The 109821-nt window shown below is 67.2% G+C and carries 109 protein-coding genes and 6 tRNA genes (2 of these 115 running past the window's edge); 52 read left to right on the forward strand and 63 right to left on the reverse strand.

The annotated features are described in order from the left end of the window. The 6 genes from ACN22W_RS04470 to ACN22W_RS04495 all read left to right on the forward strand — a co-directional run. Positions 1-438, forward strand: the 3' end of a protein-coding gene (locus tag ACN22W_RS04470) for a glycosyltransferase (RefSeq protein WP_419686476.1). It extends 2784 nt beyond the left edge of the window; 438 of the gene's 3222 nt are visible here — the last part of the coding sequence; the start codon falls outside the window, past its left edge; the stop codon is at positions 436-438. Positions 439-517: 79 nt separating this feature from the next. Next, on the forward strand, positions 518-1282 hold the full coding sequence (locus ACN22W_RS04475) for a hypothetical protein (protein WP_419686478.1): 765 nt from the start codon (positions 518-520) through the stop codon (positions 1280-1282). A gap of 338 nt (positions 1283-1620) precedes the next feature. Next, positions 1621-2466, forward strand: a complete 846-nt coding sequence (locus ACN22W_RS04480; protein WP_419686480.1) for a glycosyltransferase family 2 protein — start codon at positions 1621-1623, stop codon at positions 2464-2466. Next, positions 2463-3428, forward strand: a complete 966-nt coding sequence (locus tag ACN22W_RS04485; protein WP_419686482.1) for a UDP-glucose 4-epimerase family protein — start codon at positions 2463-2465, stop codon at positions 3426-3428. The genes ACN22W_RS04480 and ACN22W_RS04485 overlap by 4 nt, the downstream gene beginning before the upstream one ends. Positions 3429-3433: 5 nt before the next feature. Beyond that, positions 3434-4450: an MraY family glycosyltransferase gene (locus ACN22W_RS04490; protein WP_419686484.1), complete on the forward strand. Its 1017-nt coding sequence runs from the start codon at positions 3434-3436 to the stop codon at positions 4448-4450. A 12-nt stretch (positions 4451-4462) separates the two neighbouring features. Beyond that, entirely contained in the window at positions 4463-6337 is a 1875-nt protein-coding gene (locus tag ACN22W_RS04495; RefSeq protein WP_129513887.1) for a polysaccharide biosynthesis protein, read from the forward strand. 87 nt (positions 6338-6424) lie between these two features. Here ACN22W_RS04495 and ACN22W_RS04500 read toward each other — a convergent pair whose 3' ends face one another. From ACN22W_RS04500 to ACN22W_RS04520, 5 genes are read right to left on the reverse strand one after another with little or no spacing between them, the layout of a single operon-like run. Continuing rightward, positions 6425-7531, reverse strand: coding sequence for an MraY family glycosyltransferase (locus tag ACN22W_RS04500; protein ID WP_419686486.1), 1107 nt, complete (start codon positions 7529-7531; stop codon positions 6425-6427). A gap of 27 nt (positions 7532-7558) precedes the next feature. After that, on the reverse strand, positions 7559-8581 hold the full coding sequence (galE, locus tag ACN22W_RS04505) for a UDP-glucose 4-epimerase GalE (RefSeq protein WP_419686488.1): 1023 nt from the start codon (positions 8579-8581) through the stop codon (positions 7559-7561). A gap of 15 nt (positions 8582-8596) precedes the next feature. Next, positions 8597-9733, reverse strand: coding sequence for a glycosyltransferase family 4 protein (locus ACN22W_RS04510; protein WP_419686489.1), 1137 nt, complete (start codon positions 9731-9733; stop codon positions 8597-8599). 51 nt (positions 9734-9784) lie between these two features. Then, complete coding sequence (locus ACN22W_RS04515; RefSeq protein WP_419686490.1) at positions 9785-10609, reverse strand: glycosyltransferase; 825 nt, start codon at positions 10607-10609, stop codon at positions 9785-9787. Further along, a complete protein-coding gene (locus ACN22W_RS04520) occupies positions 10606-11862 on the reverse strand; it encodes an oligosaccharide flippase family protein (protein ID WP_419686492.1) in 1257 nt (418 codons plus the stop codon). The genes ACN22W_RS04515 and ACN22W_RS04520 overlap by 4 nt, the downstream gene beginning before the upstream one ends. A gap of 256 nt (positions 11863-12118) precedes the next feature. Between ACN22W_RS04520 and ACN22W_RS04525 the strand changes: the two genes are divergently transcribed. From ACN22W_RS04525 to waaA, 4 genes are all read left to right on the forward strand, one after another. After that, positions 12119-13513 (forward strand): phosphomannomutase/phosphoglucomutase, encoded by a 1395-nt coding sequence (locus tag ACN22W_RS04525; protein ID WP_129513893.1) that lies wholly within the window; start codon positions 12119-12121, stop codon positions 13511-13513. A 175-nt stretch (positions 13514-13688) separates the two neighbouring features. Then, a complete protein-coding gene (waaC, locus tag ACN22W_RS04530) occupies positions 13689-14684 on the forward strand; it encodes a lipopolysaccharide heptosyltransferase I (RefSeq protein WP_048251505.1) in 996 nt (331 codons plus the stop codon). A gap of 43 nt (positions 14685-14727) precedes the next feature. Further along, the gene (locus ACN22W_RS04535; RefSeq protein WP_343495119.1) at positions 14728-15612 is read left to right on the forward strand and encodes a Kdo hydroxylase family protein; all 885 of its coding nucleotides are present in this window, start codon (positions 14728-14730) and stop codon (positions 15610-15612) included. Positions 15613-15649: 37 nt separating this feature from the next. Then, positions 15650-17005, forward strand: a complete 1356-nt coding sequence (gene waaA, locus ACN22W_RS04540) for a lipid IV(A) 3-deoxy-D-manno-octulosonic acid transferase (RefSeq protein ID WP_419686495.1) — start codon at positions 15650-15652, stop codon at positions 17003-17005. 66 nt (positions 17006-17071) lie between these two features. Here waaA and ureG read toward each other — a convergent pair whose 3' ends face one another. The 12 genes from ureG to urtA form a co-directional block, all read right to left on the reverse strand. After that, a complete protein-coding gene (gene ureG, locus ACN22W_RS04545) occupies positions 17072-17719 on the reverse strand; it encodes an urease accessory protein UreG (protein ID WP_048251502.1) in 648 nt (215 codons plus the stop codon). A 17-nt stretch (positions 17720-17736) separates the two neighbouring features. Then, positions 17737-18417 (reverse strand): urease accessory protein UreF, encoded by a 681-nt coding sequence (locus ACN22W_RS04550; protein ID WP_419686497.1) that lies wholly within the window; start codon positions 18415-18417, stop codon positions 17737-17739. Then, complete coding sequence (ureE, locus tag ACN22W_RS04555; protein ID WP_419686498.1) at positions 18404-19033, reverse strand: urease accessory protein UreE; 630 nt, start codon at positions 19031-19033, stop codon at positions 18404-18406. The genes ACN22W_RS04550 and ureE overlap by 14 nt, the downstream gene beginning before the upstream one ends. Before the next feature lie 17 nt (positions 19034-19050). Further along, positions 19051-20757, reverse strand: coding sequence for an urease subunit alpha (gene ureC, locus ACN22W_RS04560; protein WP_048251500.1), 1707 nt, complete (start codon positions 20755-20757; stop codon positions 19051-19053). A gap of 38 nt (positions 20758-20795) precedes the next feature. Then, positions 20796-21101: an urease subunit beta gene (locus tag ACN22W_RS04565; protein ID WP_048251499.1), complete on the reverse strand. Its 306-nt coding sequence runs from the start codon at positions 21099-21101 to the stop codon at positions 20796-20798. Between the two features lie 8 nt (positions 21102-21109). Next, complete coding sequence (gene ureA, locus ACN22W_RS04570; RefSeq protein ID WP_006406310.1) at positions 21110-21412, reverse strand: urease subunit gamma; 303 nt, start codon at positions 21410-21412, stop codon at positions 21110-21112. Between the two features lie 236 nt (positions 21413-21648). After that, positions 21649-22527: an urease accessory protein UreD gene (locus ACN22W_RS04575; RefSeq protein ID WP_129513901.1), complete on the reverse strand. Its 879-nt coding sequence runs from the start codon at positions 22525-22527 to the stop codon at positions 21649-21651. A gap of 152 nt (positions 22528-22679) precedes the next feature. Beyond that, complete coding sequence (gene urtE / locus ACN22W_RS04580) at positions 22680-23372, reverse strand: urea ABC transporter ATP-binding subunit UrtE (RefSeq protein ID WP_129513902.1); 693 nt, start codon at positions 23370-23372, stop codon at positions 22680-22682. A gap of 4 nt (positions 23373-23376) precedes the next feature. Continuing rightward, positions 23377-24234, reverse strand: coding sequence for an urea ABC transporter ATP-binding protein UrtD (gene urtD, locus ACN22W_RS04585; protein WP_419686502.1), 858 nt, complete (start codon positions 24232-24234; stop codon positions 23377-23379). Continuing rightward, the gene (urtC, locus tag ACN22W_RS04590) at positions 24231-25415 is read right to left on the reverse strand and encodes an urea ABC transporter permease subunit UrtC (protein WP_193097792.1); all 1185 of its coding nucleotides are present in this window, start codon (positions 25413-25415) and stop codon (positions 24231-24233) included. Before urtC ends, urtD begins: the two co-directional genes overlap by 4 nt. Before the next feature lies 1 nt (position 25416). Then, positions 25417-27036, reverse strand: a complete 1620-nt coding sequence (gene urtB / locus ACN22W_RS04595) for an urea ABC transporter permease subunit UrtB (protein ID WP_419686504.1) — start codon at positions 27034-27036, stop codon at positions 25417-25419. Positions 27037-27178: 142 nt separating this feature from the next. Beyond that, complete coding sequence (urtA, locus tag ACN22W_RS04600; protein ID WP_129513906.1) at positions 27179-28486, reverse strand: urea ABC transporter substrate-binding protein; 1308 nt, start codon at positions 28484-28486, stop codon at positions 27179-27181. A gap of 307 nt (positions 28487-28793) precedes the next feature. Between urtA and ACN22W_RS04605 the strand changes: the two genes are divergently transcribed. Then, complete coding sequence (locus ACN22W_RS04605) at positions 28794-30122, forward strand: aspartate aminotransferase family protein (protein WP_419686505.1); 1329 nt, start codon at positions 28794-28796, stop codon at positions 30120-30122. Positions 30123-30206: 84 nt separating this feature from the next. On the opposite strand, the gene ACN22W_RS04610 is transcribed toward ACN22W_RS04605, so the two are convergent. The 4 genes from ACN22W_RS04610 to hemN all read right to left on the reverse strand — a co-directional run bounded on the left by ACN22W_RS04610 (position 30207) and on the right by hemN (position 33027). Continuing rightward, the gene (locus tag ACN22W_RS04610) at positions 30207-30530 is read right to left on the reverse strand and encodes a rhodanese-like domain-containing protein (protein WP_048251492.1); all 324 of its coding nucleotides are present in this window, start codon (positions 30528-30530) and stop codon (positions 30207-30209) included. A 14-nt stretch (positions 30531-30544) separates the two neighbouring features. Then, positions 30545-31201, reverse strand: coding sequence for a protein-L-isoaspartate O-methyltransferase family protein (locus ACN22W_RS04615; RefSeq protein WP_048251491.1), 657 nt, complete (start codon positions 31199-31201; stop codon positions 30545-30547). 104 nt (positions 31202-31305) lie between these two features. After that, a complete protein-coding gene (locus ACN22W_RS04620) occupies positions 31306-31563 on the reverse strand; it encodes a hypothetical protein (protein ID WP_048251490.1) in 258 nt (85 codons plus the stop codon). A 72-nt stretch (positions 31564-31635) separates the two neighbouring features. Beyond that, complete coding sequence (hemN, locus tag ACN22W_RS04625; protein ID WP_419686507.1) at positions 31636-33027, reverse strand: oxygen-independent coproporphyrinogen III oxidase; 1392 nt, start codon at positions 33025-33027, stop codon at positions 31636-31638. A 173-nt stretch (positions 33028-33200) separates the two neighbouring features. On the opposite strand from hemN, the gene ACN22W_RS04630 reads away from it, so the two are divergent. From ACN22W_RS04630 to ACN22W_RS04640, 3 genes are all read left to right on the forward strand, one after another. Continuing rightward, entirely contained in the window at positions 33201-33518 is a 318-nt protein-coding gene (locus ACN22W_RS04630; RefSeq protein WP_419687369.1) for a YkgJ family cysteine cluster protein, read from the forward strand. After that, complete coding sequence (locus ACN22W_RS04635; RefSeq protein ID WP_048251488.1) at positions 33515-34096, forward strand: DUF1439 domain-containing protein; 582 nt, start codon at positions 33515-33517, stop codon at positions 34094-34096. Before ACN22W_RS04630 ends, ACN22W_RS04635 begins: the two co-directional genes overlap by 4 nt. Before the next feature lie 79 nt (positions 34097-34175). Next, entirely contained in the window at positions 34176-35006 is an 831-nt protein-coding gene (locus ACN22W_RS04640) for an undecaprenyl-diphosphate phosphatase (protein WP_419686508.1), read from the forward strand. Between the two features lie 114 nt (positions 35007-35120). Here ACN22W_RS04640 and trmB read toward each other — a convergent pair whose 3' ends face one another. Together trmB and ACN22W_RS04650 are read right to left on the reverse strand one after the other, a co-directional pair. Then, positions 35121-35888 carry a tRNA (guanosine(46)-N7)-methyltransferase TrmB gene (gene trmB / locus ACN22W_RS04645; RefSeq protein WP_048251486.1) on the reverse strand — a complete coding sequence of 256 codons (768 nt, stop codon included), beginning with the start codon at positions 35886-35888 and terminating at the stop codon, positions 35121-35123. Between the two features lie 133 nt (positions 35889-36021). After that, positions 36022-36096, reverse strand: a tRNA-Gly gene (locus ACN22W_RS04650). Between the two features lie 128 nt (positions 36097-36224). On the opposite strand from ACN22W_RS04650, the gene ACN22W_RS04655 reads away from it, so the two are divergent. From ACN22W_RS04655 to ACN22W_RS04665, 3 genes are all read left to right on the forward strand, one after another. Beyond that, the gene (locus ACN22W_RS04655; protein ID WP_419686509.1) at positions 36225-37298 is read left to right on the forward strand and encodes an Imm72 family immunity protein; all 1074 of its coding nucleotides are present in this window, start codon (positions 36225-36227) and stop codon (positions 37296-37298) included. A gap of 380 nt (positions 37299-37678) precedes the next feature. After that, positions 37679-38023 (forward strand): cupin domain-containing protein, encoded by a 345-nt coding sequence (locus ACN22W_RS04660; RefSeq protein WP_129513912.1) that lies wholly within the window; start codon positions 37679-37681, stop codon positions 38021-38023. 284 nt (positions 38024-38307) lie between these two features. Continuing rightward, the gene (locus ACN22W_RS04665) at positions 38308-39468 is read left to right on the forward strand and encodes an enolase C-terminal domain-like protein (RefSeq protein WP_419686510.1); all 1161 of its coding nucleotides are present in this window, start codon (positions 38308-38310) and stop codon (positions 39466-39468) included. Between the two features lie 3 nt (positions 39469-39471). On the opposite strand, the gene ACN22W_RS04670 is transcribed toward ACN22W_RS04665, so the two are convergent. Next, positions 39472-40098, reverse strand: a complete 627-nt coding sequence (locus ACN22W_RS04670; protein WP_419686511.1) for a LysE/ArgO family amino acid transporter — start codon at positions 40096-40098, stop codon at positions 39472-39474. 102 nt (positions 40099-40200) lie between these two features. After that, positions 40201-41130: a LysR substrate-binding domain-containing protein gene (locus ACN22W_RS04675; protein ID WP_419686512.1), complete on the reverse strand. Its 930-nt coding sequence runs from the start codon at positions 41128-41130 to the stop codon at positions 40201-40203. A gap of 171 nt (positions 41131-41301) precedes the next feature. On the opposite strand from ACN22W_RS04675, the gene ACN22W_RS04680 reads away from it, so the two are divergent. From ACN22W_RS04680 to scpB, 3 genes are all read left to right on the forward strand, one after another. Further along, the gene (locus ACN22W_RS04680) at positions 41302-42624 is read left to right on the forward strand and encodes an MFS transporter (RefSeq protein WP_419686514.1); all 1323 of its coding nucleotides are present in this window, start codon (positions 41302-41304) and stop codon (positions 42622-42624) included. A gap of 62 nt (positions 42625-42686) precedes the next feature. Then, a complete protein-coding gene (locus ACN22W_RS04685) occupies positions 42687-43910 on the forward strand; it encodes a CaiB/BaiF CoA transferase family protein (RefSeq protein WP_419686515.1) in 1224 nt (407 codons plus the stop codon). Beyond that, the gene (scpB, locus tag ACN22W_RS04690; RefSeq protein ID WP_419686517.1) at positions 43907-44716 is read left to right on the forward strand and encodes a methylmalonyl-CoA decarboxylase; all 810 of its coding nucleotides are present in this window, start codon (positions 43907-43909) and stop codon (positions 44714-44716) included. The genes ACN22W_RS04685 and scpB overlap by 4 nt, the downstream gene beginning before the upstream one ends. A 29-nt stretch (positions 44717-44745) precedes the next feature. Here scpB and ACN22W_RS04695 read toward each other — a convergent pair whose 3' ends face one another. The 3 genes from ACN22W_RS04695 to ACN22W_RS04705 all read right to left on the reverse strand — a co-directional run bounded on the left by ACN22W_RS04695 (position 44746) and on the right by ACN22W_RS04705 (position 46779). Continuing rightward, positions 44746-45288, reverse strand: coding sequence for a chromate transporter (locus tag ACN22W_RS04695; protein ID WP_419686519.1), 543 nt, complete (start codon positions 45286-45288; stop codon positions 44746-44748). Next, complete coding sequence (locus tag ACN22W_RS04700) at positions 45285-45893, reverse strand: chromate transporter (protein WP_419686522.1); 609 nt, start codon at positions 45891-45893, stop codon at positions 45285-45287. Before ACN22W_RS04700 ends, ACN22W_RS04695 begins: the two co-directional genes overlap by 4 nt. Positions 45894-46023: 130 nt before the next feature. Continuing rightward, positions 46024-46779, reverse strand: coding sequence for a DeoR/GlpR family DNA-binding transcription regulator (locus ACN22W_RS04705; RefSeq protein ID WP_419686524.1), 756 nt, complete (start codon positions 46777-46779; stop codon positions 46024-46026). Positions 46780-46860: 81 nt separating this feature from the next. Between ACN22W_RS04705 and ACN22W_RS04710 the strand changes: the two genes are divergently transcribed. From ACN22W_RS04710 to ACN22W_RS04730, 5 genes are all read left to right on the forward strand, one after another. Next, positions 46861-47460 (forward strand): NUDIX domain-containing protein, encoded by a 600-nt coding sequence (locus tag ACN22W_RS04710; RefSeq protein WP_419686525.1) that lies wholly within the window; start codon positions 46861-46863, stop codon positions 47458-47460. Further along, on the forward strand, positions 47457-47837 hold the full coding sequence (locus ACN22W_RS04715) for a DUF4406 domain-containing protein (RefSeq protein ID WP_419686527.1): 381 nt from the start codon (positions 47457-47459) through the stop codon (positions 47835-47837). The genes ACN22W_RS04710 and ACN22W_RS04715 overlap by 4 nt, the downstream gene beginning before the upstream one ends. A 182-nt stretch (positions 47838-48019) precedes the next feature. After that, entirely contained in the window at positions 48020-48892 is an 873-nt protein-coding gene (locus tag ACN22W_RS04720) for an SIR2 family NAD-dependent protein deacylase (protein ID WP_419686529.1), read from the forward strand. A gap of 188 nt (positions 48893-49080) precedes the next feature. Next, entirely contained in the window at positions 49081-49467 is a 387-nt protein-coding gene (gene crcB / locus ACN22W_RS04725; protein ID WP_129513924.1) for a fluoride efflux transporter CrcB, read from the forward strand. A gap of 23 nt (positions 49468-49490) precedes the next feature. Continuing rightward, positions 49491-49841, forward strand: a complete 351-nt coding sequence (locus ACN22W_RS04730) for a DUF190 domain-containing protein (protein WP_048243157.1) — start codon at positions 49491-49493, stop codon at positions 49839-49841. A gap of 294 nt (positions 49842-50135) precedes the next feature. Here the strand turns inward: ACN22W_RS04730 and ACN22W_RS04735 are convergent, their stop codons facing one another. Continuing rightward, positions 50136-50699, reverse strand: a complete 564-nt coding sequence (locus ACN22W_RS04735; protein ID WP_343495143.1) for a YggT family protein — start codon at positions 50697-50699, stop codon at positions 50136-50138. A 76-nt stretch (positions 50700-50775) separates the two neighbouring features. Further along, complete coding sequence (locus tag ACN22W_RS04740) at positions 50776-51705, reverse strand: Rossmann-like and DUF2520 domain-containing protein (RefSeq protein WP_419686531.1); 930 nt, start codon at positions 51703-51705, stop codon at positions 50776-50778. A gap of 514 nt (positions 51706-52219) precedes the next feature. On the opposite strand from ACN22W_RS04740, the gene ACN22W_RS04745 reads away from it, so the two are divergent. Further along, positions 52220-52534 carry a hypothetical protein gene (locus ACN22W_RS04745; protein WP_047900032.1) on the forward strand — a complete coding sequence of 105 codons (315 nt, stop codon included), beginning with the start codon at positions 52220-52222 and terminating at the stop codon, positions 52532-52534. A gap of 118 nt (positions 52535-52652) precedes the next feature. On the opposite strand, the gene ACN22W_RS04750 is transcribed toward ACN22W_RS04745, so the two are convergent. Together ACN22W_RS04750 and ACN22W_RS04755 are read right to left on the reverse strand one after the other, a co-directional pair. After that, positions 52653-53321, reverse strand: coding sequence for a LysE family translocator (locus ACN22W_RS04750; protein WP_193097814.1), 669 nt, complete (start codon positions 53319-53321; stop codon positions 52653-52655). Between the two features lie 58 nt (positions 53322-53379). Then, positions 53380-54936, reverse strand: coding sequence for a UbiD family decarboxylase (locus ACN22W_RS04755; protein WP_129513929.1), 1557 nt, complete (start codon positions 54934-54936; stop codon positions 53380-53382). A gap of 596 nt (positions 54937-55532) precedes the next feature. Here ACN22W_RS04755 and ACN22W_RS04760 point away from each other — a divergent pair. After that, a complete protein-coding gene (locus tag ACN22W_RS04760; protein WP_129513930.1) occupies positions 55533-56642 on the forward strand; it encodes a lytic transglycosylase domain-containing protein in 1110 nt (369 codons plus the stop codon). Between the two features lie 109 nt (positions 56643-56751). Here ACN22W_RS04760 and ACN22W_RS04765 read toward each other — a convergent pair whose 3' ends face one another. The 5 genes from ACN22W_RS04765 to ACN22W_RS04785 all read right to left on the reverse strand — a co-directional run bounded on the left by ACN22W_RS04765 (position 56752) and on the right by ACN22W_RS04785 (position 60879). Then, positions 56752-57948: a pyridoxal phosphate-dependent aminotransferase gene (locus tag ACN22W_RS04765; RefSeq protein WP_419686532.1), complete on the reverse strand. Its 1197-nt coding sequence runs from the start codon at positions 57946-57948 to the stop codon at positions 56752-56754. 64 nt (positions 57949-58012) lie between these two features. Further along, positions 58013-58450 (reverse strand): transcription antitermination factor NusB, encoded by a 438-nt coding sequence (nusB, locus tag ACN22W_RS04770; protein ID WP_129513932.1) that lies wholly within the window; start codon positions 58448-58450, stop codon positions 58013-58015. Further along, a complete protein-coding gene (ribH, locus tag ACN22W_RS04775) occupies positions 58447-58965 on the reverse strand; it encodes a 6,7-dimethyl-8-ribityllumazine synthase (protein ID WP_011351235.1) in 519 nt (172 codons plus the stop codon). The genes nusB and ribH overlap by 4 nt, the downstream gene beginning before the upstream one ends. Before the next feature lie 53 nt (positions 58966-59018). Further along, positions 59019-60161, reverse strand: a complete 1143-nt coding sequence (gene ribBA / locus ACN22W_RS04780; RefSeq protein ID WP_129513933.1) for a bifunctional 3,4-dihydroxy-2-butanone-4-phosphate synthase/GTP cyclohydrolase II — start codon at positions 60159-60161, stop codon at positions 59019-59021. A 199-nt stretch (positions 60162-60360) separates the two neighbouring features. Next, on the reverse strand, positions 60361-60879 hold the full coding sequence (locus ACN22W_RS04785) for a DUF1993 domain-containing protein (RefSeq protein WP_412022310.1): 519 nt from the start codon (positions 60877-60879) through the stop codon (positions 60361-60363). A gap of 275 nt (positions 60880-61154) precedes the next feature. Between ACN22W_RS04785 and ACN22W_RS04790 the strand changes: the two genes are divergently transcribed. Next, complete coding sequence (locus tag ACN22W_RS04790; RefSeq protein WP_419686534.1) at positions 61155-61757, forward strand: O-methyltransferase; 603 nt, start codon at positions 61155-61157, stop codon at positions 61755-61757. Continuing rightward, positions 61754-62437: a GntR family transcriptional regulator gene (locus ACN22W_RS04795; protein ID WP_419686536.1), complete on the forward strand. Its 684-nt coding sequence runs from the start codon at positions 61754-61756 to the stop codon at positions 62435-62437. The genes ACN22W_RS04790 and ACN22W_RS04795 overlap by 4 nt, the downstream gene beginning before the upstream one ends. 109 nt (positions 62438-62546) lie before the next feature. Here the strand turns inward: ACN22W_RS04795 and ACN22W_RS04800 are convergent, their stop codons facing one another. From ACN22W_RS04800 to ACN22W_RS04815, 4 genes are all read right to left on the reverse strand, one after another. After that, positions 62547-63176 (reverse strand): riboflavin synthase, encoded by a 630-nt coding sequence (locus tag ACN22W_RS04800; RefSeq protein WP_419686538.1) that lies wholly within the window; start codon positions 63174-63176, stop codon positions 62547-62549. 14 nt (positions 63177-63190) lie between these two features. Continuing rightward, positions 63191-64312 carry a bifunctional diaminohydroxyphosphoribosylaminopyrimidine deaminase/5-amino-6-(5-phosphoribosylamino)uracil reductase RibD gene (gene ribD, locus ACN22W_RS04805; RefSeq protein ID WP_419686540.1) on the reverse strand — a complete coding sequence of 374 codons (1122 nt, stop codon included), beginning with the start codon at positions 64310-64312 and terminating at the stop codon, positions 63191-63193. Positions 64313-64327: 15 nt separating this feature from the next. Then, entirely contained in the window at positions 64328-65611 is a 1284-nt protein-coding gene (gene hemL, locus ACN22W_RS04810; protein ID WP_175962611.1) for a glutamate-1-semialdehyde 2,1-aminomutase, read from the reverse strand. A 185-nt stretch (positions 65612-65796) separates the two neighbouring features. Next, a complete protein-coding gene (locus ACN22W_RS04815; protein ID WP_193097823.1) occupies positions 65797-66249 on the reverse strand; it encodes a hypothetical protein in 453 nt (150 codons plus the stop codon). 223 nt (positions 66250-66472) lie between these two features. Between ACN22W_RS04815 and ACN22W_RS04820 the strand changes: the two genes are divergently transcribed. Then, positions 66473-67690: a Bcr/CflA family multidrug efflux MFS transporter gene (locus ACN22W_RS04820; protein ID WP_193097824.1), complete on the forward strand. Its 1218-nt coding sequence runs from the start codon at positions 66473-66475 to the stop codon at positions 67688-67690. Between the two features lie 99 nt (positions 67691-67789). Here ACN22W_RS04820 and ACN22W_RS04825 read toward each other — a convergent pair whose 3' ends face one another. From ACN22W_RS04825 to zwf, 3 genes are all read right to left on the reverse strand, one after another. After that, positions 67790-69718, reverse strand: a complete 1929-nt coding sequence (locus ACN22W_RS04825) for a bifunctional transcriptional regulator/glucokinase (protein WP_129513941.1) — start codon at positions 69716-69718, stop codon at positions 67790-67792. Continuing rightward, the gene (pgl, locus tag ACN22W_RS04830) at positions 69696-70376 is read right to left on the reverse strand and encodes a 6-phosphogluconolactonase (RefSeq protein WP_419686543.1); all 681 of its coding nucleotides are present in this window, start codon (positions 70374-70376) and stop codon (positions 69696-69698) included. The genes ACN22W_RS04825 and pgl overlap by 23 nt, the downstream gene beginning before the upstream one ends. An 88-nt stretch (positions 70377-70464) precedes the next feature. Then, a complete protein-coding gene (gene zwf / locus ACN22W_RS04835; RefSeq protein WP_048243132.1) occupies positions 70465-71934 on the reverse strand; it encodes a glucose-6-phosphate dehydrogenase in 1470 nt (489 codons plus the stop codon). A gap of 430 nt (positions 71935-72364) precedes the next feature. On the opposite strand from zwf, the gene ACN22W_RS04840 reads away from it, so the two are divergent. From ACN22W_RS04840 to ACN22W_RS04855, 4 genes are all read left to right on the forward strand, one after another. Then, a complete protein-coding gene (locus tag ACN22W_RS04840) occupies positions 72365-73612 on the forward strand; it encodes an ABC transporter substrate-binding protein (RefSeq protein WP_193097827.1) in 1248 nt (415 codons plus the stop codon). 138 nt (positions 73613-73750) lie between these two features. Beyond that, positions 73751-74689, forward strand: coding sequence for a carbohydrate ABC transporter permease (locus tag ACN22W_RS04845; RefSeq protein ID WP_129513944.1), 939 nt, complete (start codon positions 73751-73753; stop codon positions 74687-74689). Further along, positions 74679-75536: a carbohydrate ABC transporter permease gene (locus ACN22W_RS04850; RefSeq protein ID WP_048243129.1), complete on the forward strand. Its 858-nt coding sequence runs from the start codon at positions 74679-74681 to the stop codon at positions 75534-75536. The genes ACN22W_RS04845 and ACN22W_RS04850 overlap by 11 nt, the downstream gene beginning before the upstream one ends. Before the next feature lie 112 nt (positions 75537-75648). Next, positions 75649-76767, forward strand: coding sequence for an ABC transporter ATP-binding protein (locus tag ACN22W_RS04855; RefSeq protein WP_193097828.1), 1119 nt, complete (start codon positions 75649-75651; stop codon positions 76765-76767). Positions 76768-76865: 98 nt separating this feature from the next. On the opposite strand, the gene ACN22W_RS04860 is transcribed toward ACN22W_RS04855, so the two are convergent. From ACN22W_RS04860 to trxB, 3 genes are all read right to left on the reverse strand, one after another. After that, positions 76866-77489: a trimeric intracellular cation channel family protein gene (locus ACN22W_RS04860; RefSeq protein WP_048243127.1), complete on the reverse strand. Its 624-nt coding sequence runs from the start codon at positions 77487-77489 to the stop codon at positions 76866-76868. Beyond that, entirely contained in the window at positions 77476-78255 is a 780-nt protein-coding gene (locus ACN22W_RS04865; RefSeq protein ID WP_419686545.1) for a Smr/MutS family protein, read from the reverse strand. Before ACN22W_RS04865 ends, ACN22W_RS04860 begins: the two co-directional genes overlap by 14 nt. Positions 78256-78391: 136 nt before the next feature. After that, complete coding sequence (trxB, locus tag ACN22W_RS04870) at positions 78392-79354, reverse strand: thioredoxin-disulfide reductase (RefSeq protein ID WP_193097829.1); 963 nt, start codon at positions 79352-79354, stop codon at positions 78392-78394. A gap of 394 nt (positions 79355-79748) precedes the next feature. Between trxB and ACN22W_RS04875 the strand changes: the two genes are divergently transcribed. The 3 genes from ACN22W_RS04875 to ACN22W_RS04885 all read left to right on the forward strand — a co-directional run bounded on the left by ACN22W_RS04875 (position 79749) and on the right by ACN22W_RS04885 (position 84284). Continuing rightward, entirely contained in the window at positions 79749-82058 is a 2310-nt protein-coding gene (locus ACN22W_RS04875; RefSeq protein ID WP_412022299.1) for a DNA translocase FtsK, read from the forward strand. A 46-nt stretch (positions 82059-82104) separates the two neighbouring features. After that, positions 82105-82794, forward strand: coding sequence for an outer membrane lipoprotein chaperone LolA (gene lolA / locus ACN22W_RS04880; RefSeq protein WP_129513949.1), 690 nt, complete (start codon positions 82105-82107; stop codon positions 82792-82794). A gap of 179 nt (positions 82795-82973) precedes the next feature. Next, entirely contained in the window at positions 82974-84284 is a 1311-nt protein-coding gene (locus tag ACN22W_RS04885) for a replication-associated recombination protein A (RefSeq protein WP_048243122.1), read from the forward strand. 39 nt (positions 84285-84323) lie between these two features. On the opposite strand, the gene ACN22W_RS04890 is transcribed toward ACN22W_RS04885, so the two are convergent. Then, a complete protein-coding gene (locus tag ACN22W_RS04890; RefSeq protein WP_129513951.1) occupies positions 84324-84593 on the reverse strand; it encodes a DUF2164 domain-containing protein in 270 nt (89 codons plus the stop codon). 247 nt (positions 84594-84840) lie between these two features. Here ACN22W_RS04890 and serS point away from each other — a divergent pair, with 247 nt between their 5' ends. From serS to ACN22W_RS04910, 4 genes are all read left to right on the forward strand, one after another. Then, positions 84841-86142 (forward strand): serine--tRNA ligase, encoded by a 1302-nt coding sequence (gene serS / locus ACN22W_RS04895; protein ID WP_419686547.1) that lies wholly within the window; start codon positions 84841-84843, stop codon positions 86140-86142. A gap of 116 nt (positions 86143-86258) precedes the next feature. After that, a tRNA-Ser gene (locus ACN22W_RS04900) sits at positions 86259-86349 on the forward strand. A gap of 203 nt (positions 86350-86552) precedes the next feature. Beyond that, entirely contained in the window at positions 86553-87506 is a 954-nt protein-coding gene (locus ACN22W_RS04905) for a phosphatase PAP2 family protein (protein WP_419686549.1), read from the forward strand. 140 nt (positions 87507-87646) lie between these two features. Further along, positions 87647-89182: a methyl-accepting chemotaxis protein gene (locus ACN22W_RS04910; protein WP_419686551.1), complete on the forward strand. Its 1536-nt coding sequence runs from the start codon at positions 87647-87649 to the stop codon at positions 89180-89182. A 62-nt stretch (positions 89183-89244) separates the two neighbouring features. Here ACN22W_RS04910 and ACN22W_RS04915 read toward each other — a convergent pair whose 3' ends face one another. Then, the gene (locus ACN22W_RS04915; RefSeq protein WP_419686552.1) at positions 89245-90405 is read right to left on the reverse strand and encodes an alkane 1-monooxygenase; all 1161 of its coding nucleotides are present in this window, start codon (positions 90403-90405) and stop codon (positions 89245-89247) included. Positions 90406-91012: 607 nt separating this feature from the next. Between ACN22W_RS04915 and ACN22W_RS04920 the strand changes: the two genes are divergently transcribed. The 5 genes from ACN22W_RS04920 to ACN22W_RS04940 all read left to right on the forward strand — a co-directional run bounded on the left by ACN22W_RS04920 (position 91013) and on the right by ACN22W_RS04940 (position 94239). Further along, positions 91013-91588, forward strand: a complete 576-nt coding sequence (locus ACN22W_RS04920; RefSeq protein WP_193097839.1) for a GNAT family N-acetyltransferase — start codon at positions 91013-91015, stop codon at positions 91586-91588. A gap of 169 nt (positions 91589-91757) precedes the next feature. Next, entirely contained in the window at positions 91758-92537 is a 780-nt protein-coding gene (gene minC, locus ACN22W_RS04925; protein WP_129513957.1) for a septum site-determining protein MinC, read from the forward strand. Between the two features lie 57 nt (positions 92538-92594). Then, entirely contained in the window at positions 92595-93410 is an 816-nt protein-coding gene (gene minD, locus ACN22W_RS04930; protein ID WP_048243115.1) for a septum site-determining protein MinD, read from the forward strand. Between the two features lie 12 nt (positions 93411-93422). Further along, on the forward strand, positions 93423-93677 hold the full coding sequence (minE, locus tag ACN22W_RS04935) for a cell division topological specificity factor MinE (protein WP_006486661.1): 255 nt from the start codon (positions 93423-93425) through the stop codon (positions 93675-93677). Between the two features lie 160 nt (positions 93678-93837). Then, on the forward strand, positions 93838-94239 hold the full coding sequence (locus ACN22W_RS04940; RefSeq protein WP_129513958.1) for a YXWGXW repeat-containing protein: 402 nt from the start codon (positions 93838-93840) through the stop codon (positions 94237-94239). 116 nt (positions 94240-94355) lie between these two features. On the opposite strand, the gene ACN22W_RS04945 is transcribed toward ACN22W_RS04940, so the two are convergent. Continuing rightward, positions 94356-95897, reverse strand: coding sequence for a chloride channel protein (locus tag ACN22W_RS04945; protein WP_419686557.1), 1542 nt, complete (start codon positions 95895-95897; stop codon positions 94356-94358). Between the two features lie 170 nt (positions 95898-96067). Between ACN22W_RS04945 and waaC (ACN22W_RS04950) the strand changes: the two genes are divergently transcribed. Then, entirely contained in the window at positions 96068-97066 is a 999-nt protein-coding gene (gene waaC / locus ACN22W_RS04950; RefSeq protein WP_129513960.1) for a lipopolysaccharide heptosyltransferase I, read from the forward strand. Positions 97067-97084: 18 nt separating this feature from the next. On the opposite strand, the gene ACN22W_RS04955 is transcribed toward waaC (ACN22W_RS04950), so the two are convergent. The 9 genes from ACN22W_RS04955 to rph form a co-directional block, all read right to left on the reverse strand. Beyond that, a complete protein-coding gene (locus ACN22W_RS04955) occupies positions 97085-97264 on the reverse strand; it encodes a hypothetical protein (protein WP_129513961.1) in 180 nt (59 codons plus the stop codon). Between the two features lie 104 nt (positions 97265-97368). Next, positions 97369-98679 (reverse strand): MFS transporter, encoded by a 1311-nt coding sequence (locus ACN22W_RS04960; RefSeq protein ID WP_343495168.1) that lies wholly within the window; start codon positions 98677-98679, stop codon positions 97369-97371. 293 nt (positions 98680-98972) lie between these two features. Continuing rightward, the gene (locus ACN22W_RS04965; protein WP_419686560.1) at positions 98973-99464 is read right to left on the reverse strand and encodes a TonB family protein; all 492 of its coding nucleotides are present in this window, start codon (positions 99462-99464) and stop codon (positions 98973-98975) included. A 329-nt stretch (positions 99465-99793) separates the two neighbouring features. After that, complete coding sequence (locus ACN22W_RS04970) at positions 99794-100087, reverse strand: hypothetical protein (protein ID WP_072436100.1); 294 nt, start codon at positions 100085-100087, stop codon at positions 99794-99796. 181 nt (positions 100088-100268) lie between these two features. Then, on the reverse strand, positions 100269-100661 hold the full coding sequence (locus ACN22W_RS04975) for a hypothetical protein (protein ID WP_129513964.1): 393 nt from the start codon (positions 100659-100661) through the stop codon (positions 100269-100271). 139 nt (positions 100662-100800) lie between these two features. Continuing rightward, positions 100801-100888, reverse strand: a tRNA-Ser gene (locus ACN22W_RS04980). Between the two features lie 141 nt (positions 100889-101029). Beyond that, entirely contained in the window at positions 101030-102244 is a 1215-nt protein-coding gene (gene hemW, locus ACN22W_RS04985; protein WP_419686562.1) for a radical SAM family heme chaperone HemW, read from the reverse strand. 34 nt (positions 102245-102278) lie between these two features. Then, the gene (gene rdgB / locus ACN22W_RS04990) at positions 102279-102905 is read right to left on the reverse strand and encodes an RdgB/HAM1 family non-canonical purine NTP pyrophosphatase (RefSeq protein ID WP_419686563.1); all 627 of its coding nucleotides are present in this window, start codon (positions 102903-102905) and stop codon (positions 102279-102281) included. Continuing rightward, positions 102898-103638, reverse strand: a complete 741-nt coding sequence (rph, locus tag ACN22W_RS04995; protein ID WP_419686564.1) for a ribonuclease PH — start codon at positions 103636-103638, stop codon at positions 102898-102900. The genes rdgB and rph overlap by 8 nt, the downstream gene beginning before the upstream one ends. Positions 103639-103811: 173 nt before the next feature. On the opposite strand from rph, the gene ACN22W_RS05000 reads away from it, so the two are divergent. From ACN22W_RS05000 to ACN22W_RS05015, 4 genes are all read left to right on the forward strand, one after another. Then, on the forward strand, positions 103812-104735 hold the full coding sequence (locus tag ACN22W_RS05000; RefSeq protein WP_129513968.1) for a YicC/YloC family endoribonuclease: 924 nt from the start codon (positions 103812-103814) through the stop codon (positions 104733-104735). Between the two features lie 88 nt (positions 104736-104823). Then, the gene (gene gmk, locus ACN22W_RS05005) at positions 104824-105507 is read left to right on the forward strand and encodes a guanylate kinase (RefSeq protein WP_129513969.1); all 684 of its coding nucleotides are present in this window, start codon (positions 104824-104826) and stop codon (positions 105505-105507) included. A 58-nt stretch (positions 105508-105565) separates the two neighbouring features. Further along, the gene (gene rpoZ / locus ACN22W_RS05010; protein ID WP_006025620.1) at positions 105566-105769 is read left to right on the forward strand and encodes a DNA-directed RNA polymerase subunit omega; all 204 of its coding nucleotides are present in this window, start codon (positions 105566-105568) and stop codon (positions 105767-105769) included. 63 nt (positions 105770-105832) lie between these two features. Continuing rightward, positions 105833-108199 (forward strand): RelA/SpoT family protein, encoded by a 2367-nt coding sequence (locus tag ACN22W_RS05015; RefSeq protein ID WP_048249688.1) that lies wholly within the window; start codon positions 105833-105835, stop codon positions 108197-108199. Positions 108200-108388: 189 nt separating this feature from the next. On the opposite strand, the gene ACN22W_RS05020 is transcribed toward ACN22W_RS05015, so the two are convergent. The 3 genes from ACN22W_RS05020 to ACN22W_RS05030 form a co-directional block, all read right to left on the reverse strand. Further along, positions 108389-108465 (reverse strand) — tRNA-Arg (locus ACN22W_RS05020). Between the two features lie 60 nt (positions 108466-108525). Continuing rightward, a tRNA-Arg gene (locus ACN22W_RS05025) sits at positions 108526-108602 on the reverse strand. Positions 108603-108669: 67 nt separating this feature from the next. Continuing rightward, positions 108670-108746 (reverse strand) — tRNA-Arg (locus ACN22W_RS05030). Positions 108747-108877: 131 nt separating this feature from the next. Here ACN22W_RS05030 and greB point away from each other — a divergent pair. Continuing rightward, complete coding sequence (greB, locus tag ACN22W_RS05035; protein WP_048249686.1) at positions 108878-109441, forward strand: transcription elongation factor GreB; 564 nt, start codon at positions 108878-108880, stop codon at positions 109439-109441. An 84-nt stretch (positions 109442-109525) separates the two neighbouring features. On the opposite strand, the gene ACN22W_RS05040 is transcribed toward greB, so the two are convergent. Then, a protein-coding gene (locus ACN22W_RS05040; RefSeq protein WP_419686567.1) for a porin crosses the window boundary here: on the reverse strand, positions 109526-109821 show its end. It continues 850 nt past the right edge of the window; the window shows 296 of its 1146 coding nt (coding positions 851-1146); its start codon lies off the right edge, out of view; its stop codon occupies positions 109526-109528.

Below are 109821 nucleotides of genomic sequence, written 5' to 3' on the forward strand. Positions count from 1 at the left end.
GTGGGTCCCCTGACCAACAATATCGGCAACGAGGCTCGCGTCGAGACGCGATATTCGACGCTGACTGACATGCACGTCGAGGCCGAACAGATCACCGAGCGCAATCTCGGCGCGTGGTTCGAGTTCAAGACCGCCGCATTTTTCTGTGCGATGCTGCCGCGCAGCACGTATGAGCGTTGCGGGCCGATCAGCGAAGATTACGGGCTTGGCTTCTTTGAGGATGACGATTATTGCCGGCGGGTTCAGGAGGCCGGGTTGATCGTTGCGTGTGCCGAAGACGTATTCGTCCATCATCACCTCTCGGCTTCCTTTGACAAACTTGGGGCAGAGCGGAAGCGCGCGCTATTCGAGAAAAATCGTGCAATATACGAAGCGAAGTGGGGCAAGTGGACGCCTCACCAGTATCGGATAACGAATACCTCCGATAAGAAGGCGTGATTGCCGCGGTGCCCCTTCATTCGTGGTTGATGAAGGGGCGTATTGCTGGTTGAGCGGGCAATGGAAGGAGTTGGGAAAAGTGCGCTTCGTAATTGTGCATTACCATTTGTACAAGAATGCCGGGACGACGGTCGATGATGTTCTCGCACGTAATTTCCCGGAACACGAGCGCGGAACCATCGAGGGTGAATATCCGTGGTCCGAGGTAAGCCCGGCTGCGCTGCTCGATTACGCACTTGCCAACCCCAATTTGCGTGTCATCTCCAGCCATCAGGCGCGCTTGCCGTTGCCTGAGCATCCGGACATCACGTTTTTGCCGATTTTGTTTCTGCGTCACCCGATCGATCGTTTCGGCTCGGTCTATCGTTTCGAGAGGCAGCAGGAACTGGCATCGCCGACGGCGACGTCCAGGGCAGCTCGCAATTCCAGCATGTCGGCGTTTGCAGAATGGGTGGTCAGTCGCGAAGCGAACGCGGTGTGCCGGAATTTTCAGGTGCTTATATTGGCTGCCGGACTCAGGGAAATCGTCGAGTCGCGCGCCACGCCAAGCGACTATCAAGGCGCGCTTTTGCGCCTGAAGTCGCTGCCGTTCTTCGGCCTCGTGGAAGCATTCGATGCATCGCTGCAACGCCTTCAGGACCATCTGCGGCCGTATTTCGGTGAAATCGACGTGAATTACCGGACGCTGAACGTGTCCGCCGATAGCACATCCACGCTCGAGGCGCGTCTCCAGGATACCGAGCGGGAGCTCGGTCCTCTGCTTTATCGAGAACTCGTCGAATGCAATGCCCTGGATTTGCTGCTTTACCGCGACGCACACGAGCTATTCGTCGGCACGCGGTGACGTCGCGACGAGCGACTTGCCGGTAGACGAGGTGCACCCGGTGGCTACCCGGTCACCCGGTTTTTTGCCCAAGAGATGTCTCCCTTCCTGCCCACGGATCTCCCGGATCGGGCGGTACCACCCTGTAGTCGCAAGGCCCATCATTCAGTCTTGCGAATGATATTGGGGCGCGACTCTTACAGGAAAGCAATTGCCGGCAGTGAAATTGGTGCGCATTTTTGCGAGAATAGGGAAGATTTTCTGTTCGATTGCGCAAGGATGAGTAAGTTTGTTGTTGCGCATTTCGACAAACCCTACAAGAATGCGCACCACCAAGGAAACGCGCTGTTGGATCACGAATGAACGTCACCGCAGAATCCCCTGAACCCCTCGGCAGCCTGTCGGTATCGATCGTCGTCTATCGCCCCGATCGCGCGATGCTGACGCAGACGCTGAGCAGCCTGGACGCGGCGTGCGAACGGTTACGTGTTGCTCGACCCGGCGTGGCGGTCGAACTGTTTCTGGTCGACAACGGCGAGTTGGGGGACCCTGGTGCCATCGCGGGCATGCTCAAGTCCGACAGGGTCTCGTGCCACGTGCTGACGGGTCATGGCAACGTGGGTTATGGCCGCGGACATAATCTCGCAATCGAGCGGACGGCGAGTCGTGTCCATTTGATCTTGAACCCGGATATCGACCTCGAACCCGATGCGTTGGTCGCCGCGAGCGATTTTCTCGATGCGCATCCGGACGCTGGCTTGCTGACGCCGCGAATCGGCGATGAGCAGGGCGGCGCCCAGTATCTGTGCCGCCGCTATCCGGCGCTGCTCGATCTGTTCGTCCGCGGCTTCCTGCCGGCGCGGATCCGCCAATGGTTTGCGGGGCGTCTTGCCCGTTACGAAATGCGCGATGTCATCAATGACCGCGACATCGTCTGGGATCCACCTATCGTCAGCGGGTGTTTCATGTTGTTCCGCACCGATGTTCTGAAGAAGCTGGGTGGTTTCGACCCACGCTATTTCCTGTACTTCGAGGACTACGACCTGAGCCTGCGCGCGCACGAAGCCGCGCGCGTTGCCTACGTGCCGGCCGTGCGTGTCGTCCATCACGGCGGCGGTGCGTCCCGCAAGGGCTTCGCGCACATCAGGATGTTCGGTGCATCGGCCTTCAAGTTCTACAACCGGTTTGGCTGGAGGTGGCGGTGAGTCATCTCCTCGTCACGGGGGCCAATGGCTTCGTCGGCCGTGCGCTCTGCCGCCGCGCGCTGGAGGCCGGACACACCGTCACCGCGCTGGTGCGGCGTCCGGGCGGATGCATCGACGGCGTGCGTGAATGGGTGCACGGCACCGCCGATTTCGATGGCCTGGATGAAGGGTGGCCGACCGATCTGGCAGCCGATTGCGTGATTCATCTCGCCGCTCGCGTGCACGTGATGCGCGATGAGTCGCCCGATCCCGACGCCGCTTTCGACGCGACCAACGTCGCCGGCACGCTGCGCCTCGCCGAGGCGGCGCGCAACCACGGCGTGCGCCGTTTCGTGTTCGCGAGCAGTATCAAGGCGGTCGGCGAGGGTGACGGCGGCGTGCCGCTGTCCGAAGCGTCCGAACCCGATCCGCAGGATGCATACGGCCGTTCCAAGCTGCGTGCGGAGCGGCAACTCGCGCAGTTCGGGACGTCGGCAGGGCTCGACGTCGTGGTCGTGCGTCCGCCGCTCGTCTATGGTCCGGCCGTCCGCGCCAACTTCCTGCGCATGATGGACGCGGTCGCGCGCGGGATGCCGTTGCCGCTCGGCTCCGTTTCCGCGCGCCGCAGCATCGTCTATGTCGAAAACCTCGCTGACGCGCTGTTGCGTTGCGCAATCGACCCGCGTGCGGCCGGCGAGTGTTTCCATGTCGCCGACGACGATGCGCCGTCGGTCGCGGGCCTGCTGCGCCTCGTCGGCGACGCACTCGGCAAGCCGGCGCGGCTGATCGCGGTGCCTCCGGCGCTGCTGCGCGTGCTCGGGCAACTGACCGGCCGTCGTGCAGCAGTCGACCGCCTGACGGGCAGCTTGCAGCTCGATAGCGGCCGGATCCGGCGCGTGCTCGACTGGCGCCCGCCCTATACGACCCGCCAGGGTCTCGAAGCGACTGCCGCATGGTATCGTTCGCGCGATACACGAAAATAAGCCCTATGTTTCTCGAGAACCCCACCTGGCTCACCACGGCCGCGGTGGCCTTGGCCGCCGCACTCGCCTCGACGGCGATTCTCCGCGCGCTACTCGCCACCGGGCTGGCCTGGCGCCTCGCCACCGACATTCCGAACGATCGTTCGCTCCATACGCTGCCGACGCCGCGCGTCGGCGGATGGGGCATCGTGCCCGTGTGCGTCGTCGCGCTTCTGGCGCTGACGCCGCGACTCTGGTTGATCGCCATCGCCGCCGCGGGGCTGGCCGCGATGTCCCAGATCGACGACCGGCGCGGGCTGCCGGCCCGCGTGCGGTTCTCGGCGCACCTCGCGGCAGTCGTCGCGCTGATCGTCGTCTTCCCGGCCGACGCACCGTGGTGGCTGCTCGCGGGCGTGGGCTTCGCGATGGTCTGGCTGACGAACCTGTACAACTTCATGGATGGCGCCGACGGCCTCGCGGGGGGCATGGCGCTGTTCGGTTTCGGCGGATACGCGGTCGCGGCGCTCGGCGGCGCGCACGCATCGCCCGATCTCGCCGTGGCGGGCGCGGCAGTCGCCGGCGCGGCGCTGGGCTTTCTTCTGCTCAATTTCCATCCGGCCCGGCTGTTCCTCGGCGATGCCGGCTCGATTCCGCTCGGATTCCTGGCCGGCGCGCTGGGCTACTGGGGCTGGCGTACGGACGTGTGGCCGATCTGGTTTCCCGTGATGGTGTTTGCGCCCTTTATTGCCGACGCATCTGTAACACTTGCGAGACGCCTGTTACGCGGTGAAAAGTTCTGGCAAGCGCACCGCGAGCATTATTATCAAAGGATGGTTCGATCGGGTGTAGGTCACGGTCGGACCGCTCTCTATTGGTACCTCATCATGCTCGCGGGCATAATTGTCGCCGTGTGGGCACGGGGCCGCCCCGAACTGCAGCAATGGCTGTCGTTGTTCGTGTGGTACGGCGTCCTGGCATGGTTCGGATGGTTGATCGACATGCGTTGGCGCCGGTTTCAGTCGGCCGCCGAAAACAACTCTTGAGGTTTCCCGCCAATGTTGCGATCCAAAGCATCGTGGCTGTCGCTAAGTGCATTCCTGTTCGACCTGACAGCGGTTGTTGCCGCCTGGTTGTTCGCTTATCTCGTTCGTTTCAATGGCAGCGTTCCGCATGATTTCCTGAGCGGCGCGCTGATGGCGTTGACCTGGGTGCTGCCCGTCTACACGCTGATGTTCCACGGGTTCGGCCTGTATCGCGGGCTGTGGGTGTTCGCGAGCCTGCCCGACCTGATGCGCATCGCGAAGGCGGTTGGCGGCGGCGGCGTGATCGTGATGATCGGCGCCGTGATGTTGCAGCCGGAGCCGATCATTCCGCGCTCGGTGCTGCTCGTGTCGCCGCTGATGCTGTTCCTGGTGATGGGCGGCGCCCGCGCGCTGTATCGCGCGACGAAGGAGTATTACCTGTACGGCGGGCTCGTCGGGAAGGGCAAGCCGGTGCTGGTGCTCGGCGCCGGCACGGCTGGCGCGAGCCTCGCGCGTGAGCTGTCCCGCTCCGGCGAATGGCGTCTCGTCGGCCTGCTCGACGACGACGTCACGAAGCAGGGCCGCGAAATCTACGGCTACAAGGTGCTGGGCTCGTTCAACGACCTGAAGCACTGGACCGATGCGATGAAGGTCGAATACGCGATCATCGCGATTCCGTCGGCGTCGGTCGAAACGCAGCGCCGCGTCGCGACGCTGTGCGTGCGGGCCGGCGTGAAGGCGATGGTATTGCCTTCGCTGACCGCGCTGATGCCGGGGCAGGGCTTCCTGTCGCAGGTGCGGAACATCGATCTCGAGGATCTGCTCGGCCGCGATGCCGTGACGATCGACACGCCGCACGTCGAGGCGCTGCTGCGTGGCCGTGTCGTGATGGTGACGGGCGCGGGCGGCTCGATCGGCTCCGAGCTGTGCCGGCAGATCCTGCGCTTCGCGCCGGCGCAACTGGTTGCGTTCGATCTGTCCGAATACGCGATGTACCGGCTGACCGAGGAGTTGCGCGAGCGCTTCCCCGACCTGCCGGTCCTGCCGATCATCGGCGACGCGAAGGATTCTCTGCTGCTCGACCAGGTGATGTCGCGCCATGCGCCGCACATCGTGTTCCATGCGGCCGCCTACAAGCACGTGCCGCTGATGGAGGAGCACAACGCATGGCAGGCGCTGCGCAACAACGTGCTCGGCACGTATCGCGTGGCGCGCGCGGCGATCCGCCACGACGTGCGTCACTTCGTGCTGATTTCGACCGACAAGGCCGTCAACCCGACCAACGTGATGGGCGCGAGCAAGCGCCTTGCCGAAATGGCCTGCCAGGCGTTGCAGCAGACGAGCGGGCGCACGCAGTTCGAGACCGTGCGTTTCGGCAACGTGCTCGGCAGCGCGGGCAGCGTGATCCCGAAGTTCCAGCAGCAGATCGCGAAGGGCGGCCCGGTGACGGTCACGCACCCGGAGATCACGCGTTTCTTCATGACGATCCCGGAAGCGTCGCAGCTCGTGCTGCAGGCGTCGAGCATGGGGCACGGCGGCGAGATCTTCATTCTCGACATGGGTGAACCGGTGAAGATCGTCGATCTCGCGTGCGACCTGATCCGCCTGTACGGTTTCTCGGAGGACCAGATTCACATCGAGTTTACCGGGCTGCGGCCGGGCGAGAAGCTCTACGAGGAGCTGCTGGCGGACGACGAGGCGACGACGCGCACGCCGCACCCGAAACTGCGGATCGCGCGCGCACGGGAAGTGCCGGACAATTTCCTCGACGAGCTGCTGCCGTGGCTGATGCAGCATCGCGTGCTGCCCGACGACGAAGTGCGCCGCGACCTGCGGCGCTGGGTGCCCGAGTATCAGACGGCTGCGGTTCCGGCGCTGAAGAGCGTGCGGGTCGCGTCGAACCACTGACGGCCCTGCGGCCGCCGTACGGCGGTCGAGCTGCCCAAAAGAAATGCGCCCCGCGGGGCGCTTTTTTCATGCCGGGCCGCGCACGGCTCAGCGACCGTGGCGATGCTTGCGCACCACCATCCACCTCGGCGTCCTGAACCGCACGATGCTGAGATACAGCCACACGTAGGTCAGCGCGAACAGCACGACGAACGCGAACAGGTGCACCGTGTGCCGCCAGAACAGCGTCGCGGGTATCACCGCGACGAGGCACAGCAGCCACAGGTACGGCGACGTCAGCGAATTGCGGCGCGTCAGGTCGTGCGCGTGCTTCGTGCCGACGGCCCAGCGCATCAGCCGCTTGTACACGAGCATGTGCAGGTGCACGCCGTCCGGAATGCCGGGCGAGATCCCGCGGATGAATTTCTTCCGGTAGATCGAGAAGCAGGTCTCGAAGATCGGGTACATGAACAGCAGCACCGGATACCACGCGGACACCTCGCGATTGCGCATCACGAGCAGGATCGCGAGTTCCGCGAGCATGAAGCCGATGAAATACGCGCCGCCGTCGCCGAGGAAGATCAGCCCGGCCGGGAAATTCCACAGGAAGAAGCCGAGCACGGCGCCCATCATGATGATCGACGCGGACATCACGACCGGGTCGCCGACCTGGAACGCGACGTATGCGAGCGACGCGAACATCATGAAGCTGACCATCGACGCGAGCCCGTTGAAGCCGTCGATGATGTTGATCGCATTCGCGAGCGCCGCGACCGCGAGCACGGTGACGAACGCCGAAATGGCGACATAACCGAGCAGGAAATCGAGCGGCGGCACGCTGATGCGCGTGACCGCGATGCCCATCAGCCAGAATGCGAGCGCGGCCGCGCCCATCGTGCAGAGCAGCCGCGCGCGCGGCGACACGCGCTTGGTCAGGTCCTCGACGAGGCCGGACAGGAACGCCGGCAGCCCGCAGGCAACGATGCCGAGAATGCTGCCGGCGATCGTCGGGTAGCGCCGCGACAGGATCAGCGCGGCAATGACGACCCCCGTGAGGATCCCGACGCCTCCGACCCGCGGCACGGGCCGCACGTGGAATTTCTGCACGCCGGCCAGGTCGCTGTCGATCGAGAATTTCTCGTGAAGGTGCGCGTAGCGCACGATGAACAGCGTGACGAGCAGGGAGACGATGAAGCCGGACGCGAAGCTGAGCATGGGATCGCTCGGAAAATGGACAGCGGATTATACAAAACCGCGCGGGTTCCCCTCCTGCCATCGCCAGTGGTCGGCGCACATTTCTTCAATGCCGAGCGTCGCGCGCCAGCCGATGATGTCGGCCGCGGCCTGCGGGTTCGCGTAGCACTCGGCGATGTCGCCCGGGCGGCGCGCGACGAGCTCGTACGGCACCGGGCGGCCCGACGCCTTCTCGAACGCGCGCACGACTTCCAGCACGCTGTAGCCTTGCCCGGTGCCGAGGTTCACGACGAAGCTCGCGTCCCGTTTCGCCAGCGCGTCGAGCGCGGCGATGTGTCCCTTCGCGAGATCGACGACGTGGATGTAGTCGCGCACGCCCGTGCCGTCCGGTGTCGGGTAGTCGGAGCCGAACACGCGCAGCTTTTCCAGCTTGCCGACCGCGACCTGCGCGACATACGGCATAAGGTTGTTCGGGATGCCGGCCGGATCCTCGCCGATCAGCCCGCTCGCATGCGCGCCGACCGGGTTGAAGTAGCGCAGCGTCGCGATTCGCCACGACGGGTCGGATACCTCGAGATCGCGCAGGATCTGCTCGGCGATCAGCTTCGACTGGCCGTACGGGTTCGTCGCGGACAGCGGGAACGATTCGTCGATCGGCGAGCGCTCGGGCACGCCGTACACGGTCGCGGACGAGCTGAACACGAACTGCCTGACGTTGCGCTCGCGCATGACCTTGAGCACGGCGAGCAGGCCGCCGATGTTGTTCTGGTAGTACTCGAGCGGCTTCGCGACCGATTCGCCGACAGCCTTGAGCGCCGCGAAATGGATCGTGCCGGTGATCGGGTGCGCATCGAACACCTTCGCGAGCGCGGCCTCGTCGCGCACGTCCACCTGATGGAACGCGGGCGTCCTGCCCGTGATCTGCTCGATGCGCCGCACGGACTCGGACTTGCTGTTGACGAGGTTGTCGACGATCACGACGTCGTAGCCGTTGCCGAGCAGCTCGACGGCCGTGTGCGAGCCGATATAGCCCGCGCCGCCCGTGACGAGAATGGTGCCTTTAGCGGTCATTGCTGATGCGCTCCTTCAGAAGGTGATACCGGTTAACGAATGGATGGTACGCCGGTAGCGTTCGACGACCTGCTGCTCGTCGAATTCCGCCGTGACCTTCTGCCGGCCGCGTGCACCCATCGCGTCGCGTCCGGCCGTTCCGAGTTCGATCATGCGAAGCAGTTGCTCCGCGAGGCTCGCGCTGTCGCGCACGCGGCACAGGAAGCCCGTTTCGCCGTCGGCGACGACGTCGCGGCAGCCCGGCACGTCGGTCGCGACGATCGGGCGGCCCATCGCCGATGCCTCCATCAGCGTGCGCGGCACGCCTTCGCGGTACGACGGCAGCACGACGCAGTCGGCTGCCGCGATATGCGGGCGCACGTCGTGCGCCTCGCCGAGATACTCGACGATGCCTTCGCCGACCCACGCGTCGACGTCCGCGCGGCCGATCGCGCTCGGATTGTCGACGCCGAGCGGTCCGAGCAGCTGGAAGCGTGCGTTCGGGAAGCGGGCACGCACGATACGCGCGGCCTCCACGTATTCGCGCACGCCCTTGTCCCACAGCAGCCGGCCGATCAGGATGAAGACGGGCGCGTCGCCGGCGGGCAGCGGCACGGGCGTGAACTGTTCGAGATCGACGCCTTCGCCGTGCAGCAGCCGTGCGCGGTCGGGATGCGCGAGCAACTGCTCGTCGGTGAAGGTCGCGAGATCGTCGCGGTTCAGGAACCAGACTTCACGCGGGAAGCGGAACGCGAACCGGTACAGGCGCTTCGCGACGCTCGCCGCACGGCTCTTCTGGATGAAGACGTAACCGAGCCCCGTCGTCACCGCGATCGACGGCACGCGCGCGAGCCACGCGGCGACCGAGCCGTAGATGTTCGGCTTGATCGTGTAATGGAACACGAGACCGGGCTTCAGCGCGCGGTAGTGGCGCACCAGCGCGGCGAGCGTGCCGAGATCCTCGCGCGGGCTCGTGCCTTTCGACGCGACCGCGAGCGCCACGTAGCGGCAGCCCATCTGCTCGAGCAGCGGCACCGTGCGGTCGTGCGGCGCGATCACGATGACCTCGGCGCCGCGTGCGACGAGCGCACGGATCAGCCCGTGGCGATACGTGTAGATCGCCCAGGCCGTGTTGCAGACGAGCGCGATGCGCAGCGGGGAGGTGGCGGACATGAAAAAAATGAAAAATAAAGCGTCGAAAATGCCAGCCGGGCCGAACAGTCGTCAGGCGGACGGCCGCGCGGCGAACAGCGCCTGCTTGATCCGCTGCAGCGTGCGGTACGGCGTCACGAAATGCAGCAGGTTCTTGGCGAGACCGGCCCAGTCGTACGGGTTCAGCGCGTTGAAGTGGCTCAGCAGCAGCGTGAGCGTCGACACCAGCTGGCGCCGGCGCTTGGTCGCACTGATCCCGCCCTCGTTAAGCTCGTAATACAGGCCGAGTTCGGGCAGGTTTGCGCAATCGTAGCGTTGCATTAACCGCAAAAAAAGATCGAGATCCTCGGCCGCGCGGTATTTCGCGCGATAGTTGCCGACTTCGCGCACGGCGTCGATGCGCAGCATGACCGACGGATGCACGAGCGGCGAACGCAGGAAGCGCGTGCGGCGCAGCGTGCGCGGATCCGCGGGCGGCGTCAGCATGAAGCGCGGCTCGCCGGCACGCGACACGACCTGCGTCCACATGCCGACGCAGGCCACGCGCGGGTGGGCGCCGAGATACGCGCGTTCCTTCGCGAGGCGCTGCGGCGCGGCGAGATCGCCCGCGTCGATGCGGGCCGCATAACGGAAGCCGCGCGCCGCGAGCGCGTCGATGCCGGCCGCGAGCGCGCGCTCGATGCCGACGTTCTCCGGCATGCGCAGCACCTCGATCGCGAGGCCGGGCAGGTCGGGCGCGACGATCGGTGGCGTGCTGCCGTCGTCGACGATCAGCACCTGCACGGGCGCGTCCTCGCGAAACGACGCGAGGGTCCGAACGACGTCGTCGTGCCCGTTGTAGGCCGGCATCAGCACGGCCACGTCGTCGAGCGGAAGCGGGCAATCAGGGGACGTCATGGTCGCAGCTTGAAACGGATGTAATAAAAATTGACGGCGGCGGCGGCCAGGTAGCCGGCCGCCAGCCCGACGAGCGCGCCGTACAGGCCGAGCCGGGGAATCGCGACCAGGTTGACGAGTGCGGCGATCGCGAGCGCGAGCAGCCATTTCGACAGCAACACGAATTTTGCTTGATATTTGAGAACGATAAGATTGCCTATCGCCTCGATGCCGGCCGGCACGGACAGCCAGACGGCCCAGCGGAAGATGTCGACCGACGCCTCGTAGCCGCGGCCGAACACCTTGCCGACGATCAGCGGGGCGGCCGCGTCGAGCACGAGCGCGCCGGCCGTCATCAGGCAGGCCGTCATCGCGATCAGCCGGACGATGTTGCGGCGCAGCCGCGCGATGTCCTGCACGCGGTAGACGAACGCGGGCGCGATCGTCTGCGCGAGCATCAGCGCGAGCGCGATCCAGTTCTCGTTGAGCTGCTGCGCGGCCGAATAGCGGCCGAGATCGGCGAACGACACGTGACGCTCGAGCATCAGGCGGTCGAGCTTCAGGAACAGGTACATGCAGATGAGGCCGAGCCAGAACACGGTGCCGGCCGTCGCAAAGTGCCTGAACAGCGGCTTGTCGAACGTCCAGCCGAACGCGCCGCCGTTACGATGCCGGTAGTACAGCATCAGCGCGAAGCCGATTGCCGCGGCTTCGAGCGTCCACACCCACGCGAAGTGCGCGGGGCTGGCGGCCGCGCGGACCAGCAGCCAGACGAGCAGCGCCTTCGCCAGCGCGGTGATCATGCTGGTGACGAGCTGCGGCTTGCTGTAGGTCATGCTCTGCAGCCACGCGTTGATCATGCCGACGAACGGCTCGCGGAACACCATCGTGACCGCCAGGCCGGCGAGCATCGCGCCGACCAGCGGATCGAAGGCGCCCGCGGCGATCGCGATCCAGGTCGCGGCGAGCGCGGCGACCGAAACGACGATGCGCAGCACGAACGCGCTGCCGAGCACCGCGCCGAGCTGGGCGGGCGGGCGATGGACGATGGTCGGGACGAGGATTTCCGCGCCGCACACCCAGGTGAGCGGCGCCAGTACCAGGAGGAGCGTATTCGCATACTGCCATTTGCCGAACACATCCGGCCCGAAATAACGGGCCAGAAGACCGCTGATCGCGATCGCGACGCCGATCTGCGTGAGCCGTTCGAGCCCCAGCCAGACGAGGTTCGCGACGGCCTTCGCGACATCCGGGTTGCCGAAGCGCTTCAGCATGCGGAGCGACCGGGTACGCGCAGGGTGGCCGGCAGGGCGCCCGGAGGCTGCGGGTTGGCGGCGGCGGGACGGCTAGGCATTAAAATGGGCGACATGCGCGTCATCAAAACCCGCGATTATAAGTGGGATCGGAGTCGCTTCAGTCGTTCCGCTCCGTGTCGTGCCGGACCGGCATGTATCATGCGCGGCACCGGCGAGACGTGGTCAGGCAAGCCAGACAATTTTCCATGCACGCAACTGAGAGAGAAGAGAATCGATGATCTCCCAATCCATCTTCAAGGCATATGACATTCGTGGCGTGGTCGGCAAGACACTCGACGTCGATACGGCGCGCGGGATCGGCCGGGCATTCGGCAGCGAAGTGCGTGCGCAGGGCGGCGACGCGGTCGTCGTCGCGCGCGATGGCCGCCTGTCCGGGCCGGACCTCGTCGGCGCACTCGCCGACGGCCTGCGTGCGGCGGGCGTCGACGTCGTCGATGTCGGCATGGTGCCGACGCCGGTCGGTTATTTCGCGGCGAGCGTGCCGCTTGCGCTGAAGGGCGGCGAGCGCCGCGTCGATTCGTGCATCGTCGTCACGGGCAGCCACAACCCGCCCGACTACAACGGCTTCAAGATGGTGCTGCGCGGTGCCGCGATCTACGGCGAGCAGATCCAGGCGCTGTACCGCCGCATCGTCGACGAACGTTTCGAAACGGGCAGCGGCACCTATGAGCAGGTCGACGTGGCCGATCAGTACATCGCGCGCATCGTCGGCGACGTGAAGCTCGCCCGCCCGCTGAAGCTCGTCGTCGACGCCGGCAACGGCGTCGCGGGCCCGCTCGCGACGCGCCTGTTCAAGGCGCTCGGCTGCGAACTCGTCGAGCGCTTCACCGACATCGACGGCACGTTCCCGAACCACCATCCCGATCCCGCGCATCCGGAAAACCTGCAGGACGTGATCCAGGCGCTGAAGGACACCGATGCCGAGCTCGGTTTCGCGTTCGACGGCGACGGCGACCGCCTCGGCGTCGTCACGAAGGACGGCCAGATCATCTATCCGGACCGCCAGCTGATGCTGTTCGCGGAAGAAGTGCTGTCGCGCAACCCGGGCGCGCAGATCATCTACGACGTGAAGTGCACGCGCAACCTCGCGCAGTGGGTGAAGTCGAAGGGCGGCGAGCCGCTGATGTGGAAGACGGGCCACTCGCTCGTGAAGGCGAAGCTGCGCGAGACGGGTGCGCCGCTCGCCGGTGAAATGAGCGGCCACGTGTTCTTCAAGGATCGCTGGTACGGCTTCGACGACGGCCTCTACACGGGCGCGCGCCTGCTCGAGATCCTGACGAAGTCGGCCGACCCGAGCGCGCTGCTGAACGGGCTGCCGGACGCGATGAGCACGCCCGAACTGCAGCTCTGGCTCGACGAGGGCGAGAACTTCCGCCTGATCGACAAGCTGCAGAAAGAGGCGAAGTTCGACGGCGCCGAGGAAGTCGTGACGATCGACGGCCTGCGTGTCGAGTACCCGGACGGCTTCGGCCTCGCGCGTTCGTCGAACACGACGCCGGTCGTCGTGATGCGGTTCGAATCCGAGACCAAGGAAGGGCTCAAGCGCATCCAGGAAGACTTCCGCCGGGTGCTGACGGCCGCGAAGCCGGACGTCAAGCTGCCGTTCTGAATGTCGGCGGCCCGCGGGCCGCCAACGGCGCGAGGGTCGATCCAGTCGTCGCGCCATCCCCGAAAAGCGGCGCACGCCAAAGGCGTGCGGCCGCTTTTTGTCTGTCTGGACCCCCGGGCGGGATAAAATCCCCCCTTTATGCTTGTCGCCGGCTGCCAGCCGGCGTTTTTTCAGCGTGCAAAAGATCCTGATCGTGCGCGTGTCGTCGCTGGGCGACGTCGTGCACAACATGCCGGTGATCGCCGATATCCGGCGCCGCCATCCCGATGCGCAGATCGACTGGCTCGTCGAGGAAAGCTTCGTCGACCTCGTGCGGCTCGTCGACGGCGTGCACGACGTGCTGCCGTTCTCGTTGCGCCGCTGGCGCAAGAAGCCGTTCGCGGGGGCCACGTGGCGCGAGATCCGCGCATTCCGCAAGCGCCTCGCGGCCGAGCAGTACGATCTCGTGATCGACTGCCAGGGTCTCATCAAGACGGCCTGGGTCGCGAGCTGGGCGCGCGGCCCGCTCGTCGGGCTCGGCAACCGCACCGACGGCGCCGGCTACGAATGGCCCGTGCGCTTCTTCTATCGCAAGCGCGTGCCGATCGCGCCGCGCACGCACGTCGTCGAGCGCTCGCGGCAACTTGTCGCGGCCGCGCTGGGCGACCCGGCGCCGACGCCGGCCGATCCGGTCGACTTCGGCCTCGACACGCGCGCGGCGGCGCTCGCGGTGGCCGCGCTCGGCCTGAACCTGCCGGTGCCGTACGTGGTGTTCGTCCATGCGACGTCGCGCGCCGACAAGCAGTGGCCGGACGCCGCGTGGATCGAGCTCGGCCAGGCGCTCGTGCGGCGCGGCGCGTCGCTGGTGCTGCCGTGGGGCAACGACGCGGAGCGCGCGACCAGCGAGCGGCTCGCGAAGGAGTTCGGCGCGGCAGCGATCGTGCCGCCGAAGCTGTCGCTGCCGGCCGTGGTCGGTCTGATCGACGGCGCGGCCGCGACGGTCGGGGTTGATACAGGTCTGGTTCACATCGCGGCCGCGCTGAAGCGTCCGACGGTCGAACTGTACAATTTCGCGACGGCCTGGCGCACCGGCGGCTACTGGTCGCCGAACGTCGTCAATCTCGGCACGGCGGGGCAGCCCCCGTCGATCGCGCAGGTGAAGTCGGCGCTCGCGGGCTTCGGTCTCCTGTAATTCCCGCCATGCTTGCCATGCCTGCCACACACGCGAACCGATCATGAGCGAATCCCAGATCATCGAAGTCCCGTCCGCCGACTGGAGCGGACACAACCTGTCGGCGCCGCGCGAGCAGCTGCTGGCCGCCGTCGAGGAAGGCAAGGTGCTGTATTTCCCGCACCTGCGCTTCGCGATCGAAGGCGGCGAGGAAGCGCTGCTCGATCCGGCGCTCGCCGATCCGAAACGCAAGAACATCAGCCTCGCGCCGAACGGCGGCGCGCTTGCCGGCGTGCTCGGCGACAGCGTCACGCAGTCGGCCGTGCGCGCGCTCGTCGCGCGCTTCCAGCAGCAGGCCGGCACGCTCGTCGACGGCCTGTTTCCCGAATACCGCGGCAAGCTGCGCGTCGCGCCGACGAGCCTGCGGCTGATGCAGGTCGAGACGCGCCAGACGTCGTGGCGCAAGGACGACAGCCGGCTGCACGTCGATGCGTTTCCGTCGCGGCCGAATTACGGCGAGCGCATCCTGCGCGTGTTCACGAACGTGAACCCGGCCGGCGTGCCGCGCGTGTGGCGGGTCGGCGAGCCGTTCGAGGACGTCGCGAAGCGCTTCCTGCCGCACATCCGGCCGCAGTTGCCGGGCGCCGCGTGGCTGCTGAACCTGCTGCACGTGACGAAGTCGCCGCGCAGCGCGTACGACCACCTGATGCTGAACCTGCACGACAGCATGAAGGCCGATCTCGACTACCAGAAGACGAGCCCGCAGCAGACGATGCCGTTTCCGCCGGGTTGCGTGTGGATATGTTTCTCGGACCAGACTTCGCACGCTGTGATGTCCGGCCAGTTCATGCTCGAGCAGACGTTCTTCCTGCCGGTCGACGCGATGGTCCGCCGCGAATGCGCGCCGCTCGGCATTCTCGAGCGCCTGCAGGGCAGGGCGCTGGTTTGAGCGCACACCTGCTTCGATTCAATACGAGGGCTGCCGCATGCTGAGGGCGATCTATCGCGCACTGTGGTGGCTCGTCGCGCCTGTCGCGGTCATTCGGCTCTACGTGCGTTCGCGCAAGGAGCGCGGCTACCGCGAGCACATCGGCGAACGCTTCGGCCATGTAGCCGGCCGCTCGCGCGACGATCGCGCGCCGCTGATCTGGGTGCATGCGGTATCGGTCGGCGAGACGCGCGCCGCGCAACCGCTGATCGACGCGCTGATGCGCGTGCGCCCCGATGCACGCATCCTGCTTACACACATGACACCGAGCGGCCGTGCGACCGGCGTGCAGATCTTCGGCGATCGCGTGCTGCGCTGCTACCTGCCGTACGACATGCCCGGCGCGGTGCGGCGTTTCCTGCACGCATGGCGGCCGACGCTCGGCCTCGTGATGGAAACCGAGGTGTGGCCGACGCTGATCGACGAGTGCCGTCGCGCGGACGTGCCGCTCGTGCTGACCAATGCGCGGATGTCCGCGCGTTCGTTCCGGCGCGCGGCGAAGTTCGGCACGGCGACGCGCGACGTGTTCGGCGGCTTCTCGCGTGTGCTCGCGCAGAGCCCGGCCGACGCGGAGCGGCTGACGTCGCTCGGCGCGCGCAATGTGGCCGTGCTCGGCAACCTGAAGTTCGACATGACGACGCCGCAGGAACTGGCGGCGCGCGGCCATGCGTGGCGCGATGCGATCGGCGCGCGGCCCGTGTGGGTCGCCGCCAGCACGCGCGAGAACGAGGAGGCGCTGGTGCTGCAGGCGTTCGCGGCGATGCGCACGCCCGGCGCGCTGCTGGTGCTGGTGCCGCGTCATCCGCAGCGTTTCGCGGAGGTCGAGGCGCTGGTCGAGCGCAGCGGGCTCAAGTGCATGCGACGCTCCACGTGGGCGGCCGACACGGCCGCGCTCGCGGCCGGCCACCCGGCCGCCGCAGCGCTGCCGGAGGACGTGACGGTGCTGCTCGGCGATTCGATGGGGGAGCTCGGCGCATATTACGCGGCCGCCGACATCGCATTCATCGGCGGCAGCCTGCTGCCGCTCGGCGGCCAGAACCTGATCGAAGCATGCGCGGTCGGTGTGCCGGTGCTGATGGGGCCGCATGTGTTCAACTTCACGCAGGCAACCGCCGATGCGGTTGCGGCCGGTGCGGCGCTGCAGGTCGAGGATCCGCTCGATCTCGCGCACGTGCTCGACGCGCTGTTCGCCGACAAGGCGCGGCGCATCGCGATGGGCGCGGCCGGCGCGGCGTTCGCGTCGCGTCACCGCGGCGCGACCGCGCGCACGGTCGACGTGCTCGCGGCACTGCTGCCGCCCGCCGAACGCGGCGAGCGCGCGATGCAGGACGGGCAGGACACGTCCGACAAATAGACGGCATGCGGCGCCATGCCGCGCGGGCAGGCGTGGCGGCTTCGTGTGCCGCCGCGCCGTTCACGCTCAGACCGTCAGCAACCCCTTCTTCTCGATGAACGCGATCACGTCCGCGACGCCGTCGAGCGCCTTCAGGTTCGTCATCACGTAAGGCCGCTCGCCGCGCATCTTCTTCGTGTCGGACGCCATCACGTCGAGGTTCGCGCCGACCAGCGGCGCGAGATCGGTCTTGTTGATCACGAGCAGGTCGGACTTCGTGATGCCGGGGCCGCCCTTGCGCGGAATCTTCTCGCCGCCCGCGACGTCGATCACGTAGATCGTCAGGTCCGACAGCTCGGGGCTGAAGGTTGCCGCGAGATTGTCGCCGCCCGATTCGATGAACACGATGTCGGCATCGGGAAAGCGCGACAGCATCCGGTCGACGGCCTCGAGGTTGATCGACGCATCCTCGCGGATTGCCGTGTGCGGGCAGCCGCCCGTCTCGACGCCCATGATGCGCTCCTCGGGCAGCGCGCCCGCCACCGTCAGCAGCCGCTGGTCTTCCTTCGTATAGATGTCGTTCGTGATCGCGACGAGGTCGTACTTGTCGCGCATCGCCTTGCACAGCATTTCGAGCAGCGTGGTCTTGCCGGAGCCGACGGGGCCGCCGATGCCGACGCGCAGCGGCGGCAGTTTCTTCGTGCGGCGGGCGGAGGAGGAAGCAGGAGCGTTCATGGCGAGTAGCGTCGTAGTCAGGAGCGGAACAACCGCGAGTACTGGGTTTCGTGCCGCGCGGACAGGATGCCGAGCTGCGGCGCGAACGTGTTGATGGCGTCGGGCGGCGTCGCGAGCGCACGACGCACGGCTGCATCGATCGCGCCGCGCAGTGCGACGATGATGCGTTGCCCGGCGAGCTGGCCGAGCGGCACGGCCTTCAGCGCGGCCGACGTCTGGTTCTCGACCCAGCCGAATGCGTACGCGGCGAGCGTCGCGTCGGCGCCGGCGTCGTGCGCGGCCGCCGCGTACGCGAACGCGGTCGGCAGCGCGATCGGCGACAGCGATGCGAGCGTCGTGCGGCGCGCGGCATCGCCCCATTCGAGCGATGCGCAGAGTTGCGCGAGCGACCAGCCCATCTGTTCGGTCTCACGGCGCAGTTCCGCCGATTCGCGGCTGGCGACATACCACGCGTTCCCGGCGGCGAGCGCCGGCGCATCGTGTGCGTGCCAGCGCGCGAGCTGGTGTGCGAGGAACGGCAACTCGCCGTGCGCGAGCACGTCGGTCAGGCCGCTCGCGATCCAGTCGCGCGCGGAATCGGCGTCGCGGATCAGGTTCGCGTCGAGCGCGGCTTCGAAGCCCTGCGAATAGCTGTACGCGCCGATCGGCAGCGCCGGCGATGCGAGGTGCAGCAGCGCGACGAGTTCAGTGGTGGTCATGGCCATGGCCGTGCGCGCATCCGGGACCATGTTGATGATCGTGATCGTGATCGTGATCGTGATCGTGATCGTGATCGTGATCGCGATCGTGCGAGTGTCCGTGGTGTTCGCCGAACACCTGCTGCGCGAGCGCGTAATCCTCGGCGAACGTCGCGTCGTGCCCGTGCTTGTGGCCGCCGCCGTAGGCGCCGGCTTCCGGCTGGAACGGCGCGTTCGCTGTGTCGACCTGCGTGCCAAGACGGCGCAGCATGTCCGCGAGCACGGGATCGGCTTCGAGCTTCAGGTAGCCGTCGCCGATCTCGACCGGCGTGTGACGGTTGCCGAGGTGGTACGCGGCGCGCATCAGCGTGAGCGGATCGGCCGCGCGTACGAGCAGCACGGCTTCGGGCGCGGCGGCGACGCGCACGAGCGCGCCGTCGTCGGCGACGAGCACGTCGCCGTCGCGCAGCACGGTGCCGCGCGGCAGCAGGACCGCGACGTCCTCGCCGGTGTCGAGCGTCGCCGCGAGGCGGCTCTTGCAGCGGGCGTCATACGCGAGCGTGAGGGTCGGTGCGCGCGCAACGAGCGACGCGGCGAGTTTCACGTTCGGGGCAATGCGTTTGTCGAGGGTGCGCATAAGGCAGAAACCGAAAATCAGAACAGGAAATAGCGCTGCGCCATCGGCAGCACGGTCGCCGGTTCGCAGGTGAGCAACTGGCCGTCGGCGATCACGTCGTAGGTTTCGGGGTCGACGCTGATCGACGGGCGCCACGCGTTGTGGATCATGTCGGCCTTCGTCACGTTGCGGCAGTTGCGCACGGGCACGATCTGCTTCGCGAGGCCGTAGCGCTCGGCGATGCCCGCGTCGGCCGCCATCTGCGATACGAAGGTCAGCGACGTGCGCGCGAGCGCACCGCCGCGCGTCGCGAACATCTCGCGGTAGTGGACGGGCTGCGGCGTCGGGATCGACGCGTTCGGGTCGCCCATCTGTGCGACCGCGATCATCCCGCCCTTCAGGATCATCGACGGCTTGATCCCGAAGAACGCGGGCTCCCACAGCACGAGGTCGGCCCACTTGCCAGGCTCGATCGAGCCGACTTCGTGCGCGATCCCGTGCGTGAGCGCCGGGTTGATCGTGTATTTCGCGACGTAGCGCTTCGCGCGGAAGTTGTCGTTGCGCGCGCCGTCCTCGGGCAGCGCGCCGCGCTGCACCTTCATCTTGTGCGCGGTCTGCCAGGTGCGGATGATCACTTCGCCGACGCGGCCCATCGCCTGCGAATCGGACGACAGCATCGACAGCGCGCCGAGATCGTGCAGGATGTCCTCGGCCGCGATCGTTTCGCGGCGGATCCGCGATTCGGCAAACGCGAGATCCTCGGCGATCGACGGATCGAGGTGATGGCACACCATCAGCATGTCGAGGTGTTCGTCGAGCGTGTTGATCGTGTACGGACGCGTCGGGTTGGTCGACGACGGCAGCACGTTCGCCTCGCCGCACACCTTCAGGATGTCGGGCGCGTGGCCGCCACCCGCGCCTTCGGTGTGGTACGTGTGGATCGTGCGGCCCTTGAACGCGGCGACCGTCGATTCGACGAAGCCGCCTTCGTTCAGCGTGTCGGTGTGGATCGCGACCTGCGTGTCGGTGTCGTCGGCGACCGACAGGCAGTTGTCGATCGCGGCGGGCGTCGTGCCCCAGTCCTCGTGCAGCTTCAGGCCGATCGCGCCGGCCGCGATCTGCTCGACGAGCGGTTGCGGCAGGCTCGCGTTGCCCTTGCCGAGGAAGCCGAGGTTGATCGGCCAGCCGTCGGCGGCCTGCAGCATCCGCTCCATGTGCCACGGCCCCGGCGTGCAGGTCGTCGCGTTGGTGCCGGTGGCCGGCCCCGTGCCGCCGCCGAGCATCGTCGTGACGCCCGACGCGAGCGCCTCGTCGATCTGCTGCGGGCTGATGAAGTGGATGTGCGTGTCGATGCCGCCCGCCGTCACGATCAGCCCTTCGCCGGCGATCACTTCGGTCGCGGCGCCGATCGCGATCGTCACGCCCGGCTGGATGTCCGGGTTGCCGGCCTTGCCGATCGCGGCGATGCGGCCGTGCTTGATCGCGATGTCGGCCTTCACGATGCCCCAGTGATCGAGGATCACCGCGTTCGTGATGATCGTGTCGGGCACGTCGGCGGCCACGCGCTGCGACTGGCCCATGCCGTCGCGGATCACTTTCCCGCCGCCGAATTTCACTTCCTCGCCGTAGGTCGTGAAGTCGCGTTCGATTTCGATCAGCAGTTCGGTATCGGCGAGCCGGACGCGGTCGCCCGTCGTCGGCCCGAACATTTCCGCGTACGCGCGGCGGCTCAAGCGTAGTGTCATGTCGTGCTGTTCCTGAAGAGACGGACGTGAGGCTTCGCTCAGAGCGGCCCCATCACCTTGCCCTGAAAACCGTAGACGGCGCGATCGCCCGCGAGCGCGACCAGCTCGACGGTGCGCGTCTGGCCCGGCTCGAAGCGCACGGCCGTGCCGGCCGCGATGTTGAGCCGGAAGCCGCGTGCGGCCGCGCGATCGAACGACAGCGCGTCGTTGACCTCGAAGAAGTGATAGTGCGAGCCGACCTGCACCGGGCGGTCGCCGGTGTTCGCGACGACGAGCGTCAGCGTTTCGCGGCCCACGTTCAGTTCGTGGTCGCCGTCGTCGGTGAGGATTTCGCCGGGGATCATGCGCTGCCTCACGGAATCGGATGATGGACGGTCACGAGCTTCGTGCCGTCGGGGAAGGTCGCCTCGACCTGGATGTCGGGAATCATCTCCGGCACGCCGTCCATCACGTCGTCGCGCGTGAGCAGCGTCGTGCCGTAGTGCATCACCTCGGCGACGGTCTTGCCGTCGCGCGCGGCTTCCATCAGCGCGGCGGTAATGAAGGCGACCGCCTCCGGATAGTTGAGCTTCAATCCGCGCGCGCGACGGCGTTCAGCCAGCAGCGCTGCCGTGAAGATCAGCAGCTTGTCCTTTTCTCGGGGAGTCAGTTTCATGAAGGCAAACGTTCAGGAAAACGTAATTTTTATCGGTGCGCTCACACCCGGGCGCACGCGCGGTTCATCGTAGCACCGCGCTGTTTGGCGTGCGGCGTGTATCGGTTATGTAAGCAGCAAGGCGCGTGCCATGCCCGTGGCGGGCGGTGCGATGCGCGTTCGTGGTGCGCGGCGCATGAACGGCGTGCACCGCCGGAGGCGGCGCTGCGCCGAAACGGTGCGTCGGACGAACGGGATCAGGTTTGCCAGAGGCGCAGCGGCCGTGCGTCGACGCCGTGCACGATCGGCCGCAACTGCAGCCAGCAGTCGATGAAATGACGCTGCAACGCTTCCATCGACGTCGACAGCGCGCGCACGAGCACGACGCCGGGCGTGACGCAGGTCGCGCCCGCGCGCAGCGTGTCGTCGAACGGCATCCGCGCGGCGAGCGATTCGGCGAGCGCGGCGTCGCACGCGGCGCCGGCGGCCCACAGCGTGCCGTACACGGGAAAGCCGGCCAGGCCCTGCAACGCGCCGCGCAGCGGGTCGTGTGCGTCGAGCAGCGCGCGCTCGGTCCACAGCGGCCGGCCGTCGGCATCGACGAGCGCCGAGGTCGACGCGATGCGGCCCGCCGACCAGGTTTCGCCGGCCGCCTGCCGGCCGAGCTGCGTCGCATCCCAGCCGATCGCGCTCGCGCCCGCGCCGAGCGTCACCGTGAAGTCGAGCGATGCGTGTGCCGCGTCGAAGAACAGGTTGTTCTGCGGCAGCCAGTCGAGCTTCGCGTTCTCGCCGACCGTCATGCCGATGCGCTGTGTCGCGTCGAGGCCGTTCGACTTGTACCACTTGGTCGCGCCGGGCGTCGTCAGCACCGCGTGCGTACCGTCGCCGAGCGCGATGTCGATGTCGAGCCGGTCGCCGCCCGCGACGCCGCCCGGCGGGTGGACGATCACCGCGTGGCAGATCGCGTCGCCTTCCGGGTACAGCGGCCGCTGCACGCGCAGCGGTCCGTCGTGCAGCCGGTGCACGAGCGTCGTGCGCGCGCCGTGCCGCTCGAAGCCGAGTTCGAGACGGCCGCGCCACGACTTGGCGACGGCGGCGGGGCGGGACAGCGGGGCGTGGGAATCGGGGGCGGACATCGGCTGCGAACGGGAAACGTGGCGGACGGAGGAAAGCGGGCGCGAAGAACGTGGATGCTACCGGAACAATAATGCAGATGCCGCGTTCGGTGATAGGGCCGGTTTCGGTTGAACCGCGAACCGGCCGCCCGTGCCCGCTGCCGCACTGCGTCTCACACCGCGATCAACTCGCGCACGCCGTTCGTTTCCATGTCCCGCGCGTCACCGCCCGCGACGATTTCGCCGCGGCTCATCACCCAGTACTGGTCCGCGATCGAGCGCGCGAAATCGTAATACTGCTCGACCAGCAGCACCGTCATCCCCGATTCGTCGACGAGCTGGCGCAGCGTGCGGCCGATGTCCTGGATGATCGACGGCTGGATGCCCTCGGTCGGCTCGTCGAGGATCAGCAGCTGCGGTTCGCTCATCAGCGCACGGCCGATCGCGAGTTGCTGCTGCTGGCCGCCCGACAGGTCGCCGCCGCGCCGCGCGCGCATGTCCTTCAGCACCGGGAACAGGTCGTAGATGCGGTCGGGCACCTTCGACGGCGCCTTCCGGCTCGCCGCGCCGACGAGCAGGTTCTCCTCGACGGTCAGCCGCGGAAAGATGTCGCGGCCCTGCGGCACGTACGCGAGCCCGGCCGCGACGCGCGCATACGGCGGCATCGCGCCGAGCGCGGTGCCGCGCCACGACACGGTGCCGCTTTTCGCGGCGACGACGCCCATCAGGCAGCGCAGCAGCGTGCTCTTGCCGACGCCATTGCGGCCGAGCAGCACGGTGAGCTTGCCGTCGTCGGCGGCAAGGCTCACGTTGCGCAGGATATGGCTGCCGCCGTAGTACTGGTTCAGTGCATCGATCTTCAGCATCGCATCATCGTCCGAGGTAGGACCCGATCACCGCGTCGTCGCGCTTGACCTGGTCGAGCGTGCCTTGCGCGAGCACCGCGCCTTCGGCCATCACCGTCACGCGGCCCGTGTCGCCCGCGAGCGCCGCGACGAAATCCATGTCGTGCTCGACGACCATCATCGAGCAGGTGCCGCGCAGCGTGTTCAGCAGCTCGGCGAGTTCCATCGTCTCGTGGTCGGTCATCCCGGCCGCCGGCTCGTCGAGCAGCAGCAGCGCGGGGCGCTGCATCAGCAGCATGCCGATCTCGAGCCGCTGCTTCTGCCCGTGCGACAGCTCGCCGGCCGTGCGAAACGCATGGCTTTCGAGGCCGATCAGCGCGAGCGTCTCCTCGATCTTCGCCTGCGCCGAGCGGTCGAGCCGCGCGCGCAGCGACGCGAGCCAGCCCTTGTCGGTCTGCATCGCGAGCTCGAGGTTTTCCCACACCGGATGCTGCTCGAACACGGTCGGCTTCTGGAACTTGCGGCCGATGCCCGCGCGCGCGATCTCGGGCTCGCTCATTCGCGCGAGGTCGAGCGTCTGGCCGAGAAACACGTTGCCCGAATCGGGGCGCGTCTTGCCGGTGATGACATCCATCATCGTCGTCTTGCCCGCGCCGTTCGGGCCGATCACGCAGCGCAGCTCGCCCGCGTCGATCGCGAGCGACAGCTTGTTGAGCGCGCGAAAGCCGTCGAAGCTGACTTCGATATCCTCGAGGTAGAGGATCGTGCCGTGCGACGTGTCGATGCCCGGCGGCACGACGCGGCCCATCGATGCGGTGCCGCTGACGGCCAGCAGCTCGTCCTCGGGCGGCGGCGTGAACTGGTAGAGGGCGGTTCCGTTCATGCGCGTTTCCCCTTCGCGAGCACGGTTTCGACGAGGCCCATGATCCCGCGCGGCAGCAGCAGCGGCACGAGCACGAAGATCAGGCCGAGGAAGAACAGCCAGTACTCGGCGAAGTACGCGGTAAACAGGCTCTTCGCGCCGTTCACCGCGAATGCGCCGACGATCGGCCCGATCAGCGTGCCGCGCCCGCCCACCGCGACCCAGATCGCCATCTCGATCGAGTTGCCGGGCGACATCTCGCCGGGGTTGATGATGCCGACCTGCGGCACGTACAACGCGCCGGCGATACCGCACAGCACGGCCGACACGGTCCATACGAACAGCTTGTACGCGAGCGGGCTGTAGCCGAGGAACATCAGCCGCGTCTCGCCATCGCGCACCGCGGTGACGACGCGCCCGAGCTTGCTCGTGACGATCGCGCGCGCGGCGACGAACGCGAGCACGAGCGTCGCGAACGTCAGCAGCAACAGCACCGTGCGCGTGCCGGGCGACGTGACCGGAAAACCGGCGATGCGCTTGAAGTCGGTGAAGCCGTTGTTGCCGCCGAAGCCCGTCTCGTTGCGATAGAACAGCAGCATCGCGGCGAACGTCAGCGCCTGCGTGATGATCGACAGGTACACGCCCTTCACGCGCGAGCGGAACGTGAAGAAGCCGAACACCCACGCGAGCACGGCCGGTACGAGCACGACGAGCGCGAGCGCCCACGCGAGATGCTGTGTGCCGCTCCAGTACCACGGCAGCTGGTGCCAGTCGAGAAACACCATGAAGTCGGGCAGGTCGCTGCCGTACTTGCCGTCGCGGCCGATCTCGCGCATCAGGTACATGCCGATCGCGTAGCCGCCGAGCGCGAAGAACAGCCCGTGGCCGAGGCTCAGGATTCCGCAGTAACCCCAGACGAGATCGAGCGCGAGCGCGGCGATCGCGTAGCACATCAGCTTGCCGGCGAGCGTCATCGCGTAAGCCGACAGATGGAACGCGCTCGATTCGGGCGCGACGAGCGCGGCGAGCGGCACGCCGATGCCGATCGCGATGCACAGCGCGACGAGCGCGAGCCACGCGCGGCGCGACAGCAGCGCGGGGCGCGGCGGCAGGCCGAGCGCGAAACCGTCTGCGGTGCGTGCGGAGGAGGGCGGTGTAGCGGCGGCCGGGCGATCCGGCAGCGTATCGGTCAGGGTAGTCATGTCATGCCTCCGCGCTGCGGCCCTTCGGGGCGAACATGCCCTGCGGACGTTTCTGGATGAACAGCACGATCATCACGAGCACCGCGATCTTCGCGAGCACGGCGCCCCAGAACGGCTCGATCGCCTTGCTCGCGAGGCCGAGCCCGAAACCGCCCAGCACGGTGCCGGCGATCTGCCCGACGCCACCGAGCACGACCGCCATGAACGAATCGATGATGTAGTTCTGGCCGAGGTCGGGGCCCACGTTGCCGATCTGCGACAGCGCGCAGCCGCCGAGGCCGGCGATGCCCGCGCCGAACGCGAACGCATACGCGTCGACGCGCGCGGTCTTCACGCCGACGCACGCGGCCATCCGGCGGTTCTGCGTGACCGCGCGCACGAACAGGCCGAGCCGCGTCTTCGTCAGGACGGCCCACGCGACGAACACCACCGCGAGCGCGAACGCGAGGATCGCGAGCCGGTTGTACGGCAGGATCAGGTTCTGCATCACGGTCACGCCGCCGCTCATCCACGACGGGTTCACGACCTGCACGTTCTGCGCGCCGAACAGCATGCGCGTCGCCTGGATCAGGATCAGGCTCACGCCGAACGTCGCGAGCAGCGTCTCGAGCGGGCGGCCGTACAGGTGGCGCAGCACGAGCCGTTCGAGGACGATGCCGACGAGCGCGGCCGCCGCGAACGAAGCGGGCACGGCGACGAGCGGATACCAGTCGAACGCGGCCGGCGCATAACGCTGGATCAGCGTCTGCACGACATAGGTTGCGTACGCACCGATCATCAGGAATTCGCCGTGCGCCATGTTGATCACGCCGATCAGCCCGTACGTGATCGCAAGGCCGAGCGCGGCGAGCAGCAGCACGCTGCCGAGCGACAGGCCCGCGAACAGCGTGCCGACGATCTCGCCGCGGCGCTGCAGCGCGTGCAGTGCGTCGAGCCCCTGTTGCGCGGCGTCGCGCACGCGTGCGTCGGGTTCCGCGTAGCTGCCGTCGGCGTTCTTCGCGACGAGCGGGCGCAACTGTTCGATCATGTCGAGATCATGGCGTGCGGCTACTACTTGCACGGCTTCCAGACGCTTCGCCGGGTCGGCGTCGTGCAATGCGGCGATCGCCCACAGGGCGTCGAGGCGGCGCTTCAACGAGGGGTCGGTTTCTTTCGCGCGGGCGCGGTCGATCATCGACTTGAGTGCCGGGTCCGGCGACTTCAGCAGCGCATCGATCGCGTCGCGTCGCGCGGCGACATCGGGCGATGCGAGCGCGAGCCCCGACAGTGCGCCCGCGATCTTCGTGCGCAGCAGGTTGTTCAGCATCACGGGCTGCGCGTCGCCTGCCGGTGTCGCGGCCTGCGTGAGCGCGTCGTGCGCGGTGTCGCCGGTCTGGATCAGCAGGCGGCCGTCGCCGGTCGCGAGCGCGTCGCCGGTTGACAGCGCGTTGAGCAGCGCGACCGCGCGCGGATCGGTATCGGCGGCGAGCCGTTCGATCGCGGTCGTCTTCGCGTCGAAGTCGTCGCCGGCGAGCGCGGCGGTATCGGCGGCCGTCAGTGCGAACGCGGCGCGCGGCAACCCGCCCGCGAGAGCGGCGCACGCGACGATCGCGACGGCGGCTCGGCGAAAGCGTATAGGCATCGGGAAATCCTGTCGGGCGTGGAGAAGCGAATTCATGCGGCGTTGCGGAGGCGATTGCGGTTCATCACGGCAATCGCGGCCCGTGCATCCGCACCTGCGAACGAGCGGGGCATCGCGCCGGTGCGCGATACCCCGCATCGCGTCAGGCGAGCGCCGCGCGCTGCCGGCGCAGGAATGCCGGGATCGACGTGACGATGTCCGGCTTGCCCTGGTTGCCCGCGATGAACGGGCTCCACGGCTGCGCGCGCACCGCGGTCTTGGTCTTCCACACGACGTTGAATTGCCCGTCGCCGCGGATTTCGCCGATCATCACCGGCTTGTGCAGGTGGTGGTTGCCGTCCATCGCGAGCGTGAAGCCCGACGGCGCGGCGACGCTCTGGCCAATCATCGCGACGCGCACCTTGTCGACGTCGGTGCTCTTCGCCTTCTCGACGGCCTGCTTCCACATATGGATGCCGACGTAGGTCGCTTCCATCGGATCGTTGGTCACGCGCTTCGCGCCGCCCGGCAGGTTGTTCGCCTTTACCCACGCGGCGAACTGGTCCTTGAATTTCGTGTTGGTCGGGTTCTTCACCGACATGAAGTAGTTCCACGCGGCAAGGTGGCCGACGAGCGGCTTCGTGTCGATCCCGCGCAGCTCTTCCTCGCCGACCGAGAACGCGACGACCGGCACGTCGGTCGCCTTGATCCCCTGGTTGCCGAGTTCCTTGTAGAACGGCACGTTCGAATCGCCGTTGATCGTCGAGATCACGGTCGTCTTGCCGCCCTGCGAGAAGGTCTTGATGTTCGCGACGATGGTCTGGTAATCGCTGTGGCCGAACGGCGTGTAGACCTCCTGAATGTCCGCGTCCTTCACGCCCTTCGATTTCAGGAACGCACGCAGGATCTTGTTGGTCGTGCGCGGATACACGTAGTCGGTGCCGAGCAGGAAGAAGCGCTTCGCGCCGCCGCCTTCGGCGCTCATCAGGTACTCGACGGCCGGAATCGCCTGCTGGTTCGGCGCGGCGCCCGTGTAGAACACGTTGCGCGACATTTCCTCGCCTTCGTACTGCACCGGGTAGTAGAGCAGCCCGTTCAGTTCCTCGAACACCGGCAGCACGGACTTGCGCGACACCGACGTCCAGCAGCCGAACACGCACGCGACCTTGTCCTGCGTGAGCAACTGGCGCGCCTTTTCGGCGAACAGCGGCCAGTTCGACGCGGGATCGACCACCACGGGCTCGAGCTTGCGGCCCATCACGCCGCCGCTCTTGTTGATGTCGGCGATCGTCATCAGCGCCGTGTCCTTCAGCGACGTTTCGGAGATCGCCATCGTGCCCGACAGCGAGTGCAGGATGCCGACCTTGATCGGGCCGGTGCCTGCATCGGCTGCGTGCACGAACGGACTCTTGCCCGCCAGCGCGAGCGCACCGGCCATCGAACCGAACTTCAACAGACTGCGACGTTTCATCGGGATCCCCTTGTCATGTTGGATAGGCGTGCGCCGTAACGGCGCCGGCCATGGGGTAACGCAAGGCATGTGCCAGTCGCGCGGATGCACGTCCTGCGTGCCTGCGCGGGGCGATGGGGTGGTGCGCGTGATGCGTCGTGCAGCATGCGCGGTCCGTTGCGGTGCAGGTTCGCGGGCGCAAATGGTGCACGATTGTGGTTCCCCGTTCCGGTGCTTACACTCGGTGTTCGGTCTGCCATGCCCCCTGTCTTCGCATCACGCCGGTGCAGCGCCATGCCGCGCCGCCCGAACCCACCGAGGAGCCACCATGAGTCAACCGCAAGCGAACACGCCCGACCTGTCGGCGTTCTGGATGCCGTTTACCGCCAACCGCCAGTTCAAGGACGCGCCGCGGCTGCTGGTGTCCGCGAAAGGGATGTATTACACGTCGCACGACGGCCGGCGCATACTCGACGGCACCGCGGGGCTCTGGTGCGTGAACGCCGGGCACTGCCGCGACGAGATCGTCGCGGCGATCAACGCGCAGGCCGAGGAGATGGATTTCGCGCCGACCTTCCAGATGGGCCACCCGAAGGCGTTCGAAGCGGCGACGCGCATCGCGCGCCATACGCCGGCCGGCCTCGATCACATCTTCTTCACGAACTCGGGTTCGGAGGCGGTCGACACCGCGCTGAAGATCGCGCTCGCGTATCACCGCGCGCGCGGCGAAGCGCAGCGCACGCGCTTCATCGGCCGCGAGCGCGGTTATCACGGTGTCGGCTTCGGCGGCATCTCGGTCGGCGGGATTGCGCCGAACCGCAAGGCGTATTCGGGCGCGCTGCTGCCGTCGGTCGACCACCTGCCGCATACGCTGAACATCAAGGAAGCCGCATTCTCGAAGGGGCAGCCGGCGTGGGGCGCGCACCTCGCCGACGAACTCGAGCGGATCGTCGCGCTGCACGATGCATCGACGATCGCCGCGGTGATCGTCGAACCGGTCGCGGGGTCGACGGGCGTGCTGATCCCGCCGAAGGGCTATCTCGAACGGTTGCGCGCGCTGTGCGACAAGCACGGCATCCTGCTGATCTTCGACGAGGTCATCACGGGCTGGGGGCGGCTCGGCGCGCCGTTCGCCGCGCAGTACTTCAACGTGACGCCCGACCTGCTGACGATGGCGAAAGGCACGAACAACGCGGCCGTGCCGATGGGCGCGGTCGCGGCGAGCGACGCCATTCACGACACGATCGTGAGCGGCGCGCCGGCCGGCATCGAGCTGTTCCACGGTTATACGTATTCGGGGCACCCGCTCGCGGCCGCCGCCGCGTGCGCGACGCTCGACCTGTACGAGCGCGAGCGGCTGTTCGAGCGCGCCGCGCAGATGGCGCCCGTGTTCGAGCGCGAGATCCACAAGCTGAAGGACGCGCGGCACGTGATCGACGTGCGCAATCTCGGCCTCGTCGGCGGTGTCGAGCTGGCGCCGCGCGACGGCAAGCCGGGTGCACGCGCGTACGACGTGTTCGTCAAGTGCTATCAGAAGGGCGCGATGATCCGCTATACGGGCGACATCCTCGCGTTCTCGCCGCCGCTCATCATCGACGACGCGCAGATCACCGAGCTGTTCGCGATCGTCGCCGACGCGCTGAAGGAAACGGAGTAGGGCGGGAAAGAGAAACGGGCGCGCAATGCGCGCCCGTTCGGCGGATCAGGATGGCGGGCGACGCGCGATGCGCCGCCGGAAAGATCAGTAACGCGGCACGGCCGGATCGACGTCGCGCGACCACGCGTCGATACCGCCCTGCAGGTTGTACAGCTTCGTGAAGCCGCGCGATTCGAGGAACATCGCGACCTGCGCGCTGCGCATGCCGTGATGGCACACGCAGACGATTTCCGCTTCGTCGTCGAGCTCTTCGCTGCGCGCGGGGATCTGCTGCATCGGGATCGATACGCTGCCGGCGATCTGCGCGGTCGCGATTTCCCACGGCTCGCGCACGTCGAGCACGACCGGCGCGGGGCGCGCCGTGTCGCCGAGCCATTCCGCGAGCATCGCGGGTGTCAGGATCTGCATGGAGGCTCCGCCGCTCAGAACTTGAAGCGCGACGGCTCGATCGCGTTGACGAGGTGGTCGATGTAGGTTTCGAACACGTCGGCGACGCGGTACTGCTTGTCGTCGATGCGCGTGATGATCTGCGCCTTCATCACCGGACGGCCGCCGACGAACGCCGACAGGCGGCCGCCGACCTTCAGCTGTTCGAGCATTTCCTGCGGCACGACGGGCAGGCCGCCCGCGACGCAGATCACGTCGTACGGCGCCTTGCCGGCCCAGCCGCGCGAACCGTCGCCGAGCACGACTTCCGCGTTGGTCACGCCGTCGTTGCGGAGGTTGTCTTCCGCGAACTTCGCGATCGCCGGATCGATTTCGACCGCCGTCACGTGCTGCGCGCGATGGGCGAACAGCGCCGCCAGGTAGCCCGAGCCCGCGCCGATCAGCAGCACGTTCTCGTGCTTCTTGACCGTCAGTTCCTGCAGCACGCGCGCTTCGACGCGGGGGAACAGCATCTTGCTGCGGCCGCCGGGCAGCGGCAGTTCGAGGTCGGCGAACGCGATATCGCGGTATTCGGCCGGCACGTAGTTTTCACGCTTGACGATCGACAGCAGGCCCAGGACGTCGAGATCCAGCACGTCCCACGGCCGGATCTGTTGTTCGATCATGTTGAAACGCGCGTTTTCGATATTCATGGTGTGGTCACGCAGCCTGGTCGGCCATCAGCGGGGATAGAGAAACTTCGTGATTGTACCAAACGGGGCGGCCGCCAAGCCTTCAGGCGGCCTGCAACAGACCTTTACCCCTTGCTCTTCTTGATCTGCGCCTCGAATGCGAGGTCGAGCTTGCTCGCCTTGCGCGGCTTTTTGGGGCCGAATTCGTCGACGAACTTGACGAACTCGTCGAGCGGCAGCGGCTCGCAGCGCTTTTCGCTGGTGCCGCCGGAGCGGTCGACGAGATAGAACAGGCCGCCCGCCATCGCGACGGCCGCGAATTGCGGGTTGCCGGAGCGGGTTTTCAGGCGTTCGACCGCGTAGGTCGCTTTGGTGGTGCGCATCGTGCGGGTTCTGGCGGAGCGTGAACTCCACACTGTATCAAACCGGCCGCCCGCGTGCGGCCGGCCAGGGCGTCAGACCGTGCGCGAGTAGCGTTGCCGCGGCGTCTGGCCGAGATACGCGTCGAACGCCATCGCGATGTTGCGCACGACCATCCGGCCGGCCGGATGGATCGTCAGGCGGTCACCCGCGATCGTCAGCAGCCCGTCGCGCTCGAACGGGCGCAGCGCGTCGAGCTCGCGCGCGAAATGATCGGCGAAGCGGATGCCGTGCGCAGCCTCGACATGCGAGAACGGCAGTTCGAGGTTGCACATCAGTTGCGTGATCACGTCGCGGCGCAGCCGGTCGTCGGGCGTGAGCCGCACGCCGCGCGCGATCGGCAGCCGGCCCGCGTCGAGGGCTGCGCCATACGCGGGCAGATCCTTCGCGTTTTGCGCATAGACGTCGCCGACCTTGCCGATCGACGACGCGCCGAACCCGACGAGATCGGTATCCGCGCGCGTGCTGTAGCCCTGGAAATTGCGCTGCAGCGTGCCGTTGCGTTGCGCACGCACGAGCTCGTCGGACGGCCGCGCGAAGTGGTCCATCCCGATGTACACGTAGCCGGCCGACGTCAGCATGTCGATCGCGAGGCCGAGCAGCGCGATGCGCGTGGCGGGCGGCGGCAGCGTCGCGTCGTCGATCTGCCGCTGCATCTTGAACAGGTGCGGCATGTGCGCGTAGCCGAACACCGACAGCCGGTCGGGCGCGAGTTCGATGATCGTTTCGAGCGTGCGTGCGAACACGGCGACCGTCTGGTGCGGCAAGCCGTAGATCAGGTCGACGCTGACCGAATGGAAGCCCGTTGTGCGCGCGGCACGGAGCAGGTCGGCCGTCATCGCGACCGGCTGGATGCGGTTGATCGCCTGCTGCACGACCGGATCGAAATCCTGCACGCCGAGGCTCAGCCGGTTGAAGCCGATCGTGCGCAGGTGCACGAGCGTCGCCGGCGTGACCGTGCGCGGGTCGATCTCGATCGAGAACTCGGCGTCGGCGTCCGGCGCGAGCGCGAAGTGCTCGCGGGTGGCCGCCATCAGCTCGGCCGTTTCGTCGTCGGACAGGAAGGTCGGCGTACCGCCGCCCCAGTGCAGTTGCGTGACGGGACGTGCCGGATCGAACAGCGCGGCCTGCAGCGCCATCTCGCGCTTGAGCTGGTCGAGATACGGGCGCGCGCGGCGGTGGTTGTTGGTCGCGATCTTGTTGCAGCCGCAGTAGAAGCACGCGGTGTTGCAGAACGGGATGTGGACGTACAGCGACAGCTCGCTCGACGATGCGCCGGGGTCGCTGGCCGCGCGCACGTAGTCGGCCGGGTCGAAATCGTCGCGAAACTGCAGCGCGGTGGGGTATGACGTATAGCGCGGCCCGTTCGCGCCGTATTTCGCGAGCAAATCGGGACGGAACATTGTGTCGGCAGAACCAGAACTCATGACGGTCTCGCGCTTTTTAGATGCTTTCGAGTATATAAACGCGCGATTCGGCTGCATTGTGTAATAACGTCGCAGCCGGCGATGGCACAATGCGGGGTGGGGCTGCCGGACACCGCGTCCGGTTGCTGCACCGTTTTGTGTTGTTCGTTCGAGAGAGCCGAGTGTCCGTCGAAATGCCTGTCCGCCCGGCGCCCGCCGTTGTCCCGCCGCCGCATGCGTGCCGCGAGGGCTGCGGCGCGTGCTGCATCGCGCCGTCGATTTCCAGCCCGATTCCGGGCATGCCCGACGGCAAGCCGGCCGGCGTGCGCTGCGTGCAACTCGGCGACGACCTGCGCTGCCAGATTTTCGGCCGGCCCGAGCGGCCTGCATGCTGTTCCGGGCTGCAGCCGTCCGCCGACATGTGCGGCGCGTCGCGCGACGACGCGCTCGCGTGGCTCACGCGCCTCGAGGCCGCGACCCAGCCGTCGCATACAGGAGATTGTTCAGCATGACCGCACCTTGCGCGCCCGGCCGGCGCCGTTTTCTCGCCGTCTCCGTCGGCGCCATCGGCGTGACGCTTTCGCTTGCCGCCTGCGCGTCGACGTTCCCGTTCATCCCCGATCACTACACGTTCTCGCGCGGCGACGTGCAGAAAGCCGTCGCGCGCAAGTTCCCGTACCAGAAGACGGTCGCGCAGGTCGTCGACGTGTCGCTCGCGAACCCGGCCGTCAACCTGCTGCCCGACCAGAACCGCGTCGCCGTGCAGCTCGACGCGCATTTCGCGAGCCCGTTCCTGCGCGCGCCCGTCAGCGGCAAGTTCACCGTGTCGGGCCAGCTCGCGTATGACGCGCCGAGCCGCTCGGTCGTGCTGAAGGCGCCGGCCGTCGACAGCCTCGTGCTCGACGGCGACGCGCAGATGTACGCGCAGCAGGTCGGCGCGGCCGCCGGCCTGCTCGCGACGCAGGTGCTGACCAACTATCCGATCTACACGTTCAAGCCCGAACAACTGCAATTTGCCGGCGTGAACTACGAACCCGGTACAATTACGATTCTTACAAACGGCATACGCGTGGCGATCGTCGAAAAATGACGACGTACCGCGCGCGGCCGGGCGGGCCGCGCGTGGAGAGGTGGCCCTTTCTTACGACCATTTCGGAGTTGGGCCACGAATGGACTGGATCCTGATCTGCAAGGCATTGATCCTCGGCGTCGTCGAGGGGCTGACGGAATTCCTGCCGGTGTCGAGCACCGGCCACCTGATCGTCGCGGGCAGCTTCCTGAATTTCAACGATTCGCACGCAAAGACCTTCGACGTCGTGATCCAGTTCGGCGCGATCCTCGCGGTCTGCTGGGAGTACCGGCAACGGATCGCGTCCATCGTGTCCGGGCTGCCGAGCCGGCCCGACGCGCGGCGCTTCACGCTGAACGTCGTGATCGCGACGATTCCCGCGGTCGCGCTCGGTCTCCTGTTCGAGAAGAAGATCAAGGCCGTGCTGTTCTCGCCGGTGCCCGTCGCGTTCGCGCTCGTCGTCGGCGGCGCGATCATCCTGTGGGCCGAGGCGCGGCAGCGCGAACGCCGCGAGCCGCCGCGCGTATTGTCGGTCGATGCGCTGACGCCGCTCGATGCGCTCAAGGTCGGCCTCGCGCAGTGCTTCGCGCTGGTGCCCGGCATGTCGCGGTCGGGTTCGACGATCATCGGCGGGATGCTGTTCGGCCTCGATCGGCGCGTCGCGACCGAATTCTCGTTCTTCCTCGCGATTCCGATCATCTTCGGCGCGACGCTCTATGAAACCGTCAAGGACTGGCAGGCGTTCACCGTCGATTCGCTCGGCCTGTTCGCACTCGGGCTCGTCGCGGCGTTCGTCAGCGCGTTCGTGTGCGTGCGCTGGCTGCTGCGCTACGTCGCGACGCACGACTTCACGGTGTTCGCGTGGTACCGGATCGCGTTCGGGCTGTTCGTGCTGCTGGTCGGCTACAGCGGCTGGCTGAACTGGGCGTGATGTCAACCCGGAGGCGCGCGGGCTTCCGATAAGGAAACGGCCCGATCGGCAGATGCCGGTCGGGCCGTTTTGTCATCCGGGGCAGGGCGACGTGCGCTGCCGCGGCTCAATGCTTCAGCCTGCGCGCTTGCGGAATACGAGGTCCCACACACCGTGGCCGAGCCGCAGCCCGCGCCGTTCGAACTTCGTCACCGGGCGGTAGTCGGGGCGCGGCGCGTAGTCGGCGGCCGTGTTCTCGAGCGTCGGTTCCGCGCCGAGCACTTCCAGCATCTGTTCCGCGTAGTTTTGCCAGTCGGTCGCGCAATGCAGGTACGCGCCGGGCTTCAGGCGCGACGCGAGATGCGCGACCAGCGGCGGCTGAATCAGCCGGCGCTTGTGGTGACGCGCCTTGTGCCACGGATCGGGGAAGAAGATGTGCACGCCGTCGAGGCTTTCCGGCGCGAGCATGTGCTCGAGCACTTCAACGGCGTCGTGCTGGATGATGCGGATGTTCGGCAGGTTCTGCTCGCCGATCAGCTTCAGCAGCGCGCCGACGCCCGGTTCGTGCACCTCGACGCCGAGGAAGTCGTCGCCGGGCCGGTGCGCGGCGATTTCCGCGGTCGAGGCGCCCATCCCGAAGCCGATCTCGAGGATGCGGGGCGCGCTGCGGCCGAACACCGCATTCCAGTCGGGCATCTCCGGCGCATACGGGACGACGAAGCGCGGGCCGAATTCGTCGAGCGCGCGGCGCTGGCCGGTCGATACGCGGCCTGCGCGCGTGACGAAGCTGCGGATGCGGCGGTGGTGCAGCGGGTTGACTTCGTCGGCGCCGTCGGCGGCTTCGTCGGGAATGGCGTCGTCATGCGGCGGCAGGCCGGCTTCGTTCGGATCGTCGTGCATCATCGGTACAGAGAAAGGCTCGGTTGCGGGCGAGGGCCCGATGCGCGCAGCAGTGCGCGCGGTGAACCGGCACATGGTACAAAAAAGCCGCCTTCGACGAGGCGGCTTATGCGCAGGCTGCCGTGCAGCCGGAAAGTGGAGCGGGCGATGGGAATCGAACCCACGTCATCAGCTTGGGAAGCTGAGGTAATGGCCATTATACGACGCCCGCAGAACGCGCAATTCTACAGGGGTTCGGGTGGGGATGGCAAGCGGGGGATGGTGTACGGTGGCGTAAGGCTATGAACGGCGAGCAGAAGCCGATGTCGGAACACAATTGACGGAAGAACGGAACCCATGATGCTGAACACGCTGACCATGACGCCCGAGCAGGAACTGGATGCGCGCGCCAAAGCGTTCCACCTGCTCAAGAAATGGACCAGCGTTACATTCCTGGATCATGCCGTTGGCCTGTTCCGGGATTTCCTCCGCGCGTATGCGAAGCAATTGGATACGCCGAGCCCAAATCAGGAGGAACTGGAGGCAGCGTACGTCAGCGATTTCCTGAATGCGTTGGCGAGGATGGATCACGGCATTGAGACATTACGGCACGGTGCCGACAAGAGATCGGCTTACGCTGCGCTCATCACGGGTAGCGAGAAGGGCGGTGAGCTTTTGTTTGGGCGGAGTGCAACTGAAATCGGCCGGAAATACGATCCGTTTTTTCATTCACTGGGACTGAAGGACACCAATTTTTCGGACCCGGTGTATGCCACCGGGTTCGCGGAGGGGGTGTGGATCGAGAGATTGATTTGCTATGCGCTCAAGTGCACGGCCGGATTCGGTTATATCGGGATGCTTGCATACGGAACACGTGCGGATGGCGGGACCCGCGTATTTGAGCATTGGACCTATGAATCCATGTTCGAAAATGCGCCCCTTCCGGCTTGGCGGTATTGGCCACCCGGTCGCACCTATCCCGCATCGCTTCCTCCCTGTCCGCCGAAGAACGAATCCGCAAGCGGTGAGATCTACAGCGACCAGGAGATTCCTGTCGAGGGTATCTGGGAGCCGTGGTTTCCGTCCGGCAAGGTGGGCTGTCCGAGCTACTTCCTCAAAGGCAGTATTGCCCACAAGTACCTGTTGGAAGGGTCGAACGACGAGCATGAGGTGCGCTGGCGGCTGCTGTGGGAAGACAAGCGTTACCAGGACGGCAGCATTCCGGCGGAGGAGGAAGCTTACTTCCCCAAGCCTGTCGCGCAACCGAGGCTACGGGTCCTGCCCGGAGAGCCTTGTCCGCGCACCGGCTACTGGCAAAGCCCGGCCGTGAAGGATCCGGTTCATGTCGAGGCCGGGGCGCCTATGCCTGGGCCGCAGCGCACGGCGTGGGGGATGGTCATTTGGCATTATGGAGACCCTCAACCGGACATTTGAATCGTTGCTGAGCCAAGAGGGTAACGGCGCTTCGCGACTTGGTCATGAAGTGCCTGATGACCTATGTCCTGCTCCATCCATCTCCACGCGTGTCTTCGTCCGTTGGCGGCGATGTGGCAAGTGAGGTTGTTTGGGCGCCTGGCAGACGGCTTTGCATTCCCGACGGTGGCCCGTTTCGACGCGCCAGCCGCGCGAACGGAGCAACCGTAACGCGAGGTGGCACACCGTGGCGCCAACGCCGAACGAAACGCGCTGTCCGTGCGCATGCCCGCAGGCCAGTGTCGAAAATAGACGAGTCGGTGTCGGAAGCATACAAGTCCCGGCAACGCTTTCGAACTAACGTGACAAGCCTCTTACACGATCGTTAGTCTGGAGCTGACATGTCCGATTTCATCACCGTTCTTCGCGAAACCTGCCCGATGCCGGTCCTTGACGCGACCAAGTGGAAGCGCATCGGCGGCGATCCGCACACCGTGAACCTCAACGCGTACGTCTCCAAGGACGGCAGCAAGATCATGGGTACCTGGATCTGCACGCCGGGCAAGTTCGAGGTGAACTACGAGAAATGGGAGTACTGCCACTTCCTCGATGGCTACTGCATCATCACACCGGAAGGTGAGAAATCGGTGCACCTGAAAGCCGGTGATGTGTTCGTGATCGAACCCGGCATGAAAGGGACGTGGGAAGTGGTGGAGACGGTGCGCAAATACTTCGTCTTCGCCTGAGCGGGCCGGTAGATTCGAGCCACGATTGTCTTGGTCGCCCTACACCCGCCCGGTTCACGGAGCAGGGAGGCAAGCGGGGGATTCCGGCTCAATAAAACCCGATCCGGTTCGAAAACAGCTCGCCGAGCGTGGTCGCACGCTAGGCCGGCCTTGCCGCCCCGCGCGATCGCGCGGGTGCCGGCAAGACATCGCGCAAGCGCCTATGATGCGGCGATCAGCCAGTCGCGCCGGCCGCCGTGCGTGCATGGCCTGCGAACACCGGACGTTTTCCCGGAACCCCGACCATGCGCATCACCGCGATCCACGAGCAAGCGATTCCCGTCTCCCGCTATGCCGATCCGGCGATTCCATCCGGCGGCCTGACGACGAGTGTCGTTGCAGTCGTGACCGACGTCGTGCGCGATGGCCACCCGGTAACGGGCTACGGCTACGCATCGGTTGGTCGCTTCGCACAGGGTGGCCTGATCCGCGAACGGTTTGCGCCGCGTTTGCTGGCCGCGGCCGACACGCTCGCCGACGAAGCCGGTACGAACCTCGATCCGTTCCGCGCATGGCGCGCGATGATGGCCGGCGAAAAACCCGGCGGACACGGCGAACGATGCGTGGCGGTCGGCACGCTCGACATGGCGATCTGGGACGCCGCCGCGAAAATCGCCGGCCTGCCGCTTCATCGCTTTCTCGCCGATCGGCTCGGGCGTACCGCCGAACCGCGCGTGCGCGTGTATGCGGGCGGCGGCTACCGCTATCCGGATGACGATCTCGCGCGCTTGTCGGACGAGATGCGCCGCATCGTCGATCTCGGCTACACGCACGCGAAGATCAAGATCGGCGGCGCGGATCTCGATCAGGACAGGCGCCGCATCGAAGCCGCCGCTGCTCGGCTTGCCGACCCTTCGCATCTCGCGGTCGACGCGATGAACACGTACGACGCGACGACCGCGCAAGCCGCCGCGACGATGCTCGCACCGTTCGAGCTCTGGTGGTTCGAGGACATTTGCGACCCGCTCGACCTGCCGCTTCACGCGGATGTCGCCGCGCGATACGCACCGCCGATCGCAGCCGGCGAAGCGCTGTTCTCGCTCTCGGAAGCGAAGCTGCTCGACCGTTACGGCGGGCTGCGTGACGACCGCGACGTGCTCGTGTTCGATCCCGTGCATTGCTACGGGCTGCCGGGTTATCTGCAGATCGTCGAGCACTTCGTGTCGCGCGGCTGGCGGCGCGATGCGTTCTGGCCGCATGGCGGCCACCTGTTCTCGCTGCACGTCGTGGCGGCGCTCGGGCTCGGCGGCGCAGAGGTCAATCCGTTCGCATTCCATCCGTTCAGCGGACTGGCCGATGGCGCAACCGTCGACGCCGGTTACGCGACCGTACCGCAGGCGCCGGGTATCGGCTTCGAGCTTCATCGCGAAGCGCACGACGCGTTTCGCAACGTAGCGGAGCGCTGACGACTAAAGCGCGTCGATCGCGAATCGAATCGCGAAGCCGAGCATCATCACTGCAACGAAGCCATCGAGCACACGCCATGCGAGCGTGCGAGCAAACCACGCACGGCACGCGCGTGCGCCATAGGCGAGCATCAGGAACCACGCGAGCGAAGCCGTCATCGCGCCGATCGCAAACGGCATGCGTGCGGACGGCGTGTGGCTCACGATCACGGTGCCGAGCAGCAGCACGGTGTCGATCCACGCATATGGATTGAGCAGCGAAACGGCGGCGGTCGCGAGTACCGTGCGTGCCCGCGTGGGCTCGCTGCCGGCGCGTGAACCGTCGACATGCCCGGGCTGCCGTCTGACGATCGCCGAGCGCAGCGCGAGCAGGCCATAACCGGCGAGATACGCAATGCCGGCCCATAACGCCGCCGACACCACGCCGGGATGCCTCGACAGCAGCGACGACAACCCCTGCGCGCCGAGCGCGATCAGCAGCGCGTCGCTGCCTGCGCAGACGAGGGCAATGGAGAGCAGATGAGGGCTCGAGATCGAGCGCTTGATGACGAATGCGTCCTTCGGGCCGACCGACGTGAACAGGCCGGCGCCAAGCAGCAGGCCTTCGATGAAGGCGGAGGTGTCGAGCACGAGCGGGCCGACAACCTCTTAAGCTGAACCGGTGATGGTTACGATGGGAGCAACGTTAAGGGGCGCCGAGGGGCGTTGTCAATGCCCCCGGCGCCGCGCCGGTCACGCGCGGCCGGGATGACCGTCCGCCCACTCCGGCCGCCGCCCGAGCGCGTCGAACAACCGCACGATCTCGGCCTTCACCTTCTGCACCGCGTTGCTGACGAGCGCCGTATCGTGCCAGCACAGCGACAGGTCGCGCGCGAACAGCCGGTGCGCGACCGTCGACAGTTTGAGCTTGCGTTCCTCGATTTCGACGTGCGCGGCCGTCCACGGCAGGATGGTCACGCCGAGCTGCGCCATCACCGCCGCGAACAGCAGCCCGGTCGAGCTCGCCTCGAAGCTGATCTCGTACGACAGCCCGGCCTCGCGCATCGCCCAGTCGACGCGGTTGCGGATCGTGTTCGGCGCGCTCGGCAGCACGAGCGGCATGCGCGCGATCGCGTCGAGCGGCACAGGATCGTCCGGCACCGGAAACCCGGGCCACGTGATCAGGTACAGCGTTTCCGTCAGCAGCCGGTGGATCGCGATGCCGCGCGTGTCGACCGCGTCGACGACGATCGCGAGATCGAGCCGCGTGCGTTCGAGCAGCGTGTCGAGATCGGCGCTCGGCGCCTCGATCAGCTCCAGCATGATGCCCGGATAACGGTCGCGCACCGCGCGTGCGAGCGGAATGGCCAGCACGCGCGCGGTGCTCGACGGCATGCCGACCGTCACGCGGCCCTGCGGCGTTTCGGCGTCGCGGCGCAGCAGCTCGCGCGTGCCGTCGGCCTGGCGCAGCAGTTCGAGCGCGTGCTGGTACAGCGTGCGGCCCGCGGCGGTCGGCGCGACGCCGCGCACGCTCCGTTCGAGCAACTGCATCTCGAGATCCCGTTCGAGATTGCGCACCTGCTGGCTCACTGCGGGCTGCGCGACATGCAGCGCCTCGCTCGCATGCGTGACGTTGCCGCATTCGACGACCTTCACGAAATAGCGCAACTGTCTCAAGTCCATCGCCGCCGTCTCCCCGATTCAAGCCATAAGCCAATCCGATCGAGCAAGATGAATATCATATTTTTCTCCGATCGATGGTGTTTCTATACTCGTCTCACAAAAGAGCCAGCCTGCCGGCCATCCCGGACCGGACGCGGCAAAAGTGCCGGCCGCGCCGGCAAGGAGACGAAGATGTTCAAGGCGATCGACGCGCCGGCGGCCGGCGCGAAGCCACGGCGCACGCCGCTCACGCGCGAGCAGGTCAAGGGCTTCTGGGCCGTGTACGCGGGCTGGGTGCTCGACGGCGTGGACTCGGTGATCTACGCGCTCGTGCTGATTCCCGCGCTGACCGAACTGCTGCCGGCATCCGGCATCGCGGCGACGCCCGCGAATCTCGGGATGTACGGCTCGATCCTGTTCGCGCTGTTCCTGATCGGCTGGGGGCTGTCGTTCATCTGGGGGCCGCTCGCCGACCGCTTCGGCCGCGTGCGTACGCTCGCCGCGAGCATCCTGATCTATTCGGTGTTCACCGGCGCGGCCGCATTCGTGCACGACGTATGGGCGCTGGCCGCGTGCCGGCTGCTCGCCGGGATCGGCGTCGGCGGCGAATGGGCGCTCGCGGGCACCTACGTCGCCGAGAGCTGGCCGGAAGACCGCCGCAAGATGGGCGCCGGCTACCTGCAGACGGGTTACTACTTCGGCTTCTTCATCGCGGCCTGCCTGAACTACACGATCGGCGCGACCTACGGCTGGCGCGCGATGTTCCTGTGCGGGCTCGCTCCCGCGCTGCTCGCGGTGTTCACCGTGATGCGCGTGAAGGAACCGGGGCAGTGGCGCCGGCACGACGCGCGCGACGGCGACGTGGCCGACGCGCGGCGCGCCCATCCGCTGCGCGAGATCTTCGCGCCGGCCTTCCTGCGCCGCACGCTGACGAGCGCGAGCCTCGTCGGCGTCGCGATCGTCGGGCTGTGGGCCGGCTCCGTCTACGAGGCGAGCGCGGTCACCACGCTGGCGGCGCGCGCGGGCATCGACCACCTCGGCGCGCTGCGGCTCGCGTCGGTTGGCGCGGCGATCCTGTCGTGCGCGACGATCGCCGGTTGCCTGGTCGCGCCGTGGCTCTCGGAGCGGCTCGGCCGCCGCACGGCGCTCGGCGTGTATTTCGCGGGCATGGCCGGTGCGATCGTGTTCGCGTTCGGCTGGGCGTTCTACCAGCCGAACGGGCTCACGGCATTCATGGTTTCGCTCGCGTTCCTTGGCTTCTTCGGCGGCAACTTCGCGATCTTCTCGCTGTGGCTGCCCGAGCAGTATCCGACACGTGTGCGGGCTACCGCGTTCGCGTTCAACGCGTCGGTCGGCCGCTTCATCGGCGCGGGCGTGAACTTCCTGCTCGGCGCCGCGATTCACGGCTACGGTTCGCTCGGCGTGCCGGTCGCGTGGACCGCGGCCGTGTTCGGGCTCGGCATCCTGATCCTGCCGTTCGCGGTCGAAACGCGTCATCAGACGTTGCCCGAATGAGCGGCGCGCCGCGATCGTTCGGCAACACGCAACATCCAGTCAAGCAATATCAGGAGTCCGGAATGAAGGCATTACAAGGAATCAGGGTCGTCGATCTGAGTCGCGCGCTGTCGGGGCCGTTCTGCTCGATGGTGCTCGCCGATCTCGGCGCCGACGTGATCAAGGTCGAGTCGGGACCGAACGGCGACATGAGCCGCGCATGGGGGCCGTTCGATCGCGGCGTGAGCACGTACTACCTGTCCTGCAACCGTAACAAGCGCGGCATCTGCGTGGATTTCCGGCAGCCGGCGGGCATCGACGTCGTGCGCCGGCTGATCGCGCAGGCCGACGTCGTGATCGAGAATTTCAAGGCTGGCACGATGGACGCGATGGGGCTCGGTTATGCCGCGCTCAGCGCGCGCGATCCGCGGCTCGTGATGGGCAGCGTCACCGCGTTCGGCCCGCGCGGCCCGCTGCGCGACTGGCCGGGCTTCGACCAGATCGCGCAGGGTTATGCGGGGCTGATGAGTCTCACCGGTTTTCCCGATGGCGAGCCGACCCGCACCGGCACCGCGATCGGCGATCTCAGCTCGGGGATGTGGGTCGCGACCGGCGTGCTGGCCGCGCTGTTCGAGCGCGAGCGCACGGGGCGCGGCCAGCATGTGGGCACGTCGCTGCTCGAAAGCCTCGTCGCGCTGCTGAGCGTGCACGGCCAACGCTACCTGAACCTCGGCGACGTGCCGCGCCGCACCGGCAATGCGCATGCGGTGATCGCGCCGTACGGCGTGTTCGAGACGGCCGACGGGCCGCTCAACCTCGCGCCGATCACGACCGACATGTGGTTGCGGCTGTGTCAGTTGCTGGAGCTGCCCGACCTGCCGAACGATCCGCGTTTCGCGACCAACGACGCGCGCGTCGAGCACCGCGACGCCCTGAAGGCGCTGCTCGAAAGCCGGCTGCGCACGCGCGGCAAGCGCGAATGGACGCAGCGTTTCGTCGAAGCCGGGCTGCCGGCCGGGCCGATCAACACGCTCGACGAAGTGTTCGCCGATCCGCAGCTCGCGCATTGCGGGCTGGTCGAGCCGGTCGCGCATCCGACGCTCGGGAAATTGCGCCAGGTCGTCACGCCGCTCGGCGGGATGGGCGACGACATGCCGGCGCCGCGCACGCGCCATGCGCCGCCGCTGCTCGGCGAGCATACGGTCGACGTGCTGCGCGAGGCCGGCTACGATGACGGCGCGATCGATGCGCTGCTGGCCGGGCGCGCGATTTTTCAGGCGGAAGCGGTGGCGGAGGCGGTGCAATGACCGACATATCGAAACAGGAACGCGCGTCGAGCGTGACGGTCGACATGGTCGACGAGCGGATCGCGCGTGTACGCTTCTCGAATCCGGCGCGGCGTCACGCGCTCGACGCGCCGTTGCTCGATGCGCTGGTCGCGCGTCTCGATGCGCTGGCCGAGCACCGTCCGCCGCCCGTCGTGATCCTGTCGAACGACGGCAGCGGCGACGTGTGGAGCGCCGGGCACGACCTGCGCGAGCTGGCCGACGACCGCGACCCGCTCGCATACGGCAAGCCGCTCGAACGCGCGCTGCGACGTGTGCGCACTTATCCGGGTGCAGTGATCGCGGCCGTGGCGGGGTCGGCGTGGGGTGGGGCGGTCGATCTCGTGATGAGTTGCGACCTCGTCGTCGCGGCGCGCGATGCGTGTTTCGCGATGACGCCCGCGAACATCGGGCTGCCGTATTCGACGAGCGGCCTGCTGCGTTTCTACGACAACCTGCCGATCCACGTGCTGAAGGAGATGTTCTTCTGCGCGCAGCCGCTCGATGCGGAGCGCGCCGCGCATCACGGGCTCGTGAACCGGCTGGCCGAAGCGGGCGGCGTCGACGATGCGGCGCTCGACGTTGCGCGCACGATTGCGGCGAAAGCGCCGCTCGCGGTGTACGCCGTGAAGGAGCAGTTGCGCGTGCTGCAGGACGCGCGACCGTTGCCTGCCGACGCGTTCGAACGGATTACCGAGCTGCGCCGGCACGCGTGCGAAGGCGCGGATTTCGACGAAGGGCTGCGCGCGTTTGCGGAGCGCCGCGCGCCGGTATTCAACGGCGCCTAGGCGTCCGGATGTTCGAGCGGCGGCGTGCGCTACGCGCCGCCGATCGCATGCACGCCGACGAGCAGCAGCGCGCCCACGGCAATCAGCAGCAGCGCGTGAAAGCGCGTATACATCACGCACAGCGTCGACGCGATCGCGATCGCGCGCGCGGCCCATCCGCCGTCGAGCGCCTGCAGCAGCACCCACACCGACGCGAGGATCATGCCGGCCGCGACCGGGCGCAGGCCGGCTTCGAGCGCGATCTGCCAGCGCGCGCCCTGGTGCCGCCGCCACAGGTGCGCGATGCCATAAATCAGGAACGCGGTCGGCCCGAACAGCGCGAGGGTCGCGATCACCGCCCCCCAGAAGCCCGCCACCTGCCAGCCGATCAGCGTCGCCAGCAGCGAGCCGGGGCCCGGCGCCATCCGCGCGATCGCGAAGTCGTTCACGAATTGCGTGGCGGTCATCCAGTGATGCACGTCGACGACCTGCCGCTGGATGTCGGCGATGATCGCCTGTCCGCCGCCGATCGTCGCGATCGACAGCGGCGCGAACACGCCGAACAGCGCGGCGTAGCGCTGCGATGTGGTCATGGTGTGTCGCTCCCGGCCGGCGCGGCGGCGCGGCGGTATTCGAGCGCGACGCTCAGTGCGCCGCCGATCAGCACGGTCCACACGAGCGGCCAGTGCAGCACGGCAACCGACACGAAGGTGAGCGCCATCACCGCGAACGGCAGCGCGCGGCGCGGCAGCCGGCGCACGGCCGTGATCGCCATCGAGATCGACAACCCGATCGCCGCGGCTGCCGCGCCAGCGAGCGCGACATGCGTGAGCGGGAAGCGCGTGAGGGTCGAGAACGCGATACCGAACAGGACGATCAGCACGGCCGGCGGCGCGATGATGCCGGTGAAGCCGGCCACCGCGCCGCGCCATCCGGCGAGCCGGTAGCCGATCCAGATCGCGAGGTTCTTCACGTTGACGCCCGGCAACGCCTGCGACAACGCGAGGCCGTTGAGGAACGCTTCTTCGTCGAGCCAGCGCCGTTCATACACGAAGTCGCGCATCATCCGCCCGCTCAGCCCGCCGCCGAAGCTGGTCAGGCCGATCTGCGCGAACGCGACGAAGAGGGCGAGGATGCCGGGCGGCGGCGCATCGCCTGCGGGCGGCGCCGGCGGGGTGGGTGCGGAGGGCGGGGGCATCGGTCAGGCGGCGCGTGGCGATTGGGCGGGCGCCCATGTTAGCAAGCGGCACCTGTCAGCACGCTGACATCGGTGCGGTGCCGGCATGCCGAACACCCGCGGTCGATTCGGCGAGCACGACCGGGCGTCGTTACGCGCGCACGACCGTCACGCCTGCCGCCTCGATCGGCTTCGTCAGCGCGGCGTCGGTCTCCTTCTCGACCACGACGGTTTGCGCAAGCGTGAGGTCGCCGATCACGAATTGCGACGCCGCGCGCAGTTTCGACTGCGACGCGAGCACGACCGTCTCGGCCGCGCGTCCGGCCAGCGCGCGCTTGATCGCCGCTTCCTCGAAATCGCCGGTGCTCAGCCCCGCGACCGGATGCACACCCGTGACGCCCATGAAGTACAGGTCCGCATGGATGCGCGCAATGCCTTCCATCGCCGCGGCGCCGACGGCCACGATCGAATGCTTGTAGAGCCGCCCGCCGATCAGGATCACGTCGATCGACGGATGCGCGGCCAGCGCGACCGCCACGCTCGGACTGTGCGTGACGATCGTCGCGCGCAGGTCGGCCGGCAACTGGCTGACCAGCAGCGCCGAGGTCGTGCCGCCGTCGACGATCGCCACTTGCCCGGGCGCGATCATCTCCGCCGCGCGGCGCGCGATGCGGCGCTTTTCCGCCGTTTCGATGGCCTCGCGCTGCGCGAACGGCGCGACGGCCGGCGACGCCGGCAGCGCGCCGCCATGCACGCGCTGCAACAGGCCTTCGGCCGCCAGCTCGCGCAGGTCGCGCCGGATCGTGTCTTCCGACACGCCGTATTGCGTACTCAGTTCGACCGCCAGCACCTGGCCGTCGCGCGTGAGCGCATCGAGGATTGCTTTCTTGCGTTGCGTCGTCAGCATCGTGTTTGCACGAAAATTCTTGAAGTTGCACGAATATGCACGTTACCATGGGCGCCGTCTTTTGTCGAATGGGAGGTCGTGATGGCTGCAACGCGGGACCGTGTCCGCATCGTCGATACGACGGTGCTGTCCGATGACTGGTATGTGCTGAAGAAGGTGACGTTCGATTTCCTGCGCCGCGACGGAACGTGGCAGCGCCTAAGCCGCGAGACCTACGATCGCGGCAATGGCGCGACCATCCTGCTGCGCAACGCCGGCACGGGCGACGTGCTGCTGACGCGGCAGTTCCGGATGCCGGCGTTCGTCAGCGGGCACGACGGCATGCTGCTCGAGGCCGCGGCCGGCCTGCTCGACGATGCGACGCCCGAAGCGCGCATCCGCGCGGAGGCCGAGGAGGAGACCGGCTATCGCGTGCGCGGCGTGCGCAAGGTGTTCGAGGCGTTCATGAGCCCGGGCTCCGTCACGGAGAAGCTGCATTTCTTCGTCGGCGAATACGATGCGTCGCTGCGCACCGGCGACGGCGGCGGCGTCGCGGACGAGGGCGAGGATCTCGAGGTCGTCGAGATGCCGTTGCAGGCCGCGCTGGATGCGGTCGAGCGCGGCGAGATCGTCGACGCGAAGACGATCATGCTGCTGCAGTACGTCGCGCTGCGGGAAACCGCCGGCGCGCGCACGGCATGACGCCGCTGCTCGTGCTGGTTGCCGGCCCGTATCGCAGCGGCACGGACGGCGACCCCGCGCGCATCGCCGCGAACCTGCACCGGCTGGAAGCGGCGGCGCTCACCGTGTATCGGCGCGGGCACGTCCCGATGATCGGCGAGTGGGTGTCGCTGCCGCTCGCCGCCGCGGCCGGGTCGCGGCAGGTCGGCGACGCAATCAGCGAGGCGTTCCTGTATCCGGCCGCGCATCGGCTGCTGCGGCGCTGCGATGCGGTATGGCGGATCGACGGCGCGTCGCGCGGGGCGGACGCAGATGTCAGTCTCGCGCGCAGCCTCGGCAAGCCGGTCTATTTCGCGGCCGACGAGATTCCGGTTGCGCACGACGATTCGGATAGCTGAGCAGCCGGGGAGGCGTCGGCCGGGGTGTCGCCGGTGGCTCTCCGGATCGCGCCGACGCCTGCGTCGCCGGCGGCCGGACGTGCGCGGCGTCATGGCGTTGCATCGCGCCTGCCGTGCGGCAGCCGATCCGGGTATGATCGCGACGCCACCTGCGCACCGCTCGACGTTACCGCCGCCCCATCATGCCGTTCTCCGAATCCACCGACTCCACTGCTGCCGTCGCGGCCGCGCAACTGCCCGCCGATCTCGTCGCTTCCGCCGTTGACGCGCTCGCCCGCGCCGACGCGTTGCTCGTGACGGCCGGCGCGGGCATCGGCGTCGATTCCGGGCTGCCCGATTTCCGCGGTACGGACGGCTTCTGGCGCGCGTATCCGGCGCTGCGCCACGAGCGTTTCGAATTCCACGAGATCGCGTCGCCGCACGCGTTCCGTGCGCGTGCGCAGCTCGCGTGGGGGTTCTACGGACACCGTCTCGCGCTGTACCGCGCGACGGTGCCGCATGCGGGCTTCGCGATCCTGCGCCGCTGGATCGACGCGATGCCGAACGGCGGCTTCGTGCTGACGAGCAACGTCGACGGCCAGTTCCAGAAGGCCGGCTTCGATTCGGCGCGGATCGTCGAGATCCACGGCTCGATTCATGTGCTGCAGTGCCTGCGACCCTGTTCGGACGACACGTGGGACGCGGCGCCGTTCGTGCCGGACGTCGACGAAGCCACTTGCCGCCTCATCGGCGAAGCGCCGTGCTGTCCGCACTGCGGCGGCCTCGCGCGACCGAACATCCTGATGTTCGGCGACACCGGCTGGCTCGGTGCGCGCTACGACGCGCAGGAACGTGCGTTGCAGGACTGGATCGCGCGGGCCGGGCGCGTCGCTGTCGTCGAAATCGGCGCGGGCACCGCGATTCCGACCGTGCGCCTGCTGAGCGAACGGCTCGGCGCCGACGTGATCCGCATCAACGCGCGCGAAGCGCATGCGCACCGTGCGGATGTGATCGGGCTGAAGGGCGGCGCGCTGGCGACGCTGACCGCGCTCGATGCGGCCTGGCAGCGCGCGTGAACGTACCGGCGGCCGGGCGAACGGGCTTACGTCGTGCCCGCCGTCGTCGTTGCAGCGGCGCGGCGAATCCGCATACAGTTCAGCTAGCACCGCCCGTGCACGCGCCGCGTGTGCCGGGAAACGGGCATCGCCCCGGGCAACCGGGGGCCGGCGGCTGAGTCCAGCCGCATCATCGACCGGGAGCGCCCTTGTTCTATTCGATCGTCGCGATCTTCGTCGGCGCCGGGCTCGGCGCGTTACTGCGCTGGTTCCTGAGCCTCGCGCTCAACGAATTCTTTCCCGAGGTGCCGCTCGGCACGCTCGCCGCGAACCTGATCGGCGGCTACGTGATCGGCGTTGCCGCCGTCGTGTTCACGGCCCGCGTCGGGCTGCCGCCCGAGTGGCGGCTGTTCGTGATCACGGGCTTCCTCGGCGGCCTGACGACGTTCTCGACCTATTCGGTCGAAGTGATGACGCATGCGCTCGAGGGCCAATTGGGATGGGCGTTTGCGGTGGCTGCCCTACACTTGATGGGATCGTTCGCGCTGACGGCGCTCGGCATGTGGACCGCGCGCGCGTGGCTCGCGGCGGCCTGAGCGTGCCGCCATCGGAGGGTGCGATGGACAGGATCTTCTTGCGCTTCTATCTGCACGAGCAGCACCGGCTGCACTGGAAGCCGCTGTGGGAATGGCTGCTGGAGGAGGCGAACCGGATGGGTGTCGCGGGCGGTTCCGCGTTTCGCGCGATGGCCGGTTTCGGCCAGCATCGCGTGCTGCACGAGGATCGCTTCTTCGAACTGCAGGGTTCGCTCGCGATCGAGGTCGAATTCATCGTCACCGAGGACGAAGCGCAGAAGCTGCTCGAGCGGCTGTCGCACGAGAAGGTGCGCGTGTGCTACGCGATGATTCCGGCGCGCTTCGGCGTGATCGACACGCTCGGCGCACCGCCGGCGCAGGGGCCGGCGGCGTAGGGCCTGTTCCCGCTAATAACGGGCTTGCGAACGTACCTTGCCGGCTGGAGTGCAAGAAGCAAGGAGCGCCGTTTGGCCGAGCCAAACAAGCGACGCGCGACGCCGCAATACGGCCGGCAAGGCACGTTCCCCTGTTTGGAAAAAATCATTCGTGGGGCTGGCCCCCAGAAGGGCCGATCGCCGCGTCATGCTCCTTGCGAATACGTCGAGTATTCGCTTCGTCGCAGTCCTTGCGCTCGGCCCTTCTGGGGGCCAGCGCAAGCCCGTTATTAGCGGGAACAGGCCCTAGCGTCGTCAGATGCCGAACATCGTCAGCGACACGGCGGCGCGCGTGACGATCATCAGCAGCACCTGCACGATCACGAACAGCAGGATCGGCGACAGGTCGATGCCGCCGAGGTTCGGGATGACGCGGCGCAGCGGGTTCAGGAACGGCGCGGTGAGCTGGTAGAGGATCGGCATCGCCGGCGAGCGCGGGTTGAGCCACGACAGCAGCGCCATCAGGATCGTCATCCAGATCACGAGGTTGAGCGCCCACTTCACGACGGTGAGCAGTGCGACCACGACGAGCGTCGCGATCACCGCGGCCGGATCGAAGCCGGCCATCACGACCATCAGCACGACATAAACAAGCGCGGTGACCAGCGCGGCGACGACGCTGGCCCAGTCGATGCCGCGCACGCCCGGGATCACGCGGCGCATCGGCAGCACGAGCCAGTTGGTCGCCTGCAGTACGGCCTGCGTGACGGGGTTGTACGGCGGCACGCGGACGGCCTGCATCCAGACGCGCAGGATCAGCGCGGCGCCGAACAGCGTGAAGATGGTATTGAGCAGAAAACGGGCGATCTCGCCGAACATCGTTGGCATCCTTTTTTATACAGTCAGTAGCGCGCGGCCGCCAACGCCGGATGGCGGCGCATCGGCCGACACCTTATCACGCCTCGTCTCGCGGCGGGGAGGGGTGCGCGGCCGTGCGCGCGAGCGACGTTTCGACGGCCTCGGCGAGCGCTGGCAGCGACGCCGGCGGCGCGGCGCGTTTCGCCGCGAGCGCGACCGCGCGGCGCGTCATCAGCGCGTACAGCGTCGCGTGATCGCCGCCGCGCGCTTCGAGCAGCGCGAGCTGGCGTTCGACGATGCCCGTATCGCCGCGCGACACGGGCCCGGAGAGCGCGTTCGCGAGCCCCTTGTCGCGGGCGGTCTCGATCGTGCCGGCGAGCATCGGCAGCAAGGCGCGCAGCGCGGCTTCCTCGTCGAAACCGAGGCCGCGCCACAGCTCGACCGCTTCCGACAGCCCGCACAGCGCGAAGCTCGCCGCGTAGTGCGCGGCCGCGTGATAGAGCATCCGGCCGCCGGCCGGAATCGACAGCGGATGACAGCCGAGTGCGGCAGCTAGTCGCAGCAGCGTGGCATGCAGCGCGCCGTCGGCTTCGATCGTGACCGAGCAGCCGTCGATGCGGGCAAGGTCCGCGTCGGTGCCGCCGAACAGGTAGAGCGGATGGAAGCCGCCGGTGGCCGCGTGTTGCCGTTTCGCCGGATCGAGCAGCGCGACCGCCGACGCGCCGCTGCAATGGACGAGCGCCTGCCGCGCGGCGCGCGATGCGTCGAAGCGGAGTGCCGCGGCGGTCGACGCGAGATGATCGTCGGGCACCGTCAGGAAGATCAGGTCGGCCGCGTCGACGACCTGCTGCGGCGTATCGACCGCCTGGCAGCCATCGACGCGCGCGGCGAGGGCCGCGGCCGACGCGGGTGTGCGGCTCGCGACCGCGACGACGGGAAAGCCGGCCTGCGCGAAGCGCTGCGCGACACAGCGCGCGAGCCGGCCGGCGCCGATGAAGCCGAGGCGGGGTGTGTCGGGGAGGGACATGGCAGCGACGGAAGCGAAAACGGAGCAGCCGCCAGTATCGCAGGAATGGCCGCGAGGTCGACGGAGGTCGATTTCCGTGCAGACGTGCGTATTGCTTACCGGTATGTGACGCGATCCACCTGCGTCGTGGTGTCCGCCATCATCGTTGAGGCGCGATCTTGGAATCCGACCCCGAAATGCATCGTACGCGCGCTCCTCTTGAAATGTCGGCGTCTTGTCGCAAATTTGTAATCGTTCATTACGCCCGCGTGCCCGCCGCGCGGGCCGTATCCGGTAAGACTGACCGGCCATGGTGTGGCGACCCGACTCGTCGGACGGAATCGCTCGACCGGCAAGGATCGCGGCCTGCTCCGGAAGCCGTGCAGAGCGGCGGCTGCGGCCCCGTGCAATTGCAATTTGCAACAAATGTGCGATACGCGAGGGGCGGGTTTTCGCTACATTGCTTCCATGCGACGTGCACGCCCGCCGTTGCCGACAGGGGCGCAAAAAATACCGCTCCAGCAGGAGAATCGAAGTGAAAAAGCTCATTCCGTTCATCGCCGCCGCCGCGCTGGGCCTGGGTGCCGCAAGCGCTGCGCAAGCTCACGTGTCGATCGGGGTCGGCATCGGTATCCCGGTCGCACCGGCGTACCCCGTCTATGCACCGCCGCCGCCCGTGTACTACGCACCGCCGCCTCCGCCCGTGTATTACGCACCGGCGCCGGCCTACTATGCGCCGCCGCCTGCCGTGGTCGTCGGCGGTTACGGCGGCTACGGCGGTTACTACGGTCGTCCGTACTGGCGTCACGGCTACGGCGGCTGGGGCCATCACGGCTACTGGCGTCGCTGATCCGTCCCGCGCGGCCTGACCGCGCGTGGCAAAACGGCGCAACGTCCCGTCGAGGGGCGCTGCGCCGTTTTTCATTGGGGCCGCCGCCTGGTGCGCAGCCCGTGCGGGTCGCCTTCGATTACACGGCGTGCACGATCAGGTCGCGGTAGCCGCCGACGATCACGCTGTACGAGAAATACGCGAACAGCAGCGCCGACGCCACATGGCACGCGCGCATCAGCCCGGCGCCCGCGCGCTTGCGGCCCTGGCTCGCGAGCGTGCACATGAAGAGCGTCCACGCGAGGCCGCCGAGGAAAAAGCCCGACAGGAACACCGACGCCGTCGCCGGCGTGGTTGCGCCGGCTTTCGCGATCAGTGCGCCGCCGACCGCCGCGAACCACAGGATCGCGCTCGGCGAGGACATCGCGAGCAGCATCCCGCGCAGGAAACTGCGCCGTGCGCTTGCACGCGGCGGCTGCGCGTCGTCCGCATCGTCGTCAGCCACCTTGGGCGGGAACAGCGCTTCGCGCGCCATCTTCCACGTGAGGAACAGCAGCACGGCGCCACCGCCGATCCACACGATCCAGCGCACGGGCTCGAACTGCAGCAGCACGGCCATCCCCGCGAGCGCGAGCGCCGCGTAGACGAGATCGCCGACGCACGAGCCGACGCCGAGCCAGAAGCCCGGCCGGAAGCCGTGCGACAGCGTCAGCGACAGCATCGCGACGTTCACGAGGCCGATGTCGAGACACAGCGACAGCGACAGAAAGAAACCGTCGGACAGCATGGAGGCGGGCGGAAAGCTCATCTTCGTTGTTCTTGTGGTGGGTGCGAGGCACGGGCCGGCGGCTGCCGGCCGCATGGCTTCAGAGGCCTATCTCCTGCCACAGCCGGTCGACGCGTGCCTTCACGGCCGCATCCATCTCGATCGGGCGGCCCCATTCGCGGTTCGTTTCGCCCGGCCACTTGTTCGTCGCGTCGAGCCCCATCTTCGAGCCGAGACCGGCAACCGGCGATGCGAAGTCGAGATAGTCGATCGGCGTGCTGTCGACCATCACCGTGTCGCGCACGGGGTCGACGCGCGTCGTGATCGCCCAGATCACTTCCTTCCAGTCGCGGATGTTCACGTCCTCGTCGACGACCACGATGAACTTCGTGTACATGAACTGCCGCAGGAAGCTCCACACGCCGAACATCACGCGCTTCGCATGGCCCGCGTAGCTCTTCTTCATCTGGACGATGGCCATCCGGTAGCTGCAGCCTTCGGGCGGCAGGTAGAAGTCGGTGATCTCCGTGAACTGCTTTTGCAGCAGCGGCACGAACACCTCGTTGAGCGCGACGCCGAGCACCGCGGGCTCGTCGGGCGGTTTGCCCGTGTAGGTCGAGTGGTAGATCGCGTCGCGGCGCATCGTGATGCGCTCGACGGTGAACACCGGGAACCACTCCTGCTCGTTGTAATAGCCGGTGTGGTCGCCGTATGGGCCTTCGAGCGCGTGCTCGTACGCGGCGGACGCGTTGCCGGCCGGGCGCGGCGGTGCGCCGGCCGGAGCGGGGGCAGGGGCGCCGTCCTGCGGGTGGATGAAGCCTTCGAGCACGATCTCCGCGCGCGCGGGCACCTGCAGCGTGTCGACGCCGGGTGTCAGGCACTTCGCGAGCTCGGTGCGGCTGCCGCGCAGCAGGCCGGCGAACTGATACTCGGACAGCGAATCGGGCACGGGCGTCACCGCGCCGAGCGTCGTGGCCGGATCGGCGCCGAGCACGACCGCGACCGGATACGGCTTGCCGGGGTTCTGCAGCGCGAATTCGCGGAAGTCGAGCGCGCCGCCGCGATGCGCGAGCCAGCGCATGATCAGCTTGTTGCGGCCGATCAGCTGCTGGCGGTAGATGCCGAGGTTCTGGCGCGTCTTGTTCGGCCCGCGCGTGACCGTCAGGCCCCACGTGACGAGCGGCCCCGCATCGCCGGGCCAGCAGGTCTGGATCGGCAGCTTGTGCAGGTCGACGTCGGCGCCTTCCCAGACGATCTCCTGGCACGGCGGCGACGATACCGATTTCGGCGCCATGTCCCACACGGCCTTCGCGAGCGACAACAGCTTGCCGGCGTCCTTCAGGCTCTTCGGCGGGTCGGGCTCCTTCAGCGCGGACAGCAGGCGCCCGAGATCGCGCAGCGAACCCAGCGCGGCGTCGTCGCCCGCATCGACGCCCATCCCGAGCGCGACGCGGCGCGGCGTGCCGAACAGGTTGCCGAGCACGGGGAACGCATTGCCGGGCGGCGCATTGAACAGCAGCGCAGGGCCGCCGGCGCGCAGCACGCGGTCGCACAGCTCGGTCATTTCGAGCACGGGCGACACGGGTTGCGTGACGCGCCGCAGTTCGCCAAGTGCCTCGAGGCGCTGGATGAAATCGCGTAAGTCTTTGTATTTCATGAAGAAGGTCCGGGCGGCCCGTTTGATGGGCCGCGATGGGTGGGCGCAGCGGCCGGCTGCGGCCCCGAATCGACCGACGATTTTACCCGGGCCGCCGCGCGGGCGCCCGGCGGAGAAAAAAGTCGACCGCGCGCAAACCCCCTACGGCACGGGGCCTCCGATCTGAAGAGTGGTTTTAAATTACTTTTTGTTATAATTTCAAGGTTTTATAGTGTTGACGATCTATAAAACCCTGCTAGAATCCGCTCACATTGGTTGCAGGGTAAAAGGCTTCGAGCCACCAATCACCGATCTTTGACGCAGCGCGTCACCGTCCGCCGAACCCTGCACGGCGTATCCGACGGCTTTAGTCGTAGTCCCAGCCAGCGCTACCAGACGCTGGTTTTTTGCGTGGGTGCCACCGCGTATGCCCGCCTCGCCCATTGTGCGAAGGTGTCGGCCCTCTTACACCGTGGCCTCGAACGGTACTTATACCGTTTCTCCGATGCTTGCACGTCCCAACCAAGGCGTGCGGCGTCGTGATTCCGCGGCGCGTATTCTGTCTCGCCATCGAGCTGAGCGAGCCGCACGAGTCATGTTCATGGGAGATGATCTGAATGAACGCTTGGTTATCGTGGCGTCCCAACGAGCAGCATGCGCAAATCGTGCGCAACATGCTGCGTCGCGGGACGCGAGTCAGTCACCATCTATTCAGCGTTGTCGGCTGTTTCGCTGTTGCGGTTGCGCTTGCCCTGTGGCTGCTGCCAACCGTGCGCGGCACGCTCGCCGCAAAGCTGATGCCGGTCGTATCCGCGGCCGTGCAGGCCGGGCCAGCCCGTCTGTTGTCCGGCCACCCGCTGCCGAACTTCGCGCCTGCCGGCGCGCAGCCGCAGCAGGAAGACAGTCCTGAAACGGACACGCTTGCGGTCGGCCTCGATGTCGCACCGGAAGCCGCCGCGCAGGGCGATGCGTCCGATCCGGCCCGCAACGGCCCGTCGCCCGTCGCGCTTGCAAAACTGATCCCGACCCAGCGGGTGCCGGCCGATGCGCGCGACGATCGTGCGCTTGCGTCGAACCGCGAACAGGCGCTCGTCGCGACCTATCTGTCGCGCCGCTACCGCATTGCGCAGGAGCCGCTCGGTCAGCTCGTCAAGGCCGCGTTCCAGACCGGCCGTGACGTCGGCCTCGATCCGCTGCTGCTGCTGTCCGTGATGGCGATCGAGTCGGGCTTCAACCCGTACGCCGAAAGCGGCGTCGGCGCGAAGGGCCTGATGCAGGTGATGTCGAAGGTCCACTCCGACAAGTTCGAGTATTTCGGTGGCACCGACACCGCACTGCAACCGCTCGCGAATCTGCAGGTCGGTGCGCTCGTGCTGAAGGACTGCATCGCGCGCGGCGGCTCGCTCGCGAACGGCCTGCGCCTGTACAACGGGTCGACGAACCCCGACGACACCGCGTACGGCTCGAAGGTGATGGCCGAGCGCGGCCGGCTGCGCGACGTGTCGCACGGCCGCAGCGTGCCGGTCAACGCGCCGCAGGCGCCGGCTCAGCCGGCGAAGCCGATCGTGACGGCTGCGGCCGTGACGGCAGGCGGCGCGAAGCGCGTGCACGCAACGCTCGACTCCGCTACGTCGGTGAAGGCCGCGCCGAAGGAAACGTCGCCGCAGGACGACGCGAGCGTCGACACCGCGAAGCAGTCGCACGACCATTCGGAGCTCGGCGCGTAACATCACGCGTCCCGCGCGGTTCCGGCCGGCATGAAATAAAAAGGCACCCGAGATCGGGTGCCTTTTTCTTTATGCGATGCGGGAAACGGCCGGCGTGCCGGCCGCGGCGTCAGCGCTGCCCGAACAGCGTCGCGAGCCGTTCGACCGCCTCTTCGAGCCGCGAGTAGGCCGTCGCATAGGACAGGCGGATATAGTCGTGCGGCGCATGGACACCGAAGTCCATGCCGGGCACCAGCACGACACCCGCGTCGTGCAACATCGCCTGCGTGAGCGCGGCGCTGTCGCCGGCCGCCGGGTGGGCGACGCCGCCGCAATGCGCATACACGTAGAACGCGCCGTCCGGCATCACGGGCACCGTGAAGCCGAGCCGTTCGAGTGCCGGCGCGATGAAGTCGCGCCGGCGCTTGAATTCGAGCCGGCGTGCTTCGTAGATGTGGAGCGCGGCCGGCTCGAAGCACGCGAGCGCCGCGTGCTGCGCGAGTGCGGACGGGCAGATGAACAGGTTCTGCGACAGCTTCTCGAACGTGCCGACCAGCGCGGGCGGCACGACGAGCCAGCCGAGCCGCCAGCCCGTCATGCTGAAATACTTCGAGAAGCTGTTCACGGTGATGACGTCGTCGCCGAACGACAGCGCCGACACCGGCGCCGCGTCGTAGCTGAGCCCCTGGTAGATCTCATCGACGATCGTGAAGCCGCCGCGCGCACGCACGGCTTCGACGATCAGCTTCAGTTCGTCCGGTTCGAGCGACGTGCCGGTCGGGTTCGACGGCGACGCGAGCAGCACACCGCGCGTGCGCTCGCCCCAGCGCGTGCGGACGTCGTCCTCGGTGAGCTGGAAGCGTGCGTCCGGGCCGCTCGGCACGAGCACCGCGCGGCCTTCGGCCGCCGCGACGAAGTGCCGGTTGCACGGATACGACGGGTCGGGCATCAGCACCTCGTCGTCGCGGCCGACGAGCGCGAGGCACGCGAGCAGCAGCGCGGCCGACGCGCCGGCCGTCACGACGATCCGTTCGGGGCTGATCGTGAGGCCGTATGCGCGCAGATAGTGCGCGGCGATCGCCTCGCGCAGCGGCGCAATGCCGAGCGCGCTCGTGTATTGCGTGACGCCGCGGCGCAGCGCGGCGGCGGCAGCTTCGACGACGGGCTCCGGCGCGGTGAAATCCGGCTCGCCGATGCCCATGTGGATAACGTCGCGCCCGGAGGACTCGAGCCGCTGTGCCTCCTTCATCAGTTCCATCACGTAGAAGGGCTGGATCGCGTCGACGCGTGCGGCGAGCGTGACGAGCGAATCGGCGGTGGTATTCATCGGTCGGGCGGGGCGGGGAGGGAGAATGAAAAACGGGCGCTTGCGCGCCCGTGGACTAACGGTGTCAGCCGTTGCGGCGCGCCTGCGTTTCCGCGGGGCGCAGCTTCGCGGCGAGCTTGTCGAGCACGCCGTTTACATATTTGTAGCCATCGGAGCCGCCGAACGTCTTCGCGAGTTCGACAGCTTCGTTGATGATCACGCGATACGGCGTTTCGACGTGGTGCGTGAGCTCGAACGTCGCGATCAGCAGCACGGCGCGTTCGACCGGCGACAGCTGTTCGATCGGACGGTCCAGCGACGGCGTCAGCGCTTCGACGAGCGATGCCTGCTCGCGGATCACGCCGTGCAGGATTGCTTCGAGCAGATCCTTGTCAGCCTTGTCGTAACCGAGTGCGCCGCGCAGCTGCGCGTCGATCTCGCCGGGGGCCGCGTTCGACAGCAGCCATTGGTACAGGCCCTGCGTCGCCAGCTCGCGCGATTGTCGGCGGGCGCTCTTCTTCATGCGCGCTCCTCTTCGTCGTCTTCGTCTTCTTCTTCGTCCTCGTCGTCGTCGCCGAGCTGGTCGAGCGCCATCGTCAGGTTGGCCATCTCGACAGCGACGCGCGCGGCGTCACGACCCTTTTCGGTCATGCGCGCGACGGCCTGCTCGTCGTTTTCGGTCGTCAGGACCGCGTTCGCGATCGGCAGGTTGAAATCGAGGCCGATGCGGGTGATGCCCGCGCCGCTTTCGTTCGACACGAGTTCGAAGTGGTAGGTCTCGCCGCGGATCACCGCGCCGAGCGCGATCAGCGCGTCGAACTGGCCGCTTTCCGCGAGCTTCTGCAGCGCGAGCGGGATTTCCAGCGCGCCGGGGACCGACACGAGCAGCACGTCTTCACCGGTGACGCCGAGGCGCTCCAGTTCTTCTACGCACGCGTCGGCGAGGCCGTTGCACACGGGCTCGTTGAAGCGCGATTGCACGATGCCGATACGCAGGCCGTCGCCTTCGAGATTCGGTTGGTATTGTCCGATTTCCATGATCTTGTCCGTGGTGTGGATGAGCGGTTATAGGGCGAAAGCGTCGTGGCGGGTTACGCGTTGGACGCCGGGCAGGACTTGGCTTCGCCGCCGGGCATCGGAATGAAGCCCGTGACTTCGAGGCCGTAGCCGGACATGCTGCCCAGCTTGCGCGGATTCGACAGCACCTGCATCTTGCCGACGCCGACATCGCGCAGGATCTGCGCGCCGATGCCGAACGTCTTGAAATCGACCGGCCGGCGCTTGAGCGCAGCGGCCTTTTCTTCCTCGTCGAACGCCTTGAAGACGTCGATCAGGTGTTCCTTCGTATCGCCGCAGTTGAGCAGCACGATCACGCCGAGGTCGCGTTCCGCGATGTCGCGCATCGCGGCGTCGAGCGTCCACGAGTGCGTCGATATGCCCGTTTCGAGCAGGTCGAGCACCGACAGCGGCTCGTGCACGCGCACGGGCGTATCGATGTCGGGCGACGGCGCGCCGCGTACCAGCGCGATGTGCGGCGAGCCGCTCGGCTGGTCGCGGTACAGCACCGCGCGGAACGTGCCGTGCGCGGTCTGCATCGTGCGCTCGGCGATCCGCTCGATGATCGATTCGGTGCGGCTGCGATACTGGATCAGGTCGGCGATCGTGCCGATCTTCAGATCGTGTTCCTTCGCGAATTCGATCAGGTCGGGCAGGCGCGCCATCGTGCCGTCGTCCTTGATGATCTCGCAGATCACCGCGGCCGGCGTGAGGCCGGCGAGCGCGGTGAAGTCGCAGCCGGCTTCGGTGTGACCCGCGCGAACGAGCACGCCGCCCGGCTGCGCCATGATCGGGAACACGTGGCCCGGCTGCACGATGTGCTCGGGGCGCACGTCGTGCGCGACCGCCGTGGCGATCGTGTGCGCGCGGTCGGCGGCCGAGATGCCGGTCGTCACGCCTTCGGCCGCTTCGATGCTGACCGTGAACGCGGTGCCGTATTGCGTGCCGTTGCGGTAGGTCATCAGCGGCAGGTGCAGCTGCTTGCAGCGTTCCTGCGTCAACGTCAGACAAACCAGGCCGCGGCCGTACCGGGCCATGAAGTTGATCGCTTCCGGTGTGACGAATTCGGCGGCGATCACGAGGTCGCCTTCGTTTTCGCGGTCTTCTTCGTCGACCAGGATCACCATCCGGCCGGCTTTCAGCTCGGCGATGATGTCGAGCGTGGAGGCGAGCGTCATAAGGGGGCGAGAAAGAGGAAAGTGCGTATTTTACGCCAGCCGGACGGCGTTTCGGCTGGCACGGGTCGCGCACGGCAGGCAAGCGCTCCGGAAAGCGCTGCGGCCGGCCTGCGCGGCAGGCCCGGCCGGGCCACGGCGGGTTGCCTCCGCGTGGGCGCGGACGGTTGCGGGCCGGGCTTTGCCCGGCCGCGCGTCAGCGTCATGCGTGCTCGTTGCGCCCGCCGAGGTAGTCGAGCTTGCCGAGCTCGACGCCGCTGTGGCGCAGGATGTCGTACGCGGTCGTCACGTGGAAGAAGAAATTGGGCAGCACGAAGTGCAGCAGGTACGACTGCCCGGTGAATTCGATCGGGCCGACGCGCATCTTCAGCACGATCTGGCGCGCTTCGCTGCCGTCGATCTGCGCGGCATCGAAGCTGTTCAGATAGTCGATCGTCTTCTGGATGCGCGCGTGCAGTTCGTCGAAGGTCTGCTCGACATCCGGGTAGCTCGGGATCTCGGCGCCGGCGAGCCGCGCGGCGCAGCCCTTGGCCGTGTCGGTCGCGATGTAGACCTGGCGGACGAGCGGCAGCATGTCCGGGTAGAGGCGGGCGCCGATGAACACCGACGGATCGATCTGCTTCTCGGCCGCGTGCGCCTGCGCCTTGCCGAGGATGTGCTGCAGGTTGGTCAGGCCACGGATCAGCACGGGCAGCGAAGCCTGGTACATCGAGATGGACATGGGGACGACTCCTTGAGGATGAGGGCGATCGGTGCGCGGCGCGCCGTGCGTTGCGGCGTTGAATCCGCTGTCGATGCATCTTAGCGCGGCGGCATGACCCGTGCGCGTCGCTGGCCATTCGGCCAGGTGTCGGGTCGCCGATCGGCAGGCGGGCGCGATACGGTTCGTCCTGCTTGCGCGGGAACGATGCCGGCCCTCGCCGGCGTTGCGCGTCGGAGCGAAAAAGGTCGTATCATGAAACACGAAACACGAAATATGAAGCAACGGAGACCCGCATGATCGAACTCGACAGCGGCGCGTCGGCCGTACTGGCCCGGCTGGCGTCCTTCGGCCAGGACAACGACGCGCGGATGGACGACCGCAGCCGCAAGATGCTCAATCTCGAGCCGCCCACGGCCGAGCTGCTGTACCTGCTCGTCACCGGCGCGCGGCGTCGGCGCGTGCTCGAGATCGGCACGTCCAACGGTTACAGCGCGATCTGGCTCGCGCATGCGCTGCGCGAAACGGACGGGCAGCCGCTCGTCACCGTCGAGTTTTCGCCTGACAAGGCCGAGCAGGCGAGGGCCAACCTGCGCGCGGCGTCGCTGCAGGACTGGGCGCAAGTGATCGAAGGCGAGGCGACGCAGGTCTGCGCGGCCGTGACCGGCCCGTTCGACTGCGTATTCTTCGATGCGGACCGCGTGAGCGCGCCGCAGCAGCTCGCGCACCTGTTGCCGAAACTGACGCCCGACGCGCTGCTCGTCGCGGACAACGCGCTGTCCCATCCGGACGAGATCGCCGGCTATCTCGCCGCGGTCGATGCGTCGCGGCAGTTCGACACGACGATCGTGCCGGTCGGCAAGGGGCTCCACATCGCACGTCGTCGGAGGTCCGCATGACGCGCGCCATGCTCGAACGCACGACACTGGGGCGCGACGCATATGGGGCGATCAGGGAGATGCTGGTCGACGAAGCGCGCTTCGCGGCGGGCGAGAAGATCAGCATCGAAGCGTTGTCGCGCGATCTCGGCATCAGCCGCTCGCCCGTGTGGGCAGCAGTGTCGCGCCTGGAGGCCGAGGGGCTGCTGCAGGTCGTGCCGCGCCAGGGGGTCTTCGTCATCGCCTTCGACCGCGCGCGGATCGTCGCCATCTTCGAGGCGCGCGAGGCGCTCGAAGGCATGGCCGCGCGTCTGGCGGCGCAGCGCGTGACGCCCGACGATCACGCGGCGCTGGATGAAGCGCTGTCGCGACAGGCGCGCGCGGTCGCGACGCACGACGGCGACGCGTACCGCATCGCCAACCTCGACTTCCACCACGGGTTGCTCGCGACGGCGCGCAATACGACGATCGAGACGTCGCTCAGGGCGCTGTATGCGCAGGTGCAGACGATGTGTGCCGGCGGTGCGAGCCCGATGGACGATTGGGAGCGACTGGGCGGGAATGTTGCCGAACATCGGCAGGTGTTCGACATGATCGCGAAGCGCGACGCGGATGCCGCGGAGCGCGCGGCACGCGAGCATGTCCGGCAGTTGCTCGCGACGATTCTGGCGCGTGCGGGGGACGAGGGTGTGGCTGACTGATTGCCTGCGGAATGCCGGCGGGCGACGGCAAGCAGGATGAAGGAAAGCGGCGGCAGTCAGGGCCCGGTCATCGGGTCGCTAACCGCCGTTTCGGCGAGCGCCGGCGCGATCAGTCCTGATGGGCGCCTTGCGACGTCGACAGCATCCGCTCCACATACCGCGCAATCATGTCGACTTCGAGGTTGACCTTGTCGCCGGTCTTCACGTGGCGCAGCGTCGTGACTTCGACCGTATGCGGAATCAGGTTGATCGAGAATTCGCAGCCGTCCGCGCGATCGTCGATCGTGTTGACGGTCAGGCTCACGCCGTTGACCGTGATCGACCCCTTGTACGCGAGATAGCGGCCGAGCTCGCGCGGCGCGACGATCCGCAGTTCGTGCGACTCGCCGACCGGCGCGAAGCGCGACACGGTGCCGAGGCCGTCGACGTGGCCCGACACGATGTGCCCGCCGAGGCGGTCGTGCGCGCGCAGCGCCTTCTCGAGGTTCACGTCACCGGGTTCGGCGAGACCGACCGTGCGGTTCAGGCTTTCGCGCGACACGTCGACGTCGAACGCGGTGTCGGTCTTTTCGATCACCGTCATGCACGCGCCCTGGATCGCGATGCTGTCGCCCAGCGCGACATCGGCGAGGTCGAGCTCACCGGCCAGCACGGTCAGGCGCACGCCGGCATCGGCCGACGTGCCGAGCGGCTGGATCGATTCGATGCGGCCGACAGCCGCGACAATTCCGGTGAACATCGTGACGATTCCGTTCAATGAGACGCGTCGGGCGGCGCGAAGCGCGCCAGGATCCGCAGATCGTCGCCGATCCGCTCGATCCCGTGAAACGACAGTCGCGTGCGTGCGTCGAGACTCGCCGGCGCGGCGAGGTCGAACATGCCGGCCGCGTCGGCGCCCAGCAGGCTCGGCGCGAGATAGACGAGCAATTCGTCGACGCACTGTTCGCGCAGCAGGGACCCGTTCAGCTTGTGGCCGGCCTCGACATGCAACTCGTTGACGCCGCGTGCGCCGAGCGTCGACAGCATCGCGGGCAGGTCGACCTTGCCGTGCGCATTCACGAGCGGCACGATTTCCGCGCCGCGCGCCCTCAGCACGTTCGCGCGCGCTTCGACGCTGGCGTCGAGCTGGCCGCAGAAGATCAGCAGCGGCGCGCCTTCGAGCAGCCGCGCGTCGAGCGGCAGGTCGAGGCGGCTGTCGACCAGCACGCGCTGCGGCTGGCGCGGCGTGTCGATGTCGCGCACGGTCAGGAGCGGGTTGTCCTCGCGCACGGTGCCGATGCCGGTGAGGATCGCGCAGGCGCGCGCGCGCCACGCGTGTCCGTCGAGGCGCGCGGCCTCGCCGGTGATCCACTGGCTTTCGCCGGACGGCAGCGCGGTGCGGCCGTCGAGCGACGCGGCGGTCTTCATCCGCACCCACGGGCGACCGCGCGTCATCCGCGACACGAAGCCGATGTTCAGCTCGCCGGCTTCATGCGCGAGCAGTTCGCAGCGCACGTCGATGCCCGCGTCGCGCAACATGCCGAGGCCGCGCCCCGACACCTGCGGATTCGGGTCTTCCATCGCCGCGACGACCTTCGCGACGCGCGCTTCGATCAGCGCGTTCGCGCACGGCGGCGTGCGGCCGAAATGGCTGCACGGCTCGAGCGTCACGTAGACGGTCGAGCCCGCGACATCGTGGCCACGCGAGCGCGCGTCCTTCAGCGCCTGCACTTCCGCGTGATCCTGGCCGGCCGGCTGCGTGAAGCCTTCGCCGATCACGTCGCCGTCCTTGACGATCACGCAGCCGACGCGCGGGTTCGGCGCCGTCGTGTACATGCCGCGCGCGGCGAGCGCGAGCGCACGCTGCATGTGGGCGAAATCGGTATCCGAGAACATGCGCGCGGACCCGGGTCAGGCGGCGAGTGCCGCGAACGCGCGGCGCGCGGCCGCGAGCGTCGCGTCGATCACCGCGTCGTCGTGCGTGCTCGACACGAAGCCGGCTTCGTACGCCGACGGCGCGAAGTACACGCCCTCGTCGAGCATCAGGTGGAAGAAGCGGTTGAAGCGCCCGGTGTCGCTCTTCGTGACTTCCGCGAAGCTGGTCGGCACACGCTCGGCGAAGTAGAGGCCGAACATCGCGCCGATCGAGTCGGCCGCGAACGGCACGCCGGCGGCGCGCGCTTCCGCGGCGAGGCCGTCGGCGAGACGCTTCGTCTGCGCGGTGAGCGCGTCGTAGAAGCCCGGCGCCTGGATCAGCTGCAGCGTCTTCAGCCCCGCGGCGACCGCGATCGGGTTGCCCGACAACGTGCCGGCCTGATAGACGCCGCCGAGCGGCGCGAGGTGGGCCATGATGTCGCGGCGGCCGCCGAACGCAGCGGCCGGCATCCCGCCGCCGATCACCTTGCCGAGGCAGGTGAGGTCGGCCGTGATCCCGTAATACGCCTGCGCGCCGCCGAGCGCGACGCGGAACCCGCACATCACCTCGTCGAAGATCAGCACGGCGCCGTGCTTCGTGCACAGCGCGCGCAGCGCGTTCAGGAATTCGGGCGTGCCGCGCACGAGGTTCATGTTGCCTGCGACGGGCTCGACGATCACCGCGGCGATCTCGTCGCCGAACGCGCCGAATGCTTCTTCGAGCGCGGCGACGTTGTTGTATTCGAGGACGGTCGTGTGTTTCGCGATGTCGGCGGGCACGCCGGCCGACGTCGGGTTGCCGAACGTCAGCAGGCCCGAGCCGGCCTTCACGAGCAGGCTGTCCGCGTGGCCGTGGTAGCAGCCCTCGAACTTGACGATGCGGCTGCGGCCCGTGAAGCCGCGCGCGAGACGCAGCGCGCTCATCGTGGCCTCGGTGCCGCTCGACACCATCCGTACCTGTTCGATCGACGGCACCAGCTTGCAGATTTCCTCGGCGATCTCGATCTCGGCTTCGGTCGGCGCGCCGAACGAGAAGCCGTCGGCGAGCACGTTCTGCACGGCCGACAGCACTTCCGGATGGACGTGGCCGACGATCATCGGGCCCCAGGAGCCGATGTAGTCGATGTACTGCTTGCCGTCGGCATCCCAGAAATACGGGCCTTGCGCGCGCGCGACGAAACGCGGCGTGCCGCCGACCGAACGGAATGCGCGCACCGGCGAGTTGACGCCGCCGGGAATGGTCTTCTGGGCGCGTTCGAAGAGGATCTGATTGTTGGACATGGGCGAAACCTGCGAGAGAAGGGCGCGGGGGCCTGTGCACGGGCCGCGGCGCCTGGGCGGAACGATCGTCTGATTGTACCGGAGACGCGCTCGGCGGGCCCGCGGGCCGGTCTGCGGCCTTTCGGCGCGTGGGGGATTGCGCGGGCCGGAAAGGAGGGCGCGATTCGACCCGGCTACCGACCCGGTTATCGCGGTGGCTTGCGCTTGCCGGTCAGTTCGGCCCAGCGTTTCTCGAGCGGGCCCTCGACCATCGGCTTGATCGACGTGCCGGATGATTGCGCATCCCAGGTCTGTACCGAGTACGGATGGATGCGCAGCGCGTCGCGCGCTATCACGACGTCCTGGTGCGCGTCGACCAGCCAGTCGTACACGAAGTCGATGCACAGCCGGTAGCCGCGCTTCGTCGTCGCATCGGGCACCTCGTAAGGCGCGCGCGTCACGTAGCCGGAGCCGAACACGCCCTTGGGCTCCTTCGCGACGCGGTGCAGGAACACGCGGTCGCCCGGCAGGATGCCGCGCGCGAAGCCGCAGCCCCACACGTCATGCACGGCCTCGCCGGCCTTCACGCGCGCGGCGACGTCGGGCAGCTCGGGCCACGGCCATTTCTTGGGGCTCCAGATCAGCAGGAAAGCGGTCATCGGTTCGGTCGTGCGTCGGATTGGTCAGACGAGAGCCGCAAGCTTAATCGAATCCGCGTGCGATCTCGCGCGCCGGTGCTTCCGGGCCCGCCGCCGCACACGGCCGGCGGCCGTGAAAAAGTTGCGCGTACAATCATGGGCCTGAGCGCGTCATCCACGGCGCGGCCTCCCGTCTTCACCGCCACGTGCGCCCCGATGCGCGCGGGCTCCATTCCGGATACCCATGTCTCACGTCGTCCGGCGCCGGCCCGACGCCCGGCTGATCCTGTTGCTCGGCGCGCTCGCCGCCTGCGGGCCGATTGCCACCGACATGTACCTGCCGAGCCTGCCGTCGATTGCCGACGGCTTCTCCGTCAGCCCCGGCGCCGCGCAGCGCACGCTGACGAGCTTCATGGCCGGCTTCTCGGTCGGCATGCTGCTGTACGGTCCGCTGTCCGATACGTGGGGCCGCCGTCCGGTGCTGCTCGGCGGCATCGCGTTGTTCACGCTCGCGAGCATCGGCTGCTTCGTGTCGGGCTCGATCGACATGCTGATCCTCGTGCGCTTCCTGCAGGCGCTCGGTGCCGGCGCCGCGTCGGTGCTTGCCCGTGCGATCGCGCGCGACGCGCACGAGCCGAGCGACGCGGCGAAGGTGCTGTCGATGGTCGCGATCGTCACCGCGGTCGGGCCGCTGCTCGCGCCGCTCATCGGCGGCCAGATCCTGCGCTTCTCGGGCTGGCGCGGCGTGTTCGTCGTGCTGGCGGTGTTCGGCGCCGTGTGCGCGGCGACCGCATACCTGCGCGTGCCCGAAACCTGGCCGAAGGAGCGGCGCAAGAGCACGGCCGTGCTCGCGTCGTTCGCATCGTACGGGCGCATCCTGTCCGATCCCGTCGCGTGGGGGCACATGCTGTGCGGCGGGATGGCGTTCGCGTCGATGTTCTCGTACATCACCGCGACGCCGTTCGTGTACATCGAGTATTTCCACGTGTCGCCGCAACACTACGGGCTGCTGTTCGGCCTGAACGTCGTCGGGATCATGATCGGCAACTTTGCGAACACGCGGCTCGTCGGCCGCATCGGCTCGCTGCGCATCATCGCGGCCGCGTCGCTCGTGAGCTGCATCGCGTCGCTCGCGGTCGCGCTCGTTGCGCTGACGGGGTGGGGCGGGCTGTGGTCGATCGTCGTGTGCCTGTTCTTCGTCGTCGGCGTGGTCGGGATCCTGTCCGCGAACTGCACGACCGACCTCATGCATCGTTATCCGCACAACGCGGGCGCGTCGGCGGCCGTGTTCGGCGCGATGCAGCTCGCGCTCGGCGCGCTCGCGAGCGTCGCGATCGGCGCACTCGCGGACGGCACGCCGTTCGCGATGGGCGTGACGATCGGCGTGTCGGGCGTGCTGTGTTTCGCCGGCCGCTACCTCGTGCTGCGCTGGCACGGGCGGCCGGTGAAAGCGGGCGCCTGAACCGGCAGCCGGAAGGCACAAAGAAAAACGCCACCGCGCGCGATGCGCCGGTGGCGTTTTTGTTTGGCGTGCAGGAAGCGGCCGACGCCGCACCGTGCATCAGTCCCGCGCGACGTCCTTCGCCGCCGGCGACGCGCCGTGGCTCAGCCAGTCGAGCACGTCGGCCGTTTCGTCGTCGTTCGCGCGCGCCTTCGCCTGCGCGACGGCCTCGGGCAGCTCGCCGTTCGTCGACGCGCGGCGGATCGCGACGCCGACCGCGAGGATGTCGATCATCAGCAGATGCAGGATCCGCGAGATCATCGACAGTTGCGACTCGCGCATCTCGATGTGGTCGGTCTCGAGCGCGACGGTCGCACGCTTCGCGAGCGGCGTGTTGCTCGACGTGATCGCGATCACCTTCGCGCCGGCCTGCATCGCGACATCGAGCACGCGCAGCAACTCGGGTGCGCGTCCCGACTTCGACACCGCGACGATCACGTCGCCCTTGCCGAGCAGCGCGGCCGACGCGGCCTGCATGTACAGGTCGCCGTACGCGATCGTCGGAATCCCGAAGCGGAAGAACTTGTAGTGCGCGTCCTGCGCGACGATGTTCGAATTGCCGAGCCCGTAGAACTCGATACGCCGCGCGCCGTTCAGGATCTCGATCGCGTTCTCGACGTGTTCGAAATTCAGGTGTTCGCGCAGCTGCAGGATCGCCGACACCGTGTTGTCGAGCACCTTCGCGCCGAAGTCGGTGGCCGTGTCGCCGAGATGCACCTGGCTGTGGCTCATCGGGATCGTGCCGGTGAGGCCGGTGGCGAGCTTCAGCTTGAAGTCCGACAGCCCCTGGCAGCCGAGCGAGCGGCAGAAGCGGATCACCGTCGGCTGGCTCACGTCGGCCTTGCGCGCGATGTCGACGATCGGGTCGTTGATGATCGAGCGCGGGTGGTTCAGCGCGAGATCGGCGACGCGGCGCTCGGCCGGCGTCAGCGCGTCGCGCATCTGGCGGATCCGTTCGAACACGGCCGACGATGCGCCGCCCGAGCGGTTCGACAGCTGCTCCGCGAGAATCGCCGACACGCCGAGGAACGCCGGGTATTCGGCGGTGATCAGGTAGGTCGGGATGTTCTCGAGATAGTGCGTGAAGCGGCCCTTCGCCTCGAAGCGCGCGCGGAACGACGAGCGCGTGAACAGTTCGCCGAGCTTCAGCGCAACGCCGCCGCCGATGTAGACGCCGCCGAGCGCGCCGAGCGTCAGCGCGACGCTGCCGGCGAACGCGCCGAGAATCCCGCAGAAGCATTCGACCGTCTCGAGCGCGAGCGCGTCGCCCGCATGCGCGCGTTCGACGATCTCCACCGTGTCGATGGTCGCGGCGACGCGTTTCTTGTCGCGCGCGGCGAGCGCGCGATAGATGATCTCCATGCCGGGGCCCGCGCACACACGCTCGAACGACACGTGCGGAAACTTCTTGCGCGCGTACTGCAGCACCAGATCCTCACGCTCGTCCTGCGGCGCGAACGACGCGTGGCCGCCTTCGCTGCCGAGCGCGATCCAGCGGTCGTCGGCCGGAATCAGCCCCGACACGCCGAGCCCGGTGCCGGGCCCGAGCAGCCCGATCACGCTGTTCTGGCGCCGCGCGCCGCCGCCGACCTGCACGCGCTGCGCATCGGTCAGGCCCGGCAACGCCATCGCGAGCGCGGTGAAATCGTTGACGACGAGCAGCGTGTCGAAGCCGAGCGCACGGCGCGTCGCCTCGATCGAGAAGCTCCAGTCGTGGTTGGTCATCGTGACCTGGTCGCCGTCGACCGGATTGGCGATCGCGATCGCCGCGTGATTCACGCGGCTGATCTTCACGTCCTTCAGGTACTTGCGGATCGCGTCGGTGATCGTCGGGTAATCGGCGCCGGGATACACGCGGATCTGCGTGATCTCGCCCGGGCCGGTTTCCAGCGCGAAGCGCGCGTTGGTGCCGCCGACATCCGCGAGCAGGCGCGGGCCGTCGGCATGCTGACTCGCGACGACCGCCTTACTTTGCGCACCAGTAGACATCGAGCTGGGTCCCCTTGTCGTTGGCCAGTTGGGAAATCGCGTTCTTCTGCAGCGACGCGGCCGCGGCGTCGAGCACGTCGCGCTTGGCGGGGCCCGCGATCAGCAGGAACAGCCGGTCGACGCGCTTGAGCGCATCGAGCGAAAAGCTGACGCGCGCATGCGGCGCAGCGCCGGGATGCACGGCGACGAAACGCTCGGGCGTCGCGATCGCGTGGTCCCATTCGGGCGCGTCGGCGAAGATCGACGCGGTGTGGCCGTCCTCGCCCATGCCCAGCACCGCGACGTTCGGCACGCGGTAGTCGGCGTTCGCGTTCAGCGCGGCGACGTGCGCGTCGAGCGACGCGCGCGTGTCGACGAGCGGCAGGAAGCGGGCGGGGGCCGCCGCGTGCTGCAGCAGCGTGTCGCGCACGAGGTGCGCGTTGCTCGCCGCGTCGCCTTCCGGCACCCAGCGGTCGTCGACCAGCGTGACGTCGACGCCGGCCCAGTCGAGCGTCGCATGCGACAGCGTTTGCAGGAACGGGCGCGGGCTCGTGCCGCCGGACACCGCGAGCGTCGACCGCGCGGGGCCGGCGAGCGCCGCGCGCAGCGCGTCGCCGACGGCGCGCGCGAGCGCTTCGCTTTGCGCTTCCTGGGTGTCGAAAGCGTGGATCTCGATCACATCTCCTCCGGACTGCTTTGTCTATTTAAATCGTATGAATCGTGGGGCACGTTGCCGGACGCGGTCGCGCACACGGCAACGGTCTGCATCAGTTTTCTTCCTCGAGCCAGCAGGTGTCGTGCTGCGCGAGCATCGCACTCGCCGCGGCCGGCCCCCACGTGCCCGCCGCGTACGGCTTCGGTGGCTTCAGCGAGCGCGCCCATTCGTTCAGGATAGGCTCGACCCAGCGCCATGCGGCTTCCTGTTCGTCGCGACGCACGAACAGCGCGAGACGGCCGTTGATCACGTCGAGCAGCAGGCGCTGGTACGCCTCCATCTGTCCTTCCTTGAAGAACTGGTCGAACGCGAGGTCGAGGTGCACGCTCGCGAGGTTCATCCCTTCGCCGGGCTGCTTCGCGAGGCAGTACAGGCGGATCGTCTCGTTCGGCTGCAGCCGGATCACGAGGCGGTTCGAACCGGCGCGCAGCGCGGTCGGTCCGAGCGCCGAGTGCGGCACCGGGCGGAAGTTGACGACGATTTCCGCGACGCGGTCGGCGAGACGCTTGCCGGTGCGCAGGAAAAACGGCACGCCGGCCCAGCGCCAGTTCTCGATCTCGACCTTCAGCGCGACGAAGGTTTCGGTCGCGCTGTCGGGCTTCACGCCCGGTTCGGTCGCGTAGGCCGGCACCTGCGCGCCCTTGATCACGCCCGCATGATACTGGCCGCGCACGGCGACCTTGCCGATATCGCGCGGATCGATCGGCTTCAGCGCGCGCAGCACGCGCAGCTTCTCGTCACGTACCGAGTCGGAATCCATCGAGTGCGGCGGTTCCATCGCGACGATCGACAGCAGCTGCAGCAGGTGGTTCTGCACCATGTCGCGCAGCGCGCCCGTATTGTCGTAGAAATCGCCGCGCGCCTCGACGCCGAGTTCCTCGGCGATCGTGATCTGGATGCTCTCGACCCATTCGCGGCGCCACAGCGGCTCGAACAGCGCGTTGCCGAAACGCAGCGCGAGCAGGTTCTGCACCGGCTCCTTGCCGAGGTAGTGGTCGATCCGGTAGATCTGGTCTTCCGCGAAGATCTCGCCGACCGCGTCGTTGATCGCATTCGACGAGCGCAGGTCGTAGCCGAGCGGCTTCTCGAGCACGATGCGCGAGCCTTCGTTCAGCCCGACCGACGCGAGCGCGTTGCAGATCGGCACGAACAGCGACGGGCCCGTCGCCAGATAAAACACACGAATGCCGGGCAGCGACGCGATCGCGTCGCGCAGCACGACGTAGTCTTCCGCGCGGCCGAGATCGAGCTTCACGTACTCGATGCGATCGAGGAAGGATTTCCACGCGGCTTCGTCGAGCGTGTTGCCGGCCGCCTTGGCCGCATGCGGCTTCACATGCGTATCGACCCACTCGAGATAACCCGCCCGATCCGATTCGTGCCGCGCCACTGCGACGATCCGGCCGCTCTCCGCCAGCATGTTCGCGCGATGCGCTTCGAACAGCGCAGGCAGGATCTTGCGCATCGACAGATCGCCGGTGCCGCCGAAAAGTACGAAGGTAAAGCTGGAATCGGTATGCATGTGTCTCCGCCGGGTTGGGGGGCTGGGAAGCGATCCGTAGTGCGATAAAAATATTTTTGACACTGAATTGTAGTTTAACTACAATCCGCCGCAAGGGGTAGCACCTGGGCGAAGAAAAAAAGAAGTGCGGTCGATGAACTGCGCGAGCTTCGTCTTCGGGAGCGCCTTGTGCCGAATGTTATCGGACATTGATGGCGCGCATCGTTCGCGCACCGTCGGCCCCGGGCTCGCGTCGCAGCATCGCGGCGGGCCAGAAACACAAAGAGGAGACACGCCGTTGAATCTCGATTCACGCTTTCTGTAAGAGCCCGGCCGGTCATCGGCCCCGTACGCTGCATGCGTCCCGCGGCTCGATTTCCCCGTCGTTATCAAGAAGCCGGTTCCCGGTCAGGGAACCTCACGAGTTGATTCAGTCTGGAGGAGATAAGTAATGAAAGTTCGCTCGATCATGGGTGCGCTCTGCGCGGCAGGTCTGATGGCTGGCGCCGTGGCGGCGCAGGCAGCCGAGAATGTAACGGTGCTGCACTGGTGGACCTCGGGCGGCGAGTCGAAGGCCGTCGGCGTGCTGAAGGACGACCTGCAGAAGCAGGGCTACGTGTGGAAGGACTTCGCGGTCGCGGGCGGCGCGGGTGCCGCGGCGATGACGGCGCTGAAGACCAAGGTGATCAGCGGCGACGCACCGTCGGCCGCGCAGATCAAGGGCCCGCTGATCCAGGACTGGGCCGACCAGGGCGTGCTCGTCAACATCGATTCCGCCGCCGGCGACTGGAAGCAGAACCTGCCGCCGGAAATCGACAAGATCATCAAGTACAAGGGCCACACCGTTGCCGCGCCGTTCTCGGTGCACCGCGTGAACTGGCTGTACATCAACAAGGCCGCGCTCGACAAGATCGGCGCGAAGGTGCCGACCACCTGGCCTGAATTCTTCGCGGTGGCCGACAAGCTGAAGGCCGCGGGCATCCAGCCGGTCGCGATGGGCGGCCAGCCGTGGCAGGACCTGACGCTGTGGGAAGACGTCGTGCTGTCGCAAGGTCCGGCGTTCTACAAGAAGGCGCTGGTCGACCTCGACCAGGCGACGCTGACGTCGCCGCAGATGCTGTCCGTGTTCGATACGGTGCGCAAGATCCAGGGCTACTTCGATACCGGCCGCAACGGCCGCGACTGGAACCTCGCGACCGCGATGGTGATCAACGGCAAGGCCGGCATGCAGTTCATGGGCGACTGGGCGAAGGGCGAGTTCGAGAACGCGGGCAAGAAGGCGGGCAAGGACTACATCTGCGCGGCGGTGCCGGGCACCGCGAATTCGTACACGTTCAACGTCGATTCGTTCGTGTTCTTCCAGCAGAAGGGCGAGAAGGCCGCGACGGCGGGCCAGCTCGCGCTCGCGAAGACCATCATGACGCCGGACTTCCAGGAGCAGTTCAGCCTGCTGAAGGGTTCGGTGCCGGTGCGCCTCGGCGTGAAGATGGACAAGTTCGATGACTGCGCGAAGAAGTCGTATGCCGACGAGCAGACCGCGATCAAGTCGGGCGGTTTCGTGCCGTCGCTCGCGCACGGGATGGCGCAGAGCGACGCGACCGCCGGCGCGATCACGGACGTCGTGACGAAGTTCATGAACTCGCAGCAGGATTCGAAGAGCGCGGTCGCCGCGCTCGCGAAGGCCGCGAAGGTCAAGTAACGCGCGACAGGCGCCCGGCCGGAAGCGCTTCATCGGCCGGGCGTTTTTGCATGTGCAGCAAACGGGCTCGCCCGCGAGCCCGTGCCGTAACCGGCGCCGGCCCGGCCTGCGCCGCCCTCGTTCCAGGAGTCGAATCAAGTGGCTGCCCCTCTTAGCGGAAACGGATCCGGCGCTCCCGCCGCGCGGCGTACATCGCCGATGTCGGCCTTCGCCGATCGCTGGATTCCGAAGCTCGTGCTTGCGCCGAGCGTCGCGATTGCCGTGGTGTTCATCTACGGCTTCATCCTGATTACCGGCTATCTGTCGCTGACCAACTCGCGGCTGTTGCCGAACTACGAATTCGACGGCTTCGGCCGTTACTCGGACCTGTTCCAGAACGACGTGTGGTGGACCTCCGCCGCGAACCTCGGCTGGTTCGGGATTCCGTTCATCGCGGTCTGCGTCGCGCTCGGGCTGTTCCTCGCGATCCTGCTCGACCAGCGGATCCGCAACGAAGGCGCGCTGCGCGCGATCTTCCTGTACCCGATGGCGCTGTCGTTCATCGTCACCGGCACCGCGTGGCAGTGGATCCTGAACCCGGGCCTCGGCCTCGAGAAGGTGATGCACGACTGGGGCTGGACGAGTTTCTCGTTCGACTGGCTCGGCGATCCGGACAAGGCGATCTTCTGCGTGGTGATCGCGGCCGTCTGGCAGTCGACCGGCTTCGTGATGGCGCTGTTCCTTGCGGGGCTGCGCGGCGTCGATGCCGAGATCTTCAAGGCTGCGCAGGTCGACGGTGCGACGCTGCCGACCATCTACCGCAAGATCGTGATCCCGAGCATGCGCCCGGTGTTCTTCTCGGTGCTGCTGATCCTGTGTCACATCACGATCAAGACCTTCGACCTCGTCGTCGCGCTGACGGCGGGTGGTCCGGGTACGTCGTCGTCGCTGCCGGCGATGTTCATGTATACGTTTTCGTTCAACCGCGGCCAGCTCGGGCTCGGCGCGGCGTCGTCGGTGATGATGCTCGCGACCGTGGTCGCGGTGCTGGTGCCGCTGATGTATATGGAATCGAGGAGCACCCGCAATGCAGCCTAAGATGACGATCAGCCGGGCAGTGATCTATGCGGCGCTGATCCTGTTCGCGCTGTATTTCCTGTTCCCGATCTACGTGATGCTGTCGACGTCGTTCAAGGATCTCGACCAGCTGCGCACCGGCAACCTGCTGACGCCGCCTACCAGCTGGACCATCGATCCGTGGGTGAAGGCATGGAGCGGCGCGTGTACCGGCGTGCGCTGCGACGGGATGAAGCCGTTCTTCCTGAACTCGCTGCAGATGGTGATCCCGGCCGTGCTGATCTCGTCGCTGATCGGCGCGTTCAACGGCTACGTGCTCACGCACTGGCGCTTTCGCGGCGCGGACGCGCTGTTCACGATGATGCTGGTCGGCTGCTTCATCCCGTTCCAGGTGATCCTGCTGCCGATGGCGCGCCTGCAGGGGATGCTCGGCCTCGCCAACACGATTCCCGGCCTCGTGTTCGTGCACGTCGTGTACGGGATCGCGTTCACGACGATGTTCTTCCGCAACTTCTACGTGAGCGTGCCGTCCGAACTCGTGAAGGCCGCGCGCATCGACGGTGCGGGCTTCTTCACGATCTTCACGAAGATCCTGCTGCCCGTGTCGCTGCCGATCTTCATGGTGTGCCTGATCTGGCAATTCACGCAGATCTGGAACGACTTCCTGTTCGGGATCGTGTTTTCCGGCGTCGATTCGATGCCGATCACGGTTGCGCTGAACAACCTCGTCAACACGTCGACGGGCGTGAAGGAATACAACGTCGACATGGCCGGCGCGATCATCGCCGCGCTGCCGACGCTGCTCGTCTACATCGTCGCCGGCCGCTACTTCGTGCGCGGGCTGACGGCGGGCGCGGTGAAGGGGTAAGCGCGGTTTCATCCGAGACGACGAACCGGCCGCGCACGTCGCGCGGCGCATCGAAACGAACCCGACGCGGCGCCGTAGTGCGCCGCGCGAGACGAGACAGAGGATTCACAGCATGGCAAGCCTTTCCATCCGTGACGTGTACAAGACCTACCCGAACGGGGTGCCGGTCCTGAAGGGTGTCGACATCGAGATCGAGGACGGACAGTTCCTGATCCTGGTCGGCGGTTCGGGCTGCGGGAAATCGACGCTGCTCAACATGATCGCCGGGCTCGAGACGGTCACGAGCGGCGAGATCTGCATCGACGGCAAGGTCGTCAACGACTTGTCGCCGAAGGATCGCGACATCGCGATGGTGTTCCAGTCGTACGCGCTGTATCCGTCGATGACGGTGCGCGAGAACATCTCGTTCGGGCTGAACATCCGCAAGGTGCCGAAGCACGAGCAGCAGCAGATCGTCGACCGCGTGTCGCAGATGCTGCAGATCCAGCACCTGCTCGACCGCAAGCCGGGCCAGCTGTCGGGCGGCCAGCGCCAGCGCGTCGCGATGGGCCGCGCGCTCGCACGCGATCCGTCGCTGTTCCTGTTCGACGAGCCGCTGTCGAACCTCGACGCGAAGCTGCGTATCGAGATGCGCGCGGAAATCAAGCTGCTGCACCAGCGCCTCGGCACGACGATCGTCTACGTGACGCACGACCAGATCGAGGCAATGACGCTCGGCGACCGGATCGCGGTGATGAAGGACGGCGTCGTCCAGCAGTTCGGCGCGCCGCAGGAGATCTACGATTCGCCGTCGAACCTGTTCGTCGCGGGTTTCATCGGCGCGCCGCCGATGAACTTCATCAACGGCAAGCTGGTCGAGCAGGGCAGCGGGATCGCGCTCGAGATCGACACGGGCCTCGCGCGCGGCGCGCTGACGCTGCCGTTCGACGCAAAGCGGATGAACGGCCACGTCGGCCGCGAGGTGATCCTCGGCCTGCGCCCGGAGCGCATCACCGATGCGCGCAACGCGCACCACGGCGAGGCGTCGAAGCTGCAGCCGATCGACGTGCGCGTCGACGTGACCGAGCCGACCGGGCCGGACACGCACGTGTTCGCGCAGGTGAACGGCAAGCGGATCGTGAGCCGCGTGCATCCGGCCGCGAACCCGCAGCCGGGGCAGACGCAGTCGCTGCTGTTCGACGTGTCGAAGGCCGTGCTGTTCGATCCGGCGTCGGAAGAGCGGATCGCGTGATGCGGCGTTCGCGCTGAATGAAGGAGAAGGGGCCGTCTCGAACGGCCCCTTTTGTTTTGGCGCGGTGGTGAGTGCGGCCGCTGTCGATGCCGCGGCAGTCAGTGCGGTAGCCGCACGTCGAACTTGAACGTCGCCAGCCGCGCGGCGAGGATGAAGCCGGTCGCGAGCAGCACGCTGTACACCGAGTCGAACTGCAGCCACACGAGCAGCAGGTAGAACCAGCAGCCGACGAATGCGCAGGTCGCGTACGGCCGCGAATCGCGCAGGATCAGCGGGATGTCGTTGCACAGCACGTCGCGGACGATCCCGCCGACCACGCCGGTGATCACGCCCATCATCACCGCGATGAAGCGCGGCATTTCGGCGTCGAGCGCGATCGCCGTGCCCGAGATGCTGAAGATGCCGAGCCCGATCGCGTCGGCCACCAGCAGCAAGCGCTCGGCCGACAGTCGCGACAGCATCCGCAGCACGAACGGCGCGAACAGCGCGAGCACGAAGATCACGATCACGTAGTCGTCGTGCACGACCCAGTAGAACGGCCGGCGCTCGAGCAGGATGTCGCGCAGCGTGCCGCCGCCGAACGCGGTGGCGAGTGCGACGACGAACGTGCCGACCGAGTCGAGGCGGTTCTTGCGCGCCTCGATGAAGCCCGAAATCGCGAACGCCAGCGTGGCGATCGCCTCCAGTATCGCGATCGCGAGCGTCAGCCTAGGATGCGGCACGCGGCCCCCGGTCGGCGGGGCCCGCGAGCGGCTGCAGCAGCACGAGCACCGCGCCCGCGCCGCCGTCGTTGCCGCGCGCCTCGCAGAACGCGATCACTTCTTCCTTCTGCGCGAGCCACGCGCGCACCTTGCCCTTCAGCACGGGCTCCTTGCCGATCGAGCCGAGCCCCTTGCCGTGGATCACGCGCAGGCAGCGCAGCCCCTTCTTGCCGGCGTCGCGGATGAATTCGGCGAGCGCGTCGCGCGCCTCGTCGCGACGCATCCCGTGCAGGTCGAGCTGCGCCTGCACGATCCACGCGCCGCTGCGCAGCCGGCGCACCACGTCGCGGCTGATGCCGGGGCGGTGGTAATACAGCGAGTCGTCGCTGTCGAGCAGCGTCTCGGGGTCGAATTCGTCGGACAGCGTCGCGTTCAGCACGTCTTCCTCGTCGCGCTGCGTCTGCTTCGGCACCGGGTCGGGCGGCATCCGGCCCGCCGCCGCGCGCGGCGGCGCGTTCAGCGGCTGGATCGCGCCGATTTCGTTGCGGAACAGGTTCGCGTCGGCCTCGGCCTTGCGCTCGGCCTTCGCGGTTTCGACGCGCGTGCGTTCGCGGCGCTCGGCTTCGCCTTTCAGGTTCGCGCGCAGCGCGCCGAGGCCGGCGAGGCCCTGGCCGCGCAACGCGGCCGGATCGGGCGCGGGCGGCGGGGCGGCCGGCGCGGGGTTCGCGGGACGGGCAGCGATCTTCCGCTTCGCGGGATCGCTCGGGTGAGGCTGGTTCTTCGCCATGATTCGGTACGCTGGACAGGCGCGCTCGGGCGCGCGGGCAAAAAAAAGCCGCTGCGCGACGGCAGCGGCTTTCCGGTCAAGCCCGCTTCGCGGCAGCGGACGCCATTGTAGCGTCCGGCGCGGCAGGGCTCGCGGCTTACTTCTTGTCGTGCAGGCTTTCGAGGTAGCGCTGCGCGTCGAGCGCGGCCATGCAGCCCGTGCCCGCGCTCGTGATCGCCTGACGATACACGTTGTCCTGCACGTCGCCCGCGGCGAACACGCCCGCGACGCTCGTCGACGTCGCATTGCCGTGCAGGCCGCTCTTCGTCAGGATGTAGCCGTCCTTCATCTCGAGCTGGCCCTGGAACAGGTCGGTGTTCGGCTTGTGGCCGATCGCGACGAACACGCCCTGCACGTTGAGGTCTTCCGTCGCGCCGGTCTTCACGTTTTTGATGCGCAGGCCGGTGACGCCCGAATCCGCGCCCGTCACTTCGTCGAGCACGTGATCCCACTTGATCACGACGGCGCCTTCCTTTTCCTTCTCCAGCAGGCGGTCGATCAGGATCGGCTCCGCGCGGAACTTGTCGCGGCGATGGATCACCGTGACCTTCTTCGCGATGCCCGTCAGGTAGAGCGCTTCCTCGACGGCCGTGTTGCCGCCGCCGATCACCGCGACTTCCTGGCCGCGATAGAAGAAGCCGTCGCAGGTCGCGCAGGCCGACACACCCTTGCCCATGAACGCTTCCTCGGACGGCAGGCCGAGATACTGAGCGGATGCGCCGGTCGCGATGATCAGCGAGTCGCACGTGTATTCGCCCGAGTCGCCGATCAGGCGGATCGGCTGCTCGTGCAGTTTCGCGGTGTGGATGTGGTCGAAGACGATTTCGGTGTTGAAGCGCTCGGCGTGCTCGAGGAAGCGCGCCATCAGCTCCGGACCCTGCACGCCTTGCGCGTCTGCCGGCCAGTTTTCGACGTCGGTCGTGGTCATCAGCTGGCCGCCCTGCGCGATGCCGGTGATCAGCACCGGGGACAGGTTGGCGCGAGCCGCGTAGACGGCGGCCGTGTAGCCGGCGGGGCCGGAACCGAGAATCAGGACTTTGGCGTGTTTGGGCGTGGACATGTGCGAATCCGTAAGAGACGGCCGCGGCGGGCGGGGTAGGGCTCGCCGTACGGCCCGGGTTGACCGGGATGCCGTCATAGATGGGTATCAGACGCGCATTATAAAGGCCCCGTTGCTGCACTGCCGAACGAGAGTTTCAATCGCGGCGATAGCGTTTCGCGGCGAGCCTGCCGCGCCGGCGCGGCGCGAAGGGAGGCCGGCGGCGCCCGGCGGCGCGTTGCCGCACGCCCCCGCAACGGCACGGCAGGCCCGATTTCACCGCTCGCGGCGGCCGGTTCGGCCTCCCGGCCCTGTTATGTAACCGTCATTTACACTTGACGGCCCGGTGCAGCGTTTACAATAAGCGGGATCGAACGACAGGCGGGCGCACGGCCCGTCCTCTTTATACGGATTCATGGCAAAAGCTCCTTATTCCGCCCAGGCACAGGCGTTGCCGCACCGGATGTCGAAGCTCCTCACGGAGATCCGCTGGATTCTCCAGGTCGCGCTCGGCGCATTTCTGGTGATGGCCCTGCTGAGCTACAGCCGGCGCGATCCGAGCTGGACGCACGCCGCGCAGGTGGACCACATCTCCAACTGGGCCGGCCGCGTCGGTGCGTGGACGGCCGACATCATCCTGCTGCTGTTCGGCCTGTCGGCCTATTGGCTGATCGTGCCGCTCGGGCGGCGCATCGCGGTCAACTACCGCCGCATCACGCGCCACGAGGCGATTCCCGACGAACCCGAGCGGCCGATCGGCTGGCTCACCGAGATCTTCTCGTTCGTGCTCGTCGTGCTGGCGTGCGACGGCATCGAGGCGCTGCGCATGTGGTCGCTGAAGGTGCAGTTGCCGCGCGCGCCGGGCGGGGTCGTTGGCGAGGCCGTCGCGGGCGCGATGTCGCACGCGTTCGGCTTCACGGGCGGCACGCTGCTGCTGCTGATCGCGCTCGCGATCGGCCTGTCGCTGTATTTCCGCTTCTCCTGGCTGTCGGTTGCCGAGCGCGTCGGCGGCGCGATCCTGTCCGCCGTCAACGTCGCGAAGCTGCGCCGCGAGGCCGAGCGTGACCGCAAGCTCGGCGAGGCCGCGGCCGTGCGCCGCGAAGGCAAGGTTGAAGAGGAGCGCGTGCGCATCGAGGATCACGAGCCCGTGACGATCGTGCCGCCGGTCGTCACGCCGGCGAAGTCCGAGCGCGTCGAGCGCGAGCGCCAGGTGCCGCTCTTCACCGACCTGCCGGGCGATTCGACGCTGCCGCCGGTGTCGCTGCTCGATCCCGCGCCGAAGACGCAGGAGGCGATTTCCGCGGATACGCTCGAATTCACGTCGCGCCTGATCGAGAAGAAGCTGAAGGACTTCGGCGTCGAGGCGAGCGTCGTCGCCGCGTATCCGGGCCCGGTCGTCACGCGCTACGAGATCGAGCCGGCCACCGGCGTGAAGGGCAGCCAGATCGTCAACCTCGCGAAGGATCTCGCACGCTCGCTGTCGCTCGTGTCGATCCGCGTCGTCGAGACGATCCCCGGCAAGAACTACATGGCGCTCGAGTTGCCGAACCAGCGCCGGCAGACGGTGCACCTGTCCGAGATCATCGGTTCCGAGGTGTACGCGGCCGCGTCGTCGGCGCTGACGCTGAGCCTCGGCAAGGACATCGGCGGCAAGCCCGTGTGCGCGGATCTCGCGAAGATGCCGCACCTGCTCGTCGCCGGCACGACCGGCTCGGGCAAGTCGGTCGGGATCAACGCAATGATCCTGTCGCTGCTGTACAAGGCGACCGCCGAGCAGGTGCGCCTGATCCTGATCGATCCGAAGATGCTCGAAATGAGCGTCTACGAAGGCATTCCGCACCTGCTGTGCCCGGTCGTCACCGACATGCGCCAGGCCGGCCATGCGCTGAACTGGACGGTCGCCGAGATGGAGCGCCGCTACAAGCTGATGAGCAAGCTCGGCGTGCGCAACCTCGCGGGCTACAACAACAAGATCGACGACGCGGCGAAGCGCGAGGAGAAGATCCCGAATCCGTTCAGCCTGACGCCGGACGATCCGGAGCCGCTGGGTCGCCTGCCGAACATCGTCGTCGTGATCGACGAGCTGGCCGACCTGATGATGGTCGTCGGCAAGAAGGTCGAGGAACTGATCGCACGGATCGCGCAGAAGGCGCGCGCGGCCGGCATCCACCTGATTCTCGCGACGCAGCGTCCGTCCGTCGACGTGATCACGGGCCTGATCAAGGCGAACGTGCCGACGCGGATCGCGTTCCAGGTGTCGTCGAAGATCGACTCGCGCACGATTCTCGACCAGATGGGCGCCGAATCGCTGCTCGGGATGGGTGACATGCTGTACCTGCCGCCGGGCAGCGGGCTGCCCGTGCGCGTGCACGGCGCGTTCGTCGGCGACGACGAAGTGCACCGCGTCGTCGACAAGCTCAAGGAGCAGGGCGAGCCGAACTACGTCGAGGGTCTGCTCGAAGGCGGCACCGCCGACGGCGACGAGGGCTCGGCCGGCGCGGGAACCGGCGAAGGCGGCGGCGAGTCTGATCCGCTGTACGACCAGGCGGTCGAGATCGTCATCAAGAACCGCCGCGCGTCGATCTCGCTCGTGCAGCGTCATCTGCGGATCGGCTATAACCGCGCGGCGCGGCTGCTCGAGCAGATGGAACAGTCGGGGCTCGTGTCGGCGATGTCGTCGAGCGGCAACCGCGAAATTCTTGTGCCGGCGCGCGACGCGGAATGAGTCCGCGGCGCCCGCAGCGCCGGCCACCCACGGAGAAAACCGCATCATGCAGCAACTTTCGTTCGTCCCTTCCCTTCGTTCGACGCGGCGCTGGCTCGGCGCGGCGTTCGCCGGCGCATCGCTGATGCTCGCGGCGACGCATGCGTTCGCGGGCGGCACCGAACAGCTGAAGGCCTTCGTGTCGCAGGTGCGTTCGGCGAAGGGCGACTTCACGCAGCAGATCGTCAAGGCGCCGTCCAAGGGCGCGAGCGCCGTGCAGGCCATGCCGAAGCCGACCGACAATTCGAGCGGCACGTTCGTGTTCGCACGGCCGGGCAAGTTCATCTGGACGTACCAGAAGCCGTACCAGCAGGTGCTGCAGGCCGACGGCGACAAGCTCTACGTGTACGACCGCGACCTGAACCAGGTCACCGAACGCAAGCTGAACGGCGCGCTGGGCGCGAGCCCCGCCGCGATCCTGTTCGGCAGCAACGACCTCGACAAGAACTACACGCTGCGCGATGCCGGCGAGAAGGGCGGCATCGAGTGGCTCGAGATGCTGCCGAAGGCGCAGGACACGCAGTTCCAGCGGATCGGCATCGGCTTCAAGAACGGCACGCTCGCCGCGATGGAGCTGCACGACGTGTTCGGCAACGTCACGCTGCTGACGTTCACGAACATCCAGACGAATCCGCCGCTGAAGGGCGATACGTTCAAGTTCGTCGTGCCGAAGGGTGCGGACGTGATCACCGGCTGACCGGCGCCGCGCGCCGCGTTTTTCGCAACGGGCCTGCCGGCGACGGCAGGCCCGTGTTGTTTCTGGGCGCCGGGCACCAGGCGCCGGGCACCGGGCGCGGCGGCGCCGTCGCGCGGCTGTCATAATGTCAGGTCCGGCGGCCCGTTCGGCCGCGACCGTTTGATGTGGAGCGAGGGTTCATGTCCGATCTGTTTCAAGTCGAGCCGCGCCGGCCGCTCGCCGAGGCGCTGCGGCCGAAGACGCTCGCCGAGGTGATCGGCCAGACGCATTTGCTGGGCGAAGGTAAGCCGCTGCGGCTCGCGTTCGAATCGGGCAAACCGCATTCGATGATCCTGTGGGGGCCGCCCGGCGTCGGCAAGACGACGCTCGCGCGGCTCACCGCGCTTGCGTTCGACTGCGAGTTCATTGCGCTGTCCGCGGTGCTCGGCGGCGTGAAGGACATCCGCGAGTCGATGGAGCAGGCGAAGGACACGCTGAACCGCACCGGCCGCCACACGATCCTGTTCGTCGACGAGATCCACCGCTTCAACAAGGGGCAGCAGGACGCGTTGCTGCCGTTCGTCGAGTCGGGGCTCGTGACCTTCATCGGCGCGACGACCGAGAACCCGAGCTTCGAGGTCAACTCCGCATTGCTGTCGCGTGCGCAGGTCTATGTGCTGAAGTCGCTGAACGACGACGAGATGCGCCAGTTGCTGAAGCGTGCGCAGGAGATCGCGCTCGACGGCCTCGCGTTCGACGACAAAGCGATCGATACGCTGGTCGGCTATGCGGACGGCGATGCGCGGCGCTTCCTGAACCTGCTCGAGCAGGCGCAAACGGCGGCGGCGTCGGCCGGCGTCGCGACGATCGACGGCGACTTCGTCAGCAGCGCGATGACGCTGAACGCGCGGCGCTTCGACAAGGGCGGCGACAACTTCTACGACCAGATCTCGGCGCTGCACAAGTCGGTGCGCGGTTCGAGCCCGGACGGCGCGCTGTACTGGTTCTGCCGGATGATCGACGGCGGTGCGGATCCGAAGTATCTCGCGCGGCGGATCGTGCGGATGGCGTGGGAAGACATCGGCCTCGCCGATCCGCGCGCGCTGCAGATGGCGAACGACGCGGCCGAAACCTACGAGCGGCTCGGCTCGCCGGAGGGCGAGCTCGCGCTCGGGCAGGCGGTGATCTATCTCGCGTGCGCGGCGAAGAGCAATGCGGGTTACAACGCGTTCAACCAGGCGATGGCGTTCGTGAAGCAGGACAAGTCGCGCGAGGTGCCCGTGCATCTTCGCAACGCGCCGACCAAGCTGATGAAGGAACTCGGCTACGGTCACGCGTACCGTTACGCGCACGACGAGCCGAACGCGTACGCGGCCGGCGAAACCTACCTGCCGGACGGGATGCGCGAGCCGCACTGGTACAAGCCGGTGCCGCGCGGGCTCGAATCGAAGATCGCCGACAAGCTCACGTGGCTGCGCGAACTCGATCGCGAGGCCGGCAAGAAGGACTGACGGACCACGCGCGGGCCGGCCGGCGCCGTGCCGGATGCGTCAGCGCTTGCGGGCCGGCTGCTGTTTCTTCCAGTACTCGAACGGCTCCTCGTGGCATTCGATGTCGAGCTCGGCGACCCGCGCATGCAGGCGTTCCTGCGCGTCGGCGATCGCGAGGTTGTAGATCGCGGGCGCGATCTCCTCGACGAAGAAGTGCAGCAGCGCACCGGCCTGGATGTTGCCGATCGGCTCGTCCATGTTTTCTGTGAAGTAACGTTGCAGCGACGCGATTGCGCGGTCGCGTACATCCTTGTCCAGTTCGATGGCCATCTCGTTCCCTGGGTTGCGATGACGTGGGGCAGGTGCTTCGTTCGAAGCGTTGCGGGCGGCCGGCGCAGGCGATGCGTCTTCCGCAGCGGCTCGACGTGACGTGCTTCGCCGGTCGCCGCGGTGCGGACCGGCAATACGATACTGCCATGGCCGGCCGTTTTCCGGCATCGTCCGTCAGGCTGACGCGTTGGCGGCCGCGCGGTGCGTTAGAATTCCCGTCTTACACAACGATTTTCCAAGTCCTCCCATGCTCGACATCCAGTTGCTGCGCAAAGACCTCGACGGCGTCGCGAAGCGCCTCGCCGATCGCGGCTACACCCTCGACATCGCCGCGTTCTCCGCGCTCGAAGCGGAACGCCGCGCGATCCAGACCCGTACCGAAGAGCTCCAGGCACGCCGCAACAGCCTGTCGAAGCAGATCGGCGCGATGAAGGGGAAGGGCGAGGACACGTCGGCCGTGATGGCCGAGGTCGGCGGGATCGGCGACGAAATGAAGGCCGGGGAAGCCAAGCTCGGCGACATCCAGGCGCGCCTGTCCGACCTGATGCTCGGCATGCCGAACGTCGCGCATGAAAGCGTGCCGGTCGGCAAGGACGAAGCCGACAACGTCGAGGCGCGCCGCTGGGGCACGCCGCGCCAGTTCGATTTCGAGGTGAAGGATCACGTCGACGTCGGCACGCCGCTCGGCCTCGATTTCGAGACGGGCGCGAAGCTTGCCGGCGCGCGCTTCACGATGCTGCGCGGCCCGATCGCGCGCCTGCACCGCGCACTCGCGCAGTTCATGATCGACACGCACACGCTGCAGCACGGCTACACGGAGACGTACACGCCGTACATCGTGAACCCGGACATCCTCTACGGCACGGGCCAGCTGCCGAAATTCGCGGACGACATGTTCCGCGTCGAGAAGGGCGGCGCCGAGAACACGGTCACGCAATACCTGATCTCCACGTCGGAGATCTCGCTGACGAACACCGTGCGCGAGTCGATCGTCGAAGCGTCCGCGCTGCCGATCAAGCTGACCGCGCATTCCCCGTGCTTCCGCTCGGAAGCCGGTTCGTACGGCCGCGACACGCGCGGGATGATCCGCCAGCACCAGTTCGACAAGGTCGAGATGGTGCAGGTCGTCGCACCGGAAACGTCGTACGCGGCGCTCGACGAGATGGTCGGCCATGCGGAAGCGATCCTGCAGAAGCTCGGCCTGCCGTACCGCGTGATCACGCTGTGCACGGGCGACATGGGCTTCTCGGCCGCGAAGACGTTCGACCTCGAGGTGTGGCTGCCCGCGCAGAACACCTATCGCGAGATCTCAAGCTGCTCGAACACCGAGGCGTTCCAGGCGCGCCGGATGCAGGCGCGCTTCCGCAATGCGCAGGGCAAGCCCGAGCTCGTGCATACGCTGAACGGTTCGGGTCTCGCGGTCGGCCGCACGCTCGTCGCAGTGCTTGAGAACTACCAGAACGCGGACGGTTCGGTCACGGTGCCGGAGGCGCTGCGTCCGTACATGGGCGGCATCGAGCGGATCGACGCGCCTGCGCAGGCGTCGTGAAATCGGCTGGCGAAGCCCTCGCAAAAAAATTTGCGCGAAGGGCTTGTCAGCTCAGAAAAGATCGTTTTATAATCCTTTCTTTCCCGGACATGACCAACCGGGAAATGCAGTAAAACGGAGAGGTGGCAGAGTGGTCGAATGTACCTGACTCGAAATCAGGCGTACGGTTTCCCCGTACCGTGGGTTCGAATCCCACCCTCTCCGCCAGAATGCGGAACCCCTTGATTCGGAAGGATCAAGGGGTTTTTCGTTTTGGGTCTGCGGCGCGATGTGTCGATCACCGTTGAAGCGGCAACAGGCCGGCTGTCGAAACCTCGGATCGTGCTGATACGATGGCGACGAACTTGCGCGCACGATCGCGTCGCGCACTTCGATGCAGCCGCGCTGCATTGTGCAAATCCAAAGACCCCATGACGAACCGAGTGTCGAAAGTCCTGACGGGCATTGCGCTGCTGACTGCGGTTATCGCGGCCCTGGGCATCGCCGGTGCGCACGCCGCGGGCATCACACTGGCACTCGGTAATGCAGTGTCTCTCGCGGGACTGACAGCCTGCGCTGCCATCGCTGTTGCGGCGGCACTGATCGCGTTGTCGCATACGCAGCGCTACCGCGAGCGCACACACGCGTGGCGCTTGCGCGAAGCGGCCCTCGCGATACTGTGCATCGTGGCGATTGCCGCCCTCAGCCAGGCTGTCGTGATACTCGACTACCTGTGCGTCGCACTCGCGCCGCCGTCGATCGAGACTGATCTCGTCCGGTTCGATGCGTTGCTCGGTTTTCATTGGCTCGACCTGTATCGCTGGGTGAGCGCGCATGCCGAACTGCACCGTGTACTCGAGTTCGCGTATCGCAGCAGCATCGTGCAGCTGATCGCCGTTCCGTTCATCCTCGCGACCACGCGGCGACATGACGATCTCGCCGAATTCATCACGCTGTTCGCATTTGCGCTGCTTGTCGCCGTTCTCGTGTCGACACCGTTCCCCGCACAAAGCGCATTCGTTCATTTCGGCATCACCGATCCGCACACCGCATCGACCGTGTCCCACTACGACCTGCTGCGCAGCGGGCAGCTTCGGCAATTCAACCTGTCCGAATCGCAGGGGCTCGTGTCGCTGCCGTCGTTCCACGTGATGCTGGCGCTGCTGTTCGCGTATGCGGTGCGGCATGTCCGTCATGTGTTTCCCGCTGCGGTTGTGCTGAATGCCGCGATGATCGTGTCGACGCCGACGCAGGGCGGCCACTATCTGGCCGACGTGATCGCCGGAGTCGGGTTCGGCGTGCTGTCGATCGTCGTCGTGCGCCGCTGGATGGCGGGCCCGCGCACTGCCGCGACAACTGGGCCGCGCGCGACGCATCCGACCTGATTGGTCTGATCAATCTTTTTGCGCGCGCCCGGTCTGCGCCGCTTTCCTCTGCTTTAAGCCCTTGAATCCCGCGCCGTTAACACGGTGCGGTGGCCGGTATCCGTGCCGTGCCGCGTCGCTCCCCGTCGATCCAAGGTCCCATGAAGCTGAGCTACAAGATTCCCCTCGCATTCGCCGTCGCACTGCTGCTGATGTTCGGTGGCGCGCTGTACGGTATCCACATCCTCAACCGGTCGATCGATACGTTCGCCGAAGACGTGCAGACGAACGTCGGCGACGAACGGCTCGTGTCGGCCACGCTCGTGCAGTTCAAGCTGCAAGTGCAGGAATGGAAAGACACGCTGCTGCGTGGCAAGCAGCCCGACAAGCTCGACCGGTACTGGCAGGCGTTCCAGACGCGCGAACGAACGGTCGACGCGCTTGCCGCGCAGCTCGTCCACCAGTTGCCGCCCGGCGACAGCCGTTCGCTCGTCGAGCAGTTCATGCGTGCGCACACGGCGATGGGCGACGGCTACCGGCGCGGCTTCGATGCGTTCAAGGCGGCCGGCTTCGAGCCGTCGGCCGGCGACGCGGCCGTGGCGGGTGTCGACCGTGAACCCGCGGCGCTGCTGGAGCGGGCCGCGAAGTCGATCGCCGACGAGAGCGCCGCCGTGTCGGCGCAGGCGAGCCGCGACGCGCAGCACGCGACCACGGCAAGCCTCGTGTTGATGCTGGTCGTGCTCGGCGTCGCGATGGTCGGCGCATTCCTGTTCAGCCGCGCGATCCTGCGTCCGCTCGATCGTGCGGTGGCGTGCGCGCAGGCCGTTGCCGGCGGCGACCTGACGCGCGACGTCGACGCGACCGGCCGCGACGAGATCGCCGATCTGCTGCGCGCGTTGCAGACGATGCAGGCGAGCCTGTCGGGCGTCGTGCTCGAGGTGCGTACGCATGCCGAAGCCGTCGCGACCGCGAGCGCGCAGATCGCGTCGGGCAATCACGATCTGTCGTCGCGCACCGAGGCGCAGGCCGCGTCGCTCGAGGAGACGGCCGCCAGCATGACGGAGCTCACCGGCATCGTGCGGCAGTCGGCCGAGCACGCGCAGCACGCGGCGCAACTCGCGCGTGACGCGTCGAATATTGCGTCCGCGGGCGGCGGCGTGATGACGGACGCCGTCGACACGATGAACGGCATCGCCGACAGCGCGGCGAAGGTCGGCGAGATCATCGCGGTGATCGACGGGATCGCGTTCCAGACCAACATCCTCGCGCTGAACGCGGCCGTTGAGGCGGCCCGCGCGGGTGAACAGGGGCGCGGCTTCGCGGTCGTCGCCGCGGAAGTACGCACGCTCGCGCAGCGCAGCGCCGCTGCCGCGAAGGAGATCAAGGGGCTGATCGAGCAATCGACGCAGCGGGTCGACGAGGGCGCCGTGCTGATCGGCCGCGCGGGCGAATCGATTCACGAGATCGTGGGCGCGGTGCAGCGGGTCACGACGATCGTCGGCGAGATCTCGTCCGCGGCTCAGGAGCAGAGCGGCGGCATCCAGCAGGTGAACATCGCGGTCACGCAGATGGACGAAGCGACCCAGCGCAACGCGGCGCTCGTCGAGCAGGCGTCCGCCGCGACGCAGGCGCTGGCCGAGCAGGCGAGCGCGCTGCGGCACGCGGTGGCCGTGTTCCGGTTGCCGGAAAGGGCGTGACGGATGTCAGCGGTGCGCGCGTGGCGGGCTGGCGCTGCCCGCCACCGGTCAGCCACCCGCGATCACGCCGCGGCCGGATACTGCGCGAGCACCCTGGCACGGATCGACGGCTTGATGTTCGATTGCGCCATGTCGCCGCCGTAGTGCGCGACGACGCGCGGATTCATCACGCGATACCAGAGCGGTGGCACGTACGCGAACAGGATCATCGTCGCGTAACCGGCCGGCAGTTGCGGCGCATCGTCGAAGTGGCGCAGCGCCTGGTACGAGCGCGTCGGGTTCGCGTGATGGTCGGCGTGTCGCTGCAACTGGTACAGGAACAGGTTGGTGACGACGTGATTGCTGTTCCATGAGTGCTGCGGCGTGCAGCGCTCGTAGCGGCCGCTCGGCAGCTTGCGGCGGCCGAGCCCGTAGTGCTCGACGTAGTTCACGACTTCGAGCAGCGACGCGCCGTAGACGGCCTGGATCACGAGGAACGGGATCACGACCTTGCCGACCATCGCGATCGCGATGCCCCACACGACGACGGTCATCGCCCATGCGTGCAGCACCTCGTTGCGCCAGGTCCACGGCGAGTGCCCGAGCCGTTCGAGGCGAGCTTTTTCGAGCCGCCACGCCGAGCGGATGCTGCCGGTCACGGTGCGCGGCAGGAACGCCCAGAACGACTCGCCGTAGCGCGCGCTGGCCGGATCGTCGGGCGTCGCGACGCGCACGTGGTGGCCGCGGTTGTGCTCGACGTAGAAGTGACCGTACGCGACCGGCGCGAGCGTGATCTTCGCGAGCCAGCGTTCGAAGCGGTTGGTCTTGTGCCCGAGCTCGTGCGCGGTATTGATCGAGATGCCCGTCGCGGCGCCGAGCGACAGCGCAAAGCCGACATAGTCGTACCACGCGAGCGCATGGGTGCCGACGATCCACACGCACGCGAAGAATGCGACATATTCGACGAGTGTCGCGAGATAGACGATGTACCGGTAATAACGCTCCCGTTCGAGGTGCGGTACGACGGCCTCGGGCGGATTGTCGCGATCGTCGCCGATCAGCGTGTCGAGGATCGGGATCACGCCGAAGGCGAACAGCGGACCGAACCACCAGAACACGTGTAGGCCCGTCGACAGCGCGAGCTGCGCGGCGAGGATCGGCAGCGTGATCGTCAGCGCGCCGAGCAGCCACAGGTAACGCTTGCCATCCGACCAGCCCGAAGCCGATGCGTCGGTCATTGCCATTGTCTCCCTCCAGTCGGCCGGCCCGAGGGCGGCCGCATCCATGGTTGTTCGAATCCTCGTGGGTCCGCGACGCACGCGCGGTGGCACCGGATCGTGGTCCGGTTCTGCCTGTTATACGACCCGTGCGCACGCTTTCCAAACCCCGGCGCTAGGCGCGAGGCTCCAAACGGAGGGGCGCGTGCGACGCGTGCGGGGAAGGGCCGGTACGCGCCGATTGAAACATGCCGGGCAGGCCGGATCGGCCCAAGCGATCAGCGTGGTGGTCAGATGATTGGCGCGATGTGACGTGCACGGGCATCGGCCCCGCGGGCTCGCAACGAATGTTGCGGCGCAATAACCGGAATGGGGCGGGTAGCGGCGGGGCACCTGTTTCGGCTACATATATTACGGATCATTACGATCTCCGGGGCGAGATGAGAAGCGATCCGAAACGCGCCTGCCGCGCATCGCAAGGCGGGCGGCGCGACGCGTCGAACGAAGCGGCCGCGACCGTCGTCCGGCGGCGTGCATCGACACGGTAATGCTGCACCTGCACACCGACCGGCACACGTCGCCGCCGCCGGTGCCTGCCGCCTTTCGATTCGCGCTGCCATTCGAAAATAACGATTTGACTCATACCCCGCTTTCGGTTGAAGCTAATAGCTTGCTGTCCGAAGGGGGCTGTGCCTGCATGAGTTCGACCTTGACCGTTCGTCGTATCGTTGCCAACCAGGGCAGCGTGTATCGCGAACTCCGCGCCGCATCGCTGCGTGAGCCCTACGCGCCCGGCGAAGCGCCGGAGGCCGAATTGCTGAACGTCGAAACGGACGCAGCGTCGGCGATTGCCGCGCAACGCGCCGTGTCCGACGAGTCGACGACTTTCCTGCTGTACACCGAAGGCCATCCGGCCGGCATGATCGGCGCGTACTTCGACAACACGCCCGATCGGCGTGCGTTCGTCAGCGAGTTATGGGTGGCGCACGCGGTGCGTCATCTACGCGGTGGCGTGCTGTTGCTGGAGACGGCCACCGCATGGCTCGCCGAGCGCGGCGCCAGCGAGGTCTATGCATGGATCGCCGATGCGAACCGCAACGCGATCCGTTTCTACGAGCGTTCGGGGTTCGGCAACACCGGCGAACACGCGCCGATCGGGCGGATGCCCGGTGCGATGAAATCGCTGTTCGTGTCGCAGGTGAAGCACTGACGCCTCGTCAAAACACGGGCCGCGCGGCGCGATGAACGCCTGCTCGCCCGCTTGCCCCCCCGCCTTCCGGTTGCCCGCCCGCCGGGGCCGCCGCAGCCCTGTGTCCCAAAAATAATGGCCGCGCGCGTGGACGCCTGTAAAATACGCAAAAAATTTTTGCAGAGTGTCCATGTCGCTTAAAAAATCGCCATTCTTCGAGCTGCGCAGCGGATCGGTCGATACGTTGTTGTTCACCGTGAAGACGACCGATCTCGATGCGTTGCGTACCGAACTGGTCAAGCGCTTCGAAGCGACTCCCGAGTTTTTCGCCGACGATGTCGTCGCGATCGACGTCCGCCGCCTCGCTGACGGCGAACGTGTCGCGCTCGCCGACATCCGCCAGATGCTGAACGACGTGCGGATGCGCCCGGTGGGCGTGGTCGCATTGGCAACGCAGGGCTGGGCGGGGGAAGCCGGCCTGCCGTTGCTGGAAGCGCGCGATCGCCGCACGCCGGCCGTGAAGCCGGCCGACGGCGCGGAACCGTCGCCGATCGCCGAGGCCGTCGTCGCTGCAGCCGCCGCGGTGGCGCCCGAGCAGGCGCCCGGGGCGGCGCCTGCGTCGAATCCGGCGGGCGGGCAGACGCTCGTGATCGACCGGCCGTTGCGTTCGGGGCAGCAGATTTACGCGAAAGGAGACCTCGTGGTGCTCGCGCCGGTCAGTCACGGCGCGGAGATCATCGCGGAAGGCAATATCCACATCTACGCGCCGTTGCGCGGCCGCGCACTCGCGGGCGTGCACGGCAATCACGACGCGCGCATCTTCTGCACGTGTCTCGAACCGGAACTGATTTCGATCGCGGGTATCTATCGAACAACCGAGAACCCGTTGCCCCCCGAAGTTCTGGGCAAATCGGTGCAGATCCGGCTCGAAGAGGAAAAACTGATGATCGAACCGCTGCGCCTGACGTAATTCACGCGGCGCTCCGGGTCGATCGGCTCTCATTGACGAACACAGGGTATTGGGTAAATGGCAAAAATCATCGTGGTGACCTCGGGCAAGGGCGGCGTGGGCAAGACGACGACGAGCGCGAGCTTTGCGTCCGGTATCGCGCTGCGCGGCCACAAGACGGCCGTGATCGACTTCGACGTCGGCCTGCGCAACCTCGATCTCATCATGGGCTGCGAGCGTCGCGTCGTGTACGACCTCGTGAACGTGATCCAGGGCGAAGCGAACCTGAACCAGGCGCTGATCAAGGACAAGAAGTGCGAGAACCTGTTCATCCTGCCGGCGTCGCAGACGCGCGACAAGGATGCGCTGACGCGCGACGGCGTCGAGAAGGTGCTGAACGACCTGGTCGCGATGGACTTCGAATACATCGTCTGCGATTCGCCGGCCGGTATCGAAGCCGGTGCGCTGCACGCGATGTACTTCGCCGACGAAGCGCTGATCGTCACGAACCCTGAAGTGTCGTCGGTGCGCGACTCGGACCGCATTCTCGGTATCCTGTCGTCGAAGACGAAGCGCGGGACCGAAGGCAAGGAGCCGATCAAGGAACACCTGCTGATCACGCGCTACAGCCCGAAGCGCGTGAGCGAAGGCGAGATGCTGTCGCTCGAGGACATCAGCGAGATCCTGCGCATCAAGCTGATCGGCGTGGTGCCCGAGTCCGAAGCCGTGCTGCACGCGTCGAACCAGGGCCTGCCGGCCGTGCACATCGACGGTACCGATGTCGCCGAAGCGTACAAGGACGTCGTTGCGCGCTTCCTCGGCGAAGACAAGCCGCTGCGCTTCACCGATTACCAGAAGCCGGGCCTGCTGCAGCGCCTCTTCGGCAGCAAGTAACGGAGGCCGCCCATGTCCATCCTTTCGTTTCTCCTCGGCGAGAAGAAGAAGTCCGCATCGGTCGCGAAGGAGCGCCTGCAGCTCATCATCGCGCACGAGCGGGTCGGCGGCCGGCCGCCGGCCGATTACCTGCCGGCGCTGCAGAAGGAGCTGGTCGCGGTCATCTCGAAGTACGTCCATATTTCGAACGATGACATCCGCGTGAGCCTCGAGCGCCAGGACGATCTCGAAGTCCTCGAAGTGAAGATCGAGATCCCGCAAGCCTGACCTTTGCCGGTATCCCTCCGCACGGCGGCCTCGGCCGCCGTGCGCGTCTTACGCCCTGTTGCACTTTCGGGCACGCCGTAACACGGCGTCTGTCGGCCGTTTTCGGTCCTCCCGCATTGAACGAATACGCTCGCGTAACTTGTTCAACCAGGAGGTTGTGATGGCTGTCTCTACTGTTCAACGTCGTATCGTTTCGCTCGCACTGTTTGCCGCGGGCCTGTCAGCCGTCGTCGCGCCGTTTGCCGCGCATGCGGACGAAATCCTCGTCGGCGCACCCGTGATCGCGCCGCAGGGCCGCGTGGTCATCGCCGAGCCGGTCGCCGTGCGTACCGAGGAAGTCGTCATCGTCGCGCCGAACGCGCCGCCGCCCGTGCGCTACGAGGTCGTGCCGACCGCGCGGGTCGGTTATGTGTGGGACCGCGGGCACTGGCACTGGGATCATGGCCGCTACGTGTGGATCGGCGGTCACTGGGAAGCCGAACGCGTCGGCATGCAATGGGTGCCGGGCCACTGGGACCAGCGCGGTCCGAACTGGTTCTGGACCCGCGGCCACTGGGCGTGATGGAGGCGCGTGATGAAAAGAACCGCCATCGCCATCGTGCTCGTCGCCGTCACGCTGGCCGGGTGCATCGTCGTGCCGGCGCGGCCCGTCTACTATCGGCCGGCGCCCGTCGTGATCTACTGAGCGTCGCGCGGGCCAGGCTGCGCCGGGCCGTTCGCGCCGGATGCAGCCGCCGGCGCGTCGTCGTGCAGCGCCGGCGCGGATGCCGCGCCTTCGGCCGGCTCGCCGCTGCTGCCTTCGTCGCGCAGCGTGTCGAGCGGATCGGCGGGCGCGGCGGTCGCATCCTGCGGCTCGGTGACGCCGGTCGTCGTCGCCGCACTCGTCGCGGTTGCCGCAGCGTGCTCCGGAGCCGCGACGGGCGGCGCGAGATAGCGGAGGGCGAGCGTCTCGTAGAGCGGCGGCGCGAAAAAGCGCGACACGCGGCTCGATACCAACGCGGTGGCCATCAGCGAAATCACGAGCGCGTGCCCGTTGATCATCTCCATCACGATCACGAACGACGTGATCGGCGACTGCGTGACGGCCGCAAGATAGCCGACCATCGCAAGCGCGATCAGCACGGGCAGGCTCATGTTGCTGAACACGACGTGCAGCAGGTTGCCGAACCCGGCGCCGATCGACAGCGACGGCGCGAAGATCCCGCCCGGGATGCCCGGCAGGTACGACGCGACCATCGACACCATCTTCAGGAACGGATAGAACACCGACAGTGTCTGGCTGCCGTCGAGCAGGCCGCGCGCCTCGGCATAACCGCTGCCGAATGTCGTGCCGCCGGATACGATGCCGACGACGGCGATCGCGAAGCCGCACAGCGCGGCGAACGCGATCGGCCGCTCGCGATACAGGCCCAGCAGTTGCGCGGGCAGCCAGCGCCCCGTGTTGAGCAGCAGCCAGCAGAACAGGCCGCCCGCGATGCCCGTCACGATCGCGGTGACCAGCACGGCGAGCGCCAGCAGCTTCGGGAAGTGGGGGCCGGCGTCGATCGTGCCGAAATACGTATAGTTGCCGTTCAGGCCGAGCGCGACGACGCCGGCGAGAATGATCGCGGTGATCAGCACGCCGCTTGCGCGCGCGGAGAAGCTGCGGGTCAGCTCCTCGATCGCGAACACGATCCCGGCGAGCGGCGTATTGAACGCGGCCGACAGCCCGGCCGCCGCGCCGGCCAGGACGAGCTGGCGTTCGATCTGCGCGTTCGAGCGCGGGTAGAAGCGCCGCAGGTTGAACATCAGCGCCGCGCCAACCTGCACGGTCGGCCCCTCGCGACCGATCGTGAAGCCGCCCAGGATGCCCAGGAACGAAATCAGCACCTTGCCAAACAGGATGCGCAGCGTCAGCAACCGAGCACCGAACGCGCTCGGGCGCGCATGCAGTGTCGCGATCACCTGCGGGATGCCGCTGCCCTCGGCGCCGCGGAAGAACCGGCGCGTGAGCCATGCCGACAAGGCCGCGATCGCCGGCGTCAGCAGCAGCGGCAGCCACGCGGCGTGATCGCGCATCGTGCGGAAGCTCTCGTAGCCCCAGTCGATCAGCCGCGCGTAGAGTACGGCCGCGAGCCCGACGACGATCGCACCGAGCCAGAAAATGCCGTATTGGCGCCAGATTCTCACCGAGCGGCGGGTGAGGGCGGGAAACAGGGCGGGAAGAGCGGGGCGTGGCATTGGCGCGGGCCATCAGGCAAAGAATCGATTATAAAAAGAACCGGGATCGCGCTACGGGCGTTAATGCTTTGAAAGCTTGTAGCATTTTGTTACAAATGTAATTTACGGATAATGTGCGCGGCGGTCATCCCTCGTTAGCATCCTCAAATGGCAGGCTCTTCCCCGCAAACGTGAAACGTATCCTCATCGTGAAAGTGACGTCGCTCGGCGACGTCGTCCAGACGCTGCCAGTCGTCGCGGACCTGCATCGCGCCTTTCCCGGCGTATCGGTCGACTGGGCCGTGGACGAGTCGTGCGCCGAGGTCGTGCGCTGGCATCCGGGCGTAAGCGCCGTCCTTTGCGCACCGCTGCGCCGGTTCAAAAAACTCCGCAATACCGGCGACCTGAAGGCGATCTCGGCGTCGATCGGCGCGTTGCGTGCGCACCGCTACGACGCGGTCATCGACCTGCACGGCGTCTACAAGAGTGCAATCATTTCCGCGCTGGCGCGCGCCGCGCGCCGCGTCGGCTACCAGACGCAGGATCTTGGCGAAGCGGGCGCGCGCTTCGCGTATTCGCATCGCTTCGGCCCGCGGCCGGACTGCGACGCGTGGCACGGGATGCGCGTGAGTGCCGGCGAGGCGCTCGGCTACGTGCCCGAAGGCATCGCCACATACGGCGTCGTCCCGCCGCAGGTCGAGAGTCTCCCGGCTGCCGTGACCGACGGCACGCCGTTCATGCTGCTGTTCCACGCAACCTCCAATCCCGACAAGAAATGGCCGGCCGATCACTGGGCCGCGCTTGCCAAGCAGATGATGGCGCGCGGCGTGCGTGTGCTGTTGCCGTGGGGATCGGCCGCCGAGCATGACGACGCGAAGGATATCGCCGCGCGCGCGCCGGGGGCGGTCGTGCTGCCTGCGATGACGGTGCGCGAACTCGGCGCGGCGCTCGGCCGGGCCGCGCTCGTGGTGGGGGTCGATACGGGGTTCGTGCACATGGCGCACGCGCTGCAGCGGCCGACCGTGATGATTTTCGTCGCGACGTCGCGTCACCATTGCGGCATCGGCGGCGCACCGAATGCACTGTCGATCGGCGAGCCGGGCGCGATGCCGTCCGTCGAGCAGACGCTGGATGCGATCGCCGCGGTCAGCCCCGTCTACGGCGCGCCGCGCGCGCGGCTGTCCGCCTGACGAGCGGAGCGCGGCGATTCAGGCGAGCAGCGCCTCGACCGTGATGACGGCGGCGATGGCCGCCAGATTCGCCAGCAGCGCCTCGAACACGAGGCCGCGCCACGTCTTGGGCCGGAAGCGCAGCGCGAGCAGCAGCGCGCCACCCAGCGCGAGCGCGAGGGTCAGGACGAGGTCGGCATTGCTGAGGTGGATATTCATGGCGACGGCTCCTGCGGGGAGGGATCCTGGGCGCGCGCAACGGCGCGCCCAGGATCGAGTATAGGCAGCGCCGTCCGCCGCACAACCCGGGTCGCCCCGGAGTCTCAGACGAGCGTCGTGTCGCGCGTTTCGCGCATCAGCAGCACGCCGACCAGGCTGATCGCCGCCGCGACGGATACATAGCCGCCAACCCATGACAGCCCGCCGCGCGCCGCCAGCAGTTGCGCGATGTACGGCGCGATCGACGCGCCGAGGATCCCGCCGAGGTTGTACGCGACGCCGGCGCCCGTGTAGCGGACGTTGGTCGGGAACAGCTCTGGCAGCAGCGCGCCCATCGGCGCGAACGTCACACCCATCAGGAACAGCTCGATCGTCAGGAACAGCGCGACGAGCGGCATCGAGCCGCTGCCGAGCAGCGGCTCCATCGCGAAACCCGACAGCAGTGCGGCGATCGCACCGACGACGAGCACCGGCTTGCGGCCGAAGCGGTCCGACGCCCATGCGGAAAGCGGCGTCGCGAGCCCCATGAACACGACCGCGAAACACAGCAGGCCGAGGAAGCTCTGGCGCGGAATATGCAGCGCCGACACGCCGTACGACAGCGAGAACACCGTCGAGATGTAGAACAGCGTGTAGCAGACGACCATCGCGAGCGCGCCGAGCAGCGTCGGCTGCCAGTGTTGCGTGACGAGCGTCGCGACCGGCACGCGCACGCGTTCGTTGCGATCGAGTGCAGCCTGGAACGCGGGCGTTTCGGTGATCTTGAGCCGCACGTACAGGCCGAGCGCGACGAGCACCGCGCTGACCAGGAACGGGATGCGCCAGCCCCAGCTGCGGAACTGCTCGTCGGACAGCGACAGCGCGAGCGCGAAGAACAGGCCGTTCGACATCAGGAAGCCGACCGAGGGCCCCAACTGCGGGAACATCCCGAACCAGCCGCGCTTGCCCTGCGGCGCATGCTCGGTCGCGAGCAGCGCCGCGCCGCCCCATTCGCCGCCGAGGCCGATGCCCTGGCCGAAGCGCAGCACGCACAGCAGCACCGGCGCGAGCGCGCCGATCGCGTCGTAGCCGGGCACGAAGCCGATCGCGGTGGTGGACACGCCCATCACGAGCAGTGACGCGACGAGCGTCGATTTGCGGCCGATGCGGTCGCCGAAGTGCCCGAACAGGAACGAGCCGATCGGGCGTGCGATGAACGCGATGCCGAACGTGACGAACGCGGACAACGCCTGCGCGGTCGCGGAGCCGTGCGGGAAGAAGACGGGGCCGATGACGAGCGCGGCGGCCGTTGCGTACACGTAGAAATCGTAGAACTCGATCGCGGTGCCGATGAAGCTTGCGAACACGATGCGCCGGTGGCTGACGGCGCCGGCCGAACCGGTTGCGTGTGCAACGGTCGGGGGGGATGCGGACATGGATGTCTCCGTTTTGTCGTTGGGGCGGTCGGCTGAGCGTGCGGTCGGGCAGGCGGATGCCTGCCGGGGGCAGCCGAGCGGATGATGCGGTGGCGGTGTGGACGCGCGCCGTGGCACGAACGTCACCCGCCGGTCGACGATGGAGACGGGTATGTCGCCGCCGCCCGGTGCCGGCGTGGTCGGCTCGCATGCCGGGTGGGGCGCGCGAACGCGCGCGCGGCATGATGGCCGCGCGATTGCGGAAAATTATAGCCAGCGCCGCCACCCACCGGCAATCGCGGGGCGGCGGCAGTTCAGTCGAGCGATTGCGCCTGCGCGGATGCGGTGCTTTGCAACTGGAAGTGGCCGTCGTCGTTGAAGAGCCAGCCTTCCATCATTTCGATCTGGCCGTTGCCGTCGAGCAGTCGCGACGGCGGCGGCGGCAGCGGCGCCGAGCGTCGCAGCGACGCGAGCGCGAGCGCTTCCGCCTCGCTGTCGCCGTTGCTGCGATAGACGGACGCGTGGACGAGGCGGCCGTTGCGATCGACGGTGAACGCGACGACGACGAGCGAACGGAGCATTGCCTGCGGCGTGCCGCGCAGCAGGCCGGACGGATTGCGTTCGGCAACGCATTTCGCGACCTCGACACGGTACTGGTCGAGGCTCGCACTGCGCGTGATCGACGGAATCGTCACGATCGAGTGCAGTGACGGCGGCGGCGTGATCGTGCACGCGGCAAGCATGGCGCCGACGGCCAGCGCAGCAACACGCAGCCGGTCGACGCGCGGACGGAGAACGAGGCGCATGGGAGATAGCCAGAAGTGACTATAAAAAAATGATAGGCGCACGGACGCGACGCGATATCGGGAGAAACGCATAACGCGCGATGTCGGGCGTTGCGATCGCAAATGATGATGGCTGGGCGCCGCGCCGCGCCGCGCCGCGCCGCGCCGCGCAGCGCGATGTGACGTGACATGTGACAGCGTGCTCGACGCCGAGCATGTTGCAAAGTTGAAAGGCGCGGCGCGTGCGTCACGTGCAGGTGCGTGACGATCGTTCGGCCGAGCGTGTCGGTCGCCGCGTGCAGCACGGCGACCGACACCCGCGCCATTACCTGCGATGGCGCTTGCCCGGTTCAGAAGCCGTGCGTGACGAGCGACAGCACCGACAGGTCGGGGTGCGTGCCGTCGATGATGCTCTTGCCGATGTGCACGGCTTCGTGCACCGCTTCGTCGACGCTCGCGAAGCTTTCTTCGCCGTCCGCGTGGAACGGCACCGCGTGGCCCGGCAGCGCGGGATTCGCGCCCGGATGGCACACGTAGCCGGTGTAGGTGTAGCGCGTGTCGCTGCCGGGCGCGGCGGCCGGTACGACATGGATCTCGAAGCCTTCGTAATCGACGTGGTCCGTCGGTGTCGACAGTTCGGTCATGGCGATCTCCGTGGGCCGCGCGCAGGGGTGGCGCGTGCGGCGTCGAGTGCGCGGCGGCGGTCGTGTCGCCGTGTTGAACGAATTCTAGGTGATGGCGGGGCGGGCCGGGAGGCTTCCGCTGCAGTGCGAACGCACGTGTCGTCCCGACGGACGGGGGCACGTGCGCGGCTGCGTCATTGGATTACTTGCAGCGCGCGTCCTTGCGCTGCACGACGATGATCACCGGGTACTTCTGGCCATGGTCGAGCTCCACGCGCGCCACGACGGTCAGCGTTGCCGGATCGGAGTCGTCGTACACGCTGACCTGTTCGTTGCGCAGGTAGGTCACGCCGGTGCAGTTCGACGTGCGTCCGTCGTCCGACACCTTGCACTGGAGGTCGTTGTCCTTCAGGTAGTTGTAGGGCGACGGGCTCGCGAGGTATTCGCTCAGGCCGCGCGGCGAGCCACCGACGCCGGTGACGTTCGCGATCGCGCACGACGCCGGCGCGTCGCTGCCGGAGGCGGTGTCGGCCGCGGCATGCGTGCTGACGGCGGCCAGCATGGCGACGAGCGACGAGACGATGAAGGGCTTCATGACGTGGATTTCCCGTTTCGCGATTCGGAGCGCGGGATTGTAACGGCATCCGGCGAGACGCGTCGGAACGTGGGGGAGGGGCGTGTGGACAAACAAAAACCCCGTCATTCGGCGAATGGACGGGGTTGGGCGAATTTCCTGGCGGAAGCGGTGAGATTCGAACTCACGGACAGTTTCCCGTCGCTGGTTTTCAAGACCAGTGCCTTAAACCGCTCGGCCACGCTTCCACGCGAGGCGGCATTGTAACCGAAATGCTGCGGTGTCGACCGGAGTTAGCACTTCAGTGCTTACTCCGGTCCCATGCATCGCGGTCGACCGGAGTTGGCACTTCAGTGCTTACTCCGGTCCCATGCATCGCGGTAGTTCCTTCAATCGTCGCGCAGGAACAATTCCTGCAGGTCGTTGAGGAAACGCTGGCCGAGCGGTGTCGGCGCGATCTGCGCGAAATCGCGCGAGATCAGCCCGCGCTGTTCCGCTTCCTTCAGCGCCGGCTCGATCGTGCTCATCGGCAGCCCCGTGCGTTCGACGAAGCTGTGCACGGGGAAACCCTCGGCGAGCCGCAGCGTGTTCAGCATGAACTCGAACGGCAGGTCGCGCGCGCCGACTTCACGCTCTTCCTGCACGGCCGTGCCGGCCATCGCCTGCTCGATGAAGGTCGCCGGATGCTTGTAGCGCGCCTGCCGCACGATCCGGTTCGGGAACGACAGCTTCGTGTGGGCGCCCGCACCGATCCCGAGATAGTCGCCGAAGCGCCAGTAGTTCAGGTTGTGCTTGCACTGATGATTCGGCTTCGCATAAGCGGACACTTCGTAGCGCCCGTAGCCGGCCTCGGCCGTGCGTGCGTGGATCCATTCCTGCATGTCGGCCGACGCGTCGTCGTCGGGGACGACGGGCGGAAACTTCGCGAACAGCGTGTTCGGCTCGAGCGTCAGGTGATACAGCGACAGATGCGGCGGCGCGAACGACAGCGCTGTCTCGATGTCGGTACGGCATTCGTCGAGCGTCTGGTTCGGCAGCGCGAACATCAGGTCGAGGTTGAAGTTGTCGAACGTCGTCGCGGCGATCTCGACCGCCGCACGGGCCTGCGCGGTGTCGTGGATGCGGCCGAGCGCCTTCAGGTGCGCTTCGTTGAAGCTCTGGATGCCGACCGACAGGCGATTCACGCCGCTCGCGCGGAACTGCGCGAACTTCGCGGCCTCGAACGTGCCCGGATTCGCCTCGAGCGTGATCTCGGCATCGGCGTCGAGCGGCAGCAGCGCACGCACGTCGGACAGCATCCGATCGAGGCCGGCCGCCGACAGCAGGCTCGGCGTGCCGCCGCCGATGAACACGGTGTGCACCTGCCGTCCCCACACGAGCGGCAGCGCCTGCTCGAGGTCGGCGCGCAGCGCGTCGAGATACTCGGTTTCCGGAAACCGTTCGCCTTTCCACTCGTGCGAGTTGAAATCGCAGTACGGGCACTTGCGCACGCACCACGGAAAATGCACGTACAGCGCGAGCGGCGGCAGCGACGTGAGCCGTACCTGTCCGGGCGACGTGAAGGTCGCGACGACGCGCGCGCCGGTTTCCGCAGCCTGGCTCATGCAACCTCCTGCAGCGAATGGATATCGGGCGCGATCATGTTTCCTCCGCGAGCCGCGCAAGCAGCGCCTTCAGCGCGAGCGCGCGATGGCTGTGCGTGTTCTTCACGGCCGGCTCGAGTTCGGCTGCCGTCGCACCGAGCGACGGCAGGTAGAAATACGGGTCGTAGCCGAATCCGTGCTCGCCGCGCGGCGCGTCGACGATTTCGCCGGCCCAGCGCCCTTCGGCGAACAGCGGCTCGGGATCGTCCGCATGGCGCACGAGCGCGAGCACGCAGCAATAGTATGCGCGCCGGTCGTCGACGCCGCGCAGCTGCTCGACGAGATACGCGTTGTTCGCCGCGTCGCCCTTGTCGCGGCCCGCGCGCTGCGCGTAGCGCGCCGAATAGACGCCCGGCGCGCCGCGCAGCACGCGCACGCACAGGCCCGAATCGTCGGCGATCGCCGGCAGCCCGGTGAGCCGCGACGCATGCCGCGCTTTGGTCAGCGCGTTCTCGATGAACGTGCCGAACGGCTCTTCCGCCTCGGGCACCGCCAGGTCGCCCTGCGGGACGATCTCGATGCCGACCGTCGAGAACAGCGCGGTGAATTCGCGCAGCTTGCCCGGGTTGTTCGACGCGAGAACGATGCGCGACAGCGGCGCGAGGGTGAGGTCGTCAGGCATGACCGGCGCCCAGGACGTCCTTCTGCAGCTGCACGAGCTCGCCGATCCCGCCCTGCGCGAGGTCGAGCAGCGCGTTCATCTCGGCGCGCGAGAACGGCACGCCTTCGGCCGTGCCCTGAACTTCGACGAAACCGCCGGCGCCCGTCATCACGACGTTCATGTCGGTGTCGCAGCGCGAGTCTTCCGCGTAGTCGAGATCGAGCACCGGCGCGCCTTCGTACACGCCGACCGAGATCGCGGCAACGTGGTCGGTGATCGGCGAGCGGGTGAGCTTGCCGGCCGCGATCAGCGTCGACACGGCGTCGTGCGCGGCGACGAAGGCGCCGGTGATGCTTGCCGTGCGCGTGCCGCCGTCGGCCTGGATCACGTCGCAGTCGATGTGGATCGTGCGCGGGCCGAGCGCTTCGAGATCGAACACCGCGCGCAGCGCGCGGCCGATCAGGCGCTGAATTTCCTGCGTGCGGCCCGTCTGCTTGCCGCGTGCGGCTTCACGGTCGCTGCGCGTGTGCGTCGCGCGCGGCAGCATCCCGTACTCGGCGGTCAGCCAGCCTTGCCCGCGGTCGCGCAGGAAGTCGGGTACGCGCTCGGCGACGCTCGCGGTGCACAGCACCTTGGTATCGCCGAATTCGACCAGCACCGAGCCTTCGGCGTGTTTCGTGTAGTGGCGCGTCAGGGCGACCTTGCGCAGTTCGTCGGCGCGGCGGCCGCTGGGGCGGGAAAGGGAAGACGTCATGTGGGGATCGCGGAAGGAGGGGAAACCGCGATTTTAGCGCCGAACGGCGGCCTTGCCCGGCGGAGAGGTCCGCAAAAATGGGATAATGCGCGCTTCCCGCCCCGCGCTTTCCGATGCGCCGGGCGCCTCGACATATCCCCGCCCGCGAGGGCACCCAGACGGCGAGACGAACCATGATCTACAGCATGACGGGCTACGCGAGCGCGACGCGCGAACTCGCGACGGCCACCGGCAATGGCGGCACCAGCGTGTCGGTCGAACTGCGCACCGTGAACTCGCGCTTCCTCGACCTGAATTTCCGGATGCCGGACGACGTGCGCGCGTGCGAACCCGCGCTGCGCGAAATGCTGATGAACAAGCTGTCGCGCGGCAAGGTCGACGTGCGCATCAACCTGCAGCGCGGCGAACAGAGCATCGGCGCGGGCGCGCTGAACCAGTCGGCGCTCGGTCAGCTCGCCGATCTCGAGCGCGCGGTGCTCGACTCGTTCCCGGGCGTCGGCCGCCTGCGCGCGGGTGAGATCCTGCGCTGGCCCGGCGTGCTGGCCGAGAGCGGCGTGTCGGCTGACGCGATCCGCGACGCGGTGCTCGCATGCGGCAAGGAAGCGATCGGCGAGCTCGTCGTCGTGCGTTCGCGCGAAGGCGCGCAACTGGCGACGATGCTGCTGACGAACGTCGCCGAGATGGAAGCGATCGTCGCGCGCATCACGCCGCTCGTGCCGGAGCTGATCGCGAAGCATCAGCAGAAGATCGTCGAGCGGCTGCAGGAAGCGCTCGGCATCGCGGCGCCCGAAGGCAGCGCGCCGATCGTGACGCGCGAGGAAGCCGCGGAGCGCATTCGTCAGGAAGTGACGATGTACGGGATCCGGATCGACATCGCGGAAGAGCTGTCGCGCCTCACCGCGCACCTGAACGAAACGCGCCATGTGATCGAGAAGGGCGGCCGCGTCGGCAAGCGTCTCGACTTCATGATGCAGGAATTGAATCGCGAAGCGAACACGCTCGGCTCGAAGGCGGCGGCGAAGGAACTGGCCGACGCATCGATGGCGCTCAAGCTGTTGATCGAGCAGATGCGAGAGCAAGTGCAAAACCTGGAGTAAATGAGATGAAACGACCCCCACGCTCACGTTGTTCGCTGCCCCCCGAGGGGGCGGTCAGCCTCCTTGGGGCGGCCCGGCGGAGGCTGACATGACCGAATCCACCCGCGACGGCCACGCGTCGCATTCGCTGCACAGCGGCGTCTATCCCGGCAACCTGTTCATGGTCGTCGCGCCGTCGGGCGCGGGCAAGTCGACGCTCGTGAATGCGCTGCTGTCGAAGGACAGCGACATCTGCCTGTCGATCTCGTACACGACGCGCAAGCCGCGCCCGGGCGAACAGGACGGCCAGCACTATCACTTCACGACCGTCGACGATTTCCGCACGCGTCACGCGGCGCACGAATTCCTCGAGAGCGCGGAAGTGCACGGCAACTACTACGGCACGTCGCGCGTCTGGATCGAAGAGCAGATGAAGAACGGCCACGACGTGCTGCTCGAAATCGACTGGCAGGGCGCATTGCAGGTGAAGAAGCAGTTCCGCAACGCGGTCGGCATCTTCATCCTGCCGCCGTCGCTCGACGCGCTCGAAGAACGCCTGAAGAAGCGTGGCCAGGACGAGCCGAACGTGATCACGCGCCGTCTGCTGGCCGCCGGCAGCGAGATCGCGCACGCGTCGGAAGCGGAATACGTGGTGATCAACGAGAATTTCGAGCGTGCGCTCGCGGAGCTCGAATGCATCGTCGCGGCAACGCGCCTGCGCTTTGCTTCGCAGTACGCGCGACACACGGAGCTGTTCATCGAGCTCGGCATCCATCTGCCCCACGCGGATTGACGCGGGGGCAGAGGGACATAAGGTAGAATAAGGACTATATTCAGAAGGAATTACCACCATGGCTCGCATTACCGTCGAAGACTGCCTGAAGCAAATCCCGAACCGCTTCGAACTGGCGCTCGCCGCCACCTATCGCGCGCGGCAGCTCGCGCAAGGCCATACGCCGAAGATCGAAAGCCGCGACAAGCCGACGGTCGTCGCGCTGCGCGAAATCGCCGCCGGCCAGGTCGGCGTCGAGATGCTGAAGAAGGTGCCGGTGTAACGCGCATCCGGCCCGTTCCAGCCATGTAATCCACGCGCGCAACGACTCGACCTGGAGGCGAATATGAGCACCACCCCATCGTCCGCCTCCGCGGATTCGACCACCGAAGCCACGGCCCAGTCGCCTGCGCGCCAGTACATCGACGCGGTCCTCGAACAGTCCTTCCGGCATCTGTTCGGGCCGACCGCCACGCCGGAGCAGCCGCGCAAGCACGGCGTCGTTTCGATTGCGAAACTGACGGCCGCGCTTGCCGAGTATCTCGCTCCGGACGAAATCAAAGAGGTCAAGGCGGCGTTCCACTTCAGCGACGAAGCCCACCTCGGTCAATATCGCCAGAGCGGCGAACCCTATATCACCCATCCCGTCGCCGTCGCGGAAATCTGCGCCGGCTGGAAGCTCGACGCGCAGGCCGTGATGGCCGCGCTGCTGCACGACGTGATGGAAGACCAGGGCGTGACCAAGAGCGAGCTGGCCGAGCGGTTCGGCCCGAAGGTCGCCGAACTGGTCGACGGCCTGTCGAAGCTCGACAAGATGGAATTCCGCAGTCGCGAGGAAGCGCAGGCGGAAAACTTCCGCAAGATGCTGCTCGCGATGGCGCGCGACGTGCGCGTCATTCTCGTCAAGCTCGCCGACCGCCTGCACAACATGCGCACGCTCGGCGCGGTGCCGATGGAAAAGCGCCGCCGCGTCGCGCGGGAAACGCTCGACATCTACGCACCGATCGCGCACCGGCTCGGGTTGAACAACACGTATCGCGAGCTGCAGGACATGAGCTTCGCGAACTTCAACCCGCATCGTTACGCGACGCTCGAGAAGGCCGTGAAGGCGGCCCGCGGCAACCGCCGCGAAGTGATCAGCAAGATCCTCGAGGCCGCGCAGCGCGCGATGGCCGATGCGAAGATCGATGCCGAGATCACGGGCCGCGAAAAGACCATCTACAGCGTCTACCGGAAGATGCGCGACAAGCAGTTGTCGTTCTCGCAGGTGCTCGACGTGTACGGCTTTCGCGTCGTCGTCGACAGCGCGCTCGACTGCTACACGTGCATCGGCGCGCTGCACGCGCTGTACAAGCCCGTGCCCGGCAAGTTCAAGGACTACATCGCGATCCCGAAGATCAACGGCTATCAGTCGCTGCACACGACGCTCGTCGGCCCGTTCGGCGCGCCGATCGAGTTTCAGGTGCGCACGCGCAAGATGCACGAGATCGCCGAGGCGGGGGTCGCCGCGCACTGGCTGTACAAGAACGGCAGTGCGGATCTCAGCGACGTGCAGAAGCGCGCGCACCAGTGGCTGAAGTCGTTGCTCGACATCCAGAGCGAAGCCGGCGATTCGAGCGAATTCCTCGAGCACGTGAAGATCGACCTGTTCCCCGATGCGGTCTACGTGTTCACGCCGAAGTCGAAGATCATGGCGCTGCCGCGCGGCGCGACGGCACTCGATTTCGCGTATTCGATCCACAGCGACCTCGGCAACCAGTGTGTGGCCGTGAAGATCAACAACGAGCTGCTGCCGCTGCGCACCGAGCTGAAGAGCGGCGACATCGTCGAGGTGATCACCGCGCCGTATTCGAAGCCGAACCCTGCGTGGCTCGGCTTCGTGCGTACCGGCAAGGCACGCTCGGCGATTCGTCACTACCTGAAGACGATGCGGTTGAACGAATCCGTGCAGCTTGGCGAGCGGCTCGTCGACCAGAGCCTGAAGGGCTACGGCCTCGCGCTGGCCGACGTCGAGCCGGAAGTGTGGGAGAAGCTCGTGCAGTGGACGGGCAACAAGAGCCGTCAGGAAATTTTCGCGGACATCGGCCTTGGCCGCCGCGTTGCCGCGGTGATGGCCAAGCGCATCGAGGTGCTGATGAGCGGCCGCGACGCGGACGACGATCTGCCGAAGTCCGAGCGGCATCCCGCGCATCATGCGCCGCCGGTCGTGATTACCGGCACCGAAGGGATGTCCGTGCAGTTGTCGGCATGCTGCCGGCCGATTCCGGGCGACGCGATCATGGGCTACATCGGCATCGGCCTGGGGATGGCGATTCATACGACCGATTGCCGTGTCGCGCAGCGTATTCATCGGCGCGATCCGGGCCGCTGGATCGACGTCGAATGGGCGCCGCAGCCGGGCCGCCTGTTCGATGTCACGGTGAAGGCGCTCGTGAAGAACACGAAGGGCATCTTTGCGCGCGTGGCGGCGGACATCACGTCGGCCGATGCGAACATCGTTCACATCGCGATGGACGAGGACCTGACGCACGAATCGACGGTGCTGCGCTTCGTGATCCAGGTCAGCGACCGCGTGCATCTCGCGAACGTGATGCGGCGCGTGCGAACCAACCCGGACGTGATGCGGATCATGCGCGAGCGGTCCACCGACGATGGTGCGCATGCGCGCCATGACGGCGGCATGCGCATCGAGCGCGAACGGCAGGATTATTGACGCGTGCCCGTTGCGGGCGATCGATCAGCGGCGGCCAATGGCCGCCGTTTTCATTTGCGCTGCGGAGTGAAAGTGCGGCGTTGCCGGGGCCTTCCGAGGTCGGTCGGGCGAACGATGCCATGACGCGAGCAGGGGGTGAGGGGAGGCAGAAAAGAAAAAGGGCTTTCCCGGAGGAAAGCCCTTTTAAGATGGCGCGGCTGGCAGGATTCGAACCCACGACCCCTTGGTTCGTAGCCAAGTACTCTATCCAACTGAGCTACAGCCGCACGCAAAGCGGTACTGCTTAACTGTCGGAACCTTCTGCGATGGGAAGGTCCCCAAAAAAGTGGCGCGGCTGGCAGGATTCGAACCCACGACCCCTTGGTTCGTAGCCAAGTACTCTATCCAACTGAGCTACAGCCGCACGCAAAAACAAAAAGCTACTACTTCGAACTGAAAGGGCCTTCGGTTGGGAAGGCCCTCGAAAAAAGTGGCGCGGCTGGCAGGATTCGAACCCACGACCCCTTGGTTCGTAGCCAAGTACTCTATCCAACTGAGCTACAGCCGCACGCAGAAGCGAAATTATAGCAGGGTTGTATAAAAAGGGAAGCCTTATTCGCGAATTACGCTGCTTGGCCTTGCCGGGGCGCCCATCGTGTACCCTTGGAGCATCAATCATCCAGGTTTTGAATCTGCATCATGAACAAGGCGTTTGTCAAAGAGTCGGACGGTGACGACGACGATCTCGACCAGGCTCAACCCGCGATTCCGGCGGGCGCGAAGAACTACATCACGCCGGCCGGCCACAAGCGGCTGCGGGACGAGTTGCTGAGCCTGATCGACGTCGAGCGCCCCGAGGTCGTGCGGCTCGTGTCGTGGGCCGCGTCGAACGGCGATCGGTCGGAGAACGGCGACTACATCTACGGCAAGCGGCGGCTGCGCGAGATCGATCGCCGCATCCGCTTCCTGACGAAGCGGCTCGACCTTGCCGAGGTCGTCGACGCGAGCCGGCAGGAGAATGTCGACCAGGTGTTCTTCGGCGCCACGGTCGATTACGAGACCCCGGACGGCGAGGATCACACGATCACGATCGTCGGGATCGACGAGGTCGATCTCGACCACGGCTGCGTCAGCTGGATTTCGCCGGTCGCGCGTGCGCTGATCAAGGCGAAGATCGGCGATACCGTGACGCTGATGACGCCGGCCGGCCCGCAGCCGATCGACGTGCTCGACGTCCGTTACCCGGCATCGGGCAAAGCCTGAGCGGCGGCCGGGTTAGTCCGGCAAAGAAAAAGCGCCCCATCGGGGCGCTTTTTTCGTCCGGCGTGCAGCGGATGTGCCGGTCGCTCAGAAGCGATGACGCATGCCGGCCGTGACCGCGATCTGCTTGTTGGTCGATGACGCGGCGCCCAGCCCGTTGATGTTGGCGCCGAGGTCGAGGCCGTCGTTGTTGACCTTCTGGAATTCGCCCTGCAGGTAGACGTCAGTGCGCTTCGACAGCGCGTAGTCGGCTTGCAGGTTGAACTGGTGCCAGGTCGGCTTGTCGCCGGCCAGACGGCCTTGCGTGTACGTGTAGGAGCCGGCGAGCGACAGCGCCGGCGTCAGCGCATAGCGGCCGTTCAGTTCATAGTTGCTGAAGCGCG

It is taken from the genome of Burkholderia theae, assembly GCF_048565265.1.
GTDB lineage: Bacteria > Pseudomonadota > Gammaproteobacteria > Burkholderiales > Burkholderiaceae > Burkholderia > Burkholderia theae.

Excerpts from the sequence above, each read along its gene's own strand:
- ACN22W_RS04480 (WP_419686480.1), top strand. The coding sequence starts at position 1,621 with ATGAACGTCACCGCAGAATCCCCTGAACCCCTCGGCAGCCTGTCGGTA.
- ACN22W_RS04490 (WP_419686484.1), top strand. The coding sequence starts at position 3,434 with ATGTTTCTCGAGAACCCCACCTGGCTCACCACGGCCGCGGTGGCCTTG.
- ACN22W_RS04495 (WP_129513887.1), top strand. The coding sequence starts at position 4,463 with ATGTTGCGATCCAAAGCATCGTGGCTGTCGCTAAGTGCATTCCTGTTC.
- ACN22W_RS04500 (WP_419686486.1), bottom strand. The coding sequence starts at position 7,531 with ATGCTCAGCTTCGCGTCCGGCTTCATCGTCTCCCTGCTCGTCACGCTG.
- galE (WP_419686488.1), bottom strand. The coding sequence starts at position 8,581 with ATGACCGCTAAAGGCACCATTCTCGTCACGGGCGGCGCGGGCTATATC.
- ACN22W_RS04510 (WP_419686489.1), bottom strand. The coding sequence starts at position 9,733 with ATGTCCGCCACCTCCCCGCTGCGCATCGCGCTCGTCTGCAACACGGCC.
- ACN22W_RS04515 (WP_419686490.1), bottom strand. The coding sequence starts at position 10,609 with ATGACGTCCCCTGATTGCCCGCTTCCGCTCGACGACGTGGCCGTGCTG.
- ACN22W_RS04520 (WP_419686492.1), bottom strand. The coding sequence starts at position 11,862 with ATGCTGAAGCGCTTCGGCAACCCGGATGTCGCGAAGGCCGTCGCGAAC.
- ACN22W_RS04525 (WP_129513893.1), top strand. The coding sequence starts at position 12,119 with ATGATCTCCCAATCCATCTTCAAGGCATATGACATTCGTGGCGTGGTC.
- ACN22W_RS04535 (WP_343495119.1), top strand. The coding sequence starts at position 14,728 with ATGAGCGAATCCCAGATCATCGAAGTCCCGTCCGCCGACTGGAGCGGA.
- waaA (WP_419686495.1), top strand. The coding sequence starts at position 15,650 with ATGCTGAGGGCGATCTATCGCGCACTGTGGTGGCTCGTCGCGCCTGTC.
- ureG (WP_048251502.1), bottom strand. The coding sequence starts at position 17,719 with ATGAACGCTCCTGCTTCCTCCTCCGCCCGCCGCACGAAGAAACTGCCG.
- ACN22W_RS04550 (WP_419686497.1), bottom strand. The coding sequence starts at position 18,417 with ATGACCACCACTGAACTCGTCGCGCTGCTGCACCTCGCATCGCCGGCG.
- ureE (WP_419686498.1), bottom strand. The coding sequence starts at position 19,033 with ATGCGCACCCTCGACAAACGCATTGCCCCGAACGTGAAACTCGCCGCG.
- ureC (WP_048251500.1), bottom strand. The coding sequence starts at position 20,757 with ATGACACTACGCTTGAGCCGCCGCGCGTACGCGGAAATGTTCGGGCCG.
- ACN22W_RS04565 (WP_048251499.1), bottom strand. The coding sequence starts at position 21,101 with ATGATCCCCGGCGAAATCCTCACCGACGACGGCGACCACGAACTGAAC.
- ureA (WP_006406310.1), bottom strand. The coding sequence starts at position 21,412 with ATGAAACTGACTCCCCGAGAAAAGGACAAGCTGCTGATCTTCACGGCA.
- ACN22W_RS04575 (WP_129513901.1), bottom strand. The coding sequence starts at position 22,527 with ATGTCCGCCCCCGATTCCCACGCCCCGCTGTCCCGCCCCGCCGCCGTC.
- urtE (WP_129513902.1), bottom strand. The coding sequence starts at position 23,372 with ATGCTGAAGATCGATGCACTGAACCAGTACTACGGCGGCAGCCATATC.
- urtD (WP_419686502.1), bottom strand. The coding sequence starts at position 24,234 with ATGAACGGAACCGCCCTCTACCAGTTCACGCCGCCGCCCGAGGACGAG.
- urtC (WP_193097792.1), bottom strand. The coding sequence starts at position 25,415 with ATGACTACCCTGACCGATACGCTGCCGGATCGCCCGGCCGCCGCTACA.
- urtB (WP_419686504.1), bottom strand. The coding sequence starts at position 27,036 with ATGCCTATACGCTTTCGCCGAGCCGCCGTCGCGATCGTCGCGTGCGCC.
- urtA (WP_129513906.1), bottom strand. The coding sequence starts at position 28,486 with ATGAAACGTCGCAGTCTGTTGAAGTTCGGTTCGATGGCCGGTGCGCTC.
- ACN22W_RS04605 (WP_419686505.1), top strand. The coding sequence starts at position 28,794 with ATGAGTCAACCGCAAGCGAACACGCCCGACCTGTCGGCGTTCTGGATG.
- ACN22W_RS04610 (WP_048251492.1), bottom strand. The coding sequence starts at position 30,530 with ATGCAGATCCTGACACCCGCGATGCTCGCGGAATGGCTCGGCGACACG.
- ACN22W_RS04615 (WP_048251491.1), bottom strand. The coding sequence starts at position 31,201 with ATGAATATCGAAAACGCGCGTTTCAACATGATCGAACAACAGATCCGG.
- ACN22W_RS04620 (WP_048251490.1), bottom strand. The coding sequence starts at position 31,563 with ATGCGCACCACCAAAGCGACCTACGCGGTCGAACGCCTGAAAACCCGC.
- hemN (WP_419686507.1), bottom strand. The coding sequence starts at position 33,027 with ATGAGTTCTGGTTCTGCCGACACAATGTTCCGTCCCGATTTGCTCGCG.
- ACN22W_RS04630 (WP_419687369.1), top strand. The coding sequence starts at position 33,201 with ATGCCTGTCCGCCCGGCGCCCGCCGTTGTCCCGCCGCCGCATGCGTGC.
- ACN22W_RS04635 (WP_048251488.1), top strand. The coding sequence starts at position 33,515 with ATGACCGCACCTTGCGCGCCCGGCCGGCGCCGTTTTCTCGCCGTCTCC.
- ACN22W_RS04640 (WP_419686508.1), top strand. The coding sequence starts at position 34,176 with ATGGACTGGATCCTGATCTGCAAGGCATTGATCCTCGGCGTCGTCGAG.
- trmB (WP_048251486.1), bottom strand. The coding sequence starts at position 35,888 with ATGATGCACGACGATCCGAACGAAGCCGGCCTGCCGCCGCATGACGAC.
- ACN22W_RS04655 (WP_419686509.1), top strand. The coding sequence starts at position 36,225 with ATGCTGAACACGCTGACCATGACGCCCGAGCAGGAACTGGATGCGCGC.
- ACN22W_RS04660 (WP_129513912.1), top strand. The coding sequence starts at position 37,679 with ATGTCCGATTTCATCACCGTTCTTCGCGAAACCTGCCCGATGCCGGTC.
- ACN22W_RS04665 (WP_419686510.1), top strand. The coding sequence starts at position 38,308 with ATGCGCATCACCGCGATCCACGAGCAAGCGATTCCCGTCTCCCGCTAT.
- ACN22W_RS04675 (WP_419686512.1), bottom strand. The coding sequence starts at position 41,130 with ATGGACTTGAGACAGTTGCGCTATTTCGTGAAGGTCGTCGAATGCGGC.
- ACN22W_RS04680 (WP_419686514.1), top strand. The coding sequence starts at position 41,302 with ATGTTCAAGGCGATCGACGCGCCGGCGGCCGGCGCGAAGCCACGGCGC.
- ACN22W_RS04685 (WP_419686515.1), top strand. The coding sequence starts at position 42,687 with ATGAAGGCATTACAAGGAATCAGGGTCGTCGATCTGAGTCGCGCGCTG.
- scpB (WP_419686517.1), top strand. The coding sequence starts at position 43,907 with ATGACCGACATATCGAAACAGGAACGCGCGTCGAGCGTGACGGTCGAC.
- ACN22W_RS04695 (WP_419686519.1), bottom strand. The coding sequence starts at position 45,288 with ATGACCACATCGCAGCGCTACGCCGCGCTGTTCGGCGTGTTCGCGCCG.
- ACN22W_RS04700 (WP_419686522.1), bottom strand. The coding sequence starts at position 45,893 with ATGCCCCCGCCCTCCGCACCCACCCCGCCGGCGCCGCCCGCAGGCGAT.
- ACN22W_RS04705 (WP_419686524.1), bottom strand. The coding sequence starts at position 46,779 with ATGCTGACGACGCAACGCAAGAAAGCAATCCTCGATGCGCTCACGCGC.
- ACN22W_RS04710 (WP_419686525.1), top strand. The coding sequence starts at position 46,861 with ATGGCTGCAACGCGGGACCGTGTCCGCATCGTCGATACGACGGTGCTG.
- ACN22W_RS04715 (WP_419686527.1), top strand. The coding sequence starts at position 47,457 with ATGACGCCGCTGCTCGTGCTGGTTGCCGGCCCGTATCGCAGCGGCACG.
- ACN22W_RS04720 (WP_419686529.1), top strand. The coding sequence starts at position 48,020 with ATGCCGTTCTCCGAATCCACCGACTCCACTGCTGCCGTCGCGGCCGCG.
- ACN22W_RS04730 (WP_048243157.1), top strand. The coding sequence starts at position 49,491 with ATGGACAGGATCTTCTTGCGCTTCTATCTGCACGAGCAGCACCGGCTG.
- ACN22W_RS04735 (WP_343495143.1), bottom strand. The coding sequence starts at position 50,699 with ATGTTCGGCGAGATCGCCCGTTTTCTGCTCAATACCATCTTCACGCTG.
- ACN22W_RS04740 (WP_419686531.1), bottom strand. The coding sequence starts at position 51,705 with ATGTCCCTCCCCGACACACCCCGCCTCGGCTTCATCGGCGCCGGCCGG.
- ACN22W_RS04750 (WP_193097814.1), bottom strand. The coding sequence starts at position 53,321 with ATGAGCTTTCCGCCCGCCTCCATGCTGTCCGACGGTTTCTTTCTGTCG.
- ACN22W_RS04755 (WP_129513929.1), bottom strand. The coding sequence starts at position 54,936 with ATGAAATACAAAGACTTACGCGATTTCATCCAGCGCCTCGAGGCACTT.
- ACN22W_RS04760 (WP_129513930.1), top strand. The coding sequence starts at position 55,533 with ATGAACGCTTGGTTATCGTGGCGTCCCAACGAGCAGCATGCGCAAATC.
- ACN22W_RS04765 (WP_419686532.1), bottom strand. The coding sequence starts at position 57,948 with ATGAATACCACCGCCGATTCGCTCGTCACGCTCGCCGCACGCGTCGAC.
- nusB (WP_129513932.1), bottom strand. The coding sequence starts at position 58,450 with ATGAAGAAGAGCGCCCGCCGACAATCGCGCGAGCTGGCGACGCAGGGC.
- ribH (WP_011351235.1), bottom strand. The coding sequence starts at position 58,965 with ATGGAAATCGGACAATACCAACCGAATCTCGAAGGCGACGGCCTGCGT.
- ribBA (WP_129513933.1), bottom strand. The coding sequence starts at position 60,161 with ATGACGCTCGCCTCCACGCTCGACATCATCGCCGAGCTGAAAGCCGGC.
- ACN22W_RS04785 (WP_412022310.1), bottom strand. The coding sequence starts at position 60,879 with ATGTCCATCTCGATGTACCAGGCTTCGCTGCCCGTGCTGATCCGTGGC.
- ACN22W_RS04790 (WP_419686534.1), top strand. The coding sequence starts at position 61,155 with ATGATCGAACTCGACAGCGGCGCGTCGGCCGTACTGGCCCGGCTGGCG.
- ACN22W_RS04795 (WP_419686536.1), top strand. The coding sequence starts at position 61,754 with ATGACGCGCGCCATGCTCGAACGCACGACACTGGGGCGCGACGCATAT.
- ACN22W_RS04800 (WP_419686538.1), bottom strand. The coding sequence starts at position 63,176 with ATGTTCACCGGAATTGTCGCGGCTGTCGGCCGCATCGAATCGATCCAG.
- ribD (WP_419686540.1), bottom strand. The coding sequence starts at position 64,312 with ATGTTCTCGGATACCGATTTCGCCCACATGCAGCGTGCGCTCGCGCTC.
- hemL (WP_175962611.1), bottom strand. The coding sequence starts at position 65,611 with ATGTCCAACAATCAGATCCTCTTCGAACGCGCCCAGAAGACCATTCCC.
- ACN22W_RS04815 (WP_193097823.1), bottom strand. The coding sequence starts at position 66,249 with ATGACCGCTTTCCTGCTGATCTGGAGCCCCAAGAAATGGCCGTGGCCC.
- ACN22W_RS04820 (WP_193097824.1), top strand. The coding sequence starts at position 66,473 with ATGTCTCACGTCGTCCGGCGCCGGCCCGACGCCCGGCTGATCCTGTTG.
- ACN22W_RS04825 (WP_129513941.1), bottom strand. The coding sequence starts at position 69,718 with ATGTCTACTGGTGCGCAAAGTAAGGCGGTCGTCGCGAGTCAGCATGCC.
- zwf (WP_048243132.1), bottom strand. The coding sequence starts at position 71,934 with ATGCATACCGATTCCAGCTTTACCTTCGTACTTTTCGGCGGCACCGGC.
- ACN22W_RS04840 (WP_193097827.1), top strand. The coding sequence starts at position 72,365 with ATGAAAGTTCGCTCGATCATGGGTGCGCTCTGCGCGGCAGGTCTGATG.
- ACN22W_RS04850 (WP_048243129.1), top strand. The coding sequence starts at position 74,679 with ATGCAGCCTAAGATGACGATCAGCCGGGCAGTGATCTATGCGGCGCTG.
- ACN22W_RS04855 (WP_193097828.1), top strand. The coding sequence starts at position 75,649 with ATGGCAAGCCTTTCCATCCGTGACGTGTACAAGACCTACCCGAACGGG.
- ACN22W_RS04865 (WP_419686545.1), bottom strand. The coding sequence starts at position 78,255 with ATGGCGAAGAACCAGCCTCACCCGAGCGATCCCGCGAAGCGGAAGATC.
- trxB (WP_193097829.1), bottom strand. The coding sequence starts at position 79,354 with ATGTCCACGCCCAAACACGCCAAAGTCCTGATTCTCGGTTCCGGCCCC.
- ACN22W_RS04875 (WP_412022299.1), top strand. The coding sequence starts at position 79,749 with ATGGCAAAAGCTCCTTATTCCGCCCAGGCACAGGCGTTGCCGCACCGG.
- lolA (WP_129513949.1), top strand. The coding sequence starts at position 82,105 with ATGCAGCAACTTTCGTTCGTCCCTTCCCTTCGTTCGACGCGGCGCTGG.
- ACN22W_RS04885 (WP_048243122.1), top strand. The coding sequence starts at position 82,974 with ATGTCCGATCTGTTTCAAGTCGAGCCGCGCCGGCCGCTCGCCGAGGCG.
- ACN22W_RS04890 (WP_129513951.1), bottom strand. The coding sequence starts at position 84,593 with ATGGCCATCGAACTGGACAAGGATGTACGCGACCGCGCAATCGCGTCG.
- serS (WP_419686547.1), top strand. The coding sequence starts at position 84,841 with ATGCTCGACATCCAGTTGCTGCGCAAAGACCTCGACGGCGTCGCGAAG.
- ACN22W_RS04905 (WP_419686549.1), top strand. The coding sequence starts at position 86,553 with ATGACGAACCGAGTGTCGAAAGTCCTGACGGGCATTGCGCTGCTGACT.
- ACN22W_RS04910 (WP_419686551.1), top strand. The coding sequence starts at position 87,647 with ATGAAGCTGAGCTACAAGATTCCCCTCGCATTCGCCGTCGCACTGCTG.
- ACN22W_RS04915 (WP_419686552.1), bottom strand. The coding sequence starts at position 90,405 with ATGGCAATGACCGACGCATCGGCTTCGGGCTGGTCGGATGGCAAGCGT.
- minC (WP_129513957.1), top strand. The coding sequence starts at position 91,758 with ATGTCGCTTAAAAAATCGCCATTCTTCGAGCTGCGCAGCGGATCGGTC.
- minD (WP_048243115.1), top strand. The coding sequence starts at position 92,595 with ATGGCAAAAATCATCGTGGTGACCTCGGGCAAGGGCGGCGTGGGCAAG.
- minE (WP_006486661.1), top strand. The coding sequence starts at position 93,423 with ATGTCCATCCTTTCGTTTCTCCTCGGCGAGAAGAAGAAGTCCGCATCG.
- ACN22W_RS04940 (WP_129513958.1), top strand. The coding sequence starts at position 93,838 with ATGGCTGTCTCTACTGTTCAACGTCGTATCGTTTCGCTCGCACTGTTT.
- ACN22W_RS04945 (WP_419686557.1), bottom strand. The coding sequence starts at position 95,897 with ATGCCACGCCCCGCTCTTCCCGCCCTGTTTCCCGCCCTCACCCGCCGC.
- ACN22W_RS04955 (WP_129513961.1), bottom strand. The coding sequence starts at position 97,264 with ATGAATATCCACCTCAGCAATGCCGACCTCGTCCTGACCCTCGCGCTC.
- ACN22W_RS04960 (WP_343495168.1), bottom strand. The coding sequence starts at position 98,679 with ATGTCCGCATCCCCCCCGACCGTTGCACACGCAACCGGTTCGGCCGGC.
- ACN22W_RS04965 (WP_419686560.1), bottom strand. The coding sequence starts at position 99,464 with ATGCGCCTCGTTCTCCGTCCGCGCGTCGACCGGCTGCGTGTTGCTGCG.
- ACN22W_RS04970 (WP_072436100.1), bottom strand. The coding sequence starts at position 100,087 with ATGACCGAACTGTCGACACCGACGGACCACGTCGATTACGAAGGCTTC.
- ACN22W_RS04975 (WP_129513964.1), bottom strand. The coding sequence starts at position 100,661 with ATGAAGCCCTTCATCGTCTCGTCGCTCGTCGCCATGCTGGCCGCCGTC.
- hemW (WP_419686562.1), bottom strand. The coding sequence starts at position 102,244 with ATGAGCCAGGCTGCGGAAACCGGCGCGCGCGTCGTCGCGACCTTCACG.
- rdgB (WP_419686563.1), bottom strand. The coding sequence starts at position 102,905 with ATGCCTGACGACCTCACCCTCGCGCCGCTGTCGCGCATCGTTCTCGCG.
- rph (WP_419686564.1), bottom strand. The coding sequence starts at position 103,638 with ATGACGTCTTCCCTTTCCCGCCCCAGCGGCCGCCGCGCCGACGAACTG.
- ACN22W_RS05000 (WP_129513968.1), top strand. The coding sequence starts at position 103,812 with ATGATCTACAGCATGACGGGCTACGCGAGCGCGACGCGCGAACTCGCG.
- gmk (WP_129513969.1), top strand. The coding sequence starts at position 104,824 with ATGACCGAATCCACCCGCGACGGCCACGCGTCGCATTCGCTGCACAGC.
- rpoZ (WP_006025620.1), top strand. The coding sequence starts at position 105,566 with ATGGCTCGCATTACCGTCGAAGACTGCCTGAAGCAAATCCCGAACCGC.
- ACN22W_RS05015 (WP_048249688.1), top strand. The coding sequence starts at position 105,833 with ATGAGCACCACCCCATCGTCCGCCTCCGCGGATTCGACCACCGAAGCC.
- greB (WP_048249686.1), top strand. The coding sequence starts at position 108,878 with ATGAACAAGGCGTTTGTCAAAGAGTCGGACGGTGACGACGACGATCTC.